Here is a 115343-nt window from a genome sequence, read left to right on the forward strand (position 1 = left end):
TTTTGACATAAATCGTTGCAACAATCGGAATTTTTTTTTGTAAAAAAGGAGGGAAACAATGGAAAAAAGAATGGTAGAAAGATTTCAAGAACATTTTTGGAGATTGACGAATCCGTGAATAGAATGGGCAACGCTGCATCAATTGGAGAAATTTTTTTGTGATGTTGCGCGGATTCCGGATGCATTTCATATCTGAATCCGCGTGCTATACGCGAGAAAAATATTAGAGTGCCGGAGCATAATTTCCCCGATTGCAGCGAGGAAAAAATTGTTTCTCGCGCATTCCCGGCAAGATCTACAAAACAGACAAAAATGCCGCAGAACATTTAAAATTGACTCTGGGCATCATTGTCGCCCCATCCTGTTCTAATGGAACCACTGCGTTTTTCGACCGGCAGGCAATGAACTCCCGCAAATTTTTTAAACGCTCCCAGCTTTAAATTGATCCGGAAATTTCAGGGATGATCTTCATGGAATTTCAGAAACAATCCTAAAAGTTCACCAACATCCAGGTATCTTACAAAGGTTTTCACCATGTTTTCATCACTGCGCACACGGCTCATCGCCATCTGTGTTTCCGTCGTTATTCTCGCCATGCTGATCGTCGTTGCGGTCAATTACAACACCGCCAGGCAGCATACGCTGACAGCTTTGAATGGGCAGATGCAGCAGCTATCGCAGAGTCATGCAAGCGGCATTGCCGCGTGGGTACATTCAAAGCGCACGGTCGTGGAGTCGATCAAACTAAACATCGGCGCGCCAGATCCACTGCCGTTTTTGACGGCGGCGGATAAGGCCGGCACGTTTGACAATGCCTATATCGGCTTCGCGGATAAACACGCTGTTTTCTCCCGGCCGGAAGGCATTCCTGCCGACTACGATCCTACGGTTCGGCCGTGGTACATCAGGGCCGCGCAGACTGGCGGACCAATTCTGACGACGCCCTATGTCGATGCCGCCACCGGCAAGCTGGTGGTCACTTTCGCCGAGCCTGCCGGTTCGCAAGGCAATCTCCAGGGCGTGGTTGCAGCCGACGTTCTTCTGGATAACGTGGTGAAGACGGTGATCGCGATCAAGCCGACACCGAACAGTTTTGCCTTCCTGCTGGATGGGAACGGCATGATCATTGCCCATCCGAATAAACAGTTGACGATGAAGCCTGTGTCGGACCTGAGCCCAGACCTGACTCCTCAGAGGCTGGCAGAAATTGACCGTTCCCGGCAAAGCGATGCGGTGCATCTTAACGGTCGTGATGGCATGCTGCATGTGCGGCGCGTTGAAGGCACCGACTGGTTGCTCGCCGTCGTTCTCGACCAAACTGAAGCGACGCAAGCGCTGACCGCAATGCTGAGCACGTCCGCCATTACCGCGTTGCTGGTCATTGCACTGGCTGCGTTGCTGTTGACCGTGATGGTCGCAAAGGCATTGAAGCGGATGCAAATGGCGCGCGATGCAATGGAGGATATCGCTTCCGGTCATGGCGACCTGACCCGACGCCTTGATGATCGCGGCGCGGATGAATTGGCACAGATCGGCAGCGCCTTCAATCGCTTCATCGGAAAAATCGCTTCGATGCTGGTGGAAATTCGCATCGCCGGCGAGTCTGTCAAGGTGGCAGCCCAGGAAATCGCGATGGGTAACCTCGATCTGTCTTCCCGCACCGAAGAGCAAGCCAGTTCGCTGGAAGAAACGGCGTCGTCGATGGAGGAATTAACCACGACCGTAAAACAGAGCGCCGACAATGTGCATCAAGCAAACTTGTTGGCAGGCTCTGCATCCGAAGTGGCGCAAAAGGGCGGAGCCGTTGTGGCGCAAGTCATTGAAACGATGGGATCGATCAATGCATCCGCGAATAAAATTGTAGATATCATCAGCGTGATCAATGGCATTGCATTTCAGACCAATATTCTGGCGTTGAATGCCGCCGTGGAAGCGGCGCGTGCGGGAGAGCAGGGACGCGGCTTTGCGGTAGTCGCCACCGAAGTGCGCAGCCTCGCACAGCGCAGCGCCTCGGCCGCCAAGGAGATCAAGATTCTGATTGGCGACTCGGTCGACCAAGTCGAAGCGGGCAGTAAATTGGTGGGGCAGGCCGGCACCACGATGGACGATGTGGTGACAAGCATCAAACGGGTAACCGACATCATGAGCAAGATCACGGCTGCGGGCCGGGAGCAGAGTAGCGAGATCGAGCAAGTGAATCAAGCCATCGCGCAAATGGATCAAGTAACGCAACAGAATGCGGCCTTGGTGGAACAGGCGGCCGCAGCAGCCGAGAGCCTGCAGGATCAGGCCACTAGCCTGACGCACGTGATCAGCGTGTTCAAACTCGACGATCAGCCGAGGATGGCGGCACCGTCACCCCGGTCAAACCAAGCGCGCCATTTTCTGCCAGACGACGCGTCGAGTTGGGACGCATGAACACGAGGGCGATTGCATGAAGCGGGTGCCGGGGCCATGACCAAGAATCGAAAGTAGTGCTTGTAAACTGGTCCGGAAAGGCGTTTACTCTCGATACTTGGACGACGAGATGGCAAACGCACCGATATCACTGCTAGAAGCATTCGACGAATTGCTGCTGGCAGCCATTTGCGCATCCATCAGTGGAGCAAAGAGTTGGACGTCGGTTGTCGAATGGAGCGAGATGAAGCTGGACTGATTGCGTCAGCACCTTCCGTTTGCGAATGGTATTGCCTCGCACGATACCTCTGGGCGGGTCTTTTCGCTGCTCGGTGCGAAACAGCTTGACGCGTGTTTCATGCGCTGGGTCAGCGGGCTGTGCCCGTCACTGGCGGGCCAGCACATGGCCATCGATGGCAAATGTGTACGCGGCTCGCATGATGGCAAGCAGAGCGCGTTCATCTGTATCGACCTGGAGCAGCACGAGTGGTTTGACGCTTGGGCAGATCAAGACTGCCGACAAGAGCAACGAGTTCATCGCCATACCGGAATTGCTGCGTGCACTGGCATCAAAGGGAGCATCGATCACCATCGACGCGATGGGATGCCAGCACGACATTGCTGCCAAGATTGTGCAAAGCGGTGCGGACTACGTATTGGGTGTGAAGGACAACCAGCCCGGCTTGGCCGAAGCCGGATTGGCGAGGCGCACAAAACTTTGCCATTCTGCGCCGTATTGCACTCAACCTGCTCAAAAGCGACATCACCACGAAACTCGGCATCGCCAACAAGCAACTGAAAGTCGATTGGAACGTTGATTACCTAGGCAAGTTACTGGGTCTAAACAACTGACCATTCATGCAATCGCCTTGGTGGAAACTGCCATCGTTTCCAAGTCGTTTCACGACCATATGTCAATCCCTTAACCCCGCTCGCCCATGATGTAGTGTTCAAGCTGCTGGATAATAAATTGCTGTTCGGAAATTATGTCTTTCACCAGATCGCCGATAGAAATAAGGCCAACCAACTTGCCATTGTCCATGACGGGTAAGTGTCGCAATCGATTTTCAGTCATCAATGCCATGCATTGCTCATTGGTTTGGTCAGGGCTTACGTACATGACAGGGGAAGTCATGATGTCGCTGACCGGGGTATTGTCCGACGAGCGCCCCAAAATATGCACTTTCCGGGCGTAGTCACGTTCGGTAACAATGCCGACGACCCGTTCTCCCTCCATTACCAACAGCGCCCCGATACCTTTCTCTGCGAGTAACTTGATAGCATCCAACACCAATGCTGCAGGCGCGATGTTCCAGACCGTCTGATTGTGCTTTGAGTTGAGAATCTGTGCGACGGTTTGCATGGCTGATCTCCTTTAAAAGTTTCAATATAATAACTATATATTCGCTGATTTGGCCTATCCTGACAATCGTTTCTATTGTTGGTTTTGGGATGGATGCCGTAAAACTATTTCGCGGTACAACAAAATATATTTTCCTTTAAAACAATCTCAGTCTGCCATGAGCGTGAATTTTTTAGTGTCCTTTGGAGACATTCATGTGATGTCCTTGCTTGGGTATGCCGAATAGTTGACCTCGCTCAACACAGCGCCGTACCACTAGCCTTTTCATAGCCCGTTTTCAGCGGCAACAACCGACGCGTGGCAGGGTAATCGGGGACTGGCGTTATCTAAGCAAGAATATTGGAAGCGGCGGTCGCTATGGGTGATTTGCCGCTTACAAAGCGCTGGACTGCGACTCCTTCTCCAGTGCCGCGATATCGATTTGGTAGTGGCGGTCGCCACCATTGATGCGCCTGATTTTTCCCTCACGCAGCAGAGTGTTGATAATACGGCTGGCTGTTTCGATGGTCATGCCCAGCACCGATCCTATGTCTTCCAGCGAAAACAGCGACGACACATCGGAATCATCCGAGTCACGCATCTTCAACAGCAGGCGTGCCATTCGTACGCGCGCCAGCCCGTTGGTGAGCTCGCCAAACCATTGGTCGGCCTCGACCACGGTTTCGTGCCATTTCTTCATCAAATTGCGGTGCAAGCGGGGCGACTCGCGATCCAGGCGTGCAATGGCATCGCTCGGAACACGACAGGCAGTTACTGTATTGATGGCAATTGCGTCGTTCTCGTAATGTTGGCTGAGACTGGCTTCCAGGCCGATGATGTCGCCGATGCGCAGGATGCGCAGGATGCGCTGGGTGCCATCGGCATTCAGGCGATTCAATTTGACCATGCCGCTACGTATCGTATACAGCCCATTGACTTTATCACCCTGCTTATATATTACCGCTCCGGGAGTAAACCGGAAATCTTCGATGGGCGCTTGAATCAGACGAAAATCTTCATCGGTGAAATCAGAAAATAATGAGTTTTTACGCACTGCGCACCTACCGCAATCGGCAATATCTCGTATGACAGGATGAATTTGCGTAACTTTCATAATGGGTCTCTGGTTGCGAGAAAAATATAAGTACTCGGATAATACATGGATGCTTGACTAGGGAAAACCAAGTTTGTCTCTATTGTAAATCGAATCAATTGTTGCGACGCAATACAACTGCACCTCAAAATAAATCTTTCATGCCTTATTTTTGAATTGCTAACTAGATATTTTCCATGAAGTGGAATCATTTTTTCATATCGTGGGAGCTGCTCCGCTTCAGTAACGACGTTATCTTTCATTTTGAGAAATGATATGCCACATCGCGATAATTAGTTTATAAGATATTGATAAATATAGATAAAATTTTAGATATATGTCTTATATAAGACATTGTTGCTTTGCAAAAAGGAGCCTACTATTATTTACATCAACACAGATTTTATTTAATTCATCTACTTTTTGCCATCAGGAGAATGCAATGTCGACACGTGAACAGCAAGTAGCAGAGCTGCAAAAAGATTGGGACACCAACCCGCGCTGGAAAGGTATCAAGCGTAACTACAAAGCGGAAGACGTGATTCGTCTGCGTGGCTCGATCCAGGTTGAGCACACTTTGGCGAAAAACGGTTCCATCAAGTTGTGGGACCTGGTCAACAACGAGCCGTTCGTCAACGCACTCGGCGCATTGACTGGCAACCAGGCAATGCAACAGGTTAAAGCTGGCTTGAAAGCGGTCTACCTGTCCGGCTGGCAAGTTGCAGGCGACGCCAACGTTGCTGGTGAAATGTATCCTGACCAATCGCTGTACCCAGCCAACTCGGTACCGCTGGTGGTCAAGCGCATCAACAACTGTCTGACCCGCGCTGATCAGATTCAATGGTCCGAAGGCAAGGGCGATACCGATTTCTTCGCGCCGATAGTGGCCGATGCAGAAGCCGGTTTCGGCGGCGTGTTGAACGCATTCGAATTGATGAAGGCAATGATCGAAGCGGGCGCATCCGGCGTTCACTTTGAAGATCAATTGGCTTCGGTCAAAAAATGCGGCCACATGGGCGGCAAGGTTCTGGTTCCTACTCGTGAAGCGGTTGAAAAACTGAATGCTGCGCGTCTGGCAGCCGACGTGATGGGCACACCAACTGTATTGTTGGCTCGTACCGATGCAGAAGCAGCCGATTTGATCACCTCCGATGTGGATGACAATGACAAGCCATTCCTGACCGGCGAGCGCACGGTTGAAGGCTTTTACAAGACCAGACCAGGTCTGGAACAGGCAATCTCGCGCGGTTTGGCTTACGCTGAATACGCCGACATGATCTGGTGTGAAACCGGCAAACCTGATCTGGAATACGCCAAGGCATTCGCTGACGCGATCCACGCCAAGTTCCCAGGCAAGCTGTTGTCCTACAACTGCTCACCATCGTTCAACTGGAAAAAGAACCTGGACGATGCCACCATCGCCAATTTCCAGAAAGAACTCGGCCGCATGGGCTACAAGTTCCAGTTCATCACCCTGGCTGGTTTCCACGCACTGAACTACGGTATGTTCAACCTGGCGCACGGCTATGCCCGCAACCAGATGTCGGCTTTCGTTGAGTTGCAAGAATTGGAATTCGCAGCAGCGGAAAAAGGCTTTACTGCAGTCAAGCATCAGCGTGAAGTCGGTACTGGTTACTTCGATGCAGTAACCCAGGTAATTCAGCAAGGCCAGTCTTCCACCACTGCACTGCATGGCTCAACTGAAGATGCACAATTCTTCGATGACAAGAAAGTTGCATAAATCGCGTACATTGCACTGATGCTGCGTCGGGAAAATTTCCTCCGGCGCTGCTAATGCTGCGATGATGTTGCAATAAAAAGACCGCCATGGGCAACTCTGGCGGTTTTTTTATTGCAACATCATCGCGTTTTATTAAGTGGGTGAAATGCTTGCGTACTATTAATACTGGAGTGGAGGATATTTTATATCCGCAATTAATATATGCGGTAAATGCCATGATTTTTTGCATACTCCATATTTATATTTCAAAACCTGTTTATCTTGCGTGCTGCCGAGCGCTGGCCGGGTTGGCAATCCAGTGGATGGCATGTCCGCAGTGCAGACTTGTTAGAATGGCGGCATTGTTGTGGCGGCGCGCACCGCGTTTTTTCTGTCGACTTGAAAGGTGCGGTTTTTGATCAAGCGTCGAAAATTCTATCGGTCGTCGTTACGCCGCTTCTTATTAAATATACTTACTTACCACGATTGAACCCTTTTTTATGTTGAGCTACCGCCACGCCTTCCATGCAGGTAACCACGCCGATGTCTTAAAGCATGTCGTGACTATGCAGCTATTGCAATACCTCGGCCAGAAAGACACGCCTTACATGTATATCGACACCCACGCCGGTGCCGGGCTGTATGCGCTCGATAGCAGTTACGCGACCAAAAATGCCGAATTCGAAAGCGGCATCAGCCGTCTGTGGGAGCGCAAGGATATGCCTGCGCCGCTGGCCGAATACGTCAAGCTCATCAAGCAGCTCAATCCGAGCGGCAAAATGCGCTATTACCCCGGCTCGCCTTATGTGGCCGATAAAACCATGCGCGAGCAAGATCGCCTGCGCCTGTTCGAGCTGCATCCGAGCGATAGCAAGATTTTGGCCGATAACTTCCGCAAGCTCGCAGCGCATGCAGCAGAGCAGGGGATACGGCAGACGGGACGCGGCACGCGTGTGATGATTCAGCGCGCCGACGGTTTTGCCGGTTTGCGGGCGCTGTTGCCGCCACCGTCGCGGCGCGGCCTGGTACTGATCGACCCGCCCTACGAGGACAAAAGCGACTATCGCCACGTCAAAGATACTCTGGCAGACGCGTTGACCCGTTTTGCTACCGGCACTTACGCAGTCTGGTATCCGGTGCTGAACCGGATGGAGTCGCGCCAACTGCCTGAGAAACTGAAACAATTGCCCGCCAGTGGCTGGCTCAATGTCACGCTTTCCGTTTGTGCGCCGTCGCCTGATGGTTTCGGCCTGCATAGCAGCGGCATGTTCGTGATTAATCCGCCGTGGACGCTGGAGCCTATGCTCAAGGAACTGATGCCCTACCTGGTAAGCGCGTTGGGAACCGATGCCGATGCCGAATTTACATTGGAATCGGGCGCGACGTTGGCGAAGTTTACCGGTACGCGCCGGGTTTAACTGATAGGAATCAAAGCTGTTATCGGCTATTTGCCAGCCGCAACTGCCTACAGCGCGTTATTGCGTCAACAGCAGAAATACCGTCGGTTTTTTGTGGAAAGCAGGCATTTCGCCGGCACCGAGTTCCCGGCGCCACTTGCCAGCTGTTTGCGTGCGAATCGATTCGGTCGGCAAAGTCAGGTCTGTGGCGATGCAAATCAGGGTATCTGGCAGGCAAGCGCCAGCCAGTGCTTCGAGCATCGCACCGTTGCGGTACGGCGTTTCAATGAAAAGCTGGGTTTGCTTCTCGTGGCGCGAGCGTTCTTCGAGCGCCTTGATGCGCTTTATGCGCAATCCGGCATCGGTCGGCAAATACCCGTTAAAAGCAAAGCTCTGGCCGTTCAGGCCGCTCGCCATGACAGCTAGCAGCAGCGATGACGGCCCGACTAATGGGCGCACCTGAATGCCGTGCTGATGCGCCAAACGCACCAGATTGGCGCCTGGGTCGGCCACAGCCGGCACACCGGCTTCAGAAATCAAGCCCGCATCCTGGCCGGCCAAAATCGGCGCCAGTAATGCCGGGAGGGCGGCAGATGGAGTATTGACATTCAACTCAGCAATGCTGATTTCCTGCAAAGGTTTTGCCAGTGGATGTGTGGCAGAAAGCAGTTTCAGGAAAGCGCGCGTCGATTTGGCATTCTCTGCCACAAAATAATCGAGACCAGCGCTAATGGCCTGAACTTGTTGCGGAATGATGCGCGACAGCAAGTCGCCGGCCTCGCCATCGGTCTGGCCGAGCGTGTTGGGGATCAGATACAGAATGCCAGGCATAGTTTTATCGATAATATGGTGAGTATATTTTTATAGCCATAATTAATGTGCGGTAAAGTGGTAATAAAACACCATACCCATTACTGTATTTATATGGAAGTGTAAAATGACACGCCAACGCGGCGCAGCATCGTAGTCAGCGCAATGAGCGGCAAGCCGGTCAGGGCAGTGGGATCGGTGCTCTCGATTTTTTCAATGACCGTAATCCCCAGTCCTTCGTTTTTAGCACTACCAGCACAGTCGTAAGGCTGCTCAATATGTAAGTAAGCACTCAATTCATTGTCTGGTAAATCGCGGAAAGTGACGAAAGTCTGGACATTTTCGACTTGCACCTGATTTGCAGGCGTGTTCTGGCGGCCATCCCAAAGACATAAGGCGGTATGAAAAATCACGCGGCGGCCGCGCATTTTTTGCAATTGAAGCAATGCGTTTTCATAATTTCCCGGTTTGCCGATCTGGAGATCGTCGAGTGTGGCGACCTGATCCGAGCCTATCACCAGCGCGCCCGGTGCTAACGTTGCGATTGCTTGTGCTTTTGCACGGGCCAGACGCAGCGCGGTCATTGTCGGTGTTTCGCTGGCAAGTGGAGTTTCGTCGATATCAGGAATCAATACCTCGAACGGCAATTGCAATCGACTCAATAATTCATGCCTGTAACGTGAGCTTGATGCAAGAATTAGTCGGGGCGGTAGTTTGGGAATCAATGTGAATGACCTGGTTAGCTAGCGGATATAAATATACTTCGATAAAGTGCGCTAACACTTTGACGAATGATCGAAAAGCCTGTTATTATCGCAGGTTTTCCGGATTCAGCTTTGCCTATGAATGCTTTTGTAATCGACGCTTTCGAATTTTGTCGGCTTAAAGAACACCGTCAAGGCGAGATAGTTATCGCAGATTCTTCGCGGCTTTCAGGCGAATGTGTTGATAAATCAGCAGTTCTGTCCTGGTCGATTGATGGCGGAACCGGCGTTTTAGGGTTTGAGCAACTGACGTTGTCCGTATCCGGATCTGTATCACTGCTGTGTCAGCGCTGTTTGACTCCATGTACATTTGATATCGCATCCGAATCAAGCCTGATTCTTGCAAAAGATGATGTGCATGCGGATGAAATTGAAGCAATGCTGGACGACGATGCGATCGACGTTATCGTTGGAACAAAAGAGCTGGATGTTGTTGTGCTGATTGAAGACGAGGTGTTGCTGGCGATACCTCTTTCACCCAAGCATGAAGTATGTCCGGACCCGGCAGCGCTGAAGGCTTTGAATGGGGCAAAAAGAAGCTCGCCATTTGAGGTCTTGAAGCGGTTGAGTTAGGCTTGGAATTGATTTTAAGCAAGTGTTCCAGTTTGCCTGTGGGCTTGTAAACTGGATGTGTTACTATTTTAGATCTTGAGTATTAGGAGTTATCATGGCTGTTCAGCAAAATAAAAAATCTCCGTCGAAGCGCGGCATGCATCGTGCGCATTCTTTTCTGGTTACGCCACAATTGGGCATTGAACCGACCACTGGCGAAACGCACTTGCGTCACCATATCAGCCCAAATGGCTTTTATCGTGGTCGTAAAGTGCTAAAGACAAAGAACGACGATTAATCGCAGTTCCGGATTAAGAACGGCGTGACGAGTTTTAACTTGGCGCCGTTTTTTTGCGCCTAAAATTAATGGTTCCGTGATTTTGAATCGCGCCGATTCTGCCCCATAATGCGTGGCTTGCGTAAGGCACTGAATCAAAATAATGACAATTAAAATTTCTATTGACTGCATGGGCGGCGATCATGGTCCGTCTGTTACGGTACAAGCCGCCATTGCATTTCTCAATCGTCAACCCGATGCCGAGTTGGTGCTGGTTGGACTGGAAGACGTGATTCTCGCGGAGTTGAAAAAACATAAAGCGGTAGGACATACGCGTCTGTCCATAGTGCATGCATCCGAAGTTGTCACGATGGACGATCCCGTAGAAATTGCCTTGCGCCGCAAGAAGGATTCCTCCATGCGTGTGGCAATTGGTCTGGTGAAGGACGGACGGGTGCAAGCTTGCGTATCGGCTGGTAATACGGGTGCGCTCATGGCGGTATCGCGGTATGTGCTCAAAACGATAGCGGGTATTGAACGTCCGGCCATCTGCGGCATTCTTCCTAATCAGAAAAACGGCCCAACCTACATGCTTGACCTTGGCGCGAATGTGGATTGCAAGCCGCAGCATTTGCATCAGTTTGCTATCATGGGCTCGGCGCTGGTATCAGCGATCGAAGGCAAGCCCAGACCGACAATCGGCTTGCTGAATGTCGGTGAAGAAGCAATTAAGGGCAATGACGTCGTCAAGCAGGCGGGTGAATTACTGCGTGCCGACAGTGCCAAGGGTCTACTTAACTTCTATGGCAATGTTGAGGGCAATGATATTTTTGAAGGCACTACAGATATTGTCGTTTGCGACGGTTTTGTTGGCAATGTTACATTGAAAGCAGCTGAAGGCATGGGCCGCTTGGTAAAATCAGGATTGACAGCAGAATTCAAGAGTAATTTTTTGAGTATGTTGGGTGCATTACTGGCGCAGAAAGCGATTAAATCTTTTTCCGCTCGGATGAATCCGTCCCGCTACAATGGTGCCAGTTTGTTAGGATTACGCGGCCTGGTATTCAAGAGTCATGGCGGTGCAGACACCTATGCGTTTGAATGGGCAATCAGACGTGCTTTTGACGCAGCAAAGTATGATGTTTTGTCCCGTATTTCCAGGGCGATCGAAGACTTGATGCCGACTACAGCAAGCGAAATCTTGCCAGGTCCGGATGCAATCAAATCGACGCAATTAACTAAGTAATAATGAGCATAAAACGGCATGAATCCATACAGTAAAATCATTGGAACAGGCAGTTTCCTGCCTAAAAATCGTGTAACGAATCAGGATCTCGCCAAACGAATGGCTGAAAAAGGGATCGAAACTTCGGATGAATGGATTGTTTCGCGCAGCGGTATTTCTGCCCGTCACTATGCTGATCCAGGTACACAATCCAGCGATCTGGCTGTTGAAGCTGCAAAAAATGCACTTCAGATGGCTGGACTGGTTGCAAATGACATTGACCTGATCATTCTTGCCACATCAACACCAGACTACCTTGGCGGTTTTCCCAGCACCGCGACCGTGGTACAGCGCAAACTTGGCATTACCAATGATTGCGCCGCTGTGGATGTGCAGGCGGTATGCAGCGGATTTATCTATGCCGTTTCTATTGCTGATAGTTTCATCAAGTCTGGTGCACACAAGAACATACTTGTAATTGGCGCAGAGGTGTTTTCCCGCATCCTCAATTTTGACGATCGTGGAACCTGCGTATTGTTTGGCGATGGCGCCGGTGCCGCTATTCTGTCATCCTCTGAAGAGCCAGGGATTCTGGCCAGTAAATTGCATGCGGATGGACGGTATAACGAGATCCTTTATGTCTCTGGCAATGTTGGTGGCGGGGTACTGGAAGGTAGTGCTTTTCTGTATATGGACGGCCAGGCAGTATACAAGTTGGCGGTAAAATTACTGGATAAAGTCGCGCATGAAGTGCTTGATAAAGCTGGACTAAATGCATCGCAAGTAGATTGGATGGTTCCGCACCAAGCGAATATCCGAATCATGCAGGGCACAGCCAAGAAGCTCAGTTTGCCTATGGAAAAAATGATTGTCACGGTTGATCAGCATGGCAATACATCTGCAGCATCCATTCCATTGGCACTGGATGTCGGCATGCGCGATGGACGCATCAAGGCTGGGCAAACCGTGATGATGGAAGGCGTTGGTGGTGGTTTCACTTGGGGTGCGGTACTCGCACGGATGTAATTAATCGATTACCAATAACTAGCATGAAAAAATTTGCATTCGTATTCCCGGGCCAGGGCTCTCAAAGTATTGGGATGTTAAATGGCTTTACCGATAACGTAGTCGTGCGGCAAACCATTGCTGAAGCATCAGAGGCATTGCAGTGTGATCTTGCCAGGTTGATCGGGGAAGGTCCGAAAGAAGAGCTGGATCTGACGACGAATACACAGCCGATAATGTTGGCTACTGCCGTAGCGTTTTATCGGGCATGGATTGCCGTCGGTGGTGCGATACCATCACTTGTTGCAGGCCACAGTCTTGGTGAATATTCTGCCCTAGTCGCTTCTGGCGTCATACCGTTTTATGATGCTGTGCGTTTAGTGCGTTTTCGTGCGCAGGCAATGCAAGAAGCTGTGCCAGTCGGCAAAGGCGGTATGGCAGCGATCCTCGGTTTGTCGGACGATGCAGTGCTTGAAATATGTGCGGCGTCCGCACAAGGCGAGGTTGTGGAGGCGGTCAATTTTAATGCGCCAGCACAAGTGGTAATTGCAGGTCACAAAAATGCCGTCGAGCGCGCCTGTGAAGCAGCCAAGGCAAGAGGTGCAAAGCGTGCATTGTTACTTTCCGTATCTGCTCCATTTCATTGCTCTTTATTAAAGCCGGCATCAGACCGTTTGCGTGATTTTATGGCAGGCATGGCTTTTTCTACGCCACAGATCGCTATGATCAATAACGTCGACGTGGCAATCGAAAACGATCCATCGAGAATCAAGGATGCTTTGGTGCGACAAGCTGCTAACCCGGTCAGGTGGGTAGAAACGATGCAAAAAGTTGCAGCAGAAAGTGTTACCCATGTCGTAGAATGCGGGCCGGGCAAGGTATTGACCGGGCTGACAAAGCGTATCAATGCTGATTTGGCGGCGGAAGCACTTTTTGATCAGGTATCACTGGATAAAATTTTGGAGCTAATGAAGTGACGGTGCACAATTTAAATAATCAAGTGGCACTAGTTACCGGTGCTTCCCGTGGCATTGGCCGTGCAATTGCACTCGAATTTGCCAGGCAAGGAGCGATAGTCATCGGTACCGCAACTTCCGAAGCTGGAGCCGGTGTAATTACCGATTATCTAGCTGCCTTTGGCGGCCTCAGTAAGGGTGTGATACTTGATGTGAATGATGTCGCGGGGTGCAGCGCACTGGTTGATCATATTCAGAAGAATTACGATGGATTGTCGATTCTTGTCAATAATGCGGGCATTACGCAAGATCAGCTTGCTTTGCGTATGAAAGAAGAAGAGTGGGATGCTGTCATCGCAACTAATCTGACAGCAGTGGCACGTCTTTCCCGTGCTGTGCTACGTGGCATGATGAAGGCGAGAAGCGGGCGTATCATCAATATCACTTCAGTGGTGGGATCGACAGGCAACCCTGGGCAGATGAACTATGCGGCGGCAAAAGCCGGGGTGGCAGGTATGAGTAGAGCGCTGGCGCGGGAAATTGGCAGTCGCAATATCACTGTCAATTGTATTGCCCCCGGCTTCATCGATACGGATATGACAAAATCGTTGAACGATCAGCAAATGGCGGCATTATTAAGTCAGATACCATTAAATCGTTTTGGCATGCCTGAAGATATCGCTGCTGCTGCAGTATTCCTTGCCTCGCCACAGGCAAGTTATATCACCGGCACGACCTTGCACGTTAATGGCGGGATGTACATGGGATGACGTATCACTAATGGATGTTAATAGTTTTTAAGCTAAATTTAAACGAAGAAACTGAAATTTATTTTTTGCGTCGCAAACCTGATAAAATGCGCGCACTTTCCGTAACCAATACACTGGAGGCAATACATGTCTGATATTGAACAACGCGTAAAAAAAATCGTTGCAGAGCAACTGGGTGTCGCCGAAGCTGACATCAAAATCGAATCATCGTTTGTTGATGATTTAGGTGCGGATTCCCTCGATACAGTTGAACTCGTCATGGCATTGGAAGATGAGTTCGAAATGGAAATCCCGGATGAACAAGCCGAGAAAATAACTACTGTGCAACAGGCGATTGATTATGCCAAAGCACACGTTAAGGCTGCTTAAATTACTTTGATTGACTTCTGGAGAACTGTTTGAGCCGCTCACGTGAACGCCGTGTCGTCGTAACTGGTCTCGGTTGTGTTTCACCTATTGGCAACACGGTTGCCGATACGTGGAGCGCAGCGATCTCAGGCAAATCCGGTATTGCGACCATTACCAAGTTTGATGCTACATCTTTTTCGACGCATTTTGCAGGAGAGGTGAAGGGCTTCAATATTGAGGAATATATTCCTGCTAAGGAAGCACGTCACATGGATGCTTTTATCCATTTTGGCGTGGCAGCCGGAATTCAGGCAATGCAAGATAGTGGTCTGGTTGTAACAGAGGCTAATGCCGAGCGCATTGGCGTCATAATAGGATCTGGCATCGGTGGTTTGCCAATGATTGAGCAGACGCACACGGAATATGTCGCACGCGGACCGCGTCGGATTTCACCGTTTTTTGTGCCTGCATCCATCATTAACATGATTTCCGGTCACCTGTCGATCAAGTATGGGCTAAAAGGCCCTAACCTTGCCATTGTTAGTGCGTGTACTACTGGTTTGCACAGTATTGGTACAGCTGGGCGCATGATTGAATACGGCGATGCCGATGTGATGATCGCCGGTGGCTCAGAATCCACCTTATCGCCGCTCGGTCTGGGGGGGTTCGCTTCTGCCCGTGCACTTTCCTCGCGTAACGAAGATCCCCAGACAGCATCTCGACCATGGGATGCCGATCGTGACGGATTTGTGCTTGGAGAAGGCGCCGGTGTGATGGTTCTGGAAGAGTATGAGCATGCAAAAGCGCGAGGTGCCAGGATATATGCAGAACTCGTCGGTTTTGGCATGAGTGGCGATGCCTACCACGTTACCGCGCCAAATATGGATGGTCCGCGTCGCAGTATGGTGAATGCATTAAAAAACGCAGGCATTAATGTCGATGAAGTGCAATACCTTAATGCGCATGGCACATCAACGCCAATTGGTGACAAAAATGAAACTGATGCGGTCAAGGCTGCATTTGGTCAGCATGCCAAGAACTTGATCGTTAATTCGACAAAGTCAATGACCGGTCACTTACTGGGCGGTGCTGGGGGATTGGAATCTGTCTTTACAGTGTTGGCCTTGTATAACCAGGTATCGCCGCCGACTATCAATATTTTCAATCAGGATACTGAGTGTGATCTGGATTATTGTGCTAACACAGCACGAGATATTCCTATTCAATATGCAGTCAAAAACAACTTTGGTTTTGGCGGTACCAACGGTACGCTCATTTTCGGAAAAATCTAATTAATACAGCCCGTCCTCGTGTAGGGGCGGCTTTTTTTTCCTTTCAATTATGTCCATAGCGGTCACTACCGTTGTGCGTCCATCCCGATTGTTGCTGGTCATGGTGACCGCGGCTTGGCTATGCATCATTTTGATCGCAGGTCTGATAGGGTGTAATTATTTGAGCATTTTGTCATCGTGGGAGCGTCTATTCGTCGTGCTGGCCTATTTTTTTGTGGCAAGTTCATGTTGGAGTTTCTTTTTTTTTGCGCAAAAATATTATTTGATCACCATATCTTCTGCCGGGCAGATACGATTATTGGAGTTGGGCACATCGGCCAATAATGGATGGGGCGTATTGGATAACGACAGCACTGGTAAGTTTATTGTCAATTTGTTGGAAGATTCGACTTTATGGCCAAAATTGTTATTGTTGCGCCTGCGTTCTGATAGTGGACACCTTACTGTTTTACCCATATTGCCAGATAGTGTTTCACTTCAGTCATTCAGGTCATTGTCGGTAGCTTTACGATGGATCGCTGCACGGGTAAAACGAGATAATAATGAAATTTGATGAGGCTTTCAATCTCAAGAGTTGAACTTAATGCATTGCATGCAGTCAATAGTTTTAAGCCGCGTGCATGTTGCGAAATACAAGGGAATAAGGATTGACAACAGAACGCGACATTGATAAACGACTTGTCGAGCGTGTTCAGCATGGCGACAAAAAAGCGTTCGAGCTATTGTTTTCCAAGTATCAGCGGAAATTGATGCGGCTTGTGTCTCGACTCGTCCGTGATCAGGCAGAAGCAGAAGATGTGGTACAGGAAGCTTTTATTAAGGCTTATCGTGCATTGCCACAATTTCGTGGAGACTCAGCCTTTTATACATGGTTGTATCGGATTGGCATCAACACGGCAAAAAATTACTTAGTTACGCAAGGGCGGCGCGCACCAACTTCGACCGACGCAGACGTAGAAGAAGCGGAAACTTTTGACGATGGAGAGCACCTAAGGGATATCAATACACCGGAATCCATGCTTGCTACCAAGCAAATTGCGCAGACAGTAAATTTGGCAATGGAATCCCTTCCTGAAGAGTTGCGTACAGCGATTAGTCTGCGTGAAATTGAGGGCTTAAGTTATGACGAAATTGCGGATGTGATGGAGTGTCCGATCGGTACGGTGCGCAGCAGGATATTTCGTGCCAGGGAAGCGATAGCAGAAAAATTAAGACCACTGTTGGATACAGCGTATGACAAGCGCTGGTAAAACAGGATCAACCATTTGAGCTTAAGGGGATAACCAAGCTGCGGCAAGGTAATTTATGAACATGAAAAAAATGACCCAAGAACACATTTCGGCTTTTGCCGATTCTGAATTAGCAGATCAGGAGTTCGCTGCTGTGTTATCTGCTCTTCGCGTTCCAGAACGGCGCGAAGCTTGGGATGTTTACCATCGCATTGGTGATGTATTGCGTTCGGAAGATCTGGCATACGAGATGCGGCCTCAGGCACAGCAGCGGATGGCAGCTTTACTGGATGCAGAGCCGATTGTATTTGCGCCTGCCCAAACGAGTAATCAGTCTAAAAGGCTGTCTTCTGATTTTGAACGCTTGTCCGTTGAACAAAGCGGGCCGGCATCGATGAGGATTGGGAAGCATTTTTTCAGACCCGGGCTTGCAGTTGCGGCAGCAGCAGCGGTTGCGTTTTTCGCTGCACCCCCACTCATGGTTGCATTCAATGGCTGGGGCACTGATGTTCCTGGTTTTGCGTCATCTGGTTCGCCTGTGATGGCAGCGGTTGAAAAAGGTAATATCAAACTCAAGGCGGGAGCTGCCAGCAAAGACAGTGTTGCGTATGTGACTGATACGAGCTCTTCCAATGTGATGTTGCACGACTCCAATATGGATGAATATCTTTTTGCGCATCAACGTTTTTCTCGTTCTGGCTACAGTAATGCACAGTATGCAAGACCGGCGTCTTTTACAACAGAAATACAAAGTAATTAATTTATGCGCATAGCATTGGTTGGAATGAGGCTTGTCGTTCTTTTTTTTATTTTTTGTGCATTTTCTGCGCGAGCAGGCAATAGTAATTCTTCCGGAAATCTTCCTGAGCAGACAATGTTCAAGAAGATGAGGGTAGCTGCGCAAAAATATAATTATTCCGGCACATTCGTGTATCAGCAGGCCAATCAAATGCGCACATCACGCATTACGCATTTGCTGGAAGGGGAAAACGAGCTTGAAAAACTTGAGATACTCGATGGTAATTTGCGTGAATACATACGTCGTAACGAGGAAGTAACCTCTTACATCCCGGAAGAAAAAACGCTTCTGATTGAAAAGCGTGTGACTCAAGATGTCTTCCCCGCAATATTTTCCGCTAGCTTGGATGATGTTGCTATTTATTACCATTTCAGGAAAAGTAGTGATGGCCGAGTAGCTGGATTCTTTTGTCAGTCCATTCTGCTGGAGCCGAAAGACGATTTGCGTTATGGCTACAGGCTATGTGTTGAGAAATCCACCGGCTTGTTGTTGCGCGCACAAACGCTGGATAAGGATAATGCAGTAATCGAGCAAATCTTTTTTACCCAGATTGAAATCGGTAAAATTGATCGCAACCGCGTTAAATCTGGTTTTGGAAATGTTTCGGGCTGGCGCTTAGAGAGTGCTGCCATGAAACTCGTCAGCATTCATGACTGGGAAGTTAAATGGGTGCCACCCGGATTCAAGAAAATTCGTGAAATGAAACGCCTGGTTTCGGGCAATTCTGCTTCTGCTGTCGAACATGCTAACAAGCCAGTTGTTGCCAGACGGGAGATTGAACAAATTGTGTTTTCCGATGGACTTGCTGCGATTTCAGTATTTATCGAACCCAGTACGCAAAGCCGCACGGAGGGTGTGCGTCAGCAGGGTGCGATGAGCATTCTGGGTAAGCGGCAAGGTGATTTTTGGCTTACCATCGTCGGTGAAGTGCCTGCAAAATCGGTTATGCAACTGGCTAACTCCATTGAATACAACCCAAAATAACCATATGAAAATACCTATTTCTATTAACAAGACACTTTCTGTGATCATGTTGAGTGTGGTGAGCGTGTTTGTTTCGCCTGCAATACCCGGCTTGGGTGGTAGTGCGATTGCGGCTCCTGCTGCGGGGATACCTGCTGGCTTGCCAGATTTTGCCGCGTTGGTGGAAAGAACCGGCCCTGCAGTAGTCAATATACGTACGACGGAAAAAATGAAGGCCGAACCTGCTACTCGCAGTAATGATGAGCAGGAGATGCAGGAATTTTTTCGCCGCTATTTTGGTATTCCGATTCCGCAGCAGCCAGACCGTGCCCCACGTAACAACAAGCAGGCTCCGCAGCAAGAGGAAGAAGTGCCACGTGGCGTTGGTTCAGGATTCATCCTGTCGGCAGATGGTTTTGTGATGACCAATGCGCATGTCGTTGATGGTGCGGATGAAGTCTATGTCAAATTAACTGACAAGCGGGAGTTCAAGGCGAAAATCATTGGCGTCGACAAACGCACCGATGTTGCTTTGGTCAAGATTGAAGGCAGCAATCTGCCGCGCTTGACCATTGGCGACTCCAACAAGATCCGGGTGGGTGAGTGGGTTATTGCGATCGGCTCCCCCTTCGATCTGGACAATACTGTGACTGCCGGCATCATTTCTGCCAAAGCGCGTGAGACCGGGGATTATTTGCCTTTGATTCAGACTGATGTCGCAGTCAACCCAGGTAATTCGGGTGGTCCTTTGATCAATATGCGCGGCGAGGTAATTGGTATCAACTCCCAAATCTACAGTCGCTCCGGCGGTTACATGGGAATTTCGTTCGCCATTCCGATTGATGAGGCGATTCGCGTTTCCGAACAATTGAAAGCATCAGGCAAGGTTACCCGTGGTCGTATCGGGGTGCAGATCGGCGAAGTCACCAAGGATGTCGCAGAGTCGCTTGGCATGTCCAAGGCACAGGGAGCGCTGGTGCAGCGGGTCGAATCAGGCAGTCCGGCAGAAAAGGGGGGGCTGCAGGCTGGTGATATTATTCTTAAATTTAACGGCATTGCCATTGAGCGGCTCTCCGATTTGCCGCGCCTGGTGGGTAATACCAAGCCAGGCACCCGTACTTCGTTGACGATCTGGCGCAAAGGCGCTAGTCGCGAACTGGCTCTGGTGATCACGGAAATGGAATCCGAGAAAGTTGCTCAAAAAGAGGATAAGAAAGCCAAACCTGCTGCTGTAGCAAACGCTTTGGGCTTAGTGGTCAGCGACCTGGCAGCTGCGCAAAAGAAAGAACTCAAAGTCAGCAACGGTGTAATGGTTGACTCTGCCGAAGGATCAGCCGCTCGGGCTGGGCTGCGAGCCGGCGACCTGATTTTGCAATTTAACAATACGGATGTCAAAGATGCAAAGGAGTTCAACGCATTAGTGGCCAAAGCTGAACAGAAAAAAATGGTGGTACTGCTGGTGCGTCGCGGGGATTCTTCGCAGTTTGTCCCGCTAAAGCCAAATAGCCAATAAATCGGTTGCCGTTTGCAGGGGCTGCAAGCTAATCTGGCTTGCAGCCCTTTGTTTTAATAACGCTTACTGTGTGCACTCCATGATTAAATTTACGCTTTACTCGCGACTGTATTGCCATTTGTGCGATGACATGTTGCAAGCATTGGAGGCGCTGCGGGAGCTAGCTTCATTTGAAGTGGAAGTTCTGGATGTCGATAGGGATGAGGCCTTGTTGGCGCAGTATGACGAACTGGTGCCAGTGCTGGTCGGGTGTCGTGACGATGCGACCGCGCTGCAGTTATGCCACTATCATCTGGATGTAGCGAAGGTAAGTGCATTTTTGATGACCCAGCCGGATCATGCATGATCCCTATAATTACAGCTTCCTTGAAGCCGACGCTAATAAATGTACAGCTGTAAGTATTTTTTGAGACGCACTAATTACTTGCGGTAAGCACTATGTTTTTTCATATACCCCTTATACATTATATTTTTTAGAGAGTTATCACGAACCTGATAAGAGATCATTTTTGTGACGTGCTGACGTTCCGGATTGGTTTGGTGGGGAAATTTTTCTGCTTGATCTTTGCAGTTTGTTTTTGGGTTGGGGCAAGTCTACAGTCGATGGTCCCGATTACATGGGTATTCCACCCTAAAATCCGGTAAAATGCCGGCTTCGAATAACCTTCAGCAATAAGGCGCTCGCCGGGGAGATTGCCCGGCTTGGAGCGCCTTTTTTGTAACCGCGCTTGGCTCAATGAATAATATCCGCAACTTTTCCATCATCGCTCATATCGATCACGGCAAATCGACTCTGGCTGATCGCATCATCCAACTCTGCGGCGGCTTGTCGGATCGCGAAATGGAGGCGCAAGTTCTTGACTCCATGGATATCGAGCGTGAGCGTGGCATCACGATCAAGGCGCAAACGGCAGCGTTGAGTTACAAGGCCCGCGACGGCCAAATTTACAATCTGAACCTGATCGACACTCCCGGTCACGTCGATTTCAGTTACGAGGTCAGCCGGTCGTTGTCCGCTTGCGAGGGCGCGCTGCTGGTAGTGGACGCCTCGCAAGGGGTGGAGGCGCAAACCGTTGCCAACTGTTACACCGCAATTGAGTTGGGAGTGGAAGTGGTGCCGGTCTTGAACAAGATCGATTTACCCTCAGCAGACCCGGAAAACGCGATTGCGGAAATCGAGGAAGTCATCGGCATTGATGCTACCGATGCGGTCCATTGTTCCGCTAAAACTGGCTTCGGCGTGCAGGATGTACTGGAGTCGATGATTCGCAGGGTGCCGCCGCCGCAAGGCGACCCGGATGCGCCGTTGCAGGCCCTGATCGTCGATTCGTGGTTCGATAATTATGTCGGTGTGGTAATGCTGGTGCGCGTAAAAAACGGCACCCTTCGTCCCAAGGATAAGATTCTGTTCATGGCTACCGGGGCGCAACATCTGGTCGAAAGCGTTGGGGTGTTTACGCCCAAATCCGTGTCCAGAAGTTCCTTGTCGGCAGGGCAAGTCGGCTTCATCATCGCTGGCATCAAGGAATTGAAGTCGGCCAAGGTGGGCGACACAGTAACCTTGCTGGGCAAACCTGCGGCAGAAGCGTTACCCGGCTTCAAGGAAATCCAGCCGCAAGTCTTTGCCGGCCTGTTTCCGGTCGAAGCGAATCAGTATGATGCATTACGCGACTCGCTCGAGAAGCTGAAACTGAACGATGCGGCATTACAATATCAACCGGAAGTGTCGCAGGCGCTCGGTTTCGGTTTTCGCTGCGGATTCCTGGGCTTGCTGCACATGGAAATCGTCCAGGAGCGTCTGGAGCGCGAGTTCGATATGGACTTGATTACTACCGCGCCTACAGTGATTTACGAGGTTGTGTTGCGCGATGGCACCATTTTAATGGTCGATAATCCATCCAAGATGCCCGAGCCCTCCAAAATCGAAGAGATTCGCGAACCCATCGTCACCGTCAACCTCTACATGCCGCAGGAATATGTCGGCTCGGTGATCACGCTGTGCACCCAGAAGCGCGGCATTCAGATCGACATGAATTACCATGGCAAGCAAGTTCAATTGACCTACGAAATACCGATGGCGGAAATCGTGCTGGACTTTTTTGACCGTCTGAAATCGACTTCACGCGGCTACGCATCGATGGATTATGTGTTCAAAGAATACCGCACGGCCGATGTAGTCAAGGTAGACATGCTGATCAATAGCGAGAAAGTCGATGCGCTGGCGATCATTGTGCATCGCGCCAACAGTCTATATCGCGGCCGCGCAGTGGCTGCGAAAATGCGCGAACTGATTCCGCGTCAGATGTTTGACGTCGCAATCCAGGCTGCCATCGGCGCCAACATCATTTCACGCGAGAATGTCAAAGCCTTGCGCAAGAACGTGTTGGCCAAGTGTTACGGCGGCGATATCAGCCGCAAGCGCAAGCTGCTGGAAAAACAGAAGGCCGGTAAAAAACGCATGAAACAAGTCGGCTCAGTGGAAATTCCGCAAGAAGCGTTCCTGGCTATTTTACAAGTGGATGACAAATGAACCTGCAAGCTATTTTGGGAAATTTCGCATTAATTCTCTTCGTTCTGACGATTGTTACCGGGGTGGTCTGGTTTCTGGACAAGTTTTATTTGTCTAAGCAGCGGCGTGCTGCGGCAAATGCTGCTTTGGCTGCATTTGATGCACGCAATGCCAAGTTGCAAAGCGATGGCATCAAACTCGATGTCAGCGGACGTGCCGCGATGGAATCCAATATTCTCAGACAACCCACCTGGATTGAATATTCCGGGAGTTTTTTTCCTGTTATTGCGATGGTTTTTTTTCTGCGCTCATTTTTGTATGAACCTTTCAAGATACCGTCGAGTTCGATGGTGCCAACCCTGGTGATAGGGGATTTGATTCTGGTAAATAAATTCACTTACGGGATTCGTTTGCCTATCATTAACAAGAAAATAATCGAAGTCAACGATCCGCAGCGCGGTGATGTGATGGTATTCAAATACCCGAAGGATACGGCTCTGGATTACATCAAACGGGTGGTCGGTGTGCCTGGCGATAAAATAGTGTACAAAAACAAGCGCTTAACGGTAAATGGTGAAAAAATCAGCTACCAGCCACTACCGGATTATCTTGACGAAGAACATTTGAACTATTCCAAGCAATATATGGAGAACTTGACCGGGGCCGCGCACCAGATTCTCAACGATGAGCGGGCGCCATCGTTCGTGCAAAATCCCGATGCTTTTCCGCAGCATGAATTGTGTACTTATAATATCGAAGGATTCGCGTGTACCGTGCCGAAAGGGCATTACTTCATGATGGGCGACAATCGCGACAATAGTCTGGATAGCCGCTACTGGGGTTTTGTTCCGGATCAGAATATAGTCGGCAAAGCATTCTTCGTCTGGATGAATCTGGGCGATATCAAACGTATCGGCAGTTTCCATTAAATCAAAACGGGGGAGTGGATGTATGCGCACGGCAGTAAAAATCAGGCAACAGGGGCTTACTCTGGTAGGGTTGATTTTTGTATTGGCAATTGTCGCCGTGATCGCCATATTGGCGATGAAAGTGGTGCCAACTGCGATTGAATATAGCGCAATCCGCAAGGCTATCGTGTCGGCCAAAGCCGCTGGCACGACTGTGGCTGAAATCCGGGCTGCCTTCGACCGGCAAGCAAATGTCGGCTATATCGATGCGATTGCCGGCAAGGATCTGGACATCACTCAAGTTGATGGTGAAACGGCGGTAAGCTTTGCTTACCAGAAAAAAATTCCTCTGTTTGGCCCTGCTACCCTGTTGCTTGAATATGCCGGCACCACGGCCAAAATTTCTCCAACCAAAGTGTTAGATTGAGATAAATTGAAATAGATAGAGTTACGGACCAAAATGGATTTGATGTTATTGCAAAATCGGATGGGCCATACGTTCAAGAATATTGCCTTGATGGAACAGGCCTTGACGCATCGCAGCCACAGCAGCTTGCACAATGAGCGTGTCGAGTTCTTAGGGGACTCGATTCTGAATTGTGTGGTCGCTTCATTATTGTATAAGCGCTACCCCGGCATCAATGAAGGGGATTTGTCACGCGTGCGTGCCAACCTCGTCAAGCAGCAGGCATTGTTCGAGATAGCCCAAAGCCTGGGCTTGTCGCATTTTCTCCGTCTGGGCGAAGGAGAATTGAAATCCGGTGGTTTCCGGCGGCCATCCATATTGGCCGATACGCTCGAAGCCATGTTCGGCGCTATTTATCTGGACGCAGGTTTTAACGTTGCACACGATGTCATTTGCGCGCTATACAACCCGATTCTGGATTCGGTCAATCTGACTACTTTAGGTAAAGATGCCAAAACGCTATTGCAAGAATTTCTGCAAGGCAAAAAAATAGCTTTGCCACAATACAATGTGGTGGCCACGCACGGGGCGGCACACAATCAGGAGTTCGAAATTGAATGCCTGGTTCCCAAGCTCGATATCCAGGTATTCGGCACTGGCGGAAACCGGCGTGCAGGGGAACAGGAAGCGGCAAAACTGGCACTGGAGGCGGCAAAAGCTGCAGCCTTGAAGCCAGCTGCACACAAGATCAAGCCGCGTACTTCACAATTGAAACTGGCTGGAATAGCGACACACCAGCCTGATGCGCCAGTAAATTCAACTGCCGAGAATACTGAGCGAAACCCGGAGCGCTCCGGACTCGACAGCGCAAAAATAATATAATGTCAGTATGTTCGAATCCATAATCCGAACCCCACCATCCATTACAGCCACCGATACTCAAAAACGCATGACAGAATCCGTAACTTCCGTAACTTCCGTAACTTCCGAAGCTTCCGCAACGCCCCCAACCCCCGCTAATTTTCGCTGTGGGTACATCGCTATTGTCGGTCGCCCCAACGTCGGGAAGTCGACCTTGATGAACGCCTTGATTGGCGCCAAAGTCAGCATTACGTCGCGCAAGGCGCAAACCACGCGCCATCGCATCACCGGCATTCAGACGGTTGAGGATGCGCAATTCGTATATGTCGATACGCCAGGCTTCCAGACGCGCCATTCGAATGCGTTGAACAAGACGCTCAATCGCACGGTCACTGGTACGCTCGGTGCTTCCGACGTGATCCTGTTCATCATCGAAGCCGGCACGTTCGGCCCTGCGGATAGCCAGGTACTGGCGCTGATCCCCAAAGACGTGCCCTGCATTCTGGTCATCAATAAATCGGACCGCATCAAGGACAAGGCAGTGTTGCTGCCGTTTGCACAGAAAATTGCGGCGATGCATAATTTTTCTGCAGTAGTGCCGGTGTCGGCAAAATTGCGCTTTCAGCTCGATAACCTGCAAGGCGAAACCAAGCGTTTCCTGCCGGAAAATCAACCGGTGTTCGGTCCCGACGATATTACGGACCGCAGCGAAAAATTTCTTGCAGCCGAGATCGTGCGGGAAAAGCTATTCCGATTTGTCGGTGATGAGTTGCCGTATACCAGCACCGTGCTGATCGAGAAGTTTGAGCAGGAAGGCGATCTGCGGCGCGTTTTTGCTGCCATTCTGGTGGAACGCGACACGCACAAGTCGATGGTCATCGGCCAAAAAGGCGCGCGACTGAAAGATATCTCGACCCAGTCGCGGCTCGATATGGAAAAACTCTTCGGCGGCCCGGTCTATCTTGAAATCTGGATCAAAGTAAAATCCGGCTGGGCCGATAACGAAGCCGGATTGCGCGCCTACGGTTACGAGTAAGACCAGGAATCTGATGGACGTGATGGAAGTGACAAGCGCTGACGTCACGCAGCCGTCCGATGCTGCAACATCCGTGCTGCAGGACAGTATTCCTGAATCCAGCAAGCCAGTCGTCAAGCGCGGCCCACGGGCCCAGCGCGCGGCCAATTCCACTAGTGCGGTTGCAGAACAATCGCCCAAGCGGTTCCAGTCGCTGGAAAAAAATCATCGTATCCTGGCGCAACCCGGTTTCGTGCTGCACAGTTATCCGTACAAGGAAACCAGCCTGATCATCGATTTTTTTTCGCGTGATCATGGTCGCGTGGCGTTGGTTGCCAAAGGCGCCAAGCGTCCTCATTCTGCCCTGCGTGGCGCGCTGCAGACGTTTCAGCCGTTATCGGTGGGCTGGAGCGGCAAGGCGGAAATCCGTACCCTGATTAGCGCTGAATGGGTCGGCGGCTTGCTGCCGCTGGAGAAATCCGCGCTCTTGTGCGGCTTTTATCTGAATGAATTACTGGTCAAGTTGCTGGCGCGCGATGATCCGCATCCAGTTCTGTTTAATCATTACGTTTCGACGCTGAACCAGTTGGCGCATGGTGAAGCCGCACCGATTGTATTGCGCCGCTTTGAGCGTGCGTTGCTGAAAGAAACTGGAGTGGCGGCTGATCTGACGCTGTGCACCACTACGCGAGAGGTCGTAACAGCGGATGCAATATATGTCGTCGACCCGGAGCGCGGAGCGCGTCTGGCGCGGCCGAGCGATCCCTGGCCGCGGGTTAAAGGGCAGACTTTGCTGGATATGGAGTGCGGGAATTATGCCGCTGCAACCACTCTTGCCCAGAGTAAGCTCTTGATGCGCGCATTGCTGGCCCATCATTTGGGCGGTGCACCGCTGAATACGCGTCAAATTCTGATAGATTTAATGCAGTTATAAGTCAACCATAGTCACCACTCTCCATCACCCAAATGAGCTTCTTGCAACCGACCAGTCAAATCATCGATTTAGGCGTCAATATCGATCACGTAGCAACCTTGCGCAATGCGCGTGGCACTATTTATCCGGACCCCATCCGCGCTGCGTTGTGTGCAGAAGAGGCCGGCGCTGATTCCATTACCCTGCATTTGCGCGAGGATCGCCGGCACATCAAGGATGCCGACGTAATAGCGATCCGGCCCCAACTGCTGACCCGGATGAATCTTGAATCGGCAGTCACCCCCGAGATGGTCGATTTCGCCTGTCGCATCAAGCCGCAGGATGTGTGCCTGGTGCCCGAGCGGCGCGCAGAAGTGACCACTGAAGGCGGGCTCGATGTGGTGCGCTACTTTACGCAAATCAAAGCCGCAATTCTCCAGTTGCAAGCGGAAAATATTCGCGTGAGCCTGTTCATCGATCCTGACCCTGAGCAGATTGCAGCTGCCGCGCAAGTCGGCGCACCGGTGATTGAACTGCATACCGGCCGCTATGCCGATGCCCATACGCAGGAAGAGCAGAGCAAGGAATTGGCACGGGTAAAAGAAGGTGTGCTGGACGGCATCAGGCGCGGCATGCAAGTCAATGCCGGTCACGGCCTGCATTACACCAATGTGCAAGCGATCGCCGCCATCACCGGGATTGCCGAACTTAACATCGGTCATGCTATCGTGGCCCATGCGGTATTCGTCGGCTGGAAAGCAGCGGTTGGCGAAATGAAGGCGATCATGGTGCAAGCACGTCTGGCTGCGCTGCAAGCGTGCGAGTAGGTGAAATAACGGATGGGTGAAAAATGATTTTCGGCATCGGCACTGACATCATCCGCATCCAGCGCATCGAGGCTGCACTGGAGCGCAATGGCGAGCGTTTTGCAGAAAAAATTCTCGGACCGCTGGAGCTGGAAAAATATCATCGGCGCAAAGAGCAGGTCGCCGCACGCGGCATCCGTTTTCTGGCTACCCGTTTTGCGGCCAAGGAAGCGTTTTCCAAGGCAATCGGACTCGGCATGCGCATGCCAATGACCTGGCGTGCGATGCAAACGCTCAATGCCCCGAGCGGCAAGCCGATCGTCGTCGTCAGCGGTGCGCTCAAGGAATTCATGGACAACAATCGGTTAGCGGCCCAAGTCTCGATTACCGACGAGACCGAGTATGCGGTCGCCTTCGTGATGGTAGAAAAAACGTAAAAATAAACATAGAAAAAGCGTAGAGAAAACATGAGAACAATTCGTAAGGCAGATTTCATTACCCCATCCCTGGTCGCCACCCTCGGCCCGATCATGCTCGATGTGGTCGGGACTACGTTGGACGCCGAAGACATCCGTCGCATCCAGCATCCGCAGACTGGCGGCGTCATACTTTTTGCGCGCAATTACACTAGCCGCAAGCAATTGACCGCATTGACCGCCGCGATCCATGCGGCCCGTCCTGGCGTACTGATTGCGGTCGATCACGAAGGCGGGCGCGTGCAGCGCTTCAAAACCGGTGGCTTCACCAAATTGCCGGCGATGCGAACTTTAGGGGCTTTGTGGGAGCGCGATGTATTGCAGGCCACCAATGTCGCCACTGCGGTGGGCTATATTCTTGCTACTGAGTTGCGCGCCTGCGGCGTCGATATGTCCTTTACCCCGGTGCTGGATCTGGATCATGGCGCTTCCAGCGTGATCGGCGACCGCGCCTTCCATCGCGATGCGCGGGTGGTCACGCTGTTGGCGAAGAGCTTGAATCATGGCCTGCTGCTCGCTGGCATGGCTAATTGCGGCAAGCATTTCCCCGGCCATGGCTTTGTCCAGGCCGATTCGCATGTCGCCATTCCGGTCGACGAGCGCCCGCTGCAGGCTATTCTGGCGGAAGATGCTGCGCCTTACGACTGGCTCGGCATGAGTTTGTCGGCAGTGATGCCGGCACATGTAATCTACCCCAAGGTGGATAAGCATCCAGCCTGCTTTTCCAAAAAATGGTTGTCGATGCTGCGCAATAAGATGGGTTTCGAAGGCGTCATTTTCAGCGATGATCTGAGCATGGAAGGCGCCAGCGTGGCGGGCAGCGTACTCGACGGCGCCAAGGCAGCGCTGAAAGCAGGTTGCGACGTGGTGCTGATCTGCAACGCACCAGACAAGGCAGATCAGTTGCTGGCAGGGATCAAGCCTGGCACCAGCCTGGTAGCGCGTACCGCTGCTGCACGTTCGGCGGCGCGCCTCGCAGCCATGTTGCCGGCGGGGCCAGCGCTGGATTGGCAAAACTTGCAGCAGGATGCGCGTTACCAGGCAGCGCTTGTCCTGATGAAATCGCTATAAATGGTATTTATATAGAGTATATTTTTTACCGCACTAAATTAATGCGGTAATAGCCTTGTTTCTTGATATACATAGCTTAGTATGTTTTATTTTCTGGTGCCGCCTAAGCACTGCCCCTGACTGACACATTACGTATTGATGTCTTCGCGATGACCGAAAATGTTGTTCCACTTCCACGTGATCTCGTTTTGGAAACGGTTGCCAAACTGCCGCATTTGCCCGGTGTGTATCGCTATTTCGATCTGGAAGATAAGGTGTTGTATGTCGGCAAGGCGCGTGACCTGAAAAAACGCGTTTCGAGTTATTTTCTGAAAAACCTCGCCAGCCCACGCACCGCAATGATGGTCGAGCGTATCGTTCGACTGGAAACCACGGTGACTCGTAGCGAGGCCGAGGCCTTGATCCTCGAAAACAATCTGATCAAATCGCTGCAGCCGCGCTTCAATATTCTGTTTCGCGACGACAAGTCGTATCCTTATCTGAAGATCAGCGGGCAGAAAGTGCCGCGCATGGCGTATTACCGGGGCGCGGTCGACAAGAAAAGCCAGTATTTCGGGCCGTTCCCGAGCGCTTGGGCGGTCAGGGAATCGATGCAAATCCTGCAGAAGGTTTTCCTGCTGCGCACCTGCGAAGATAGCGTGTTTGCCAACCGCACCCGGCCCTGTCTATTGCATCAGATCCACCGCTGCAGCGCGCCTTGCGTAAATATTATTGCGCAGGAGGATTACCTGGTCGATGTCGAGAATGCAGCCAAATTCCTGCGTGGGCGGCAGTCTGAAGTGCTGCAGACGCTGGAAGTGAAGATGCATGCGTTTGCCGCTGAACTCAAGTTCGAGCAGGCTGCAGCCGTACGCAATCAGATGAATGCCTTGTCGCGCGTGTTGCACCAGCAAAGCATGGAGACCACCGACGATAGCGATATCGATATCATCGCGGTGCTGGTGCAGGGCGGGCGCGCCTGTGTCAATCTGGCCATGGTGCGGGGCGGACGCCATCTCGGCGACCGCGCTTATTTTCCGATCCAGCTCGACCACGCTGACGTAGGTGCCGGCACGCTGGAAGTTGAAGTTTTGAAGGCATTTCTGGCTCAGCATTATCTCGACAAATTTATTCCCGGCACGCTGATCCTGAGCATCGAATTTGATGAGCCGGCCCTGATGGTGGCGCTGATGGAGCAATGCGGTCATCGCATCAATCTGCTGTTTCAGCCGCATGGACAGCGCCATCAATGGCTGGAAATGGCCGCCAAGGGAGCTGAAATATCGCTTGCGCGCCTGCTCTCGGAGCAAGGCTCGCAGCAAACGCGCACCCGTATGCTGGTCGATGTGCTGGGCATTGATATTGCCGATATCGATGCATTGCGCATCGAATGCTTCGATATCAGTCACACCCAAGGCGAAGCTACTCAGGCATCGTGCGTGGTGTTCCAGCATCATGCGATGCAAAATGGCGAATACCGGCGCTACAACATCACCGACATTACGCCCGGCGACGATTACGCAGCAATGCGTCAGGTATTGAAGCGGCGTTACGAGAAAATCGCCAACGGCGACGGCATAATGCCGGACGTGGTGTTGATCGATGGCGGCAAAGGCCAAGTCGAGATGGCGCGGCAAGTGTTTAGCGAGCTGGGGCTCGATATCAGCCTGATTGTCGGCGTCGCCAAAGGGGAGGGCCGCAAAGTCGGGTTGGAGACGCTGGTGTTCGTTGACGGCCGTGCGCCGCAGGAACTGGGGCGCGAATCTGCCGCCCTGATGCTGGTGGCGCAGATCCGGGATGAAGCGCATCGTTTTGCGATCACCGGCATGCGCGCCAAGCGTGCTAAAACGCGCCAGACTTCGCGTCTGGAAGAGATTGAAGGAATTGGCGCTAAACGGCGTCAGAAACTTCTGATACGCTTCGGCGGTCTGCGCGGTGTGGCTGATGCCAGCGTGGATGATATCGCTTCGGTTGAGGGCATTTCGCGACAACTGGCAGAAGAGATCTACAAGCAACTGCACTGAATCAACTGTGCTGAATCCTTCGCTGGATTGCCTTATCAGCGATTCGCATATTAAGATAAGAATCAAAAGATAAACTTATGCCACTAAACATTCCTATTCTTCTTACCTGGTTGCGCGTCGCGCTGATTCCGCTGGTGGTCGGCGTATTTTATTTGCCCCACGGAATGTTGTCGCCCGACGCCCAAGGCTTGGCCTCAACGCTCATATTCATAGTGGCTGCCATAACGGATTGGTTGGACGGCTTTCTGGCCCGCCGCTGGAATGAGACTTCTGCATTTGGCGCTTTTCTGGACCCGGTGGCGGACAAGTTGATGGTAGCGGGCGCATTGCTGATACTGGTGCATCTGAACCGTGTCGATGCCGTGATTGCATTCATTATTATTGGGCGGGAAATCACTATCTCGGCGTTGCGCGAGTGGATGGCGCAGATCGGCGCTTCCAAATCGGTTGCAGTAAGCTCTTTGGGGAAAATCAAAACCGCGGCGCAAATGATTGCCATCCCGATGCTGCTTTACTATGATGACCTGTTTGGCGTAATCGACACGCGCCTGTATGGCGCCTGGCTGATGGCTGTGGCGGCGGTTCTTACCGTGTGGTCGATGTTTTATTATCTGCGCCGAGCATGGCCGCTTATCAAAGAAAACGCCGGTAGAGTGCTCTAAGTTCTTGACAAGCAATTTACGTATTATATAATGTGCGACTGTTGTGAACGCGGGAGTAGCTCAGTTGGTAGAGCGCAACCTTGCCAAGGTTGAGGTCGAGAGTTCGAGCCTCTTCTCCCGCTCCAGTTTTAGAAGTGGCAGTAAGGTTAGAAAATCAGTAAAGCAAGAAAATTGCGGGAGTAGCTCAGTTGGTAGAGCGCAACCTTGCCAAGGTTGAGGTCGAGAGTTCGAGCCTCTTCTCCCGCTCCAGTTTTAGAGGTAGCAGTAAGGTTAGAAAATCAGTAAAGCAAGAAAATTGCGGGAGTAGCTCAGTTGGTAGAGCGCAACCTTGCCAAGGTTGAGGTCGAGAGTTCGAGCCTCTTCTCCCGCTCCAGTTTATAAAAGGAAGCTATCAAGCTTCCTTTTTCTATTTCTGCCTGGCTTTTTCCCGTGTCTGCATATTGGACTGCGAATTGCGCCGTACGGCTTTGATGAAGTAACGATTCAAGCCTTCTTGGCCCACAGACTGCACCAGCCTTCGGGGCTGATCTGACCATCGACCAGCTTGCAGGTATTCGACTCGGCGATGAAATTCTGGCATCCGCTGCATTTCTGCTCGCCTTTCGGCTGAGTCTGGTACTGCACGCTTGCCTGTGGCACTTTCTTGGTCGCCGCCGGTGCGGCAGAATCTGCACTGGGGGTTGGAGCGCTGGCTGGAGCGGAACTGGTTGAGTTCGCGCCTTTCTTTGAATCACACCCAGAAAGTGCGGTCGGTAGCCACAGACTGCAACCAACCGCCAGTGCTCCACGCAATACAACCCTGCGTGGCGGGATTTCTTCTTGCATCATGCTTTCTCCTTTGGGGGATGCTTCCTGGATCTTGCCGCGCCTTGCTTTCACCTTGCCATTGAACTGCTTCCAGTTGCCTTCAACGATATTCCAGTTCATATCAAACTCCTTCCGTTCGGGACCTGACTGGCGGAATTGCCAATCGAGCATCCTTTGTCGCAGCCGGCCTCTCGCCACTTGTGCACCTCGCGCAGCGACCGGTTGCCGAGGGGCGGTGTGGCGACCGCCTGGACTGATTTCATGGAAACTCCGGATGCAAGTGCACGGCTAGTCGCATGATCAGCGGGTATCAGGACTCTCGCATTGCCCTTGGTGTGCGGCTAACGGTCTTCACCATCTCGAATTCACGTACTTCATGCAGGCTTAATGACACAGCGGGCGCACCGGCTTTTGGCTAACCAGTGCGCCAAAATCCCGGCTGGCATCCCAGGCGAAAAAACAGTATAGGTTCAGCAATGCACAGCACTTTGTTTGTTTTTTTGTCATCGCTGTCGTTATCTTGTTCGATTTCACAGCGGCCGGATTGAGAGAAATCAAGCAGATTGCAGTCAATTTAAGCCGCATCAACAAAACCTGCAGCGACGCCAACAACAGCGCGATGTCGTGTCATATCATCAAAAACATCATCCACGAAAGCCACGCGACCATGGAAACCGCCAACTTCGACCAGGTGGTATCGATTCCCGCCGCAGACGCGGTTATCGAAGGACGCCTGGTGCTGCCCGGCAAAGCCATCGGCATTGTGGTGTTTGCCCACGGCAGCGGCAGTTCACGTCATAGCCCGCGCAACAATTATGTGGCGAGCGTGCTGCATCAGGCACAGATCGGCACGCTGCTGCTGGACCTGTTGACGCCGCAGGAAGATGAAAAATACGCAAACCGGTTTGATATCGCACTGCTCACCCAGCGTCTGCTTGCCGCACTGGAATGGCTAAAGAGCGAAACGCGGAGCCGGGCATGCAAGCTGGGAATTTTCGGTGCCAGTACCGGCGCTGCCGCCGCACTGGAAGCTGCAGCGGTGCTGGGCGACGGCATTAGCGCGGTCGTGTCGCGCGGTGGACGCCCCGATCTGGCCAGCAGCAACGCGCTGCATAAGGTCCGGGCAGCGACCCTGTTGATCGTCGGCGCGCAAGACCAGCAAGTGCTGCAACTGAATCGACAGGCCTATGCCCAATTGCAATGCGAAAAATCTTTGCACATCATTCCTGGCGCGACCCATTTGTTTGAGGAAGCCGGCACCCTGGAACAGGTCGCCCATAGTGCGGCGGACTGGTTTGAAAAAATGTTTCGGAGTTAGAGTGACAGCCGACATGGATACGCAGCAAAACTGTCGCCCCATATCAAAGTTAGACCTATCCATTGACCCATCACAAGCCGGGAAAAAGCAATGACTGCGTTTGAGATAGTCGCACTTATAGGCGCTCTTGCGGGCCTTTCCATGGTTCTTGGGGGCATATGGTTGGTAGCAAAGGGAGTCATTACGATGGCCGCAACCCCCAAGGCGGATGCGCTGACAATTGAATGGAAGAAACAGTTTAGGCTGAATACTCAGGTTCCCGGCTTGGCATTCTTTCTAGTCGGCCTACTGTTTGTATCTGTCTCATTGGGGTTTCTGAAGCCCCCAGAAATAGTGCCGATCGAATTTGAAGGCCAAATCAAGGGAGTTGATGAGCCTGTTTCTGTCTTTGTACGGCCCGCGAATTGGGAGCTGCCCAGCAACACAACGGGACAAATAAACGGGAAGGTATATCCAGACTTCTCTTTTCTAGTGCTCATAATTAGTGCGCCAGGATACGAGCCGTTCACGAAGTCGATAAAGATAGGCGCCGACGGCCAGCGCCTGGCACGACTTGGTACCTTAGAATTGCGTCGCAAAATTCGCGAGAGTGACCTCGACAAAAAGATCGCCGACCTGCCGTTCAACTCGCCTGCACCCGCAGCGCCTAACGCCGCTGCCTTCGGAGTACCGCAATGAAAGACCGCAGATATTTTCTTTCAGCAATCGTTGCCGCCTCGGCATTGGCATTGGCATTGGCATCCTCAGCAATTGCGCAACCCATCTACGGACCGAGCGTTCCAGTTCAAGGTCAACTGCTGTCACGCAACCTCAACAGTCCAGTCCCAGGTGTAACCGTGTTTCTGATCCATCCAGTATTGGGGCGAAGCGGACCTTCGTTTACAGACGCATATGGCCGCTTTGGATGGTTCGCAATACCCATTCGACCGGAGCCCTACTTCATTGAGTTGTACTGGGGCCAGAATTTGATCTACCGCCAATTGATTTCGATAACCGCCCCAACGCAGCTTCCGCCAATCTATCTGTGACAAAGCAGTCTAACTTAATCCTGCGGCCGAGCGGGACGCCCCGATCTCCACGTTAGCAAGCTTGGCGTGCGTTGCACGCAGCGATTCAACAACTGGCGACATTTCTGTCGTGAGCGTACGCCCGCAGGCATGCGGCGCAATGGTGCAGCAGGGATTTCGAATGGTATGCCATTCGCCTGCGAAACGGTAATGGCTTGCAAGCCATTACGCGCCCTGCAAGGGCTGCGCTTATTGACGCCCTACGAATTCATCCTATACACCAGATATGTATTTTTATAATGCTAATGAGAACGTGCGGACAATGATGCATTATTGGCTATACTCCACTTATTCATGATTTAGCATGGTGCAATATCGCTGACAGTAAAGGTACCGCGGCATCGGCGATGCGGTCCAGGCTGTGTTCGCGCAACTGCCCCAGATCGACCGTGTTATCCGTTTCTAGACCGGCCCAGCGCAATAGCGCGGCGCAGGCTTCGGGGCTGTCGAACAGGCCATGCAAGTAGGTACCCATGATTTGATCGTCGGCTGAACGTGCGCCTTCCGGCCGCGTTTGGACGCCATCGTCGATGATGAAGACTGGGTGCGCTAATGCTGCGCCGTGCGAAATGCCCATGTGGATTTCGTAACCCGCCACCGGAATACATGCTTCGACATCGCCAAACGCGCAGTGGCCGGCGGCTTGCGATAGATGCTTGTCTTTTGTCAGCAGCGTGTCGATATCGAGCAAGCTCAGCGCGGGTGTGACGCCTGCCGCGCCTTCGACACCGTGCGGGTCGGTCACGCTTTGGCCCAGCATCTGGAAGCCGCCGCAGATGCCGATCAGCTTGCCGCCGTAGCGCAAATGCTTGACCAACGCATCCTGCCAGCCTTGCGCTTTCAGCCAGTCGAGGTCGGCGCGGGTGTTTTTGCTGCCGGGCAGAATGATCAGGTCGGCGCTCGGGATCGCGTGGCCGGGGCCGACGAAGATCAGGTCAACGTCGGGATGGGCGCGCAGCGCGTCGAAATCGGTGTGGTTGGAAATGCGCGGGAACACCGGCACCACGACGCGGAATTTTCCGCCGGCGGTCTGGCCCGGCTGGATCGCGTCTTCAGCGTCCAGGAACAGGCCGTGCAGATAGGGCAAGACCGCCAGCACAGGTTTTCCGGTTTGCTGTTCCAGCCAGTCCAGGCCGGGTTCGAGCAGGCTGATGTCGCCGCGAAAACGGTTGATCACGAAGCCGATGATGCGCGCGCGTTCGCTGTCCGACAGGCAGGCCAGGGTGCCGACGAAATGGGCGAACACACCGCCGCGATCAATATCGGCCACTAGAATTACCGGGCAATCGGCTGCTTCGGCAAAGCCCATGTTGGCGATGTCGCGGTCGCGCAGATTGATTTCGGCCGGACTGCCCGCGCCTTCGACCAGCACCACTTCATAGCCGGCCAGCAAGCGCTGGTGCGATTCCAGCACCGCTGCCATCGCGATCGTTTTGTACTGGTGGTAATCGCGTGCATTCATGTCGGCGCGCACCTGGCCATGGATGATGACTTGCGCGCCGGTGTCGCTGGAGGGTTTCAGCAGCACCGGGTTCATGTCGGTATGCGGTTCCAAACCGGCGGCCCGCGCCTGCAAGGCTTGGGCGCGGCCGATCTCGCCGCCGTCGGCTGTGACTGCACTGTTCAGTGCCATGTTCTGCGGTTTGAATGGCACTACCCGTATTTTTTCACGCGCCAGCAGGCGGCACAGCGCGGCAACCACGGTGGATTTGCCAGCGTCGGAGGTGGTGCCTTGCACCATCAAAGTACGGTAGGGGAAGTTTGTCATTGCTTAATCTTTCGGTGTTGACGCGCCAGTTCGAGTTTTTCGCACAGTGCAGCCGCACCGTCTATCATGCGCGGGCCGGCGCGGCTGAGAAGGTCGCCGTCGAGTGAAAACAAATTACCGCGCTGCACCGCCGTCATGGTGCTGTAGCGCTTCCATACATTGACGCCGCCGCTGGCTTGATTGCGCTGGTCGCCGCTGAAAATGGCTTCCGGATTTTCTTGCAGCACCGCTTCGATGCTGACATTGGGCGCAGTGACCTTCATGTTGGCAAAGATGTTTTCGCCGCCGCACAGGCGCATCGCGTCGCTCAGGATGTGCTGGCCGTTGAGCGTGTACAAGGGTTTGTCCCAGACTTGGTAAAACATCCGCACTGGCGGCCGGCTTTGGTATTGCGTTTTCAGCTTTGCCAGTTTCTGGCGCAGCACGGCGGCGGCTGCTTGTGCCGTCTTGTCGGTTCCCAGTAATTGGCCGATGCGCAGGATGTTGTCGGCAATGTCATCGAGCTTGTGCGGCTCGCTGTAAAACAGTGGGATGCCGAGTGCGCGCAATTGCGTGATCTGGCGTTCCGCATTGCCATGCAGCCAGACCACGATCAAGTCCGGCTTGAGCGCGATCACCCGTTCCATGTCGATCTGGCGATTGTCGCCGACTTGCGGGATGCTTTTGGCGGCGGGTGGAAAATCGCTGTAGCTGACGGTGCCGACGATGCGTTTGCCGCCACCGGCCGCGAATACCAGTTCGGTCACGTGCGGGGCCAGCGTCACGATCCGCAGCGCCGGTTTTTGCAGGGTCACTGTCTTGCCGGCGTCATCCTGCACGCTAATGGTCGCCATTGCCGGACCAGCTGCAACTTGGAATAAGCAGAGGATGAAAAATAGCCAAGGCAGTCGATTGTTCATAGTTTTTCTTTGTCCCAAGTCGTTAGCGCCGCGCTCAAGCGTTGCCATCCATCTTCATCCGGTGGCAATCCAAGCCGGATGCCACGGGCGGCATTCTCAAACAGGCGCACCCAGATGCCGTGCTGCGCCATGTGCTGCCAGAAGGCAGCGGCCTGCGGTTGCTGCTCCGGCCACCACTGGTACAGGTCGCTGCCACTGCTGGCAATGCCCACTTCGGCCAGCAGTTGCCGCAGGCGCGCGCCATCCATGTGCAATTCGGCGCGCATGGCACTCTGCCATGTCCTATCCATTAATGCGGCGCGGCCGATCTGTTGCGCCGGGCCGCTGACTGCCCACGGGCCGAGCATGTCAGCCAGCGCGCTCAACATCTGCTGCCCGGCGGCGACGAAGCCCAGCCGCAGACCTGCTAATCCGAAAAATTTGCCGACCGAGCGCAGTACGATCAAGCCCGGACGGTCGCTCCATTGCGCGATGCTGTTGTGCTGCGTCATGTCGCCAAAGGCTTCGTCCACCACCAGCCAGCCGCCGCGCAATGCCAGTCGTTCAGCCCAGGCTAGCAACAGTTCCGGCGCGATAGTGGCGCCGGTCGGGTTGTTCGGATTGCAGATCACCATCACGTCGCACGCATTCACCACGGCGTCCAGTTCAGCGTAAGGAACTTGCTGCATTTGATGCCCATGCTGCGCCCAGTGGTGTGCATGTTCCGCATACGAAGGTGCTGCCACCACCACCTTGGATACGCCATTTAACAAACAGCGCAATCGTGGCAAAGCCTGGATCGCGGCTTGGGTGCCGGCCACTGGCAGCATCAGCGGCGCGTTGTAATACGCAGCCGCTGCCAGAGCTAATTCAGGATCGTTTTCCGGTAGTCGATGCCAAGCGTCAAGCGTCAGTTGCGGCACGGGATAGGGATGTGGATTGATGCCGGTCGAGAGGTCGAGCCAATCCTGCAATGGCCGACCAAAACGGATTGCAGCGTCGCGCAGATTGCCGCCGTGTTCAAGCATGGATTATTGCCTCAATAATTTATTGTTATGGAGTATGCTTATAAAGCATGGCATCTACGCATATATTTTAAGCGGAATTAAAAAATACATAGCCGTAGTATGTTTAAAAAATACTGTTCACGCCGCAGGTAGAAGCAGTATCCCGAACAGAGCTAGCACGGCAAACCACAGTGTTGCCGTTGTCACCACCAGCCGCCAGGCGCGGCAGATGTCTGTCGCCACCGCAACCCGCCCCACGCCCAACGGCGGACGATGTTCAAGTTCGCCGTGATACACCGCTGGGCCACCCAGCGTCAGACCGAGCGCACCGGCGCCGCTTGCCATCACCGGCCCGGCGTTCGGGCTGGACCAGGCCGGCGCTTGCGTGCGCCAGCACTGCCAGGCGCGGCGTTTGTCGGCCAGAGTTTCGCCCAGCAACAGATACGAGAAAGCCGTCAATCTGGCCGGAATCCAGTTCAGCACATCATCGAAGCGCGCCGCAAAGCAGCCGAAGGCAAGCAGGCGGGGCGTGCGGTAACCCCACATTGCATCCAGCGTATTGGCCAGCCGGAACAGCAGCGCGCCCGGTCCGCCGGCAATGATGAACCAGAACAGGGTGCCGAATACCGCGTCGTTGCCGTTTTCCAGCAGCGATTCGACGGCGGCTTTGGCCAGATCGGTTTTCTGCGCGGCTTGGGTGTCGCGGCTGACGATGCGGGCGGTCAGTAAGCGCGCCTGCGCCAGATCGCCACGCGTCAAGGCTTCGGCAATCGGCAGCGCATGCTCGCGCAGGCTGCGCAAGCCGATGCAAAAATACAGCAGCAGCGCATGCAATACCAGTCCTGCAATACCAATATCGGTCAGCCACACCGCCAGCAGTGTGAGAGGCATGACCGCCAGCAGCCACGCCAGCGTCCCGCGCCAGAATCGATTGGTGCCGCAATTCATTTTGCGTTCGATCACATTCGCCCAGCGCCCGAAACCCACCAGCGGATGCCAGTGCCGCACTTCGCCCAGCAATGTATCGAGCGCGATGCCGGCCAGCGCCAGCAGCACCAGCAACGGCAAATCCAGCCCGATCAGCATCGGCCGCCTTTAAGCGCTAGCGGCAGACCGGCTGCAACCAATATCACCCGTTCGCAACGGGCCGCAACCGCCTGATTCAGGCGTCCAGCTTCGTCGGCGAACCAGCGCGAGACCGCACTGAGCGCCACTCCGCCCATGCCGACTTCGTTTGAGACCAGCACTACATCGCCTGTCACCGTCTCCAATGCGTGCAAAAACTGTGCGCGCTGGGTTTCAAAACAGGCCGGCGGCGTGATGCGGCCGACTTCGGAGAAATCCTGCGCTTCGGCAAACAGCAGATTCGATAGCCACAAGGTCAGGCAATCGACCAGCACCAGACGCCCGGGTGTGCTCCATTGCAACAGCGTGTCGCCCAGCGCCAGCGGTTCTTCCACCGTGGTCCAGACGGCAGGCCGTTGTTGCCGGTGATGTGCAATGCGTGCGGTCATTTCAGAGTCGCCGGCCTGGGCGGTGGCGAGATATACCACTTCGCGGCCGCTGGCAATCGCCACACTTTCGGCGTAGGCGCTCTTGCCGGAACGGGCGCCGCCCAGGATCAGGGTCGCCGTCACTGGATGCTCCTGTTTTGAAAATTATTAATAATTATTTTAGTTACACCATATTTCATGCGATTTCCTCTACGGGAATATAAATTGTCCGCTTGCCGTGTTGCACCGTTTCAATCGGATGCCCCAGGCAGCGGCTCAGAATCGGCGCTTGCATGACTTCGGCCACTGGCCCCGCCTGCCATCGGCCGTCGCCCATCAACAGCAGCGCATGACTGGCGACGCTATGGGCCAGATTCAGGTCGTGGCCGACCATCACTACGGTTTTAGCCTGCTCGCGGCACAGCCGTGCCAGCAAACGCATCACGCTGACCTGATGTGCCAGGTCCAGCGCATTAGCCGGTTCGTCCAGCAACAGCAGGGAAGTATCTTGCGCCAGCAGTGCGGCAATCGCGACCCGTTGCCGTTCGCCACCGGACAGCGTGCGCACATCGCGTGCAGCCAGCTGATCGACTTCCATCGCCTGCAGCGCTTGATGTGCGGCCAGATGGTCGTCGCTGGCTTCCCAATAGCGGTCGGCGTGATATGGATGACGCGCAGTCAGCACGGTTTCGATCACGCTATAGCCGAACGCGTCGCTGCGCGCTTGCGGCAGGAAAGCGCGTTCGCGTGCCAGCGCTTCCAGCGGCCAGTCGGATAGCGCTGTGCCGCCCAGTTCGATATGGCCGCCGTCCGGTTGACGCAAGCCGGCCAAAGTACGCAACAGCGTGCTTTTGCCCGCGCCGTTGCGGCCGATGATGCACCAGCATTGTCCGGCCTCGATTTGCCAGTCCAAGGCATCGATCAGCAGGCGTGCGCCGATCTGCAGTTTAAGATTAAAGGTATGCATCATTTGCGCCGGATATGGTGAAGTTGCAACAGGAATACCGGCACCCCGATCATCGCGGTCACCACGCCCACCGGCAATTGTTGCGGCGACAGCACGGTGCGCGCCAGCGTGTCGGCCAGCACCAGAAAAGTCCCGCCGACCAGCACCGATGCCGGCATTAACAATCGATGGTCCGGTCCTAGCGCAAAGCGACAGGCGTGCGGCACGATCAGGCCGACAAAGCCGATACTGCCGGCGCTGGTGACCGCGCTGGCAGTGAGCAGGGCAGCGCACAGGAATAGTCCTTGGCGCAGCAGGCCAACCCGTACACCCAAGGTTGCCGCCGCCTCCGCATGCAGCGCCATTACATTGATCGAACGTGCAACTCTTTGGGCAAACAACAAAGCCGCAACTAGCACCAGCCACGGCAGCCAGCGCACTTGGGTGCCGGACAGATCACCGATCATCCAGAACACCATGCCGCGCAAACGACTGTCCGGTGCAATCGACAGCATCAGAGTCACCAGCGCACCGCAACCCGAGGCCAGAATCACGCCGGTCAGCAGCAACAGCGAGGCTCCGCCTTCTGCCGCCAGGCCACCGCGCAGATCGCGCCGCGCCAGCAGATACAGCAGCAGAGCCACCGTTATCGCACCGCCGAAGGCCGCCGCATCAATCACCCAGGCCGACGCCATGAGCAGCATCGCCGCCAGCGCGCCGACTGCAGCACCGCCCGAGACGCCCAGCACATAAGGATCAGCCAGCGGATTGCGCAGCAAGGCTTGCATCATCACGCCGGCCAGCGCCAGCGCACCGCCGGTAACAAAGGCCGATAGCGCCCGCCCGAGGCGCAATTCAAGCAGAGTCGCAGCCAGGGTGGATGGTGCACCATGCAGGATTTCGCCCAGGGCAGCCACCAGATCAGCTACCGGCAACACGATCGAACCCACCATGCCGGCCAACAGCAGCGCGGCGGTGGAAAGTACTGCGAGTGAAATCAGTGTGACGACGCTACGATGACGCGCTGTGAACGATGCGACAGAATCAGGATTACAAGACACTCTTGTCCTTTGTCAGGGATAAAACGGTTACCCGCATAATGTGCGCCGACCTTCAGGCGCGGGATTTAAGCTTAGCGCCAACCTAAGCCGGATACGGTAGGTTGGTATTGAGCGGTTTCTGTAGGAGCGCACCCGGGCGCGAAAGCAGTCGCCAGACTGCAGCCGTTAATCGCGCCCGGGTGCGCTCCACCAAAATCGTAGCATTTCGCTCTTAATTGCCTTGCTGGCTAAACAGTTACTCAATTTTTAATAAACATGGGAGTATGCCAAAAAATACTGCATATTCCGCATATATTAATTATGTATTTAATAAATACAAGGAAGAGTAACAATAAGAAATCAAATTCCAGTCATCATCCAGGCACCGCTGGCTGCCACCATGGCGCCGGTAGCGCGCAGCACCAGACTTTGTTTATCCAAGCCCTTGCCCAGCGCCAGACCGAGGCCGTGCAATGCGGCGGTGGATGCGATAAAACCGATGCCGTACTGCCATGCCGAGCCCATTCCCAGCAGCGGCATTTCTGCGCCGTGCGCATGACCATGGAAAATCGCGAACAAAGCCACAATGCCGGCACCAATCGCAGGCGTCACGCGTACTGAAAAAGCGATCAGCAAACCCAATATCAGCACCGAAGCGGCAATGCCGATTTCGACCATTGGTAATCCGATACCGGCCATGCCGACGCCGCCCGCCACTGCCATCAGCGCCACGAAACTGGCCGGCACCAGCCATTTTGCGCGCCCGCCCAGTTGAAAAGCCCAGACCCCGACCGCAACCATTGCGAGCAAATGATCCAGACCAAACAGCGGATGGGCAATACCGGCCATCAAGCCGCCGCCATGACCCGGATGGGCATTGGCAATACCGCAGAAAACGACGGACATCAGGGCGATACACCAGCGGATAAATTTACTGTTCATTGGAGTTCCTTAAGATAAAAATGTGACGGACGATTCAGGTTTATTACGATTCTTTAGCAATTATTCAGCCCACAGACGACAGCGGTTTTCTCCTCCCTTTGAAAGCATAGGTATCTACACATCCAGCAATCCACTGTTTTGCTCCTCTCTCCCGCCTGCGGGAGAGAGGCCGGGAGAGAGGGAGACCGCAAACATTCCACCGCATCAATATGGCAATGCAATCAAGGTTGGGCCTTGTTTTGACACCTTGCATATTGCGAGCACCCTCCCTTGCAGGGCGCACATTCGCTTGCAAGCGAATGCCGTTCAGCAGGCGGGCAGCATGCTGCCCGAAACCCCTGCCTCACCCCCCGGCCCCTCTCCCACAAGCGAATCGCATCGCGATTCGGGCCCCAGGAAAAGCCATGCCGGGCGAGGGGAGCAATGCGCGCTCGCGGTTTAGAGTCGCAAGTTGTGTAGATACTTATGCCTTGAAAGGGAGGGAATTTCCCCTTCATCATTTCGGCGCTATCAGCCAGCTATTTTCATACACCATGTCTTGCAGATTTTGCCGCTGCGCCCAGCCTTCCAGCTCCAGCATCGGCTTCGGATAGAACGCTTCCACATGGCCCACGCACAATATGGCGACTGGTTTGGCGCCGTCAGGCATGCCCAGCAGCAGGCGCAGTTGTTCCGGGTCGAACAAGGAAACCCAGCCCACGCCGATCCCTTCGGCGCGTGCCGCCAGCCAGAGGTTCTGGATCGCACAGGCGACTGAGGCCAGATCCATCTCCGGCAGCGTGCGGCGTCCGAAGATATGCTCGTCGCGCCGGTCCATCAGCGCCACTACCAGCAGTTCGCCGCATTCGCGTATGCCTTCCACTTTGAGCCGCATGAATTCATCTTCGCGCGCATGCAAAGCTTGCGCGGTAGCGACGCGCTCTTGCTCAACCATCTGATGCATCGTGGCGCGCAGGGCGGGGTCGGAAATCCGGATGAAGCGCCACGGTTGCATGAAGCCGACGCTGGGCGCAAGGTGCGCGGCATGCAGTAGGCGGGCCAGCAATTCCGGCGCGATCGGGGCGGGCAGGAAATGGCGGATATCGCGCCGTTCGGCAATGGTCTTGTAGACCGCTGCGATTTCTTCGTTGCTGAATTGGTTCATGGCAAGCTCATGGAAAATTCATGGCAAAAACAGCGCGGCGGCCGCGACTGGGTTGGAGGGGAAGTAACAGTGCAGATAACTGGCTGTCAATCGCCCTGATTGGAATATTTTTTCACCGGGCGACGTATTGTGCAAGCGTGTTCCGCAAGCCAAAGGCACTAACGGCGACGCTATCATCGAATGGTGAAAGGTATGGCTGCGCAACACGCCGCCCGGCATTGCTGCCGATTGATAACCGAGGCCTTTCAGGCCCGGTTGCATCACCGCATGCCCTGGCAACAGGCCTGCCATCGCGCCGCGTTTTCCATTCTTGTCGGTCAGCGATTCGAACAGATACAGCATGCCGCCGCACTCCGCGTACATCGGCTTGCCCTGTTTGAAATGGCGCTGCAATGCTGCTTTCAGCGCCACGTTGTCTTGCAACTCTGCCAGATGCAGTTCCGGATACCCGCCCGGCAGGTACAGGCTGTCAACCTGCGGCAGCGCTTGGTCAAGCAGCGGAGAAAAGAACAGCAGTTCGGCCCCCATCGCCCGCAGCAGATCCAGATTGGCCGGATAAGTGAAGGAGAACGCCGTATCGCGTGCAATGCCGATGCGCACGCCTGCCAGAAGCTGTTGCGGCGCATTTTCAGCGCTGGCGTTGAATTCGACTGCGGCCGGCAATGCGGCAAGGCCGGTCAATCCAATTGAAGTGGCGGCGGCCGACAGGCGCAATTCAAGGTCGTCGATCTCGTCGGCCTGCACCAAGCCCATGTGCCGTTCCGGCAACGCAAAATGTGCGGCACGCGGCAGGCTGCCGAAATAATGCTGTTCCGGGCGCATGCCTTGCTGGATCATTTCCGCATGGCGTTCGCTGGCAACTCCGTTGGCGAATACGCCGGCAAACGGCAAGCCTGGGCGAAAATACGCCAGCCCATAGGCGATCGCTCCCAGCGTTTGCGCGACGCCCTTGGCATCAATCACCGCCAGCACCGGCACGCCCAATAGTTCGGCCAGATCGGCGCAGCAGGGCGTGCCGTCGAACAAACCCATCACGCCTTCGATCAGGATCAGATCTGCATCCAGCGCGGCTTCATATACCCGCCGCCGACATTCGGCCTCGCCGGCCAGCCACAGATCGAGCTGATACACCGGCTGACCGCTGGCACGTTCCAGAATCATCGGATCGAGGAAATCCGGCCCGGCCTTGAATACCCTGACTTTGCGTCCCTGATCCGTATGAAAGCGCGCCAGCGCCGCCGTCACGGTGGTTTTGCCGTGATTGGAAGCGGGCGCGCTGACGAATAGGGCAGGGCAGTTGCGCAGAGCGGGTGGCACGTTCAAAATTCGACGCCTTTTTGCGCCTTGATGCCCTGCGTCAGGTACGGGTGCTTGAGCGGACGAATCTCGCTGACCAGATCGGCCAGTTCTATCAATTGCTCCGGCGCATGTCGGCCGGTGACCACGATGTGCAGCATTTCGCGTCGCTTGCTGAATACATCGAGCACTTCAGCCAAGTCCAGGTATTGATACTTGAGCACGATATTGAGCTCATCGAGTATCACCATGTCGTAGGACGGATCATTGATCATCCGCACCGCTTCGGCCCAGCCCCGGGCGGCGGTTTCGATGTCGGCGTTGCGGTCCTGGGTGTTCCAGGTGTAACCGGCTCCGACTACTTGGAAGTCGCAGTTCGGATTGCTGCCCAGCACTTCGCGCTCGGCGCTGTGCAACGCGCCCTTGATGAATTGCACCACGCCCAGTTTCATCTGATGGCCGAGGATGCGCAGGCCCATGCCGAAGGCGGCAGTGGATTTGCCTTTGCCGGTGCCGGTGTAGACCATCAGCAAGCCTTTTTCCTTTTGTGCAGCGGCTTTCTTCTTTTCGAAGCCTTCTTTGTGACGCTCGGTCATCCGCTTATGGGCTGCTGTATCAGTTTTCATTCAGGATTACCTCCAGGTGGTTCCGCTCAGGTTGGATAAAAGCGCCGCTACTCGGGCGCGGCTTGGGTGGTAGCCGATAAAAACCAGCTCCGATTTATGCTGTGCCGGCTTGGCTTCGGTACTCATGACCAGCCGCGAACGCACTGCCTGCACCAGTACCGTGTTGGCGCTGTCATCGCTGCGAATGAAGCCCTTGATTCTTAATAGCGGTTCTTGCTTTGCAGCTTCGAGCAGTGCAGTTTTCAATTTTTTTGCCTGCTGCGGCGCGGTGCTGCGCAGCGTGAACGATAGCCAGCCCGGGTCTTGCTCGTGAAAGTGCTTGTGCGTTGCCAGTCCGTGCGTATGCGCATTCATGCCAGAGTGTGCATGGCCGTTCAAGCGGCTCTGGCTGGCGAGTACGGAGGTACCCGAACTCGGCATTGAGGCGATCGGCGTGTAGCTTTGATGCGCGACTAGCGTTGGCTGGTGCAGTCGCAGCCCCAGTGCCAGGCGGATATCGAGTTGCGCGTTGTACGCCAGTTCCAGGAAACGCACGTTCGGCGCACGTTCCCGTACCCGGGTTTCGGCCAGCAGCAAGGCGGCTTCGTCCAGCGCGTCGATCTTGTTGAGAACCACCACATCCGCATATTCGAGCTGCTGATCGAACAGGCTGGAGACTGAATTTGCGACGGCGGAATTGGCATCGGCGCTGCATTCGAACTGATCTGACAGCAGCAATGGCGTATCCACCACCGCCAGCGTCGCGTCCAGAATGAAATCGTTCGCCAGTTCAGGCCCTTGCAGCAGTTCCATGATCGCCGTTGGCAGCGCCAGTCCGGAGGTTTCGATCAATACATGATCGACATTCGCACGCCGCGCAGCGATCGCGCGCATGGTGGGGATAAACAGTTCGTCGTCGCCATAGGCAATCAAGCCGTATGGGAAATCATGAATCCGGATCTGCTCGTGACCGTCCGCACTGTCGCGGATTAGCGCGCCATCAATCGACACTTCACCGAACTCGTTGATCAATAACGCCAAGCGACGACTTTGCCGGCTTTTGATCAGGTTGCCGAGCAAGGTGGTTTTGCCGGAGCCGAGAAAGCCGGTCACGATGGTGACCGGGATTAACTGATTCATTTCCGGATATCCCATGCAGCCAATTGCTGCACCACCGCATCGAAGCTAGAGGCGGCAAGCGGGTATGCCAATTGCGGCCGTTTGATCACCAGCAGCGGAATATCCAGCGCTTGCGCCGCCGCCACTTTGGCCTGATAGCCGCCGGCATCGCCAGAATCCTTGGTGACCACGCAATCGATGTCCCAGTCCTGCCACAGCGCGCTGTTGAACGCTTGCGAGAACGGCCCCTGCATCGCGCAGATATGGCTGCGCGGCACTCCGGAATCGATTGCGCGCTGGATGAATTCGGGCTCCGGCGTGACCCGCACAAACCACTCGCGCCCGGCCGCACCCGGCGCCTGCAGAAAGGTCGCCAGATCCTTGGATCCTGTGGTCAGGAAAATCCGCTTGCCGGTCGCAATCGCGTGCTGGGCCGCCTGCTCCATGCTGGCAAACAACTTTTCGTGCAAATCATCGCATTCCGGTGCTATCGCACTGGGGCGCTCGTAACGGATATACGGAATTCCAAGCGTGTGCGACAGGCCGATCAATTGTTCCGACATGTGGTTCGCATACGGATGCGTTGCATCCAGCAACACGCTGGCCTGGGCGCGGGTCAACGCTTGCTTGCGCGCTTCCACTCCTTGTCGTCCGGCCCAGACTGTCACGCCCGGGCAATTGCCCATCGCCACTTCCGCGCCGTATTCAGTGGCGGCGGAAACCACAACTGGATAACCCAGTCGCGCCAATTCGGTAGCCAGCGCATTGCCATCGCTGGTGCCGGAAAACACCCATACCGCATGTTCCGGCATCGGTTTATCTTCCACTTGCTGCTTGGCTGAAGAGGCCCAGTCGTTGTAACCGCGTGGCGTAAAAATCCAGTCGCGCTTGCGTGCTGTAAAGCGGTTGCCGATCACGATGGTGGTGAGCATGTCGAACTTCAGGGCCGGCAACTCATCCAGCCGGTGAATGCTGATCTTTTGGTCAGGCCGATAGGCATTTCTGACCACGCCGCACAGCGTTTGCGGGTCCTTTGATTCGAGCATGATGTTCAGAATCCGATACACGCCTTGCTGGCGGCCAGCGCTCTGCACGTTGTAAAACACGCAAGCCAGATCGGCCTGCGCAATATGGCGTGCGCGGTTTTCGATCCAGTCCCACGGGCAGAGCAGATCGGACAGACTAAGTGTCGCGAAGTCATGCGACAGCGGCGAGCCCAGCAGCGATGCGCAGGCGTTCGCCGAGGTAATGCCCGGCACCACGTTGACCGCGAAGGTATCGTCTTCGCGGATTTCTTCGAACGCCAGTGCCGCCATCGCATAAATCCCGATGTCGCCGCTGGAAACCAAGGCAACTTTGGCACCGCTGCGCGCTTTCTCGATTGCCAGCAATGCGCGTTCGCGTTCCTGCGTCAGCGGCGGCGTGTGGATTTCCTTGCCGGCCAGCCAGGGTTCGATCCAGCGCAAATACAGCTCGTAGCCGACGATTATTTCGCTGTCGCGCAACGCCGCTTCGGCTCGCGGCACGACCATATCGGCAAATCCCGGCCCGACTGACACCAGATTCAGTATTCCACTCATGTTGCTATCCAATTCATATCCTGCACCACTGCCACGGCCACGCCGTCCAAAGTTGTTTTCGGCACCAGCAAACTGCCGCGCCCGCTGGCAATCAGCGCGCACGGCTCGCATACCCCATCAACGCCCACATTTTGCTGCACCCAAGCCGAAGGCTGCGTTACCCACGGCCGCGCTGCCACGGTTGCGCATGCAATCACGCGCAAGGGCAAGTCATGGCGCTCGCAGAAGTCGAGCAATCCCGGCTCCCGCGCTTTCAGATCGATCGTCGCTATCTCGCGGATTTCACTGATGTGGCGCTGCCCCAGTGTCAGCGCCTTGCTTACGGCCGCTTCGATCCGCTCGGCAGGCACGCCTTTGCGGCAGCCGATCCCGACCACCAGCGGCTTCAATGCCTCAGTCGCGGTGGTCACCACCGGCACCGCGCCGACCGCATTGGCAACCCGATATGCCAATCGATTGGCGCCACCTTCGTGGCCGGCCAGCAGCGACACCGCATAACGCCCGGCTTCATCCAGCACCACCAGCGCCGGATCGCTGTGCTTATCCAGAGCCAGACCATCGAGAAAACGTACTGCAATGCCGCTGGCCGCCAGCATCAGCCACTGCCTATGTTGTCGATAAGCTGCGGCAAATTGCTGCTTCTGCGTCACCTTGGGATTGAGCCAGGGGCGATAAATTTTGCCGCCTAGCCGTGCTTGCAGGGCAAGCGCAAGCGCTTCACCTTCGGCGCGCACCGGCCAGATGCCGAGCATCGTTTCTGATACAACACTCACGCAGCGACCTTTTCAATTTTTGGCTTGGTCTTTTTCACCGCACGGAACAGATGCTTGAAATCCTTCGAGTACAAGCTCGATTCCACTTGCGCGCCATGTCCGAGCGCCGCGCCCACCAGCATCATGGTGGTCAGGTTCCATTCGCCGCGCTTGGTCTCTTTCAGTATCGTGCCCAAGGTGCCCTGATAGATGCGCTGTTCCGGCCAACTGGCGCGATACACCAGAGTCACCGGCGTATCCTCCGGATAATGCAGTTGCAAGTCGGTGACGATTTTCTTCAGATGCGGTCCTGACAGGAAGATGCACATGGTGGCGCGATGCTCGGCCAATTTGGCAATCGCTTCCGCTTCCGGCACCGCAGACGCACGTCCGGAAACACGGGTCAGGATCACGGTCTGCGACACTTCCGGCTTGGTCAGTTCGGACTTGATGGCGGCTGCTGCAGCGGAAAACGACGACACGCCGGGCACCACTTCGTATTCGATGCCGAGCGCATCAAGCCTGCGCATCTGTTCGGCCGTCGCGCCATAGATCGCAGGGTCACCGGAATGCAGGCGCGCTACATCGCTGCCGGCCGCTTGTGCGCGCACATAGCAAGCCTCTTGCTGTTCCAGGTTCAGTGCAGCGGTATCGATCAACTCGGTCTCAGGACGACAATGCTGCAGCATTTCTTTCGGCACCAGCGAGCCGGCATACAGGACCATCGGCACTTGCCCCAGAACCTTGGCGCCACGTAATGTAATCAGATCGGATGCGCCGGGGCCAGCGCCTATGAAATACACTTTCATGAATGTCTCTTTTCTCTTGGTGTCTTGCGTATCAGTAGCGTGGCGAGATAACCCATCGCCTCGGTTGCACATAGGTTGCCGACATCGGCAGACAGCATTTCGCCCGGCAAACCGATGCGGCGCGCAAACGCGCAATGCTCGGCAATCCCCATTTCGCGCAGCAAATCCAGCACCCAGGGCAGACGCGCGCCGACTTTCATCAGCACGATGATGTCGTGGCTCTCGATGTCGCTGCGCAAGGCAGCAGGATCATCGGGGCAGGGCAGGATTAGCGTGCGCTCTTTGCCTTCGCCGAGCGGCCACCCCAGCGCCGACGCGGCTGCCGCGTAGCTGGTAATGCCGGGAAAGGTGCGATGCGGCATATTCGGCAGCCGATCACGCAATGCCGCCAGCACATAGCCGTAAGTGGAATAGGTGAGCGAATCGCCGATTGTCAGGTAAGCCACATTGCGCCCGGCGCACAGTTCGACCGCAATCGTCTCGGCCACGCCGGTGTAATGCGCGCTTAACACCGAGCGATCCGGGTCCATGTTGAACTCGACATCCCGTATCCGTTCCGGGGCGATGTCAATACCGGCCAGACATTGCAAGGCGACCGAGTCCTGCGTACCACGCGCCCGAGGCGCGAACACGACATCCGCTTGGAGCAAGGCCTCGACCGCTGCCAGAGGAATATAGCCGGCAGGGCCGGGGCCGACACCTATGCCCCAGAACATGCCTAGTTGCTTGGTCTCACTCATGCGTCTTCTCCAAGCGCATTGCCGTGCAGATCGAACAGGCGTACTTCAATCCGTATGACTGCCGGCACGCGCTCGTGCGCCAGCACGCCGATGCGGCGTTCGATTTCGATCCACAAGGCGTGCGCGCCGGGTTCACTTTTCATTCGTTCCATCGCTGCTTCCACTGTATTTGCATTCGTTATTTCCTGTACCAGATGTGGCGCAAATCCGCGTTCCGCCGCCACTCGTGCCACACATCCCATCGCCATTCCGCTCTTGCTGGAATGCGTGTCCCACACACCGTCCAGCACCTTGGCCAGCTTGCCAGGGTGCCCCACTAGCCACAGCACATCGAGCCCGCGCTTTTCTTCGATTAGCACTGTTTGCGTGAAGTCGAGCGCGTCGCCCAGGAAATTCGCAATCTGCACCGTGCACTTTTCCGGCAACAGCAGCACGTCCCTCGCGTAGTCGCGGCCAATCTTGCCCGGCAGGTAAGCGATGGTTTGCGCATCTCCGCCCAGTGCGACCCGGATGTAGACCTCAATCGAGGCAATCCAGGACGCCATCGACATCGGCTCGACGATGCCCGAAGTGCCGAGAATCGAAATGCCACCGAGAATGCCGAGGCGCGGGTTAAAGGTTTTCCGTGCAATCACTTCGCCGTTTTCGCAGCCGATATGCAGATCGAAACCTTGGCTCCGTTCTTTACCTGCGTCGGCTTGTTCCGCCAGCACTTCGGCCACCGTCTGCCGCATCATCTGGCGTGGTACCGGATTGATCGCCGGCTCTCCCACTGCCACCCGCAAACCGGGCTGGGTAGCGGTGCCGACACCTTTGCCGGCGAAAAACCGTATCTGTCCCGTAGCATTGCGAGACACTTCGGCGAAGATAGTCGCGCCGTGGGTATTGTCCGGATCATCGCCGCCATCTTTCAATACTTCGGCCCGTACCGTATTTGCATCCAGCCACTGCACATTCTGGATCGGCACCATCAGATAATGGGCGCGGTCCGGCAGCGTCACGCGTACCTGTTTGCGTTCCTCTCCATCCAATAGCAGGTACAGCGCGGCCCTGACCGCGGCTGTCGCACAACTGCCCGTTGTCCGTCCCCGGCGCAGGCCATTCAGCGCCAGTACACTCAGATCGAATTCCTCTTGTTCAGCCAGGCTCATACGCTGCGAGCTGATTTAATGCATCGATCATCATTGCGTTGACCACGGTTGCCGCCCACGGCGAACCGCCGCGTGTGCCGCTATTGGTGATGCGCGGCACTTGCATGCAGCGCCGCAAACTGTCCTTGCTTTCACGCGTGCCGACAAAGCCGACCGGCAATCCGATCACCAATTGCGGACGCCAACCGTGTTCGCGTATCAGGCGCGTCGCTTCTGTAATTGCGGTAGGCGCATCGCCTATTGCCAGAATGATGTCGTTGCCGAATTTTTCCCACGCACGCCGAATTCCGGCTGCAGAGCGGGTGATGCCTTGTGCCTGCGCCATCAGCGCGGTTTCCCGATCATGCACGCCGCACCAGGTTTCGATACCGAGTTGTTCCAGCAATGCGCGCTTCAAGCCGGTCTGCACCATGGTCACGTCAGTCACCACGCGCTTGCAACGCAATAGCGCGCGGATACCGGTCTCAATAGCGCCCGGAGAAAAATAGATGTCATCGACCGCATTAAAGTCGCCGCTGGTATGCACCAGCCGCTGCAGCGTCGTCAGATGCGCGGCAGGAAAAATCGACCAGTCGCGACCACTCGCAATAATGTGAAAGCTTTCGGCTTCGATCGGGTGCGGTTCGTAAGGCGTAAATTCGGGTTGGGTTGGTGCTGTGGTCAGTGCTGCGGTCAGTGCTGCGGTCAGCGCGCTTGCATTCTCTTTTTCCAGCAAGCCGCGCACTTGCAGATGATGCGCTTGCTGCGGCTCTCCGACTTGCTGTTCGAAGCCGACAATTTGCACACGATACTTGCACAGCGAACAGTTCATCGCTGCACGACCCTCAACCGCCTCCTGCGCACGATCGATCAACACATCGGCCACAAACGGATGCACCCCAAGATAACCTGGCTTGAGCACTTCCAGCTCCGGCTCACGCTGCTGCAATGCATCAGCGGCGGCGTAAATCCGCTTGACTAGCACACCGTCGAACAGGAAAAAAGGCAGCACGACCAGCCGCTTGAATCCCAGGCGGGCGGCAGCGCGCAGACCGTCATCTACCAATGGCTTGGCAGTGCCGGAAAAACAAACATAGACGCCGCCGAAACCCATGCCTTCTTCGAGCATGCGGGCGAGCTTGGCGATTTCTCCGTTGGCATCCGGATCTGTGGTGCCGCGTCCAACCAGCACCAGACAGGATTCATCGCGCCGCACTGTTTGCGCGGAAAACGCTTCGGCATCAACGATACGTTCCTGGGCCAGTTGCAGCAGTTGCGGATGCAAATTGAGCGGTGCGCCAAAATGGAAGTCGATCTCGGGATATTCTCGGGCCAGCGCCAGCACCTCGCTCGGCATGTCATTCTTGGCGTGGCGCGCACCCAGCAGCACGCCGGGCACCACCGCAATTTGCCGCACGCCTGCAGCCAGATTGGCTTTAACCGCTTGGTCTATCGTCGGATTGGCAAATTCCAGATAACCGTGACTGACTACATGCTGTGGCGCACGCGCACGGACCAGCTCAACCAGCGCCTCGAACTCGCGCACGCCATCCGGATCGCGGCTGCCATGACCGGCAACGACGATGCCGAACTGAGCAGGATTTTGCATCTGCGTCATTTCAACTCCGCTGCTTCGATCTGGCTGGACATCGGATTTCGCGTGCGGATCAGCATGATGCTCATATCGGAGACATCGCGTTGTGCGCATTCGGCCAGCGTACCGCGCCATTCCGCTTCGTCGCGTGTCAGGTTTTCCCATACTTCAGTCGGATGTTCTGGCGAAATGCCATTTTCAAGCAGGTAAGCTGCAATATGGCGTGGCATGAACGAGCGCGCTGCGTCCCACGGGCAGGGGATCACGATGGCATTGCGATTATCTTCAAGTACATGCACCAGATGACGTTTGAACGGAGTCAAATCGCCGCGCCGATGAAAAGTGATGAAGGTGGTTTCATCAAAGCAGACCTTGCCGCGTGAGGCCAGAATTTGCGCCGAGGAAATGCCGGGCAGGGTTTCCACCGGATGGCCGCAGGCGCGCTCGACCCGTTCCAGATATTGGAAGCCGCTGAAGTGGATGTCACCCATGAAGACCACCACGCAACGCTTGCCGGCGTGGTGTGCTGCGGCCACTTTTTCCAGTTGTGCCACTTGATCGCGATAATTCATCAGCACCACTTCGGCGCTGGCGGGAATGATGCTTTGCACGACGTTGACCACGGCGTCGAATCCGGCCACCACGTCGGCATCACGGATTAACTCTGCACCGCGTTGCGTCAAATAACCGATGTCGCCCGGGCCTGCTCCAATACAGATAATCATCTCTGCTCCTCAATAATCGTCAATGGGATTGATGCTTCCCATGGTCATTTGGACTTACTCAATATCCAGTAGCGCAGGCCTCCGTGCCTGCGGCTCGGTGCAGGCACGGAGGCCTGCACTACTGGTAATTCGCAATATTTTGCGTAAGTCATGTTGCTCATGTTGCTCATGTTGCGTTCATGCAGCCACGGATCGTCAGCGCCAGACTTTCCGCCGACAGTTCTTCCAATGTCAGACATTCGGCCCCTAAAGCCTGCGCCAGTTGTGCGGCCCGTCCCAGGCGCAGATAACCGGTTTCGGTATCGAGTACCAGCGCCGGAATACCGCGCCCGGCCAGCATCTCCGCCAGCGCCAGGGTTTCACGCCAAGGATCGCCGCCATCGCGCAATGCCACGTTGGCCTTGCCGTCACTGAGCAATACCAGCAATGGGGGCGCACCGTTGGCAGCGGCCTGTTCTAGAGTTTCCAGCGCCAGTTGCAGCGCGTGTGGCAACGGTGTACGGCCGCCGGTGGGCAACTCGCGCAAGCCCTGTTCGGCACGATCGATGCTGCGGGTAGGTGCCAGCAGCAGCGCCGCTGCGTCCCCGCGAAAGGAAATGACTGCCACTTCGTCACGCCGTTGGTAAGCATCGGTCAGTAGCGCCAGTACCGCACCCTTGACCGCTTCCATGCGACGCTGCGCAGCCATCGAACCGGACGCATCCACCACGAACAGGATCAGGTTGGCGCTCTTGCCGACGCGAATCTGCTGGTGCAGATCGCTCTTGCTTACTTTTAATTCCAGCGGATTACCTGGTGCGGCAGTACGCAACGCTGCGCTGCGCAATGTAGCTCCGACCGCAAGGCTGGTTGGATTCTGATCCGGCACTGCACGCACCACGCGACCACGCGGCGCATCCGCGACCGCGCTGCGGCGGCCGGCAATGGAACGCGCAGAAATCGCGTCCACTGCAATCCGCCGCACAGTGCCGCTGGCTGCGGCGGCGAATACCTGCTGCCCGGTTTCTTGTTCTGATTCTTGCTCTGGCTGCGGCCCGTCTTCCTCGGATGATGTATCGGCTTTCTGCTCCTCGGGCGGCTGGCTGGCTTGCTGCATTAATTCGTCAAGCCGATCCTCATCTAGCCCCGGTTGTTCGAAAGGCTTGCGCCGACGACGGTGCGGCAGCACCAGTTGCGCCGCACTGCGCACATCGTCGGGCGTTACCTGCAAGCGCCCGACGAGTGCCGCCAGCGCACGCGATGCCTTGTGCATCACGATATCGGCACGCAAGCTAGCGACATCGAATTCGCAGCACAGATGGCTGATCAGATCGAGCAGTGCATCATCCAGTATCACGCTCGGCAACAAGCGCTGTGCGGTGGCGAGTTGCGCCCGCAATGCATTTTGCTGTTGAGCCCAGGCGCTGACGTAGCCGGCCGGATCAGCTTCAAACGCAATGCGACGGCGCACCACCTCGGCGCGCAAGGTTTTCTCGCGTGGTGCCACCACTTCGACCATCAAGCCAAAACGATCCAGCAGTTGCGGGCGCAGATCGCCTTCTTCCAGATTCATGGTGCCGATCAGCGTGAAGCGCGCCGGGTGCGTGACCGACAGGCCTTCGCGCTGCACCGAATTGATGCCCATTGCCGCCACGTCCAGCAGCACATCGACCAGATGATCTGCCAGCAGGTTGACTTCATCGATATACAGAATGCCGCGGTGCGCTGCCGCCAGCAAGCCGGGTTGAAAGGTTCGTTTGGCACCCCGCAATGCACGTTCCAGATCAAGTGTGCCGAGCACCCGGTCTTCAGTTGCACCGAGCGGCAGCGTAATGAAAGGCACCGCACAAGGCTGCACCGTTGCATTCGCGTTACTGCAAATCTCGCAGTGAACGCAGGGTTTGCCCGGCAGGCAGTTAAATGCACAGCCAAGAATACGTTCAATCGGAGGCAGAATATCCGTCAGCGCCCTCGCTGCAGTGCTTTTGGCGGTGCCTTTATCGCCCCGGATCAGCACCCCGCCCAGAGTGGTATCGACTGCGCACAGCAGCAACGCCGTCTTCAACTGCGACTGTCCGACGATGGCGGAAAATGGAAAATGCATGTTTGTCATTTTTTTCTAAGTTTATATGCCGCGCGGAGTTTCGCCGCGTGCTTCCAGCAGAGTTTCACTTTGCAGATACAGTTCGCGCAGCGCTTCCAGCGTTTGCGGTTTCGGCTCGGCCCACATGCCGCGATGGGCGGCTTCCAGCAGGCGCTCGGCGATGGCGTTCTGCGCCCACGGATTGGCTTCCTGCAGGAAGCGCTGGATCTCGGGATCGAATGCATAACTGCTGGCCATCTGCTCGTACATCCAGTCATCCATCACCTGGGCCGTGGCGTCGTAACCGAACAGGTAATCGACTGTTGCAGTCAGTTCCAGCCCGCCCTTGTAACCATGCCGCTGAATGCTCGCCAGCCACTTCGGATTGACCACGCGTGAGCGAAAAACCCGCAGAGTCTCTTCCTTCAGATCACGGACCTGAGCCCGCGCCGGATCATGGCTGTCGCCGAAATAGCGGCGCGGCTGCTGGCCGGTTAGGGCGCGGATGGTGGCGATCATGCCGCCGTGAAATTGCAGGTAATCGTCGCTATCGAAAATGTCATGCTCCCGATTGTCCTGATTGTGCAGCGCTACCTGAACGCCGGACAGCCGGACCCGGAACGCATCGCGCTGGTCTGTCCCTTGCGTGCCACGCGCATACGCATAGCCGCCCCAGTTGACATAGGCTTCAGCGAAGTCGGCATCGGTTTGCCAGTTTTTTTCCTGAATCAGCGGCAAAATACCCGCGCCGTAGCTGCCGGGTTTAGCCCCAAAGACACGATAGCCAGCGCGTTGTGATGCCTCTTCTTGCGGCAAGCCCTTGCCAATCCACTGGCCCAATTCAGCCAGATAATGCTTGCGTACGAAATTCTGCGATGGCGGCTCGTCGAGCTTGATCACGGTATTAACCGCATCATCGATCAAGTCAATCAACTGTGGGAATGCGTCGCGGAAAAAACCGCTGATACGGGTTGTCACGTCGATGCGCGGACGTTTTAGCTCCGCCAGCGGCACCACTTCGACACCGATCAGCTGACGGTTCTCCGGCCGCCACACCGGGCGCACGCCGAGCAGCGCCAGTATTTGCGCCACGTCGTCGCCGTGGGTACGCATCGCGCTGGTGCCCCAGATGCTGATGGCGACACTTTCCGGATAATCCCCGGTTTCGCGCACATGGCGCGTCAGGACTTCGTGCGCCAGTTGCTGCCCGACGCGCCACGCTGATTGCGACGGCACGCTGCGCGGATCGACTGAATAGAAATTGCGTCCAGTCGGCAGGATGTGCGCCATGCCGCGCGTCGGCGAGCCACTCGGCCCTGCAGGAACATAAGCACCGGACAAACCGCCCAACAAATTGTCGATTTCGTCCGAAGCACGGGCCAGATTCGGTACCAGTTCGCGGCAGGCAAAACCCAGTACCCGACGCAAGGCGTCGTAGCGGGCGCTGTTATCTGTCACAGCATTTTTTTGCGCAATGCTGCGTGCTGCAGGTTCTTTTACTCGATGCTTGCTCACTTGCGAGAGAACACTGCTGCGCGAACGCAGTGCCGGTTGCAGCAGCGGCCGACTGACTGCGACGCTATCGGCATCCAGGCCGGCAAATATCTTGGTCAGCACTTCGTCAATGCGCGATGCAAGATAATCGTGCGCCTGCAATTCGATGAACAATTTGCGGCACAGCACATCGATTGCCTCCAGCGCATCGGCACGCGTGACGACAGGCCGTTCGGCCAGGTGACCCAGAGCGCTGACGACATTCAATCGACGTCCCTTGGAATCCAGCAGCATCTCGATTTGCAAGCCGAATAGCCGCGCCACTTCCGCCTGCAGGCCGGGAATATCCTGATTCGGCAGACGTGTCAGCGACACCAGCATGTCCACCAGTTGCTCGTCTTGCGGCGACTGCCCGAGGATATGCAGACCGTCGCGGATTTGTGCCATCCCCAACTCACACAGGTAACCGTCGAGGTCTTCAATCAGATGGGCGACATCGGCACCTTCCATATTTGTCAGCGCAGCCGGAAGTGCTTCGTCATGCTCATGTGGATGTTCGTGCCCATGTTCATGCTCATGATCGTGTTCGTGTTCGTGTTCGTGGTCATGATGCAGCAGTCTGGCCTGCAGATCCGCATCCAGATTAGTTTGCTTGACCAATTCCCATATCTGTTGCTGCAACAACGGCAGCTTGGCCGGATCAAGAACCTCGACTTGATAATACTCATCCACCAGTTGCGTCAACTGGGCCAGCGCGCCATAGGTGTCGGCGGTAGTCATCGGCGGCGTCAGGTGATCGACGATGACCGCATGGGCGCGGCGTTTGGCTTGCGCGCCTTCGCCCGGATCGTTGATGATGAAAGGATAAAACAGCGGAATATCCGCCAGCAGCGCATCCGGAAAACAATGCTCCGACAGGCCAACGCCCTTGCCGGGCAACCATTCGAGCGTGCCATGCTTGCCGACATGGACGATAGCATCGGCGCGCCACTCGTCGCGCAACCAGCGATATAGTGCGTAGTAATGGTGGGTCGGCGGCAAATCCGGCTGATGATAGATCGCGTCCGGGTCCATGCCGTAGCCGCGCGGCGGCTGCAGTGCCACGAAGGCATTGCCCAGTTCTATCCCCGCCAGCGCCAGATGATCATCATGCAGATAGGCAACACCCGGCGCTGCACCCCATTGCGCAGTCATTTTTTCCTGCATTTCGTGCGGCAAATCGGCAAACCAATCTGCGTATTGCGCTGATGACACGCGGCCAACTGCGTGCGTCAACTGCTCGCTGGTGAGATAGGTATTGTCGTAGGCGCAGCGATCAATCAGCGCGTGGATCAGTGCGGTGCCGCTCTCGGGCAACTGATCAATTTGGTAACCGGCGTCTTGCATTGCGCGCAGGATGTGCATCAGCGAGGCAGGCGAGTCGAGGCCAACCGCGTTACCGATTTGCGATGCCTTGCTATTGGAATTGGTGAAGATGAAAGCCACGCGCTTGTCCGCATTGGGCAAGCGTTTCAACTGTGCGAAGCGCGCCGCCAGCCCGGCTACACGCGCCACGCGATCTGGTACAGGTTCGTATTCGATCAGCTCTTTCGCATGGCCGGCAGCCCTGGCCTTGAACGACACCGGCACGCTGATAATGCGCCCGTCAAACTCCGGTAACACCACGTTCATCGCCGCATCGAGCGGGTTCAGACCACGCGCCGATTGCTGCCACTGATCTTGCGTCATGCCGCTGGTAATGGCTTGCAACACTGGCACATTCAACTGTTCCAGCGCGCTGACCGACCAGCCGGCCGGAGTTGGCCCGCCCGGCGTGATCTCGCCCATCGCAAACGAGGTGGTGTTGATCAGCACGTCGATATGCGAAACTGGCTGAGCGTTGATTGAACTCGTGAAATAAGCCAAGGCAGTCGGCAGCTGTGCGCCCCCATCGCTGCCGGCACGTAGCGATGAGGTGAATACTGGCAGCACATTCATGCCGTGCTTTTCCAGCGCATCGATTAACGCATCGACAAAGCGCGTATTGCCGCTGATCCAGTGCGCACGGTAGAAAATGATGCCGACGTTCGGCCGCTGCGATCCATGCACTAATTCGCGCTGCGCCAGCCAGTCATCGATGCCAGCACCCTGGGCTAAATCCGGATGGTAGATTCCATGCTCGGGCAAGGCAACCGCAGGCTCGTAAGCGAAGCCGCTCAGTAGAAAATGATCGGATACATAACGCAGGAACTGGCCCAGATTCACGCTGCCGCCAGCTTGGAAATACGCCAGCGCCTGCTGTAATACATCCGATGCAACAGTCGATACAGCCGCCAGCTCCAAGTCAGGTTCACCGGTGCCGCTGATTGCGATCAAATGCAGACCGCGATTCTGGACCTGTCGCAGCAGTTCGGCAAAACCTGGAACGCCGCCAAGACGCCCCAGTACCCGCAAGATAATGATTTGTGCGTCGGCGAGTTCATGCGTCAGCAGAGCCGCCATCTGCGTTTCGCTTTCCAATGCCTGTAAATTTACGCCGGCAACAGCGGGAAATTCTTGTGGCAGTTGCGCCAGCGCACTCTGCAGCACGGTCAGATCGTTCGGTGCATGCGTCAGCAATGCGATTTGGGCACGCGCCGCCATTGCTTCAGACATGTTGGTTTTCCTTTTCCAATGAGCAGGTATCGCCTTCAGCCAAACGATGAAAAATCAGATCGCTGACCTCGCGCCCACCTTCCAGATGCTCGACAACGATACGTTCCAGCGCTGCCTCGTTGGCGCATTGGTACCAAACGCCTTCCGGATACACGACGAGAATCGGCCCCTTATTCTGGCAGGCAACCATGCAGTGGGTTCTGGTACGTTTGATGCGCAGTTCCGGGTGGGCGTCAATCTTCTCCCCCATCAGTTCGAACATGGCTTGCGCCTGCACGCCATCTTCGGTGCAGCGCGGCCCGACGCACATGAATACATGTCTGGTGTGGGTTCTCATCAAATTTTCTACCGTCCGGGTTTGCAGCATGGAATTCGGTACCCGACTAATTTAAAAAAACAAGGAGTATGATAATTTTTAGTGCATTTACCGCATATATTTATTGCGGTAATGCAATATACTAATATCAGTATATATATCCGCTCATCCCCGTGAAAGTGGGGGTGAGCGGATTTTCAGGGGTTACTTCTTGCGTGCTGAATAGTTGCGAGCTTCTTATAAAACAAGCCCATCAAGCCACCCAGCGCCAGCCAGAACACGGCATTCGCAATCGTCGTGGCATGGATGAAAGCCTGCGCAAGTTCGGCGGGTGCTGCGCTTGCGTGAGTTTCCGGCTGTGGCGCACCAATCAGATGTGGAACAATCAGCAACAGTGCGCCGAACAGTTTGAGTTTCCAATTACGCGTAAAAATCAGCAACGATAATCCGCCCGCCGTCACAACCACAGTGGCGAGCCACCATAGTTGCCGATCTGCCAGCGGCGCTGCTGCGGTGCCGGGCACCTCCGGCGGCAAGCCCAAAGAAGGCGCAACGAAAAAAACCGCATAGCCAGCCAGACCCCACAACAAGCCGGAACGCCAGCCTCCGGCATCACCGCGCAAGCACAGGCCGCCGCCCAGCAACAGCCCGAAACCAACGGCCAGACTGATATTGGCCAGCGCAGTGAATATCGTCCGCTCCAAACCATCAGCCGGTTGCCATGCATCCGGCGCATGTTCGTGTTCGTGCGCTTGTTCAGGGGTATGGGTATGGGTATGCGTATTTTCAGCATGTGAAGGAGCAACAGCAGCATCGGATACTGCGGCCGCAGCCGCAGCTTCCTCATATACTTCGGCCTTCGATATGATCGGGCTAACCTGAATTTTCTGAACAACGGTCAATGTCAGACCCGCCAGCAGACCCGCCAATGCGGCAGCGGTAACGATGCGCTTGAATGCCGCCATGTTAATGATCCCCGACATTGGTATTGGCATATGCATCAGTGACAAGGAAAGCCGGCGGAATGACGGCCGTCATGCGCGGCATTATGCAAGGCTGAAGTCTCGGCGAAAGCCGCGCCATACAGCAGCACCAGTCCAAGGCTGCCGGCAAATAAAACGGGTATTACTTTGTCTTTCCAGACAGTTGAGCGGGACCGCGAGCCGACGTTATCGAGCAAACCAGGTATTGAAGACATGTGACACTCCATCTTAAGGAAAACACCCAAGCCATGACAATAATCAGCGCAGAGATAGATGACATCTCCATAGCCAATCAGCGCCATAAGCACATGAATGAGCCTGTATGTTAAGAAGGAAGTGATAGACGGAGGGCGCAAAAGGCCAGCCATCTGCATCGCCCTCCGCGATACAAACTCTACGATAGCTTCAGGCTGGTCTCCGGGCTTACGAGTGGAATTTCCTTGTTGGGTTTTCCTAGATTTGCGCCTTCCCATGCATTGCACAGTGGCTTACTGCAAATCTTTTTACTCGATTACCGTTGCGGGGGCAGCGTCGGATTTGTTCTTTGTTACAGAAAACTTACCGACTTCCCATTTCATTCTACAAACGACTGTTTGCGGAATACCTGAAGCAAAGAAAATTATTATATGCGCCGAAGTTGATACAGACAAGCCATTAAAACGCGCTGTTCAGTCAAAGCGGCATCGTTCATCAGGCTTGCAATTCGTGCATTTCCAACGGCAAACACAAACATCAAAATGGTTAAAAATCGTAGCGCGCAGAAAGCTTCAACTGGCGGCCGAACGACAGAATTAACCCGGTCAGTAGCAATATCCGTCTTACTTTTTACTTCATTGCATAACGTACGCCGACAAACAGGTTCGAGCCTGGTGTTGCATAATCTTTTGCTAACTCATAGCCCTTATTAAGCACATTATTCCAGCGGCCGAACAAAGACCAGTTGGGAGCAAAATCATAACTGGCGTAAAGGTTTAGCAGGCTGTAACCAGCCATCTTAACGTTTCCAAAATCAAGGCGATCACCGGAGAATACCGCTTCAGCACCGGCTTTGAGCGCACCGATACCATATTCGGCGGCCAAGCTACCGTGCCGTTTGGCTCGACGAAAAAGGAGGGTGTCGGTGGTCTCATCACGCGGGTTTTGCAGGTCTAGCGACCCGCGCAATGTGAAATTGCCCAGTCTGGTGCTTGCGCCCAGAGACAGACCTTCCAGCAGCGCCTGATCCACATTAAAGGCACAACCGAAAGGATGGGTCGCCTGCTGCACCGGACAAATATTGGTATTTACCAGCAAATCGGTAATCCGATTATGGTAATACACAGCACTCAACTGCGACTGTCCATCGTCGTAGTGGATACCGGCTTCAGCATTTTTGCCCTTTTCCGGTTTGTTAGTCGCGATCCCAAACTCTGGGAAAAACAATTCATTGAAAGTCGGCGCGCGGAAACTGGTGCCGACGCTGGCATTCACACGCAAGGCGCTGCTCAGGCGATAGCCATAGGCCAGGCTGCCGGTCGCATGCGAACCGAACACCGAATTATCGTCATTGCGCACGCTGACGCTGGCCAGATGCGCGCCGCGCTTGAGCTGGTAAGACGCGGCGAACGAATTGGTGGTGCGGTCGCCACTCAATGCTGCTGTACTGGCATCCACTTTTTCCTTGCGTTGTTCGACGAGCAGTTGCAGCAGATCGGTGCCCAAGGTCAGATCATTCTGCCAGCTGAGGTTGGTCTGTGTGGTGTCGAAAGTGGATTTCTCTTGCGGATTGAATGGGCCTATCGCGCTGAAGGAGTCCGATTTATCGGTCGATTGGGAGATCTGCACCCGGCTATTCCACCAAGGCAATAGCTGGTTTTTCGAATACAGTGCATAGCTTCCCAACTCGCTTACGCTACGATCATCGAATGCGCCAGAGCCATTGTCGAACTGCGCATCCAGTCTGCTTTGCAGGAAAGTCAGGCCGACCTCATACCCCTTGGCCAGATCCAGAGAAAACTGGCCGCTGGCGCTGTCTCTTTTATAGCCGTCCTTGTCCGGGTTGAAGGAAGAGTTACTCGGCTTGGTCGCCGAAAAACCGTCGGCCTTTTCATGCGAGGCGCTGATCGCATAGCGGAACCGGTGCTCGCCGTCGGTCGAGCCGGATACGCCGGCATCCAGCGTGCGCGTGTCATAGCTGCCGAAGCCAGCCGCGGCGTTCAGGCGCGGTGCTCCATCACCTTTTTTGGTGAAAACCTGGATCACGCCGCCCACCGCATCGGCACCGTAGATGCTGCTCAAAGGCCCATAGACAATTTCGACGTGGTCGATCTGCGACAGTGGTATCGCCTGCCATGATGCAGCACCCGTCGTGGCTGCGCCAGTTCGCACGCCGTCGATCAGCACTACGATCTGGTTACTGTTGGCACCGCGCAGAAAAACCGTGGAATTGCTTCCCGGCCCACCGTTGCTACTTATTTCAATCCCGCGTTTGCGTTGCAGCAGTTCAGCTAGCGAACTTTGACCGGAATTGGCGATTTCTTCCGAAGAAATGCGAATGTTGTCACTTAGTACCTCCGTCAGAGGCTGTTCAATTCGCGAAGCCGTCACCATAACCGGTGCCAGCGTTTTATCGTTATTGGTTTGGGCGGATGCAGGGGCGATGCAGCAGGCAGATAAGGCAGAAGCCAGCGCAAGCGGCTTCCAGGCCGGCGTACGGCTGGGGAGGGTGGAGAAAATCATGATGTCGTTTCAAATAAAAATCCCCCGACCTGCGTCCCCGCAAGCCGGAATCAACGAAAGTGCGGGTTCGCGCGCTTCCACCTATTTTGGCCGGTATCCGGGCTGACAAGTCAGACCGCCTCACCTTCCCGTGCGAGTTGCACAGTGGTCCTGAGAGGCGGTTTGTCACTGAAACTCATAGTGACGCTTGTTTTACCGTTGCGGGGGCAGCACACGTTGGCGGGTGAGGGTGTCATCTACGCCGTGTTTCCCGTTTAACTGCAGACATGGGGATGTCTGCGGGCACCAAAACGTGCGTATTGTATGTTGCAATGCCAGCTTGCGACAACCGCACTCTAAAAAATCTTGTGCTGGTTGGCAATACGCCTTTGGTCCGTATCAACCGCATGGCGCAGGGCGCGGTTGCCACCGTGCTTGCCAAACTGGAATTTTACAGTCCGGCGCACAGCGTCAAGGACCGGATCGGCGTGTCCATGATCGAGGCCGCAGAGCAGGCTGGCCTGATCAAACCCGACACCATCATTGTCGAGCCGACCAGCGGCAATACCGGCATCGCGCTGGCCATGGTGTGCGCGGCGCGCGGCTATCGCTGCATGTTGATCATGCCTGACACCATGAGCCGGGAACGGCGCATGCTGCTGCGCGCTTACGGTGCGGAATTGGTGCTTACTCCGGGCAGCGAAGGTATGCCGGGCGCCATCAGGAAGGCCGAGGCACTGGTGGCGTCAGATGCGCGCTACTTCCTGTCGCAACAATTCAAGAATGCGGCAAATCCCGAAGTGAATCGCCGCACTACGGCTGAAGAAATCTGGAACGATACCGACGGCCAGGCCGATATTCTGGTGGCCGGGGTCGGCACCGGTGGCATTATTACCGGCGTGGGTGAAGTATTGAAAGCACGCAAGCCCGGCTTTCAGGTGATTGCAGTGGAGCCGGATGTTGTCCTGCGGCACCAAAGGTAAGTAGGACGGATTATGTTGCGTTGCGGAATAATTCTTATACGGCAAGTCGCAGCCTATACGTAAATTATTTATTGGGTATTTTAAATTATGTGAATGCTGTTATTCCGCAGTTGCTGGTTTCTCTACTTTGAAGCGATTTCGCTTTGTTTTTTTTGGTTTTTACAAGAATTTTGCTTCGAAGTAAATTTTGTTACGGTAAATCGCTTACCTTAAGATATTCTTTTGATGAATAAAACGTATAGTAAAACATAATTTGATTTATATCTTTCTGTGCCTATACTTATACTGCATTGCAGCATTTTAGATTACACAGAAGGAGTAAATTATGTCCATCAATACGCACCCAGCAAGTAGTTCACCTAGACTCAACATTCTGCAGTTCATATATTCGCGAGTGGTTCCAGTTGCGGCTGACGTCGGCGCAGAACGCAAACCCATGGGATTTTTCAAGCGCTTGGGTCAAAGGATTGAGCGCAAGGATATGGAGCGGAAGGAAGCTTATTTGGCTGATGCGTCCGATATCTATGACCTGGAACATCGGATGAAACAATTTGAGAACATGCGTTCTAATAATTCCAGTCAATGGGGCAACAATTCAAGGTACTACTGATCTGGTCTGATGTGTTTTGTGGTTTTCATGCGCAATTCAGGCTCCATAGCCCATGTAATGTAATTGAAAAAAATCAAACTTCACTGAGCCCGATCCATAATCGTCAGGTTTGGTGCATCCAGCCAATAGCGGCTAAACATTAAAAATCAATTAACTGGCTGACGCAGTGCACGCGAACTGAAGTCGCGCTGCGCCGTTGGGAGGTTGGTAATGTGCCTGTTTTTGGTGCACTAGCGCGGCATGAAAACCAAAACCCATCCCTATGCCGAGATTGCCCCTGATACAGGAACGCTCACTCGCTGCATCATTTTCCTTGCAGGTTTGCCAGCCATTTTCGTGACAATATAAGGGCAATGTTCGCTGCAACATTCCCTTGAATACTTACTTGCCCTTCAAATATTGATTGCAACTAGGTTGCATGTTTCTGTTCGTCTCTGTCATACTGCTTGCAACCGAGTTGCATGTAGTGCGCTGCCTTTATGCGTTTGTTCCTTCAATATTTAAACGATTGACTTCAATCATGTCTTTTCGCACGCAATCTCCACGAAGCTTTGTTTTTGCCGTGCTGGCTTGGCCGGCTTGGTTACGTGTGTTGGCGATTTTGCCGGCTATTCTTGCCTTATGGTTAGGCGTGTTGTGGGCGCTGGCAGGAGAATCGCCGTGGTGAGGCTGGATGATCTTACGGTTGCCTTTCGGCGGCATCCGGCTCTGCACCACGTAAGCGGACAATTTGCCAAGGGCTCACTGACGGCCGTGACCGGCCCCAACGGAGCGGGGAAAAGCACATTACTGAAGAGTATTCTGGCCTTGTTGCCGGTCAATAGCGGGTGCGTCAAGGTTGCTCCGGATTTGCGGCGCACCGCTTATTTGCCGCAACAGTCGGAAATCGACCGTAGTTTTCCGATTCTGGTGCGCGATTGCGTATTGCTCGGTTACTGGCAGCGGGTAGGGCAATTCGGTGCGATTTCTTCCGCATTGATGGCGCAAGCAGAATCAGCATTAAGCGCAGTCGGCCTGGATGGATTTTCGCAACGCGCAATCGGGTCCTTGTCGGCCGGCCAGTTCCAGCGCGTGCTGTTTGCCCGCATGCTGTTGCAGGATGCCGATTTGATCTTGCTCGATGAACCATTCAATGCGGTCGATAGCAAGACCACTGCCGAATTGTTGCGCATTGTCGCATCCTGGCATCGGGAAGGCCGCACGGTGATTGCCGTGTTGCATGACCATGCGCAGGTGCGTAGCTATTTCCCGCAAACGCTGCTGCTGGCGCGCAACGTGATTGCCTGGGGCGATACTGCAACGGTCATGACGGATGATCATTTGCGCCAGGCCAAAGTGATGGCTGAGGCGTGGGACGAGAATGCGCCGCTGTGCGAAGTTGGCGTTAGGGCGGCATGATTAGTGATATTTATCAATTTGCCGTCGCTCCCTTTCAGGAGTTCGCCTTTATGCGCCGGGCGCTGGTGGCCACTATCGCTTTGGCGATGAGCGCCGCGCCGCTCGGTGTCTTGCTGACCTTGCGCCGGATGAGTTTGTTTGGCGATGCGTTAAGCCATGCGGTGTTGCCCGGCGTGGCGGCGGGTTTTTTACTATTTGGTTTGTCGCTCACGGCGATGACTATTGGTGGTTTTCTGGCTGGCATCATCGTGGTGGCGATTGCCGGGTTGATTAGTCGCTATACCGAATTGAAAGAGGATGCCAGTCTGGCGGCGATTTATCTGGTGGCGCTGGCGCTGGGCGTGATACTGATTTCGCGTCGGGGAACCCAGCTCGATTTATTGCATATTCTGTTTGGCAGTGTACTGGGAGTGGATGTCGGCGGTTTATTGTTGGTGGCCGGCGTTTCTACCTTCAGCTTATTGGCGTTGGCGATACTGTATCGCGGCTTGTTGCTGGAGAGTTTCGATCCATCCTATCTGGCGGCCAGCGGCAGCCGCGGCATCGTGCTGCAGCAGACATTTCTGATGCTGGTGGTATTGAATCTGGTGGCGGGTTTTCAGACGCTGGGGACGCTGATGGCGGTCGGCTTGATGATGTTGCCGGCCGTATCGGCACGGCTCTGGCATGACACTTTGCCAGCACAATTGCTGGGCAGCATGCTGCAAGCCGCCTGTGCCGGGTATTTCGGACTATTGCTGTCGTACCACATTGATACGCCCTCGGGGCCGACCATTATCGTCTGCGCCGGTGTGCTGTATTTGGCCTCGCTGCTGTTCGCGCCGCGCGGCTGGTTACCCAGGTTGCGGCGCTCCTCGCATTTGCAGGGCTGAATCTATCCAGTTTCCCACCTCACGAAAGAATACAAAATGCATCAATTTTGGAAAATCCCGTTTGCGGTCTTGGCGTTGCTGGCGTCGACTGCAGGTGCTGCCGCTGCCGCCGATAAATTGCCGGTAGTGGCGAGTTTCAGTATTTTGGGTGATTTGGTTTCGGTGATTGGCGGCGAGCGGGTTGCGGTTTCCACGCTAGTAGGTCCGGACCAGGATGCACACATGTTCTCACCGTCACCGGCGGACGCGAAAAAGGTGGTGCAATCGAAGCTGGTAGTGGTCAATGGCCTGGGTTTCGATCAATGGCTAAACCGTTTGTCGGGCGCTGCCGGCTATACGGGCGCAACGGTGGTGGCTTCCAGCGGCATCAAGGCGCGCGACATGTCCGATGAAGATCATGCCGACAAGATGCATGCCGATCCGCATGCATGGCAAGATCCGACCAATGTCATTACCTATGCGGGAAATATCGCCGCTGCGCTTGGCAAAATCGATCCAGCCGGAGCGCACTACTATCAGGACAATCGTGATCGATATGTGAAATCGCTCAAAGAACTCGACGGCTGGGCTACTCAGCAGTTTGCACAGATCCCGGCGGCCAAGCGCAAAGTCATCACTTCGCACGACGCTTTTGGCTATCTGGGGGCGCGTTACCGGATCACATTCCTGGCTCCGCAAGGAACCTCGACTGAGAGCGAGGCCAGCGCCAAGGATGTTGCCAAACTGATTAGCCAAATTCGGCGCGAGCGGATTAAGTCCGTGCATGTAGAGAACATGAGCAACCCCAAGTTGCTGCAACAACTCAGCCGCGAAGCAGGCGTCACCATGGGCGCCAAGCTCTACGCGGACGCTTTGTCCGGTCCGCAGGACGCTGCGCCCACTTACCTGAAAATGATGCGTTACAACATCGAGCAACTGATGCTGGGACTGAAGTTGAATTGAAGATTGCCTCAGATTTCGAGGTTATCGATCAAGCGTGTGACGCCTATCTTGGCGGCGCACAACGCTACTAACGGCACACCTTCTGCCAGATCGCCGGCAGAGGGCGGTTGGAGGTCGATGCGCTTGCGCACGGCTACGTAATCCGGCTTCCATCCGCGCTTTTCCAGTTGCGCCATCGCGTGCCGCTCCAGTTCGAACATGTCGAGATGGCCGGTCCGGACTTCTTGCGCCACCGCGTTCAAGGTCTGGAACAGGTGCGGCGCTTCGGCCCGCTCGTCGTCTGTTAAATAGCGATTGCGCGATGACAGCGCCAGGCCGTCGTCTGCCCGATAGGTTTCGGCTGCGATGATTTCAGTCGGTAGTGCAAATTGCCTGGACATGTTGCGCACGATCATCAACTGCTGGTAATCCTTCTTGCCGAATACCGCCACCTTGGGTTGCACGCACGAGAATAGTTTCAATACCACCGTGCTCACACCGGTGAAAAAACCGGGGCGAAACTCGCCTTCCAGGATATTGCCCAGATCGTTTGGCGGCTGCACGCGGTATTCCTGCGGTTCCGGGTAGAGGTCTTTTTCGGTTGGTGCGAACAATACGTAGACGCCTTCTTTTTCCAGTTTTTCGACATCGGCCTGGAACGTACGCGGGTACTTGTCAAAATCTTCGTTGGGACCGAACTGCAGGCGGTTGACGAAAATCGATGCCACCACAGGGTCGCCGTGCCGGCGCGCCAGGCGCATTAACGACAGGTGCCCCTCGTGCAGGTTGCCCATCGTGGGAACGAATGCGCTACGCAACTGGCCGCGTAACTGATCGCGCAACTCTTCAATCGATGTGACTATTTTCATGGAATTCTTTCAGGCTTATGTCAAGTGTGCGCCGGCATTTCGGCAAGGACGAATGCATTTTGATAATCAGGTCGGCGCGTAAGCCAGCCGTACGTAAATCGGAGCAAACGGCTCTGCCTGGGTAATTTCTATCAGGGTTTCTTTTGCCAGTTCGAGCAATGCGACGAAATTCACCACTAATACCGGGATTCCGCGCGTGCTATCGAATAGATCCGAAAACTCGACAAATTTGCAGCCTTGCAAGGCACGCAAGATGCCCGACATGTGTTCACGTACCGAGAGTTCTTCGCGGCTGATCTGGTGGTGCTGGACCAGCGTAGCCCGACGTAGCAGGTCGGCCCATGCCGATTCCAGTTCTATGACGCTAATATCGGCCCAGCGCACCACACTTTGATCAACCAGTACTTGTGGCAGCAGGAAATCGCGCCCTAGTTGCGGTAGTGCATTGATCTGCAGCGCAGCCAGCTTCATTTGTTCGTATTCCAGCAGGCGGCGTACCAGTTCGGCGCGCGGATCTGCGGCTTCGTCGCTGCTATCGTTTTTCCTGGCCGGCAGCAACATGCGCGATTTGATCTCGATCAGCATGGCCGCCATCAGCAGGTATTCGGCTGCCAGTTCGAGATTGTGGATGCGCACCTGCTCGACGTATTGCAGGTATTGCCGGGTTACCTGCGCCATCGGGATGTCGAGGATATTGAAGTTTTGCCTGCGAATCAGATATAGCAACAAATCCAGTGGCCCCTCGAACGCTTCCAGGAAGATTTCCAGCGCATCCGGCGGAATGTACAGGTCAGTGGGCATGCGCAACAGCGGCTCGCCATACAATTTGACCAGCGCCGGCGTTTCAACCGGACTATCGCTGGCATTCACGACTGCTTCATCAACTGCGGTTGCGGCGTTTTCCTGCATCGACGGTTGTGCCGGTTGTGCCAGCTGTACCCTGAGTTGCACTTTCTGCAACTGGCGCTCTTAAACTTTGTTTTGGTACACGTAAGCCTGTTGCTTCACCTGCGAATCCTTGTTGCGCTCTTGCGTATTCAGATCAACCGGTTCTCTGTCCCACAGCAGGGCGCGCCCTTCGCGTTGGCTTTTTTCGATGTTTGGATTTTGTTCCTTCAAATTCTTGAGGAACAGGGTTATTTCGGATTCGTAGCGCTGGAATTGTTTGGTGAGTTTCATTATGTTTTTGATTGCCTGGTAAGTTCAAGACATTATTCTACCTTGTCTCATGGCGATTTTAACCAAAGGAAAAAGTAGTTTGTGCAGCGATACACTTGCACAATTCGTTTTAAGCGCGTGCAGATACCGCTGTCAATATACCCCGCAAAATGTCGATTGGTTTTGGCGGGCATCCGGGCACGGTTACATCGACTGGGATTACATTGGAGACGCGCCCGCAACTTGCATAACTTTCGCCAAAAATCCCACCAGTGCAGGCGCATGCTCCAATTGCTACGACAAGTTTTGGATGCGGTATAGCGTCGTAGGCATACTGCAAAGCGGCTTCCATGTTTTTTGTCACCGGGCCGGTGACTAGCAGCATATCGGCATGGCGCGGACTGGCAACGAACTTAATGCCTAGTCCTTCCATGTTGTAGTAAGGGTTGCCCAACGCCTGTATCTCTAGTTCGCAGGCATTGCATGAGCCGGCATCTACTACGCGAATACATAAGGCGCGCCCAAGAGTATGCAGAATTTCCGTTTGAATTTGCCCATGTTCCGTGCGCCAGGCATCATGCGGCTCGGGTGCTGTTTCTGTCGGAATCCCAACATGCACGATTTGTTTAAATAGTTGCCACATCAGAGGTCATGTCCCGAATAGCTGAGGTTGAAGGATTTGTTGATCAGCGGAAAATCCGGAACAATATTGCCCATGATTGCATGTTGCAGAATAGGCCAGTTCTGCCAGGAAGGATCGTGGCAGTGACAACGAAGAATCTTTCCTTGCGCATCATTTTCTAACGCCACAAATACCGCGCCGCGCCAGCCTTCTATCCAGCCTACGCCTAAACCATCGGTACTGGGTTCGGGTAAGGAGACTGTGGTTGGTCCTGGCCGTAATTGATGCGCGATTTCCCGCAACAGACGAATGGATTCGAAAATTTCTTCGAACCGCACAAATACCCGCGCCGCGACATCGCCATTATTGTGCGTCGCCATGCGAACATTGAGTTGCTCATAGGAACTAATGGGTTGATCGGCCCGCACGTCCCATGCCTGCGCGCTGGCCCGTCCGGCCAAACCGCACAAGCCGAGCTCTGCCGCCAGTTTCGGCAACACACGGCCGGCGGTAATAAACCGGTCCTGCAAGCCCGCATGCCCTTCATAGATGCTGCGAAGCGTTTTGACTTCTGCCTCAATGAGTGCACACTGCGTCATCATCAGGTCTATGCCAGAGGCGTCAATATCGATTGCCGTGCCACCGGGGACAATACAATCCATCATGAAACGGTGGCCAAACAGTTGATCATTCAGTCGCACCCAATCTTCTTTCAGCAACATGAACTGCGCTAGTCCCACCGCAAAACCAGCATCATTTCCGATCCCGCCCAAGTCGCCCAAGTGATTGGCGATACGTTCACGTTCCAGCAGCATTGCGCGCAACCATTGCGCGCGCGGCGGTATTTGGCATGCGGTTGCGGCCTCAGCGGCCATGCAATAGGCCCAGGCAAAAGCGACCGTCGAATCTCCAGAGACGCGTCCCGCAAGCTTGTATCCATCAGCGATATGAAGCCGCGTAAAAAGCTTATCGGTACCTTTGTGGGTATAGCCGAATCTTTGTTCCAGACGCAAAACTTTCTCGCCCACTACCGAGAAACGGTAATGCCCAGGCTCGATAATGCCGGCATGAATCGGGCCTACGGCAATTTCGTGTACGCCGTCTCCCGCTACCGATACAAACGGATAGTTTTCCAGCTCGCTGTCAAATTTTTCCAGTCCTGAAACCTGTTGCCGTAGCGGGAAATAGTCTCTAGGCCACCTGCCGTGATTGAGCCAGGGACGCACATCCTCTGCTCTGTTCGCGCCAATGCCCAACAGATCGAAAATTGACCGTTGCATGCGCACTGCAGCGGGGAACACCCCGGACAGGTCCGGATATCCTTCCTGTTCGCTCACCACTAGCCGAAACCAAAGCAATCCCTCTGCCACACAATATGCTGCCGAGATAATGAATTGATCGGTCTCTGGCGTTCTGTGGGTACCCCAAAGAGAGATTAGGCGTCCTCCTTCAGTCTGGATTATTTGCGCAATGCGCACCCAGTCCTGCCTCCCGATCTCGGCAATCCATACCGGCGCGCTTCCCGGCAACGATCTGAGAGGAACCGCATATCTTTCGACCAAGTCATCAGTTTTCATACATTCCCCACGATGATATTGACCGCTTGCCGGAACCACGTATTCAGGTAGGGCGGGATATACAAGCCGAGCATCAGCGCCAGCCCAAGATGCATGAATACAGGTAACAATGCCGGCGAGTGCGCGAGCGGTTTCGCGGTGGTTTCGCCGAATACCATTGACTGCACGCGACTAAAAATCGAGGCGAACGCCACGCCCAGCGACAACAGCAGTATCGGTGTCGCCCAAGGCAAATCACGCATGGCGGTTGTAACGATCAAAAACTCGCTGGCGAATACGCCAAATGGCGGCAAGCCGAGGATCGCCAGCGATCCTATCAGCATGCCCCAGCCCACTGTCGGACTGACTTTTACCAAACCACGGATATCCGCAATAACCTGGGTGCCCGCTTTTTGGCACGCATGTCCCACAGTGAAAAAAATCGCGGATTTCACTAGCGAGTGCACGGTCATGTGCAGCAAGCCGGCATACGTTGCGATTGGCCCGCCGATGCCGAACGCAAAAGTCATCAGCCCCACATGTTCGATTGACGAGTAGGAAAACATGCGTTTGACATCTTTTTGCCGCGACAAGGAAAAGGTCGCCACTACCACCGAGATCAAACCAAAACCGACCAGCAACTTGCCCGGAATGCCATTTTGTAACGCACCGTCTGCGAGAACTTTGAAACGCAGCACCGCATACAGCGCAACATTAAGCAAAAGGCCCGACAGCACCGCAGAAATTGGCGTTGGCCCTTCGGCATGGGCGTCGGGCAACCAGTTATGCAGCGGCACCAGGCCCATCTTGGTGCCGTAGCCGACCAGTAAGAACACAAATGCGAGCGACATAATGGCTGGCTCAAGTTGTGTCTTGATGCCATTCAGGTTGGTCCACAACAGCGCATCACTGTCGCCGCCAAGCTGGCGGTCGGCGGCAAGATACAAAAGTATCGTTCCAAACAGTGCCAGTGCAATACCGACGCCGCACAAAATGAAATATTTCCAGGCCGCTTCCAGGCTGGTTGGAGTGCGATAAACGCTGACCAGCAGAACGGTAGCCAGCGTTGCGCCTTCCATCGCCACCCACAAGATGCCCATATTGTTGGTCAACAGTGCCAGCAACATGGTGAACATGAATAGCTGATACATGCTGTGATACAGACGCATGCGGCTCGACGTCATCTTGCCGTGATCGCGCTCGATGCGCATGTACGGACGGGAAAATAATGCGGTGGTCAAGCCGACAAAGGCTGTCAAAGTGACCAGAAATACATTCAGGGGGTCGACGAAAAATAATTTTCCGAAAGCGAAAATGGGACCGCTAGCGATGATCTTTGCAGTCAATACTACCGCCGCAATGAAAGTGGTCAAGCTGAACCCGACGTTGACTTCAGGTGCTACTTCATGTTGCCCAACCAGGCCCAGCACGATGCCGCCTAGCAGTGGGGTGATGAGAACCAGCAATAATGGATCCATGTCAGTCCTCTTTCAGCTTTTCCAGATTGTGGATATCGAGGTTATCGAACTGCTCGCGGATCTGAAACATGAATATACCGAGTATCAAAATGCCGACCAGAACATCAAGCGCTATTCCGAGTTCGACGATCATCGGCATCCCATTGGTGGCTGCAGTCGCCGCGAAAAACAATCCATTCTCCATGGCGAGAAATCCGATTACCTGCGGCACCGCTCTGGAGCGCGTGATCATCATCATGAAAGCAAGAAGGATACAAGCCAGCGCAATGCCCAGGGTGCCGCGGGCGATGGAGGAAGATAGTTTTGCTACCGGAAGAGCGAGATTGAAGGCGATGATCACCAGCACAATCCCGATCAACATGGTGGCGGGAACATTGATCAACGGTTCCACATCCCATTTGACATTCAAGCGCAGAATTAACTTGTGGAGTATCCAGGGAATCAACACCACTTTAAGCGCAAAGGTCAAGCCGGCAGAAAAATACAGATGGGGGGCATTTGTGACATACGCCACCACCAGAGCGGAAGCCACCAGTGTGGCGCCATGCAAGGTGAACAGGTAAATCAATGAAAGGATTCTGCGTTGGCTGAGCATGGCAAAAGTCAGCAGCAGCAGCGTGGCAGCCAGCAGATTCAATATTTGTATCGTGAAATTTGGCATCATTCTATGCGCCTAAAAGGAAATGCACGAGCATGCCGATGACTGCCAGAAGAAACGCGGTGGTAAGAAATTCAGGGACCCGGAAGATGCGCATCTTGGCGCTACTCATTTCGATCATGGCGAGCAATGCGCCACCAATGGCCAGTTTAATTAACAAAATAGGGAGTGCGGTGAGCAGCGCAAGCGGATGGCTCGCTTCCGCGATACCCCAAGGTATGAATAGTGCAATTCCTATGCAGGAATAGGCAAAAAGTTTCAGGCTGGCAGCCCATTCCATCAGCGCCAGATGGCGTCCTGAGTATTCCAGCAAAAGCGCTTCATGAATCATGGTCAGTTCGAGATGCGTGGTGGGATTATCGACTGGCACGCGGGCATTTTCTGCTAGCGATACCATCGTAAATGCCACCCCGGCAAAGGCCAGGCTGGGGTAGATCGCCAACTCGCGATGCACCAGGCTATCCACCATGCTGGTGAGTAAGGTCGATTGTGTAATCAGGGAAGCGGAAAACAATACCATCAGCAGTGCGGGTTCAGCCAGGAAGCCGACCAGCATTTCCCGCCGCGCACCCATGCTGCCAAAAGCAGTACCGACGTCCATCGCGGCCAGCGACATGAAAACGCGTGCCAGCGCCAGCAGGCCGACTAGCGCAATCGCATCGGCGGCAGGCGATAGCGGCAGATCGGTCGACAGGGTAGGGGTGATTGCACAAGCCAGCGTCAAGCAGCCAAACACGATATAAGGCGCGGTGCGAAACAGCGGACTGGCGTGTTCAGCCAATACGGATTCTTTATGGAATAGCTTGTGCAACATGCGGTATGGCTGAAACAGACTGGGAGCCTTTTTATTCTGCAGCCAGGCTCGACACTGATTGACCCATCCCGTCAACAATGGCGCTGCCGCCAGCGCCAGTATTATTTCCAGTAGTTGTACAAAAGAACCAATGAAAGTGATCATAAATTCACCGCCAGCAACAATATCAAAAGGGTCAGAAAGCTGTAGAGCAGATACACAGCAATCCGCCCTTGCTGCAGCAGGCTGATTACGCGCGCGATGCGATCGGTAATCGCCTCGATCGGACGATACAGCAAGCCCCAGAAAGGATCTTCAATCGTCACCTTGTAGCGGGGCACTTTATCGAAGGCTGAAGGCAGTTCGCGCGTCATCCGGAAAAAAGAGCCGAAAATTTCCCGGATCGGCTGACCAAAGCCTTCTGCGGTGTCTTGCATCCGGGCCGTTTGAAAAGGGAATCCGCAAGCCCATGGAATAGAGCGCCGGAAGCGGCCATGGTACAAACGTCGCACCAGCAGGTAAGCTGCACCGCAGCACGCCATCAATACCAGCACGAATGCCACCGGCATGTAACTGGCCCGATCTGGCGTGACTGGTGTAAGCAGCAGCCAGCCGCTTTGCGTGACGGCCGCACCGATGCCGCCGCCTACAAGCAGGTGCGTGACTTGATCTATCAGCACCACCACCTGCACCGGAAACAAGCCGAAGAATATGCAGGCTGCGACCAACCATGCGAAACCCGCGCGCTCCCAATTATCTGCATCGTGCGCAGCGTATAGTTTTTGCTCGCGCGGCTGACCAAGAAAAATAATGGCGAAAAATTTGACCATCACGTAACCCGCTAACGCGCCAACCAATGCGATGACCGCAGCCACAACAGGGATCAGCATATTCAGGAACGAGTTCGGCAACCCAGGAGTAAATAAGAAGCTTTGCAACAATAGCCATTCGGACACAAACCCACCGAACGGAGGCAGACCGGCAGCCGCCAGTGCGCCCACCAATGCCGCCCATCCGGTCCATGGCATAAAGCGCATCAGTCCGCCCAGATGACCGAGACTGCGCTCCTTAGTCGCATGCAACACGGTGCCGGTACCGAGGAAAAGCAAACTTTTGAACGCGCCATGACTTGCTACATGATAGAGCGCTGCAGTCAGCGACAGCGCGGCCAGGGCCGTCATGTCGTAGGCGCTAAACAGGATCGTCAGACCAATGCCGACAAATATCAATCCGATGTTTTCTATGGAAGAGTAGGCCAGCAGCCGTTTCATGTCAGTTTGGGCCGCACTCAGCACCACGCCGAACAAGGCTGTCGCAAGTCCGATTGCCAGCGTAATTCCGCCCCACCACCAAACCTGGGTATGCAGCAAATCGAACGTTACCCGTAAAACGCCATAGATACCGGTCTTCAGAACGAAGGCGCTCATCAAGGCCGAGATCGGCGATGGTGCCGCCGGGTGGGCTTCCGGAAGCCATATATGTAACGGCAATATGCCAGCCTTGGCGCCAAATCCGAATAGCGCGAGGAAAAAAGCGATCGCGGCCCAGAACATATCCAAATGCTGCAGGCGCATGTTGGCAAATGTGTAGTCGCCGGTATTCGCCTGTAGCAAGCCAAAACACAGCAATAGCGCGAGTGCGCCAACATGGGATATCAGAAAGTAAAGGAAGCCCGCGCGGCGCACTTCAGGCATCCGGTGATTCGCGGTAACCAGCAACGTTGCAGACAAGCTCATGGTTTCCCACGCCACCATAAATACATAGGCATCGTCGGCGATCAACAACAAAGCCATGCTGGCAAGGCAGATGTGATATTCAAGGCATAGCAGCCCCGGCGGGGTTCCTTCGCCTTTACGAAAATAGCCGGCAGAAAAAATGGAAACCCCGGTGGTGACGATGCCAAACACAAACAGGAAATAAGAAGACAGACTGTCGAGTCGCAGGTGAAACGGCAAATCCGGCAAGCCGATGGGCAAGACTGCGGTTTGCGTCGCCCCAAAGGCGCTGACCAGGCCGGTCGTGCCCATGATGATGCCCAGTACTGCACCCAACGGGAACAGCACATACGCAACCAACGCGGTTCTTTTTATGACGAGCAGGCCACAAACGCCAATAACCAGCCACCCTGCGATGACCAGTAGTATGTAGTCAATTGGAATCAAGTTTGGCACCGTCGCCTCTTATAGTTGTTCGCGAGGGTGGAAGTGACGTTAAGACGATTCATCCGGTAGTCCCCCCAGCATTGATCATGCCGGACATGTTTATAGGTTTTTTTGTATTGTGCACCTTGGAGTATGGATGCCTCAAGTTATTCATCAAGCATGCGCGCCTGGAAAGTGCTCAGCGCCTGCCGTACTCAGGACGAATCGGCCGCAAAAATGTGAGCACTAAATACCGCATTTATTGCCCGCGACAGACGCCGAACCCAAGCCAGAGCGGATAGTCGTCTATCAGACTTATGTATAAGAAAACATTGGGAGTATAAGCAAAAACATGGTGACTCCCGCTTATATTCAATGCGTGAAACAAAATACGGTATTGAGTATGTGCTATCGCCTGAGAAATCTGCGCATCACTGTCGGGGCTGGTTCTTCCGGGTTGGCGTGGGTGTGTTCGAGTTCCGGCGCGACTTCGAATCCGAGCGCCGCATAAAAATCCAGCAGACGCGGCTGATCGGCGCGCACTGCAAGTCGCAGTTCGGTGACATCGCAACCGAGTGCATGGTGGATTACCGCTTCGAGCAAATGTAGCGACAGGTTTTGCTCGCGGAAGGCGGGAATAATGCCCATGCGCAGTATTTCCCAGATGTTGTGCTCGGTATCCATCGGCAGCCAGCGCACCGAGCCGACCGTTTGCTGGCCGATTTGCAGGATAAAACCGCCACCGTGGTGCAAGTCCTGTTCGACTCTGGCGGCCGATTCGGTATGGCCGCTGGAGCTTGCCGCCACTTTTTCTGCCCACGCGGCGGTGGTGATCTCCGCGATGGTTTGGGCGTCTTCCAGATTTGCTTCTCGTATGATCATATCTTTGAAAAATCGACAGCTAGAGTAAAAGTCGGTTGGTGAAGAGGCATCATCGATATCGTCCGGTACTGGCCTTAATCCCGTTAGCCGACTCGCATCCCAGGCGTGGCGCCTGGCCACGGGTTGAGGATGTAAATTCCGGGATTGGCTTTTTCATCGGCGGCAGATGCGGCCAGCACCATGCCTTCGGACACGCCAAATTTCATCTTGCGCGGCGCCAGATTTGCCACCAGCACGGTCAGTTTTCCGATCAGTTCTTCCGGCTGGTAAGCCGATTTGATGCCGGAAAACACATTGCGCAAGCGGCCTTCGCCCGCGTCCAAGGTTAAGCGCAGCAGCTTGTCGGAACCTGCGACGTGTTCGCAATTGACGATCATGGCGATGCGCAAGTCGATCTTGGCGAAATCGTCAATTTTAATTTCCGGTGCAAGTGTTTCAATTTCATGATTGGCGGAGCCACCGTTCTCAGCCTCTCCCTCAGGGAGAGGGCCGGGGAGAAGGTGGGTTTCCTTCGCATCGGCCACCTGTTCCGGCATCTCAAACAACGCATCCAGCATTTTTGGATCGACGCGCTGCATCAGGTGTGTATAAGGTTTGATCCGATGTCCATGCAACATCGGCACATTTACGTCGGCCCACTGCAATGGCTGCAGATTGAGCATGGATTCAACCTGCATCACCAATTCAGGCAGAACAGGTTTCAGGTAAATGCTCAAGATGCGGAAGGCTTCCATCAGGCGGCTGCATACTTCGTGCAAGGTGGCACTGTTGGCCGAGTCTTTCGCCAGTTCCCACGGCTTGTTGGCGTCCACATAGGCGTTGACGATGTCGGCCTGGTCCATCACTGCACGCAAAGCCTTGCCAAATTCGCGGCCGTTGAAGAGTGCCTGAATCTCGGTTGCGGCAGTGCGCAGCGTCGACAAGAAAGGGTCAGAGTCCGTCGCCCATTCCATGCTGAGTGTGCCGTCGAATTTTTTGGCGATGAAACCGGCCGCGCGGCTGGCGATATTCACATACTTGCCGATCAAATCCGCATTCACCCGCGCCACGAAATCGTCCGGGTTGAAATCGACGTCTTCCACCTTGGCGTTGAGTTTGGCTGCAATGTAATAGCGCAGCCATTCCGGGTTCATGCCGATGTCGAGGTAGCGCAGCGGCGAAATGCCGGTGCCGCGCGATTTCGACATCTTCTCGCCGGAGACGGTGATGAAGCCGTGCGCGAACACGTTGTTCGGTATTTTTTGGCCGGAAAACTTCAGCATCGCAGGCCAGAACAGCGTGTGAAAGTAGGTGATGTCCTTGCCGATGAAATGGTATTGCTCGGTCGTCGGGTCAGCCATGAAGGCGTCGAAGTCGCGCCCGGTCTTGTCGAAATAGTTCTTCAGCGACGCCAGATAGCCGACCGGCGCATCCAGCCAGACGTAAAAGTATTTCCCCGGCGCATCGGGAATTTCGATGCCGAAGTAAGGCGCATCGCGGCTGATATCCCAGTCGCTCAGTCCGCCGTCATTTTCCAGCCATTCTCTGGCCTTGTTGGCAACTTCCGGTTGCAGGCGCGGTTTGCCATCCATGTTGCCTAACGCCCATTCGCGCAAGAAATCCACACATTGCTGGTCGGACAATTTGAAGAAGAAGTGTTCGGACGATTTCATTACCGGCGTGGCGCCGGTCAGCGTCGAGTACGGATTTTTCAGGTCAGTCGGCGCATAGACCGCGCTGCAGACTTCGCAGGAATCGCCATATTGGTCCTTGGCACCGCATTTCGGGCATTCGCCCTTGATGTAGCGGTCCGGCAGGAACATTTCCTTGACCGGGTCATAGAACTGTTCGATGGTTTTGGTGGTGATGAAGCCGGCGGCCTTGAGTTTGCGGTAGATGTCACGCGATAATGCGTGGTTTTCCGGGCCGTCGGTCGAATGCCAGTTGTCGAACGCGATATGGAAACCGTCCAGATATTGCTTGCGTCCGGCCGCGATGTTGGCGACGAATGCCTGCGGCGTGACGCCGGCCTTTTCGGCCGCGATCATGATCGGTGCGCCGTGCGCGTCGTCCGCGCCGACAAAGTGCACTTCGTGGCCTTGCATGCGCTGAAACCGGACCCAGATGTCGGCCTGGATGTATTCCATGATGTGACCGATATGAAATGCGCCATTGGCGTAAGGCAGGGCAGTAGTAACGAACAGCTTGCGGGTCATAATTGGTGCGCTTTTGATATGAAGTAAGCGCCATTTTAACAGTGCAATAGGCCTGTGGGGCATAGGGGCATGCTGTAGCGCCTGCGGTTTTGCGCTAGACTTGCCCATCAATCATGGAGATACGTATGCAGATTAGTGTAGAAGCGGTTAAGGAAGTCCTGTCGAGAGTAGTCGACCCAAACACGACGAATAAAGACTTCGTAGCCACCAAATCGGCGAAGAATATTGTGCTCGACGGTGCCGATGTGTCGCTCGATATCGAGCTCGGTTATCCGGCCAAAAGCCAGATCGATGCGATCCGCAAAAGCGTGATCGGCGCGCTGCGCGGCATTCCCGGCGTGGGCAATGTCAGCGTCAATGTGTATACCAAGATTCTTGCGCATTCGGTGCAGCGCGGCGTCAAGCTGATGCCGAATGTCAAGAACATCATTGCTGTAGCCTCCGGCAAGGGCGGCGTCGGCAAATCAACCACTGCCGTCAATCTGGCGCTGGCGCTGGCCGCCGAAGGCGCGTCGGTCGGCATTCTGGACGCCGATATCTACGGCCCTTCGCAACCGATGATGATGGGCATTTCCGGCCGTCCGGAGACAGTGGACGGCAAGACCATGGAGCCGCTGGAAAACTACGGCCTGCAAGTGTCTTCGATCGGTTTCATGATCGATCCCGACGAGCCGATGGTGTGGCGCGGCCCGATGGTTACGCAAGCGCTGCAGCAATTGTTGGAGCAGACCAACTGGCGCGACCTCGATTACCTGATCGTCGACATGCCACCAGGCACCGGCGATATCCAGTTGACGCTGTCGCAAAAAGTGCCGGTGACCGGCGCAGTGATCGTCACCACGCCGCAGGATATTGCGTTGCTGGATGCGCGCAAGGGGCTGAAAATGTTCGAGAAGGTCGGGATTCCGATTCTCGGCATCGTCGAAAACATGAGCACGCATATCTGCTCCAACTGCGGTCACGCCGAAGCGATATTCGGCTCCGGCGGCGGCGAGAAAATGTGTTCGGAATACGGCGTTGCGTTCCTCGGCGGGTTGCCGCTGACGATGTCGATTCGCGAGCAGACCGATTCCGGCAAGCCCACCGTGGTAGCCGATCCGGATGGCCCGGTGACCGCGATCTACAAGGAAATCGCCCGCAAGATCGCGGTCGGCGTGGCTGAAAGAGCGCGCGACATGAGCAGCAAGTTCCCTAGCATCGTGATCAAGAACGATTGAATTCCCTCTCCCGCAAGCGGAGAGGGAGTTTTTGCTCCTCTCTCCCGGCATGGCTTTTTCTGGTGCCCGAATCGCCATGCGATTCGCTTGTGGGAGAGAGGCTGGGAGAGAGGGTAGTGGTACTACCACAGCAGTTTGAATAGTTGCCGGCTTCTTAATAATATTTGGAGTATAGGTAAAAATACATTGCTTCCCGCACTATTTCTGTAATGTTTTAAAAATACATCGCTAAGTATGCTTTAATCTAAAAATCATCCGGCTGCAACCGCAGCTGGAATCGATTTGATCCATCGCACTGAAATGAGGCCTGAACATGGAGACGCAAGCAATCGATGTGAGTGTCATCATGCAGCGCAAGACGCTCGATAATCGCTGGCAGTCGCACCAGTGGCGTCCGCTGGAAGTACTCGACAGCGCCGCCTTGCCGCCCGGCAGCGCCCGCCGTCTGCTGGATGACGACAGCGATACGCGCTGGCTGTTTCCCGGTTTCGACATCAAGCTGTTCAGCGATGAAGGCGAGGGCTATTACCTCAATATCAGTTCCGCCACGCCATGCTGGTTCATCATGTGGCGCATCGAGCAGATCGACTCACAGGAAATTGCTGTGCCCAAAGCGGTCACGCTGTCCTACAACGAGGCGGCGCGCCTGATGGATGGCGGCGAACAGGTCGATACTTTGCCTGCATCGGCGGCGATCATCGAACGACTCAGCCGTTTCACGCAGGAACATTACCAGCCCGAAATCAAGCGTAAACGCAAAAAACCTTCATTCGAAGGCGGCGCTGGCGTTGACCTGATGGCGCAGGCGGAAGGGAAGGGCGATGGCGGCCGATGATTTTTTCGCACGCTGGAGCAAGCGCAAACTTGACGCGACGTCAGCGCCAGCCGCCATTGATCCTGCAGTCGGGCCCGATGCAGACAACTCGCCGGCGCTAACCGATGCGCCAGCGGTAGTCAAACCGTTGCCGACGCTGGCCGATGTCGAGGGCTTGACCGCAGAATCCGATTACACCGCATTTTTGGCTAAAGGCGTCGATGAGAGCGTCAAGCGCTCCGCGATGAAGAAACTGTTTGCGTTGCCGCAGTTCAACATCATGGATGGGCTCGATATTTACATCGGTGATTACAGTCAACCCGATCCACTGCCGCCCGGCATGCTGGAAGCGTTAAGTCACGCCAGGAGCGCACTCAATCCGGCGCAATTCTTTACAAAACCGGTGTCGCAATTGCTGGACAAAGCGGAAGAACAAGCGTCGGTTGCAGCAAATCCGCCCGAGGCGACTGAACTTGAGCAGGACGCAACGGAGTCAGAGTCCGCAGCGGACAATCCCGCGCCAGTCTTGCCACAAGAAAATATTCAAGCAGATCCGCAGCCGGCTTTGGCGCAGCAGCCGGATGCGCTGCCGGTTGCCGTCGAAACACTTAAAAACGAGACTGTATGACGACCGAATTCAAAATCTGTAACTGCAACCACAGCATGCCGCTGGACGTTGCGGCTGGCGCACAACTTGGCGCAGCGCTTGGCATCGGCGCGCTGCCGGTGGCGAGCCAGTTATGCCGGCGTGAAATCGGTGCATTTCTGGGTGTGTTGGACGGCGTGGACGGGGGGGATAAGGTTGTCGTCGCCTGCACCCAAGAGCGTGCGCTGTTTGCCGAACTGGCACAGCAAAAAAATACCGTGGCGTCGATTTGCTTCGTAAATATCCGTGAAACTGCCGGCTGGAGCGCGGAGTCGAAAACGGCATTGCCGAAAATGGCCGCATTGCTGGCCGCCGCCGCTTTGCCCGATCCGGAGCCGGTGCCGATTGTCAATTACGATTCGGCCGGACATACGCTGATTATCGGGCCAGCCGATCAAGCGCTGCCGTGGGCGCAGCGCCTCAGCGCGCAAGTCGATGTCAGCGTGTTGTTGACCTCCGGCAGCGATTCCCAAATGCTGGGCGAACGCAGCTTTCCCAGTTTTTCGGGCAAGCAAATCGCGATTTCCGGCTGGCTGGGCGCATTCAAAGTGCGCTGGCAACAAGACAATCCGATCGATCTGGAAACCTGCATTCGCTGCAATGCCTGCATCGAAGCGTGCCCGGAAAGCGCGATTGACCTGACCTATCAGATCGATCTCGACAAATGCCGCTCGCACGGCGATTGCATCAAAGCGTGCGGTTCCATTGGTGCAATCGACTTTGCCCGTGGCGACATCAAAGCGGGCAACGACCGTAGCGGCGAATTTGATCTGATATTCGACTTATCCAAAACGCCGCAAGTGCGCGCCCATCAGTTGCCGCAGGGATATTTCGCGCTAGGACAAGATGTCGCCCGCCAGTTTGAAGATGCGCTGAAACTGACGTCGATGATTGGTCAGTTCGAAAAGCCGAAATTTTTTACCTACAAGGAAAAGCTGTGCGCCCATAGCCGCAATAAAACAATCGGTTGCAACGCCTGTATCGATATTTGCTCGGCCGAAGCTATCAGCCACAACGGCAATCACGTCAAGGTCGATCCCAATCTGTGCGCCGGTTGCGGCGCTTGCACCACGGTTTGTCCGTCCGGCGCAATGGCATACGCCTATCCGCGTGCCACCGACATGGGACTGCGCCTGAAAACGTTGTTGACTACGTATGCCAAGGCCGGCGGCCGCCAAGCCGGACTGTTATTCCACAGCAAGGGGCAGGGCGCAACATTGGTCGAACAGGTGGGCCGTTTGGCGAAAGCCGGCGGGCGCGGCATTCCGGCGCGCATCATCCCGGTCGAATTGCACCACACTGCTGCCGTCGGCATTGATGTATGGCTGGCCGCGTTTGCTTACGGCGCAACCCATATCAGCGTGCTGGTGACGGAGGAAGAAGCGCCGCAATATCTGGAAGCGTTGCAGCAGCAGATGGAAATTGCCCAAACTATCCTGTCCGGTTTGGGATATGCGGGTATCCACTTGCAGTTAATCCGCGCTAAAACTGCCGCCGATCTTGAGATCGCCGTGAACGCGCAAGCACTGACGCCAGCCCAGACGTCGCAAACTTGCGCCACTTTCAATGTGGCCGCCGACAAGCGCACTACGCTGGAATTCGCGCTGGAGCATCTGCACCGGCATGCGCCCGCTAAAGTGGAACAGATCGCTTTGCCGGTCGGCGCGTTGTATGGCGCGGTAATGGTCAATAAGGATGTCTGCACCTTGTGCATGTCTTGCGTTGGCGCTTGCCCTGAATCTGCGCTGACGGATAACCCGAATTTGCCGCAACTGCGCTTTATCGAGAAAAATTGCGTACAGTGCGGCTTGTGCGAAAAAACCTGTCCCGAATCTGCAATTACGCTATCGCCGCGCTTGTTGTTTACCGACGCAGCCAAACAGGCAGTGGTATTGAACGAAGCGCAACCCTACCATTGCATTCGCTGCAATACCCCGTTCGGCACGCTGCAGATGATCGACAACATGCTGGCAAAATTGTCGGCGCACGGTGCCTTCGCCGGCAATCTGGATCGCATCAAAATGTGTTCCGAATGCCGCGTGATCGACATGATGGAAAATAAAAACGAGGCTTCAATAATTGCTTTGAAACGCCCGCATTAAGCCGGAGATTGCATGAACACCAGTGAATCATTGAAGTTGGAAACTCCGGATCAGAGCGAAGAAACCGCCCGCGCGGATTTGTATGGTTTGCTGGCTACGCTGTTTTATGCGCCGCCGCCACAAACTCTGATCGACACCATAGGTTCGGCGCAATCCGAGGGCGAGGGTGTGTTGGAGCAAACCTGGGCCGAGCTGGTGCTTGCGTGCAAAAGTGCAAAGGCAGAAGAAGTGCGGGAAGAATACGATCAACTGTTCATCAGCACCGGCAAGCCGGAAGTGATGTTGTACGGTTCGTATTACCTGTCCGGATTTTTGATGGAAAAGCCCTTGGCAGCGTTACGCACCGATCTGGCTGAACTGGGTTTGGAGCGCGTGGCTACAGTAAACGAGAGCGAAGATCACATTTCCAGCTTGTGCGAAGTGATGCGTTATTTGATCGCCTCAGACGATGTTCTGCACGCCAATATTCAAGCGCAAAAAACCTTTTTCACAACCCACATGCAAGCCTGGGTGCTGGATGCATGCGCCGCAATCAATGCCAGTCGTCACGTCCGGCTGTACGCGGCAGTAGCCAACCTGGCACGGACGTTTTTTGAAGTGGAGACGCAGGCCTTTGATATGGATTAAGTTTCCATCTGCAATTGGCGTTTCCTGATGGTATGCATATGGCCAACTTTTGCGTCGAGACGATTTTTGAAATTATGTATACTATTCTAGAGTATTTTTATTTACACAATAAAAACATGCGGTAAATGCACTATTTTTTATGATACTCCATCATTTTTTTAGTTTCGAAAAATGGCATGGCAGGCATGAGAACACTTACGTGAAGCAGTTTCTGCAAAATTTGATGCCGGTATGTCGAGACCATATTGCAATTGTCCGTTGAACTATTGTAATAATTTACATAAGATACAAGGCAATAAGCAGTCAAGCCATAATTCACGCTTGGCGCATAAAAAAAATCAGGATTCCCACCCTGTATTAAGGAGACAGTAATGGCGGATACAAACAAAATCGCACGCCGGACATTTTTTTCCGGGCTCGGCTTGGCTGTTGCGGCTGGTGTCGCGGCCAAGGTGGTAAGCACCGTTCCTGCTGGAAAAGCGCTGGATGTCGTCGTTGCCGAACCTGCTGGCACTGGTTATCGACTGACAGAGCACGTCAAAAAATACTACCGCACTACCACTATTTAATACTGAATACTGAGGTGACAACATGCTGTTGACTCGCAAAAGCGACGCCGGTCAGCGTTCGCGCAGCCGTTTTACATCAAGTCTTGCCGCGAGCTTGTCGCGTGCGCTACCGACAATGGATCGCCGGCTGTTCCTGAAACGTTCCGGCATCGGCGTCGGAGCCGGGATCGCCGCCGCGCAATTGGGCTTGATACAAAAAGCCAGGGCGGCTGTTGAAGGCAAAGCAACCGGTCCCAAGATCGAAGTAAAACGCACGGTATGCACGCATTGCTCGGTCGGTTGCGCAGTGGACGCGGTGGTGCAAAACGGCATCTGGATTCGCCAGGAACCAGTCTTCGACTCGCCGATCAATCTGGGCGCGCATTGTGCCAAAGGCGCTGCACTACGCGACCACGGTCGCGGCGAGTATCGGCTGAAATATCCGATGAAGCTGGTCAACGGCAAGTATCAACGCATCAGCTGGGATCAGGCGCTGGACGAAATTTCCGCCAAAATGCTGGATATCCGCAAAGTCAGCGGCCCGGATTCGGTGTTCTGGGTGGGATCGTCCAAACACAACAACGAACAGTCCGCCTTGCTGCGCAAATTCGTATCCTTCTTCGGTAGCAATAATTGCGATCACCAGGCGCGCATTTGCCATTCGACTACGGTCGCAGGTGTTGCCAACACCTGGGGTTATGGCGCGATGACGAATAGCTACAACGACATGCAGAATTCGAAGGCAGCGATGTATATCGGCTCCAATGCTGCCGAGGCGCATCCGGTATCGATGCTGCATTTGCTGCACGCGAAAGAAACCGGCTGCAAGGTGATCGTGGTCGATCCGCGTTTTACCCGTACTGCAGCCAAGGCACATCAATACGTACGGATTCGCTCCGGGTCCGATATCCCATTCTTGTATGGAATGCTGTATCACATCTTCCAGAACGGCTGGGAAGATCAGGAATACATTAACAATCGCGTCTACGGCATGGACAAGGTCAAGGAAGAAGCGCTGACCTGGACCCCTGAAAAAGTGGAAGAAGCGTGTGGCGCGACCGAAGCCGAAGTCTTCAAGGTCGCAGAAACCCTGGCCAAAAATCGTCCTTCAACCGTGGTCTGGTGCATGGGTCAAACCCAGCACACTATCGGCAATGCAATGGTGCGCCTGTCCTGTATCTTGCAACTAGCGCTGGGCAATGTCGGTAAATCGGGCGGCGGCACCAACATCTTTCGTGGTCACGATAATGTGCAGGGCGCAACTGACGTCGGGCCAAATCCTGACTCTTTGCCGGGCTACTATGGCCTGGCAACCGGTTCCTGGAAGCACTGGTGCGCAGTGTGGGGCGTGGATTACGAATGGGTTAAAAAGCAGTTTGCATCGCAGGAAATGATGGAGAAATCCGGCACTACCGTGTCGCGCTGGATCGATGCCGTGCTGGAAAAAAATGAGTTTATAGACCAGGAAAACAACGTCAAGGCGATGGTGTTCTGGGGCCATGCGCCGAACTCCCAAACCCGCGGCCTGGAGATGAAGACAGCATTCGATAAGCTGGACTTGCTGGTGGTAGTCGATCCTTATCCATCGGCAACAGCAGCCATGGCCGCCATGAAAGTGGATGGACAGGAACTCAATCCCAACCGCGCCGTGTATTTGCTGCCTGCGGCGACCCAGTTTGAAACCTCGGGTTCCGTCACCGCGTCCAATCGATCGCTGCAATGGCGCGAAAAAGTCATTGAACCTTTGTTCGAGTCGCGTACCGATCAGATGATCATGTACCAGTTGGCGCAAAAGCTCGGTTTCGGCAAAGAACTGGTCGCCAAGATCAAATTGGTCCCAGGCAAGGGCGGCATGATGGAACCGGAACCGGAGGACATGTTGCGCGAGATTAACCGCGGCAGTTGGACAATTGGCTACACCGGCCAGTCGCCGGAGCGGCTGAAAGCGCACATGCGTAACATGCATCTGTTCGATGTCAAAACCTTGAAATGCAGAGGCGGTAAGGATGCCGCCACCGGATATGACTTGACCGGAGATTATTTCGGTTTGCCGTGGCCTTGCTATGGCACGCCTGAACTCAAGCATCCGGGCACCTCCAACCTGTACGACACCTCGAAGCATGTGATGGATGGCGGCGGCAATTTCCGCGCCAATTTTGGCGTTGAAAAAGATGGCGTGAATTTGCTGGCTGAAGACGGCTCGTATTCGAAAGGTGCCGATATCACCACCGGATACCCGGAATTCGATCATGTGCTGCTGAAAAAACTGGGCTGGTGGAATGAATTGACTGATGCTGAGAAAACCGCTGCAGAAGGCAAGAACTGGAAGACTGATTTGTCCGGCGGGATTCAGCGCGTGGTGATGAAAAATCATGGCTGCCATCCATTTGGCAATGCCAAGGCGCGTGCAGTGGTGTGGAATTTTCCTGATCCGGTACCGAAACATCGCGAGCCGCTGTATGGAACACGGCCCGATCTGGTGGCGAAATATCCGACCCACGACGATAAAAAATCATTCTGGCGCTTACCGACACTTTACAAGTCGATCCAGGACAAGAATGTTGCGGAGAAGCTATACGAAAAATTCCCGATCATTCTTACTTCAGGCCGACTGGTCGAATATGAGGGCGGTGGCGAGGAAACCCGCTCCAACCCTTGGCTGGCAGAATTGCAACAAGACGCCTTTGTCGAATTGAATCCGAAGGCTGCTGCCGACCGGGGCATTCGCAACGGCGAATACGTGATCGTTTCAACGCCAACCGGGGCCCGCATCAAGGTCAAGGCGCAGGTCACGCCGCGCGTTAATGCCGAAACCGCGTTTATTCCATTTCATTTCTCGGGTTGGTGGCAAGGCAAGGATTTGAAAGAATATTACCCAGAAGGTGCAATGCCGATTGTGCGCGGCGAAGCTGTCAATACGGCGACCACATACGGCTACGACTCCGTCACGATGATGCAGGAAAGCAAGACAACCATCTGCAATATCGAAAAATTTGTTGCGTGAAGCCGGTAGAAACGATTGGGAGGAAAGTTAAATGGCACGAATGAAATTCATCTGCGACGCCGAACGTTGCATCGAGTGTAACGGCTGCGTCACTGCTTGTAAAAACGAGAATGAGGTGCCTTGGGGCGTGAATCGACGCCGGGTTGTCACCATTAATGATGGCGTGGTCGGTCAGGAAAAATCCATTTCTGTCGCGTGCATGCATTGCTCGGACGCTCCCTGCATGGCGGTGTGTCCGGTGGATTGTTTTTACCGCACCGATGAAGGCGTGGTGTTGCATGACAAGGATGTTTGCATCGGTTGCGGGTATTGCTCTTACGCTTGCCCGTTTGGTGCGCCGCAATTTCCTTCCAACGGGACTTTCGGTTTGCGCGGCAAGATGGATAAATGCACTTTCTGCGCCGGCGGCCCTGAGGAAGACGGCTCAGAGGCGGAGTTTGAAAAATACGGCCGCAATCGTTTGTCTGAAGGCAAGCTACCAGCCTGCGCAGAAATGTGTTCTACCAAAGCCTTGCTGGGTGGTGACGGCGATGTGATTGCCGATATTTTCCGTAATCGCGTAGTCCAGCGCGGCGCCGGCAGCGAAGTGTGGGGCTGGGGGACGGCCTACGGTCGCGCCCCGCATCCTGAAGCAAAAGCGCCGGTGGAGAATAAATCATGATCCGCTTTCTTTTGGTATCCCTGAGCGCTCTGGTATTAATAGCTTGCAGCGAAAGAGATCAATCGCTAACCGGGTCTACCGTCAAGTCTGACGGCAAGTCCTGGCAGGGCGCAAAGAATGGCTTTGTCGCCGGTGGCTGGACTCCCGGCGACAAGGAAAGCTGGGAAAAACAAATTCATACACGCGGTCAAAATCAAAACGAATACGTTCGAATGAATTGATGGCGCTGGCAAGCCGGCAAGTGGAGACAATATGAAAACGAAATTTGGTAGCTTGATATTGGGTTTTTACCTATTGTCCGGCTGGATCGGCGTGGCGGCACAGGGCGTGCCGCCAGTGGCTGCCAGCCAATCCAGTCAGGCAGCGCCGAATGTTGAGTCAATTGATATTCTGCAACAGAATCAGGCCGAACGCAGCCAAAGCCAGCCCGGCAATCTGGCGCCGACCTATCGCATCGTAAATTCTGGTACGCCAAATTATTCCAGCCTGCCCGCACTGGAGGCGAGCGTGCTGATACAGCCGAAGGCGCAGTTTCCGGGACAGGCCCGGGCTACTACGGCCGGCGAGGCATGGCGGCAATATCGCAATGGCCCGCTCACCAATATTGGCGGCTGGCTATTGATAGCCGTGCTGCTGGTGCTGGCTGCGATGTATCTGATCAAGGGGCAAATTAAGCTGAAAGGTAGCGCCACCGGACGATTGATAGAGCGCTTCACTTCGGTCGAGCGTTTGTCGCACTGGACCACGGCAATTAGTTTCGTGGTGCTGGCACTCACCGGCGGCACCATGTTGTTTGGCAAGTACGTGCTGTTGCCGGTGTTCGGGCTGACGCTGTTTGGCTGGCTGTCATTTGCCTTTAAAAATATCCACAATTTTGTGGGCCCGGTATTTACTTGCTCGATAGTCGTGTTTTTTGTCATTTACGTAAAAGACAATTTACCGGGGAAAGGCGATCTGAACTGGTTTGTACAGCTTGGCGGTTTGTTGAGCGGCAAGCACGTCAGCGCCGGTAAATTCAACGCGGGTGAAAAAGTCATGTTCTGGGGCGCTGTGGTGGTGTTCGGCTTGATTATGAGCGCCTCGGGTTTTGTGTTGGATATGCTGGTCCCCGGTTTGTTGTACACACGCGGAAATATGCAGATAGCCAGTATTGTTCATATTGTTGCAGCGGTATTAGCCATCAGCATGATTCTCGGCCATATTTACCTTGGCACCTTGGGGATGGACGGTGCCTATAAGGCAATGCGTACCGGTTATGTGGATGATGCATGGGCCAAGGAACATCATGATTTATGGTATGACGACATCCAGTCTGGAAAAGTGGCGCGGAATCGTTCACCCGAACCGCACACTGAAACAGCCAAAAAGGCCAATGTATAACGCACATGGTGGGGCAGGCATGAATAAATTTATTTGTATGATGTTGGGCTTGATGGCAACTGGCTTGGCTGCTGCCAAGTTGCCGCCAATAAGTGAAGATGCCGCCGCCAAGGCGGCAGAAGCCAAGGCCAAAGATGCCTGGACCTCCAAAGTGGCTGCGTATAAATTATGCTTATCACAAGATAAAGTTGTTGCCCGTTACCTGCAGGAAAAAAGCGCAACAGCGCAACCCGCTGAAGCGGTGCCAGCCTGTTCGGACCCCGGACCTTATGATGTTGCAAGTCCCGCTGTCGTAAGCCCAATGGCAGCAAGCCCAGCTGCCGCACCTGCAGGATTGCCAGTTGCAACCGATGCTGCGGCTGCAGTAAAAAAATAAGCATGGTGGCTTGTCATTAATACTGACCAAATATCGCCACCAGATGAGGATGTTTCCATGACTACAGGGCCAATTCTTTCCAATGCACACGCAGTGCTGACTTATCCGGTGGACGTACTGGATGAGCAGGGACGTGCTTCGACTATAGAAATTCCGGCCGAGCGGCCTTTGACGGTCTATCTGGACAATCGCGAGTTGGTGACTCTGATGACTTTGGGTGACGCGCCAGAGGCATTGATACTGGGTTATTTGCGCAATCAGCGCTTGGTAAAAACGATTGCAGAGATCGCAGCCGTGCAAGTGGACTGGGATGTGGATGCTGTGGCAGTTACCACGCACCACGGCGTCGATTACATCGAGGAGCGCACCGCCAAACGCGTCATTACCACCGGTTGTGGGCAAGGTTCCATGTTTGGCGGACTGATGGACGAAGTCGATACCATCACGCTGCCTGTGGATGCCAAGTTGAAGCAGTCAACGCTCTACAGGATCGTTGATCTGATCCGTACCCAGGCATCAATTTACAAACAGACGGGTTCGGTACACGGGTGCGCGTTATTTGATGCTACGGGTGAATTACTGTATTTCATCGAAGATGTCGGCCGCCATAACGCGGTGGATGCAATTGCGGGAAAAATGTGGCTGGACGGCATTAACGGTGATGATAAAGTTTTTTATACAACCGGCCGCCTGACTTCGGAAATGGTGATAAAAGGTGCCCAGATGGGCATTCCTTTCCTGCTGTCGCGTTCTGGCACTACGCAAATGGGGCATGCGGTAGCGCAACGTGTCGATATGACCTTGCTGGCGCGCTGTACCGGCAAGCACTTTATTTTACTAACAGGCAAGCAAAGATTCATTGCGGAACCACATTTGCTTGACGGCAGCGTTTCAAAATCACTCAGGGCCGCCTGAGTGCAAATTACAAAAAAGCACAAGTACCGCAGCGGTTATGCAACGCGGTAAAATAAGCCTTTAACGCCATCACGGCTTTGGTCAACCAAGGCCGTTTTTATTGCCATGATCGTTCGCACTCGTTTTGCTCCCAGCCCAACCGGTTATCTACACCTTGGCGGCGCCCGCACCGCGCTTTTTTCGTGGGCTTATGCCCGTCATTTTGGCGGCACTTTCATCTTGCGCATCGAAGATACCGATCTGGAGCGATCCACGCCAGAGGCAGTCGAAGCAATTTTGCAGGGCATGAACTGGCTGGGCTTGTCCCATGACGAAGGTCCTTTCTATCAGATGCAGAGGATGGATCGCTATCGTGCAGTCGTGGCGCAAATGCTTGCCGCAGGCACCGCATATTATTGCTATTCATCCCCGGAAGAAGTCGAAGCCATGCGTGAGCGCATGCGCGCTGCCGGTGAGAAGCCGCGTTACGACGGCACCTGGCGTCCTGAAGCAGGCAAGACATTGCCCGCTATTCCATCTGATCGCAAGCCCGTGGTGCGCTTCAAAAATCCGCAGGATGGCGATGTGAGTTGGGATGATGTCGTCAAAGGCACGATTACCATCTCCAACCGCGAAATGGACGATTTGGTGATTGCCCGCCCGGATGGCACGCCGACCTATAATTTTTGCGTAGTGATCGATGATTGGGATATGCAGATTACGCATGTCATCCGTGGCGATGATCATGTCAATAACACGCCGCGTCAGATTAATATTCTGAAAGCGCTAGGAGCAACCCTGCCACTGTATGGCCACGTACCGATGATTCTCGGTTCCGATGGCGAAAAGCTATCGAAGCGGCATGGTGCGGTCAGTGTGATGGATTATCCGGCACAAGGATATTTGCCCGAAGCGATGTTGAATTATCTGGCTCGCCTGGGCTGGAGTCATGGTGATGACGAGGTTTTCTCGATGGAGCAATTTTGTGCATGGTTTGACCTCGATCATCTATCCAAGTCGCCTGCGCAATTCAATCCGGAAAAATTGGCCTGGTTGAACAATCATTACATCAAGCTGGCAGACAATGCTCGCCTGGAAGGTTTGGTCAAACCTTTAATGGAAAAGGACGGAGCGGATTTCGTCAATGCGCCGGATCTGCAGGCGGTGATCGCATTGATGAAAGAGCGCGCCAATACCATCAATGAACTGGCCGCTGCAGCAATGCTGTTTTATCGAACACCTGAGCCCACTGCAGATTTGCTTGCACAGCATTTGAACGAATTATCCAAGCCTGCGCTGCAGGATTTTGCCATGCGCTGTCAAACCGTCGAGTGGAAAAAAGAAGCGCTGTCAGCCATGCTGAAAGAAGTGCTGGCTGCACACAAACTGAAAATGCCGCAGATGGCTATGCCTTTGCGCTTGTTGTTGACCGGGCAGTTGCACACGCCATCGATCGACGCTGTCATTGCATTGTTTGGCCGTGAAATAGTTTTGGCGCGCATGGCGAAATATATTTAGTATTTTCGAAAAGATGATTTACACGCGGTAACGAAGCTTGCTATAATTTCGTTCTTCGCAAGGGGGGTATAGCTCAGCTGGGAGAGCGCTTGCATGGCATGCAAGAGGTCAGCGGTTCGATCCCGCTTACCTCCACCAGCGGAAAAGCAGTGCAAGTTGCAACTTAGGGTCCCCATCGTCTAGAGGCCTAGGACATCACCCTTTCACGGTGAGTACAGGGGTTCGAATCCCCTTGGGGACGCCAGCATAAATAAATCTGACACGGCTCAGATTTAAATTTTAAATGCTAGGCATCAAGTAAGTTAAGTAAGCCAAGTATTATGGACAGGTCACTGTCCCCATCGTCTAGAGGCCTAGGACATCACCCTTTCACGGTGAGTACAGGGGTTCGAATCCCCTTGGGGACGCCAATATATCCCCCGGCTGATATGTTAAGTAGGTAAGCAGAACTGCTTAAAATCATATCAGTCGGGCATCGGATAACATTTTTTAAAATTCCATATAACTTCTGTTTGAAATGCGCGCGTGGTGTATTGCCACATTTTGCGTCCTGCCGCATAACATAATTACATCTCAATTCCGTTCGTGCTGGTATGGTAGCGATTGCCATGTGTTCACCCGTCTATTCTTTCCAGGTAAATGGGCCGGCAGCCTGCTATGCACACAAGTGGGAAATGTTTCCGGGCCGTGAGTCATTGCGGGCAGAATAAAGTTGTTTTTTTGCATACTTCGCTTGCGCCGGGATAACGCACCCTGGGAAAGTGACGCAGTGACTCAAGTAAAAGATATAATATATAAGAGTTGATTTACGGCTTGCCACAATTGATTGCTAAATCGACCAGAATTTATTATTTCCCGGCGCTCCAAGCACTTTGCGCCACAACTAACCAACCTGTGAGGATTTGCCATGCTAGAAGCCTATCGCCAACATGTCGCTGAACGCGCTGCCCTCGGTATTCCGCCCCTGCCGCTGTCGACACAGCAGACTGAAGAACTGATCGGCCTGCTCAAAAATCCGCCGCAGGGCGAAGCGGAAGCCTTGGTCGAACTTATTACCTACCGTGTTCCGGCTGGCGTGGATGATGCCGCCAAGGTCAAGGCTGCATTCCTGGAGCAAGTTGCAAAAGGCGAGGAAAGCTGTTCATTGATTTCGCGTGAAACCGCTACCGAATTACTGGGTACGATGCTGGGCGGCTTCAACATTACGCCGATGATTAATCTGCTGGCCGACCCTGTGGTCGGTAGTATCGCCGCCGAGGGTTTGAAAAAAACCTTGTTGATGTTCGACTATTTCCACGACGTCAAGGAACTGGCTGATCAGGGCAACGCCAATGCAAAGGCCGTATTGCAATCATGGGCTGATGCCGAATGGTTTACCTCCCGTCCAGAAGTGCCGCAAAGCCTGACCTTGACCGTGTTTAAGGTCACTGGCGAAACCAATACCGATGATTTGTCTCCTGCGCCAGACGCATGGAGCCGTCCGGATATCCCATTACATGCGTTGGCGATGCTGAAAAACGCACGCCCAGGTATCGTCGCTGACGAACCAGGCAAGGTCGGCTCGGTCAAACAGATCGAAGCGCTTAAGGCTAAGGGCAACATAGTCGCTTACGTGGGTGATGTAGTGGGTACCGGTTCCTCGCGCAAATCAGCGACCAATTCAGTACTCTGGTTTACTGGCAAAGACATTCCATTCGTACCGAACAAACGCTTCGGTGGTTTCTGCCTTGGTAATAAAATTGCACCGATTTTCTACAACACGATGGAAGATGCCGGCGCGCTGCCGATCGAACTCGACGTGTCTAAAATGGACATGGGCGATGTAATTGAACTGCGTCCGTTTGAAGGCAAAGCACTGAAAAACGGTGAAGTGATTTCTGAGTTCACCGTTAAATCCCCGGTAATTTTTGATGAAGTACGCGCCGGCGGCCGTATCCCGTTGATCATCGGTCGTGGCCTGACAGCGCGCGCACGTGAAGCGTTGGGCTTGGCGCCTAGCACTTTGTTCTGCCTGCCAACCAATCCTGCAGATTCCAGCAAAGGCTTCACGCTGGCGCAAAAAATGGTAGGGCGCGCTTGCGGCTTGCCAGAAGGCCGTGGCGTACGCCCAGGCACCTACTGCGAGCCAAAAATGACGACCGTCGGATCGCAAGATACGACCGGCCCGATGACACGCGACGAACTCAAAGACTTGGCCTGCCTCGGCTTCTCTGCCGACATGGTGATGCAGTCGTTCTGCCATACCGCAGCATATCCAAAGCCAGTTGACGTCAAGACCCATCATGAACTGCCGAAATTCATTTCCAACCGTGGCGGCGTGACGCTGCGTCCGGGCGACGGCATCATTCACTCGTGGCTCAATCGCTTGCTGTTGCCTGATACCGTCGGCACTGGCGGCGATTCGCATACCCGGTTTCCAATCGGTATCTCGTTCCCGGCCGGCTCAGGCTTGGTCGCATTTGCCGCAGCAACCGGCGTGATGCCGCTGGACATGCCGGAATCGGTATTGATCCGCTTCAAGGGCGTAATGCAGCCTGGCGTGACACTGCGCGATCTGGTCAATGCAATTCCGCTGTATGCAATCCGCAAGGGCCTGCTGACAGTTGAGAAGCAAGGCAAGCAAAACGTTTTCTCTGGTCGCATTCTGGAAATTGAAGGTTTGCCGAAATTGAAAATCGAGCAGGCATTCGAGTTGTCCGACGCTTCTGCCGAACGCTCTGCTGCCGGCTGCACGGTGCATCTGGATAAAGAGCCGATCATTGAATACATGACTTCCAACATCACGTTGATGAAATGGATGATCGCTAATAATTACCAGGACAAGCGCACGCTGGAACGCCGCATTCAGGCGATGGAAGCCTGGATTGCCAAGCCAGAATTGCTGGCGCCTGATGCTGATGCTGAATACGCTGCCGTCATCGAAATCGACTTGGCCGACATTCATGAGCCTGTGGTTGCCTGCCCGAACGATCCGGATGATGTCAAAATGTTGTCCGAAGTTTCCGGCAACAAAATCGACGAAGTGTTCATTGGTTCCTGCATGACCAACATCGGGCATTTCCGCGCTGCCTCCAAGCTGCTCGAAAACAAGTCCGATTTGCCAGTGCGCTTATGGATTGCTCCGCCAACCAAAATGGATCAGCAAGTACTGGTCTCCGAAGGCCATTATGGCGTTCTTGGCAGCACCGGCGCACGTATGGAAATGCCGGGTTGTTCACTGTGTATGGGCAACCAGGCGCAGGTGCGCAAGGGTTCGACTGCGATTTCGACTTCGACCCGCAACTTCCCGAACCGTCTCGGTATCGATAGCCAGGTTTATCTTGGTTCAGCTGAACTGGCGGCAGTCTGCGCCATGCTTGGCAAGATTCCGACCAAGGAAGAGTACATGGCAAATATCGGCGTGCTCGCCAAGAACGCAGCCGATATTTATCGCTACATGAATTTTGACAAGATTGCCGATTTCAGTGATGTTGCTGACACTGTGAATGTGCAGTAAGGCATTTAGTGCTTTAAATTTAGTGCCTTAAAAAAACCCGCTACGGCGGGTTTTTTTATGGATGGTTATGATTAATTGTTGGGGATGCACACAAAATTCGGAAGAATTGCCTATTTCATTCTACCAGTGAATTAATTATTTAATTAAATTTATACGGGAGTATATGTATAAAAACATATTTGCCGCATATTCTATATGCGTGTAATTAAAATACACATATTAGTATAATTTAACTTAATCCAATTTCATGATCAGTTCATTGACGCAGCGCGGCAACACACTCGCGCACCAGCGCCGGGCCGCGATAAATCAGGCCGCTGTATATCTGTACCAACGCGGCCCCAGCGTCTATTTTTTCCTGGGCATCCTGGCCCGAAAAAATACCGCCAACGCCGATGATCGGTAGCGCGTCACCCAATTCAGCCTTCAGCGCCCGGATCACATTGTTGGACAGCGCAAATACCGGTGCGCCGGACAGGCCGCCGGCTTCTTCGCCATGTTGCATGCCTTTGACTGCGTCGCGCGCGATGGTGGTGTTGGTGGCAATGACGCCATCGATCCGGTGCCGCAGCAATGCTTGCGCGATGGTTTTGATTTGTTCGCTATCGATATCGGGCGCAATTTTGAGTGCGATCGGGACGTAGCGCTGATGCTGGTCAGCCAAGCGCTGTTGCTCCTGTTTCAGTTGTGAGAGCAACGCGTCGAGTTCGCTGGCGTCTTGCAACTGGCGCAGGTTTTTGGTATTGGGCGAAGAAATGTTGACGGTGACATAACTGGCGTAGGGATAGACTTTTCGTAAGCAATACAGATAATCCTCGGCGGCGCGTTCGATTGGCGTATCGGCGTTTTTGCCGATGTTCAGCCCAAGCACGCCCTCCTTGTTTTGATAGAACTTCGATGCCTGTACATTCGAGACGAACGCATCCACGCCGCTATTATTGAAGCCCATGCGGTTGATGATGGCGCGCGCCGCCGGCAGGCGAAACATGCGCGGTTTCGGGTTGCCGTGCTGAGCGCGCGGCGTGACCGTGCCGATTTCGATTGAGCCGAAGCCCAGCGCCGCCAAGCCGTCGATACAGGCGCCGTCCTTATCCAATCCGGCTGCCAGGCCGACCGGATTGGCGAAAGTGATTCCCATCACGTTCTTTGGGGCAGACTGCGGCTTGGTGAGCATTTTGGTGATGCCGAGGGCGGCAGCGCGTTTCAGCCAGGATAGTGTCAGCTTGTGTGCGGTTTCGGGATCAAGCGAGAACAACAGCGGGCGGGCGAGGGCATACAGAATTTTGTCAGGCATGGGGCAGGAAGACTTGGATGGATTGGCGCGTATTTTAGCGCGGCCGTTGTTCAAACAGTTCCCATTTTCCCTGCTGCAGCGCTTCCAACGGTTGGAAATTGATCTTGTAAGCCATTTTTCGGCTTTCCTGAATCCAATAGCCTAAATAAATATATGCCAGCCCCAGTTGCCTGGCTTGCTCGATTTGCCATAGCACGTTGTAGGTGCCGTAAGAGGTGTCCCGCCGGTCCGGTTCATAGAAGGTATAGACCGAGGACAGGCCGTCGTCGAGCACGTCAATGATGCTGACCATGCATAGCGTGCCGTCTGCCTCGCGGAATTCGACCAGCCGGGTGTTGACCTTACTTTGCAGCAGGAATTGCGCATACTGGTCGCGACTGTCCTGGTCCATGCCGCCGCCAGCGTGTCGTGTCGTTTGGTAACGCAGATACAGGTCGTAGTGCTCGGGCGCGTATGCCAGATCGGTGATCCAGGCACTCAGATGTCGATGCTTGGCCCAAGCTCGTCGCTGGCTGCGTTTGGGGGTAAATTCCAGCGCCCGTATCCGTACCGGAATGCAAGCCCGGCAGCCGTCGCAATTGGGCCGATAGGTGAAAACCCCGCTGCGCCGAAAGCCATTTTTAACCAGTTGCGAATATACATCCGCGTTGATCAGATGCGAAGGCGTAGCGACCTGCGAACGGGCTTGACGATGCTCCAGATAACTGCATGGATAAGGCGCCGTTGCATAGAATTGCAAGGTAGAAAACGGCAACTCCTTAGGGTGTGTCATGCGTTTTCCAGCGTCGGTAAAGAGGGTGTCTGGTTGCTCTTTGCGGTATCAGGGGCGGCTGCGATATCAAGCAATCCGATCGGCGTCCATATTGCAATCGGCGGCTGCACGGTTAATTCCTTAAGTCGGGCGATGAATGCTGCTCTGGGTATCGGCGCTGCGCCAAGTGAAGCCAGATGCGCTGTTTCTTGCTGGCAGTCTATCATCGAGACGCCGTTTTTTCTCAGGAAATGCAGCAGGTAGGCGAGCGCGATCTTGGAGCCGTCGGTTACCCGCGCGAACATCGATTCGCCGTAAAACATACGTCCGATGCACACCCCATAAGCACCGCCGACTAGTTGACCGTCCAGCCATAATTCGGATGAGTGCGCATAACCCTGGCGGTGCAAGGCGCCATAACCGTAGATAATTTCCTCCGAAATCCAGGTGCCTGGCCCATCCTTGCGCGGTGCAGCACAGGCTCGCATGACTGCTTCAAAAGCGTGGTCGAAGCGAATCTCCCAGCGCCTGCCGGCTTGTATCTCACGGTCGATTTTTTTGAGCGTTTTTTGGAGGCTGCGGGAAATATTGAAACTTTCAGTCGCTAACACCATGCGCGGATCGGTACTCCACCATAGGATCGGTTGCCCCTCCGAAAACCACGGGAAGATCCCGCCCCGGTAAGCGTCCAGCAGACGTCGCGGCGACAAATCCGCGCCAGCCGCGAGCAGGCCGGCCGCACCTTCTTCTGCTGTAAGGGCAGTAGTTACGTCCGGAAATGGGTCATCTGGCTCAAGCCACGGAATCATTTTGGTGATTTTATCTGCACATTATCAGTGCATTATGTTGGTATAAAAATGTCTCTTATGATTATGCATCAACTTTAGTCGCGTTAAATCAATAGCTTATTCAATTTATAAAAATGGAATGTTTATTGCTTCATAGCTACATAAATATTTTTTTATGCACTTTAATGGGGAGTTTTTATATGGATGCTCATGCATATGGCGCCAACGCATTATTTGTCTTACTTGGGGCCATCATGATTTTGGCGATGCATGCTGGTTTTGCCTTTCTGGAACTGGGAACCGTTCGCAAGAAAAATCAGGTTAACGCGTTAGTGAAAATATTAGCTGATTTCGCGATTTCAACCATTGCTTATTTTTTCGTAGGTTACAGCGTCGCCTATGGCGTCAATTTTTTCAGTAGTGCAGAAGTGCTTTCGGCCAGGAACGGCTTTGATCTGGTTAAGTTTTTCTTTCTGTTGACCTTTGCTGCCGCAATTCCAGCGATTATTTCGGGCGGTATTGCAGAGCGTGCCAAATTTTATCCACAGCTGGTTGCCACTGCTTTGCTTGTCGGCTTGGTCTATCCGTTCTTTGAGGGCATTGTCTGGAATCATCGTTTCGGCATTCAGGCGTGGCTGAAGCTGATGTTTTCTTACGAATTCCATGATTTCGCTGGTTCAGTCGTAGTGCACGCGGTTGGCGGCTGGGTGGCGTTGCCGGCGGTCTTGTTGCTCGGCGCGCGCCGGGGGCGTTATGGGAAGGATGGTGCAATCTCTGCGCATCCGCCCTCCAGCATTCCGTTTCTGGCGCTGGGAGCCTGGATTTTGACTATCGGCTGGTTCGGTTTCAATGTGATGAGCGCGCAAACCCTGGACCAGATGAACGGACTGGTGGCAATCAATTCACTGATGGCGATGGTGGGCGGTACTTTGGTAACTTTGCTGCTGGGCAAAAACGATCCGGGTTTTGCATATAACGGTCCGTTGGCCGGACTGGTTGCCGTTTGCGCAGGTTCGGACTTGATGCATCCTTTGGGGGCGCTGGTGACTGGCGGCATCGCAGGCTGGATTTTTGTCTGGATGTTTACGTTGACCCAAAACAAATGGAAAATCGATGATGTGCTGGGCGTCTGGCCACTGCATGGTTTGTGCGGCGCATGGGGTGGTCTGGCCGCGGGTATTTTTGGATTGCAATCGCTGGGCGGGCGGGGCGGTGTCTCAATCCTGTCGCAACTGCTCGGCACCTTGATGGGAATTGGCATCGGTTTTGTCAGCGGGCTGGTTATTTACTGGGTGTTAAGGAAGGTCGTCGGCATCCGGCTTGATCCGGAGCAGGAATTCGATGGTGCCGACCTTGCCATCCACAAGATCAGTGCGACACCGGAGCGCGAATCTAGTTGGTAGGCTGGCGTACAACAGGTATTGAATAGCGCCACAAAAAGCGCTATCAGCTCCATTTTTATAAAAATTATAGGGGGTATGGTAAATTTATATGTCATCGCCGCAATATTTTATTGCGTAACTTAAAAATACCTATTGTAGTATATTTATTCCACTGCGCTTGCCACCGGCTGGTTGCATGACAGTCGTTCCCAAGCAAAATGGCCCTATAGCGCAGACAATCTTTGCGCTATAGGGCCATTCAAATCCAGCTTGAATAAACGGTAATCAGTCGAAAATCGGGCTTTCGACACCGAGGATTTTGTGCAACTTCGGCGATGTGGTGGTGTACTGCATGTGGATTTTCTTCTCGGGGAAGATGTACGGCGCAGCGCCGAACGCAGCGAGTGCGGCTTCGTGGAAGCCGGACAGGATCAATTTTTTCTTGCCCGGATAGGTATTGATATCGCCGACCGCAAAAATGCCGGGTACGTTGGTTTCGAATTTTTCAGTATCGACCACTTTGAGTTGCTTGCGCTCGATATCCAGACCCCATTCGGCAATCGGCCCGAGTTTCGGCGACAGGCCGAAAAACACCAATAAATCATCCAGCGGCAGGCGGCGGGTCACACCATCGGCACAGGTGACCTTGATTTCCGACAGCTTGTCGTCTTTGGTTTCCATGCCGGTGATTTGCCCTACCAAAAATTGCATTTCGTAGTCTTCGCATAGTTGCTTCATCTTTGCAACCGAGGCTGGCGCGGCGCGGAAGTCTTCGCGGCGATGAATCAAAACCACCGATTCGGCCTTGCCGATCAGATTCAACGCCCAGTCCAGCGCGGAGTCGCCGCCGCCGCAGATCACGATATTCTTGCCATGGAAACTCGCTGGGTTCTTGACGCGATAGAACAACTGCGTGCCTTCGAACTGTTCGATACCTTCCACTTTCAGGGTACGTGGCTGGAACGAACCGACGCCGGCCGCAATAAAGATGGTCTTGGTGATGAAGAGGGTGCCGGCGGAGGTTTCCAGATTAAAGCGGCCGTCTTCCCGTCTTTCGACACCGGTGACTTCCTGATTCAGGTGGAAAGTCGGTTCGAACGGTGCAATTTGCTTGAGCAAATTGTCAGTCAGTTCCTGACCGGTACACATAGGAACGGCCGGAATGTCGTAGATCGGTTTGTCGGGATAGAGTTCGACGCATTGACCGCCAACTACAGGCAGTGAATCGATCACATGCGCCTTGATTTCCAACAATCCGAGTTCGAATACCTGGAATAATCCGACCGGGCCGGCGCCGACGATGACGGCATCGGTTTCGATCGGAGTATTGCCGGAGATTGTTTGATTCGGTACGGAGGTCGAGGCAATGGTGCCGGCGCTGGTTTTCATACGGCTTTCTAATTCCTGTTTCATTTCAGTTGTCCAAAAACGCCACTCTGCGGCCCGAGCCAATCAGGCAGTCAAGCCTGGCGTAAATACAGGCGCATCTGTGTACATGCGCCATAGAATGAAGGCGTTTAGCGTTGCAGAAGCTGCAACTTATCCTTGACGTCTTTCCACTCATCGGCGATATCCAGTGGGCTTTTGGTCTTCGTGATGGAGGGCCAATTGCGGGCCAGTTCGACATTGATTTTAATGAATTGCTGCTGGTCGGCCGGAACATCTTCTTCTGCAAAAATCGCATTGACCGGGCATTCGGCAACGCATACCGCGCAGTCGATGCACTCATCCGGATCGATGGTGAGAAAATTCGGGCCTTCACGGAAACAATCTACCGGGCAAACATCCACGCAGTCCGTGTAACGGCACTGGATGCAGGATTCGGTGACAACGTGGGTCATAGCAGTCCTATCTGTAATTTTGCTGAAATCAGCCGCACGCCTGGGCGTCCTGTCGGGCTCCCAGCGGGACGCTACTATATGTATGCAATAACGGCCAGGCTGCGGTAAGCCCTGTATTTTAAGTTAATCAGGCAGTTATAACAAACTTCTCTTTTAGACTAAATACCTATAAGCAAATTCCAGAGCCTGTTAACGTGGGGAATACGTGAATTATTTGCTTTTGCGGTTTGAAATAAAATCACGTTGGTATCGGCGATATTGGAAGAATGATTCGGCTACACTGCCAGTTCTTACATTGGGGATGAAAGCATTATGGATACTTCGGCAGCGCGTCAGGCCATTTTTGGCCGCATCCGCAAAGCACAGCAACGATCAACCCAAGTCAGCCAAGGCGAACTCGATGCGGTGCAGGATTATCTGCGTCATCATCCGAGCGGGCCGCAGCCGCATACCGGGGATGACCTGATCGCGCATTTCACAGAGCAAGCCCTGCGCATGTCGGATACCGTGGCCGAAGTTGCCAGCATGGCCGAAGTGCCAGCGGCGGTTGCCGTTTATCTGGACGATTTAGGTATTGCCAAGCAGGCAATTGCCTGGAAGTCGCTGGATGCGCTGGCATGGGCGCAGGCTGGAATTCAGTTGGCGTTCCGCCCACCTGTCAACGAAGATCTGGTTGGCATCACAGGCGCTTTCTGTGCAGTCGCAGAAACCGGTTCGCTATTGCTGTTGTCCGGCCCCGATACCTACGCCTCCGCCAGTTTGCTGCCGGAAACGCATATTGCGGTCTTGCCGGCCTCGCGCATCGTGGCTTATATGGAAGAGGCTTTTGCTCTGGTGCGCGCTGAGCGCGGTGAGTTGCCGCGTGCGACCAATTTCATTTCCGGACCATCGCGCACCGGCGACATCGAGCAGACTATTGTCCTGGGAGCGCACGGTCCGTACCGCGTACATGTGATCGTGGTGATGGACGCCTGATTGCCGGATTCGCAACTGCAAAATAACCGTATTGTCGCGATCTTTTTTTGCTGCCCGTTCTCCATCGAACCAGAAATTGTCGATGGGAAACGGGATTTTCTCATTTGACGCGATAATAACGGGAGCAATAAATCATAAGGAGACTGCAATTGCGTATCAAAAATAACATCAGTGTTCTGATGTGCCTGCTTACGGTACTGCCGGGCTTGGCACATGCATCCACCATCGATGGCAGCCAATTATCGCTCTGGTGGGGCATCCCTTTCGCCGGCATGTTGTTGTCGATTGCGTTTGTGCCATTGCTGGCGCCCCAGTTCTGGCACCACCATTTCGGCAAAGTTGTGATCGGCTGGTCGCTGGCTTTCTTGCTGCCGTGTATCGTGTTTATCAGCCCGGCGACGGCGACGGCCGGGCTGATGCATGCACTGACCGATGAATATATTCCATTCATCATTTTGCTGACGGCGCTGTTCGTGGTGGCTGGCGGTATTTGTGTGCGCGGCAATCTGCATGGCACGCCGATGCTCAACACCGGATTGCTGTTGATGGGGACGTTGCTAGCCAGCATCATGGGGACTACTGGCGCCTCGATGTTGATGATTCGTCCATTGATTCGCGCCAACGATAACCGCAAGCATGTGATTCATGTCATCGTATTTTTCATTTTTCTGGTATCCAATGTGGGCGGTTCGCTTACGCCATTGGGCGACCCGCCGTTATTTTTGGGGTTCCTGAAAGGAATTGATTTTTTCTGGACCCTGAAGAATATTTTTCCGGAAACCCTGTTTGTTTGTGGCGTACTGCTGGTATTTTTTTACTTTTTGGACCGCCACTATTACCGCATCGGTCAAGAAGAATTGCCGCAATTGCAAGATTCCACTACGGATTCAGCCATCCGCTTGGAGGGTAAAGTCAATTTCTTACTGTTGCTAGCCATCATCGTTGCAGTGCTGATGAGCGGCTTCTGGAACTCGGGCGTGAGTTTCTCAGTATTTGGCGCGCATATCGAATTGCAAAATGCGCTGCGCGATGTGTTATTGGTGGCGGTTACCTTGGTTTCGCTGGGCATCACGCCGAAGACGGCGCGTACCGGCAATGATTTCAGCTGGGGGCCCATGCAGGAAGTGGCCAAGTTATTTGCCGGTATTTTCATCACCATCATTCCGGTAATCGCGATGCTCAAGGCCGGCGAGGCCGGCGTCTTTTCAGCCGTGGTGCGCGCTGTTACCGATACCAATGGGCAGCCGATCAATGCGATGTACTTCTGGGCTACCGGTTTCCTGTCGGCCTTTTTGGATAATGCACCGACCTATCTGGTGTTTTTTAATATTGCCGGCGGCGATGTCCATCAATTAATGACAACAATGGGATCTACCCTGGCCGCGATTTCCTGCGGCGCGGTGTTCATGGGCGCGGGCAGTTATATCGGCAATGCGCCGAACATGATGGTCAAGGCGATCGCCGAAGATCGCGGCATCAAGATGCCATCGTTCTTTGGATATATGGCGTGGTCGACGGCGATTCTGGTGCCGCTGTTCGCCCTGACCACCCTGATTTTTTTCCGTTGAGGCTATGATGAAACCGAAGATTCTTGTTACCCGCGCGGTGTTTCCAGAAGTGATCGATTTGCTGGCGCAGCATTTCGAGGTTGAATCGAATCAGCCCGACCAGATTTATACCGAAAGCGAACTGATCGGCAAGTTACACGGCAAGGAGGGCGTATTCACTACGCCGAGCGAACGCATCTCGGCCGAGGTTATCGCCGCCAATCGGCAGCTCAAGGCGATTTGCAATATGGCGGTTGGCTTCAATAACATCGATCTCGATGCGGCCACCCGCGCCGGCATCATGGTCACCAACACGCCGGAAGTGCTGAATCAAACCACCGCCGATTTCGCCTGGGCCCTGATGATGGCGACCGCGCGCCGCGTGACCGAGGCGGAACACTGGCTGCGCGCCGGGCAATGGAAAAAATGGCGCTTTGACACCTTCCTGGGAGCCGATGTGCATGGCAGCACGCTGGGCATTCTCGGCATGGGGCGGATCGGCCAAGCTATCGCCCGGCGCTCGCTCGGATTCGACATGCGGGTGCTGTATCACAATCGTTCCCGTTTGCCGGTTGCAAAAGAAGCGCACGCGAATAACGCCATGTTTGTCAGCAAGCAGGAATTGTTGCGCAGCGCCGATCACCTGATCCTGGTGCTGCCGTATTCGCCGCAAACGCATCACACCATCGGCGTAGCAGAACTGGCGTTGATGAAACCCGGCGCTACGCTGATCAATATCGCGCGTGGCGGCATCGTCGATGATGTGGCGCTGATCGCAGCCTTGCGGGAGCGGCGCATTGCTGCTGCCGGGCTGGATGTGTTCGAGAACGAACCTCGCTTCCACCCGGATTTTCTGAGCTTGCCGAATGTGGTGCTGACGCCCCATATCGCCAGTGCGTCAGAACCCACCCGCCGTGCAATGGCATACTGCGCGGCAGAAAACCTGATTGCCGCCTTAAGCGGCGCGCAACCGCAAAATATCTTGAACCCCGAAGTCAAAGGATAAGGCCATGGCCGACATCAGCATCACGCAGCAACACACGCTACCGCACGACCAGGCCAGGACCGCGGCGCAAAAAGTCGCCGACCAGATGGCCCAGGAATACGACATGAGCATCGCCTGGGAAGGCGATATTTTGACCTTCAAGCGCAGCGGCATCGCTGGCACGCTTGCAGTCCAGCCGAGCCAGGCCGTGCTCGATGTCACGCTCGGCGTCATGCTGAAGGGATTTGCGGCCCAGATTGAGGAAAAGCTGGGCCGGAATATGGCCCGGGTATTTGTCGCCTAACTTGCAATTTTAATGGAGTATATTAAATTACACATAACTTCCCGCAATATAATATGGCGATATAAAAAATACTATTAGATAGTATTATTTTTCGATGGAGGCTTTGAAAGGTGCTTGAATATCCCCTCTAGTTGTTTGCTTTGTATGCGCTTTCATCCGTGCTATTTTTGCTGCGATTGTTTTGATGCCCGCATCTGTCGCCTGTCGTCAGATGCATCACTTTCCACAAATGGAGCACCCATGACCCTGCAATCCCAATTTGAGCTAGCCGTAGCCGACTCCAAGAACCTGCCTGAACGCCCCGACAACATGACCCTGCTGAAGCTGTACGCATTGTACAAACAGGGCAGTGCAGGGGATGTGCAGGACGAACGTCCGGGCATGACCGATTTTGTTGCGCGCGCCAAATGGGATGCCTGGGCGGCGCTGAAAGGACTGTCGCAGGATCAGGGCATGCAGCAATACCTCGATCTGATTGCGGACTTGAAGGGATAAGCGCCGGCTGACTTAACTGCGCTTGTGCCAAAAGCGCAGACAATAAAAAACCCGCACTGAATTTCAGTGCGGGTTTTTTATTGTCTGCCAGCCACATGGCTGTTATTCGGCCACTGTTTCCACCGCGCCGGAGCCAATGTTGGCGACGCCCTTAACGGCAGAACCGGCAACGCTGAGCGCAGCGGAGCCGACCGTCACGCCCACGCTAACTACAGTGCTGGCGACCGAGACCGCGGCACCGGCGACCGTCACCACGACGCAACCGGTGCACAGCAACGCGGCACCTAGCAGAACAGTCAGCGGGAAGATTTTCATGACTATTCAGGCAGGCTTCAGACGCCTAGCAGTTCAACTTCAAAAATCAGCGTCGCGTGGGGAGGAATCGCGCCACCGGCGCCACGGGCACCATAGCCCAATGCGGCGGGAATGATCAATTTGCGTACGCCGCCGATTTTCATGCCCTGCACACCTTCATCCCAGCCCTTGATGACATGGCCGGCACCGAGCGGGAACTGGAACGGTTCGTTGCGATCCTTGCTGGAGTCGAATTTGCTGCCGGCACTGCCGTCGGCATTTTGCAGCCAACCGGTGTAATGCACGCTGACATGGACGCCAGCCTTGGCTTCTGCGCCAGTGCCGACGGTGATTTCTTCGTATTGCAGTCCTGATGCGGTCATGATTGCTGACATGATTTTCCTTTTAAAATTGGTTCACAAAGTTGCCAGATTGTAGACCAAATCAGGCCGTTCGTAACATTCAGGCCCATCCATATTGGATAAGGTTCATTGGAGGGTTCTCACCGTGGTAAAATGCGACGCTTTCGAAAAAAGGTGAAAACAGTGAAGCATTTGGTTTTACCTTTTAACCATAAAACAACAATAGCGGATGATTTCCTTTTTGTTGGCATTTTTTGAATCAAGTTTAGCGAAACACAGCATTCATGCGGGTTTAAGACCAAATCCGGCTCCGGCACCATATATCGTTTAAGTTGCTTGAGATTATGCGGGGTCTGTGAATTCAATTGCCATGCCAACTTATCCGTTGGTGTAAGCGTGCTTAATAAGTAATAAGTGCCTGGTTCATTTTTCGGTCAAGTTACTTTCTACAAAAATGTAGGGCGTCTTTCGATTGCGCTCGTTGTAAATCTGTGGCAGTAGCTCAGTTGGATAGTGCAACGGCTCTTCTAAGTTGTAGGTCGTGGGTGCTTATTGCAGGTGTTTGTAGTTGCATATCATACTGAACAGGTACGTCTACCTGCCCTTAGCTCAACTGGATAGAGCAATGCCCTTCTAAGGCATAGGTTACTGGTTCGATTCCAGTAGGGCAGACCAAAATTAAGCATTAAAATCAATGACTTAACAAAAATTCATGTTTTGGATTTGTTGTTACTGTCCCTCTCGCCATCTCCATGTGCCCGCTGTGTAACCTACTTTAGGTAATGCTGCCATTTTTCGGCTGGCGCACCATTCGTCATTCGTAGTGGCAGAGAGCGGGGCTCAATATGCATAAGTCCAGCTACTGTTACAAATCACAGTATTTGATGCATTTATTGCGCATTATCAATTCGCTAAAATCGCTATTTATCCATACTCTCTTGTCACATACATAAAGGAGAACATGATGCAAAAAGCGGCTAACTTGGATAAGTTGATTGGAAACGGGTTATTTGTTACCGCTCTTTTACTAGCAGTGTGTATGACCGTTATCTCTCTCTAATTGCCGTATTAAGGCTGCCCGCATCGTGCGGGAAAAGCGAGGCTGTAGCCAGCAATTCTCATTTCGCGGATTCAGTTACGCAGTGCAGCCGGGAAGCCGGATGCACTGCGTAACTGAATCCGCCTGATTTTTACCGTGTTTTCCTCTGAACTGTCATAAATTTCTCAAACCAGTAAAGCATGATTGCTTATAGATCCTTTATGTCGGGCTAAACGATTTCTCGTGCCAGTGTCATTTGCGAAATTTTATCTCCCACAAACCACTGCAAGCGTTTGTGCAACGTGACAACTTGGCCAACGATGATAAGGCAAGGGGATTTCAGGCCCAGTGTACGTACCAGATCTGGCAGCGTTTCCAGTGTGCCGGTAAATACCTTTTGATTACTGGTAGTGCCTTTTTCAATAATCGCAGCAGGCATGCTGGCTGGCATTCCATGAGCAATCAATTGCTGCGCTATTTCAGCTAATGCACCTAAGCCCATATAGATCACCACTGTTTGGTTTTTCCGCGTAAGTGATTGCCAGTCCAGGTCAAGTGAGCCGTCTTTCAGATGGCCAGTGGCAAACAGGCAGGATTGCGCATAATCCCGATGCGTAAGTGGGATGCCGGAATAACATGAAACACCATTTGCAGCTGTAATGCCGGGGACGACCTCAAACGGAATAGCGTGCTCCACCAGCACTTCCAATTCCTCGCCGCCGCGCCCAAATATAAATGGATCACCGCCTTTCAAGCGTACGACTTTTTTCCCTTCCTTCGCCAGTGTGACTAGAAGTTGGTTGATTTTCTCCTGTGGCATGGTATGCCGATTTTTTTCCTTGCCTACGTAAATCCTTTGAGCACCATGACGGGCGAAATTGACGACGTCTTCACTGACCAGATTGTCGTATACAACCACATCTGCCTGCTCCAGCAGTTTCACAGCGCGTAGCGTTAGTAAGTCGGGATCACCCGGGCCAGCACCCACCAGATACACAACGCCTGTCTGCGATTCACGCTGAGGTGTATCAGGTCGTTTTTTAGATATTGATAAGTTATTCAACGATTTTCCTCACTCATTATTATTGGTTGTCTCGCCAAGACGCTGCAACGTGGTTTATTGCCGTCAATTTAACGCTACATTGCCTAAATAAAATTGATATCCATTAAGGAGGTATGGGTTTTTTTGTAGCACTCTACGCACGACAGAAGTGAAAAGTCTAATTTCGCTGGTAATGACTGATCAATACAACAAATCCGTTTGTAGAGCCTGAATTTTTTTGTGTGAGCTTGCAGTAATCAGATCAATTTTATCAACAGGAAGGGAAATAAAAATGACCACAGCGTTAAGAAAACCTTTAATCCGCCCTATCGTAGCTTTGCTTGCGGCATTGCCGCTGGCGCTGGGTGTTGCCTACGCCGAGGATGCAAAACCGCACGCTAATGCAGAGCTGAAGTATCAGGCTGGTGGGTCGCCGCTGGCTAATGAAGAGATGCATCAAAACATCAATCCAAAAGCGCCGCCGATGACCAAGGCTGAGTTTGACGCAGGTAAGCAGATTTATTTCCAGCGCTGCGCCGGTTGCCACGGAGTGTTGCGCAAAGGCGCCACAGGTAAAGCCCTGACTCCAGACATCACGCTTGGAAAAGGAACGGATTACCTGAAGGTATTCATTAACTATGGTTCTCCGGCGGGCATGCCGAACTGGGGTACTTCTGGCGATCTGACCGATAAAGAAGTTGATCTGATGGCGCGCTATATCCAGCAAGAGCCACCGGTGCCGCCTGAATTCAGCTTGAAAGACATGGAAGCAACCTGGAAAGAAATTATTCCAGTTGCCAAGCGTCCTACCAAGAAAATGAATAACTTCAATATCGCGAACATTTTCTCCACCACGCTGCGCGATGCAGGTGAAGTGGCATTGATTGACGGCGATACCAAGAAAATCATCAATATTGTCAAAACCGGTTATGCAGTGCATATTTCCCGCACTTCGGCATCCGGTCGCTATCTGTATGTGATTGGCCGCGATGCGCGTGTCAACCTGATTGATCTGTGGATGGAGAAGCCAGACAGCGTAGCCGAAATGAAAGTAGGCCTTGAAGCGCGTTCGATTGAAACTTCCAAGTTCAAGGGTTATGAAGACAAATACGCGATTGCCGGCGATTACTGGCCACCGCAATTCGTGATCATGGAAGGCGATACCCTGAAACCACTGAAGATCGTATCGACACGCGGCATGACGGTTGATAACGAATATCATCCTGAACCACGGGTTGCTTCTATCGTCGGATCACAGTATCGTCCGGAATTCGTGGTCAATGCCAAGGAAACCGGCAAGATCATGCTGGTCGATTATAAGGATATTAAAAATCTGAAAATCACCACGCTCGATGCCGCCAAATTTCTGCACGATGGCGGTCTCGATTCAACCGGCCGTTACTTCATGGTTGCTGCCAATGCATCGAACAAAATTGCTGTGGTCGATACCAAGGAAGGCAAGATGACCGCAATTGTCGATGTGGGCAAAACTCCGCATCCAGGGCGCGGCGCTAACTTCGTTCATCCAAAATTCGGTCCGGTCTGGGCAACTAGCCATCTGGGCGACGATTCCATCTCGATGATCGGTACCGATCCGGTCAAGCATAAAGCACAAGCCTGGAAAGTGGTCGCAACCGTAAAAGGACAGGGCGGTGGTTCCCTCTTCATCAAAACACATCCGAAATCGAAAAACCTGTGGATTGATACGCCGTTGAATCCGGACGCCAAGTTAAGCCAGTCGATTGCCGTGTATGACATCAATGCGCTGGATAAGGGTTTTGTCGTGTTGCCAATCGCTGAATGGGCAAATCTTGGTGAGGGTGCCAAACGTGTAGTGCAACCCGAATACAACAAGGCTGGCGATGAAGTCTGGTTCTCGGTATGGAGCGCCAAGGACAAGCAATCAGCGATTGTTGTTGTTGATGACAAGACCCGCAAACTGAAAACCGTTATCAAAGATCCGAAACTGATTACCCCAACCGGTAAATTCAACATCAACAATACGCAACACGACATTTACTAAGAAAGCATGTGATGAAAAATCGTCTCATTCCGATTCTGGCTGCTGGCGCAGGAGTTGTTGCGCTTTTGATTGGCAGTAACTCAGCATTTGCAGCAAGTGGCGCTGACTTGGCGCAAAAAAATGGCTGCATGGCTTGCCATGGTATTGACAAGAAAATACTTGGACCTGCATACAAGGATGTTGCACAGAAATACAAAGGCAATGCGGATGCGGTAGCACTGCTTTCTAAAAAAATCAAGGATGGCAGTAGCGGTGTGTGGGGCCCAATTCCGATGCCGCCGAATGGTCCTAAGGTGAGCGATGCAGACATTAAGATATTGGCTGAGTGGGTTTTAGCCACCAAGTAAGTAATTGCTTGATTAATTAAGTATCTGAGCCGACACACAGGCTTTCGGGTCTGTGTGTTTCTCTTGCTCCAATATAATGTGTCTGAATACAAAAAATGTTGAAGGGTCTGGAAGTGTCTGTAAAACCGTGTGTTACCAAACAATGCACCCAATGTGTCATTGCCGGCATTGCGGGCCTTAGTCTGATCTTCTCTACCGCCGTTTTTGCCACCGATTATGTTGCAGAATCCAGCACCGCAATTAGTGCTGCACGGCGGGTCGAACTTATCTCTCTGGTGCGACAGGATTGTGGCTCTTGCCATGGATTGACGCTCAAAGGCGGCCTGGGTCCTGCATTGCTGCCTGAAGCCTTAAAAGATAAATCTGCTGATTACCTCAAGTCCATCATCCTGCATGGCCGCCCAGATACGGCAATGCCGCCTTGGCG

110 protein-coding genes, 7 tRNA genes and 2 riboswitches (1 of these 119 cut by a window edge) are annotated in these 115343 nt (G+C 54.0%); of the genes, 68 read left to right on the forward strand and 49 right to left on the reverse strand.

The window, feature by feature from the left end; genetic code table 11:
• Positions 1-534: 534 nt before the first annotated feature.
• Positions 535-2418 carry a methyl-accepting chemotaxis protein gene (locus KGFNPO_RS05860; protein ID WP_472633557.1) on the forward strand — a complete coding sequence of 628 codons (1884 nt, stop codon included), beginning with the start codon at positions 535-537 and terminating at the stop codon, positions 2416-2418.
• A gap of 392 nt (positions 2419-2810) precedes the next feature.
• A complete protein-coding gene (locus KGFNPO_RS05865; RefSeq protein ID WP_472633558.1) occupies positions 2811-3215 on the forward strand; it encodes an ISAs1 family transposase in 405 nt (134 codons plus the stop codon).
• Between the two features lie 104 nt (positions 3216-3319).
• Here the strand turns inward: KGFNPO_RS05865 and KGFNPO_RS05870 are convergent, their stop codons facing one another.
• Together KGFNPO_RS05870 and KGFNPO_RS05875 are read right to left on the reverse strand one after the other, a co-directional pair.
• Entirely contained in the window at positions 3320-3760 is a 441-nt protein-coding gene (locus tag KGFNPO_RS05870) for a CBS domain-containing protein (protein WP_472633559.1), read from the reverse strand.
• 373 nt (positions 3761-4133) lie between these two features.
• Positions 4134-4793 (reverse strand): Crp/Fnr family transcriptional regulator, encoded by a 660-nt coding sequence (locus tag KGFNPO_RS05875; RefSeq protein ID WP_472633560.1) that lies wholly within the window; start codon positions 4791-4793, stop codon positions 4134-4136.
• A gap of 481 nt (positions 4794-5274) precedes the next feature.
• Here KGFNPO_RS05875 and aceA point away from each other — a divergent pair, with 481 nt between their 5' ends.
• The gene (gene aceA / locus KGFNPO_RS05880; protein ID WP_472633561.1) at positions 5275-6573 is read left to right on the forward strand and encodes an isocitrate lyase; all 1299 of its coding nucleotides are present in this window, start codon (positions 5275-5277) and stop codon (positions 6571-6573) included.
• 479 nt (positions 6574-7052) lie between these two features.
• Positions 7053-7970, forward strand: coding sequence for a 23S rRNA (adenine(2030)-N(6))-methyltransferase RlmJ (locus tag KGFNPO_RS05885; RefSeq protein WP_472633562.1), 918 nt, complete (start codon positions 7053-7055; stop codon positions 7968-7970).
• Between the two features lie 57 nt (positions 7971-8027).
• Here the strand turns inward: KGFNPO_RS05885 and KGFNPO_RS05890 are convergent, their stop codons facing one another.
• A complete protein-coding gene (locus tag KGFNPO_RS05890; RefSeq protein WP_472633563.1) occupies positions 8028-8780 on the reverse strand; it encodes an SAM-dependent methyltransferase in 753 nt (250 codons plus the stop codon).
• 89 nt (positions 8781-8869) lie between these two features.
• Positions 8870-9481, reverse strand: a complete 612-nt coding sequence (locus tag KGFNPO_RS05895; protein WP_472634396.1) for a Maf-like protein — start codon at positions 9479-9481, stop codon at positions 8870-8872.
• A 69-nt stretch (positions 9482-9550) separates the two neighbouring features.
• On the opposite strand from KGFNPO_RS05895, the gene KGFNPO_RS05900 reads away from it, so the two are divergent.
• The 28 genes from KGFNPO_RS05900 to KGFNPO_RS06035 all read left to right on the forward strand — a co-directional run bounded on the left by KGFNPO_RS05900 (position 9551) and on the right by KGFNPO_RS06035 (position 32455).
• On the forward strand, positions 9551-10096 hold the full coding sequence (locus KGFNPO_RS05900; RefSeq protein ID WP_472633564.1) for a YceD family protein: 546 nt from the start codon (positions 9551-9553) through the stop codon (positions 10094-10096).
• Between the two features lie 94 nt (positions 10097-10190).
• Positions 10191-10373, forward strand: a complete 183-nt coding sequence (gene rpmF / locus KGFNPO_RS05905; RefSeq protein ID WP_472615257.1) for a 50S ribosomal protein L32 — start codon at positions 10191-10193, stop codon at positions 10371-10373.
• A 142-nt stretch (positions 10374-10515) separates the two neighbouring features.
• A complete protein-coding gene (gene plsX, locus KGFNPO_RS05910; protein WP_472633565.1) occupies positions 10516-11598 on the forward strand; it encodes a phosphate acyltransferase PlsX in 1083 nt (360 codons plus the stop codon).
• Positions 11599-11616: 18 nt separating this feature from the next.
• Positions 11617-12603 (forward strand): beta-ketoacyl-ACP synthase III, encoded by a 987-nt coding sequence (locus tag KGFNPO_RS05915; RefSeq protein ID WP_472633566.1) that lies wholly within the window; start codon positions 11617-11619, stop codon positions 12601-12603.
• 23 nt (positions 12604-12626) lie between these two features.
• Entirely contained in the window at positions 12627-13559 is a 933-nt protein-coding gene (fabD, locus tag KGFNPO_RS05920; protein WP_472633567.1) for an ACP S-malonyltransferase, read from the forward strand.
• The gene (fabG, locus tag KGFNPO_RS05925) at positions 13556-14308 is read left to right on the forward strand and encodes a 3-oxoacyl-ACP reductase FabG (protein ID WP_472633569.1); all 753 of its coding nucleotides are present in this window, start codon (positions 13556-13558) and stop codon (positions 14306-14308) included. Before fabD ends, fabG begins: the two co-directional genes overlap by 4 nt.
• Before the next feature lie 126 nt (positions 14309-14434).
• On the forward strand, positions 14435-14677 hold the full coding sequence (acpP, locus tag KGFNPO_RS05930) for an acyl carrier protein (RefSeq protein ID WP_011871492.1): 243 nt from the start codon (positions 14435-14437) through the stop codon (positions 14675-14677).
• A gap of 29 nt (positions 14678-14706) precedes the next feature.
• Complete coding sequence (gene fabF / locus KGFNPO_RS05935) at positions 14707-15948, forward strand: beta-ketoacyl-ACP synthase II (protein WP_472633571.1); 1242 nt, start codon at positions 14707-14709, stop codon at positions 15946-15948.
• A gap of 49 nt (positions 15949-15997) precedes the next feature.
• Positions 15998-16501 (forward strand): protein YgfX, encoded by a 504-nt coding sequence (locus KGFNPO_RS05940; protein WP_472633572.1) that lies wholly within the window; start codon positions 15998-16000, stop codon positions 16499-16501.
• Between the two features lie 94 nt (positions 16502-16595).
• Positions 16596-17198, forward strand: a complete 603-nt coding sequence (gene rpoE / locus KGFNPO_RS05945) for an RNA polymerase sigma factor RpoE (RefSeq protein ID WP_472615264.1) — start codon at positions 16596-16598, stop codon at positions 17196-17198.
• 61 nt (positions 17199-17259) lie between these two features.
• Positions 17260-17937, forward strand: coding sequence for a sigma-E factor negative regulatory protein (locus KGFNPO_RS05950; protein ID WP_472633574.1), 678 nt, complete (start codon positions 17260-17262; stop codon positions 17935-17937).
• Positions 17938-17940: 3 nt separating this feature from the next.
• Positions 17941-18960: a MucB/RseB C-terminal domain-containing protein gene (locus tag KGFNPO_RS05955; RefSeq protein WP_472633575.1), complete on the forward strand. Its 1020-nt coding sequence runs from the start codon at positions 17941-17943 to the stop codon at positions 18958-18960.
• 4 nt (positions 18961-18964) lie between these two features.
• A complete protein-coding gene (locus KGFNPO_RS05960; protein WP_472633576.1) occupies positions 18965-20452 on the forward strand; it encodes a DegQ family serine endoprotease in 1488 nt (495 codons plus the stop codon).
• Positions 20453-20531: 79 nt separating this feature from the next.
• Positions 20532-20798 (forward strand): glutaredoxin family protein, encoded by a 267-nt coding sequence (locus tag KGFNPO_RS05965; RefSeq protein ID WP_472633577.1) that lies wholly within the window; start codon positions 20532-20534, stop codon positions 20796-20798.
• 390 nt (positions 20799-21188) lie between these two features.
• Positions 21189-22982 (forward strand): translation elongation factor 4, encoded by a 1794-nt coding sequence (gene lepA / locus KGFNPO_RS05970; protein ID WP_472633578.1) that lies wholly within the window; start codon positions 21189-21191, stop codon positions 22980-22982.
• Entirely contained in the window at positions 22979-23890 is a 912-nt protein-coding gene (gene lepB, locus KGFNPO_RS05975; protein WP_472633579.1) for a signal peptidase I, read from the forward strand. Before lepA ends, lepB begins: the two co-directional genes overlap by 4 nt.
• 22 nt (positions 23891-23912) lie before the next feature.
• Entirely contained in the window at positions 23913-24296 is a 384-nt protein-coding gene (locus KGFNPO_RS05980; RefSeq protein ID WP_472633581.1) for a DUF4845 domain-containing protein, read from the forward strand.
• Positions 24297-24329: 33 nt separating this feature from the next.
• On the forward strand, positions 24330-25157 hold the full coding sequence (gene rnc / locus KGFNPO_RS05985; RefSeq protein ID WP_472633583.1) for a ribonuclease III: 828 nt from the start codon (positions 24330-24332) through the stop codon (positions 25155-25157).
• 67 nt (positions 25158-25224) lie between these two features.
• Positions 25225-26172 carry a GTPase Era gene (era, locus tag KGFNPO_RS05990; RefSeq protein WP_472633584.1) on the forward strand — a complete coding sequence of 316 codons (948 nt, stop codon included), beginning with the start codon at positions 25225-25227 and terminating at the stop codon, positions 26170-26172.
• Positions 26173-26185: 13 nt separating this feature from the next.
• Positions 26186-27085 carry a DNA repair protein RecO gene (gene recO, locus KGFNPO_RS05995; protein ID WP_472633586.1) on the forward strand — a complete coding sequence of 300 codons (900 nt, stop codon included), beginning with the start codon at positions 26186-26188 and terminating at the stop codon, positions 27083-27085.
• 32 nt (positions 27086-27117) lie between these two features.
• A complete protein-coding gene (pdxJ, locus tag KGFNPO_RS06000) occupies positions 27118-27891 on the forward strand; it encodes a pyridoxine 5'-phosphate synthase (protein ID WP_472633588.1) in 774 nt (257 codons plus the stop codon).
• 23 nt (positions 27892-27914) lie between these two features.
• Positions 27915-28307: a holo-ACP synthase gene (acpS, locus tag KGFNPO_RS06005; RefSeq protein ID WP_472633589.1), complete on the forward strand. Its 393-nt coding sequence runs from the start codon at positions 27915-27917 to the stop codon at positions 28305-28307.
• Between the two features lie 30 nt (positions 28308-28337).
• Positions 28338-29417, forward strand: coding sequence for a beta-N-acetylhexosaminidase (nagZ, locus tag KGFNPO_RS06010; protein WP_472633590.1), 1080 nt, complete (start codon positions 28338-28340; stop codon positions 29415-29417).
• A 149-nt stretch (positions 29418-29566) separates the two neighbouring features.
• Positions 29567-31420 (forward strand): excinuclease ABC subunit UvrC, encoded by a 1854-nt coding sequence (uvrC, locus tag KGFNPO_RS06015; protein WP_472633591.1) that lies wholly within the window; start codon positions 29567-29569, stop codon positions 31418-31420.
• Between the two features lie 77 nt (positions 31421-31497).
• Positions 31498-32082, forward strand: a complete 585-nt coding sequence (gene pgsA / locus KGFNPO_RS06020; protein WP_472633592.1) for a CDP-diacylglycerol--glycerol-3-phosphate 3-phosphatidyltransferase — start codon at positions 31498-31500, stop codon at positions 32080-32082.
• Positions 32083-32131: 49 nt separating this feature from the next.
• Positions 32132-32207, forward strand: a tRNA-Gly gene (locus KGFNPO_RS06025).
• Positions 32208-32255: 48 nt separating this feature from the next.
• Positions 32256-32331, forward strand: a tRNA-Gly gene (locus KGFNPO_RS06030).
• A gap of 48 nt (positions 32332-32379) precedes the next feature.
• Positions 32380-32455 (forward strand) — tRNA-Gly (locus KGFNPO_RS06035).
• Positions 32456-32565: 110 nt separating this feature from the next.
• On the opposite strand, the gene KGFNPO_RS06040 is transcribed toward KGFNPO_RS06035, so the two are convergent.
• On the reverse strand, positions 32566-33009 hold the full coding sequence (locus KGFNPO_RS06040) for a CsbD family protein (RefSeq protein WP_472633593.1): 444 nt from the start codon (positions 33007-33009) through the stop codon (positions 32566-32568).
• A 547-nt stretch (positions 33010-33556) separates the two neighbouring features.
• On the opposite strand from KGFNPO_RS06040, the gene KGFNPO_RS06045 reads away from it, so the two are divergent.
• The 3 genes from KGFNPO_RS06045 (at position 33557) to KGFNPO_RS06055 (ending at position 35235) form a co-directional block, all read left to right on the forward strand.
• Positions 33557-34207, forward strand: a complete 651-nt coding sequence (locus KGFNPO_RS06045; RefSeq protein ID WP_472634397.1) for a dienelactone hydrolase family protein — start codon at positions 33557-33559, stop codon at positions 34205-34207.
• 90 nt (positions 34208-34297) lie between these two features.
• On the forward strand, positions 34298-34885 hold the full coding sequence (locus tag KGFNPO_RS06050) for a hypothetical protein (RefSeq protein ID WP_472633594.1): 588 nt from the start codon (positions 34298-34300) through the stop codon (positions 34883-34885).
• Positions 34882-35235: a peptidase associated/transthyretin-like domain-containing protein gene (locus tag KGFNPO_RS06055; protein WP_472633595.1), complete on the forward strand. Its 354-nt coding sequence runs from the start codon at positions 34882-34884 to the stop codon at positions 35233-35235. The genes KGFNPO_RS06050 and KGFNPO_RS06055 overlap by 4 nt, the downstream gene beginning before the upstream one ends.
• A 331-nt stretch (positions 35236-35566) precedes the next feature.
• On the opposite strand, the gene KGFNPO_RS06060 is transcribed toward KGFNPO_RS06055, so the two are convergent.
• From KGFNPO_RS06060 to KGFNPO_RS06180, 25 genes are all read right to left on the reverse strand, one after another.
• Positions 35567-37042: a cobyric acid synthase gene (locus KGFNPO_RS06060; protein WP_472633597.1), complete on the reverse strand. Its 1476-nt coding sequence runs from the start codon at positions 37040-37042 to the stop codon at positions 35567-35569.
• On the reverse strand, positions 37039-37941 hold the full coding sequence (locus KGFNPO_RS06065; protein WP_472633599.1) for a cobalamin-binding protein: 903 nt from the start codon (positions 37939-37941) through the stop codon (positions 37039-37041). The genes KGFNPO_RS06060 and KGFNPO_RS06065 overlap by 4 nt, the downstream gene beginning before the upstream one ends.
• Positions 37938-38948 carry a threonine-phosphate decarboxylase CobD gene (gene cobD / locus KGFNPO_RS06070; RefSeq protein ID WP_472633601.1) on the reverse strand — a complete coding sequence of 337 codons (1011 nt, stop codon included), beginning with the start codon at positions 38946-38948 and terminating at the stop codon, positions 37938-37940. Before cobD ends, KGFNPO_RS06065 begins: the two co-directional genes overlap by 4 nt.
• Positions 38949-39065: 117 nt before the next feature.
• Complete coding sequence (gene cbiB, locus KGFNPO_RS06075) at positions 39066-40013, reverse strand: adenosylcobinamide-phosphate synthase CbiB (RefSeq protein ID WP_472633602.1); 948 nt, start codon at positions 40011-40013, stop codon at positions 39066-39068.
• Positions 40007-40564: a bifunctional adenosylcobinamide kinase/adenosylcobinamide-phosphate guanylyltransferase gene (gene cobU, locus KGFNPO_RS06080; protein WP_472633604.1), complete on the reverse strand. Its 558-nt coding sequence runs from the start codon at positions 40562-40564 to the stop codon at positions 40007-40009. The genes cbiB and cobU overlap by 7 nt, the downstream gene beginning before the upstream one ends.
• A 52-nt stretch (positions 40565-40616) precedes the next feature.
• Positions 40617-41390, reverse strand: a complete 774-nt coding sequence (locus tag KGFNPO_RS06085) for an ABC transporter ATP-binding protein (protein ID WP_472633606.1) — start codon at positions 41388-41390, stop codon at positions 40617-40619.
• Entirely contained in the window at positions 41387-42367 is a 981-nt protein-coding gene (locus KGFNPO_RS06090) for a FecCD family ABC transporter permease (protein ID WP_472634398.1), read from the reverse strand. Before KGFNPO_RS06090 ends, KGFNPO_RS06085 begins: the two co-directional genes overlap by 4 nt.
• Before the next feature lie 399 nt (positions 42368-42766).
• Positions 42767-43348: a HupE/UreJ family protein gene (locus tag KGFNPO_RS06095; RefSeq protein ID WP_472633607.1), complete on the reverse strand. Its 582-nt coding sequence runs from the start codon at positions 43346-43348 to the stop codon at positions 42767-42769.
• Positions 43349-43844: 496 nt separating this feature from the next.
• Positions 43845-44492: a 5,6-dimethylbenzimidazole synthase gene (gene bluB / locus KGFNPO_RS06100; protein WP_472633609.1), complete on the reverse strand. Its 648-nt coding sequence runs from the start codon at positions 44490-44492 to the stop codon at positions 43845-43847.
• An 18-nt stretch (positions 44493-44510) separates the two neighbouring features.
• A complete protein-coding gene (locus KGFNPO_RS06105; protein ID WP_472634399.1) occupies positions 44511-45818 on the reverse strand; it encodes a cobyrinate a,c-diamide synthase in 1308 nt (435 codons plus the stop codon).
• Complete coding sequence (gene cobO / locus KGFNPO_RS06110) at positions 45812-46414, reverse strand: cob(I)yrinic acid a,c-diamide adenosyltransferase (RefSeq protein WP_472633610.1); 603 nt, start codon at positions 46412-46414, stop codon at positions 45812-45814. Before cobO ends, KGFNPO_RS06105 begins: the two co-directional genes overlap by 7 nt.
• Positions 46415-46420: 6 nt before the next feature.
• Positions 46421-47533 carry a CobW family GTP-binding protein gene (locus KGFNPO_RS06115; RefSeq protein WP_472633612.1) on the reverse strand — a complete coding sequence of 371 codons (1113 nt, stop codon included), beginning with the start codon at positions 47531-47533 and terminating at the stop codon, positions 46421-46423.
• Positions 47530-49092, reverse strand: coding sequence for a precorrin-3B C(17)-methyltransferase (gene cobJ / locus KGFNPO_RS06120; RefSeq protein ID WP_472633614.1), 1563 nt, complete (start codon positions 49090-49092; stop codon positions 47530-47532). The genes KGFNPO_RS06115 and cobJ overlap by 4 nt, the downstream gene beginning before the upstream one ends.
• Positions 49089-49844: a cobalamin biosynthesis protein gene (locus KGFNPO_RS06125; protein WP_472634400.1), complete on the reverse strand. Its 756-nt coding sequence runs from the start codon at positions 49842-49844 to the stop codon at positions 49089-49091. The genes cobJ and KGFNPO_RS06125 overlap by 4 nt, the downstream gene beginning before the upstream one ends.
• Before the next feature lie 17 nt (positions 49845-49861).
• Positions 49862-50653, reverse strand: coding sequence for a precorrin-4 C(11)-methyltransferase (cobM, locus tag KGFNPO_RS06130; RefSeq protein ID WP_472633615.1), 792 nt, complete (start codon positions 50651-50653; stop codon positions 49862-49864).
• Entirely contained in the window at positions 50650-51393 is a 744-nt protein-coding gene (gene cobI / locus KGFNPO_RS06135; RefSeq protein ID WP_472633617.1) for a precorrin-2 C(20)-methyltransferase, read from the reverse strand. The genes cobM and cobI overlap by 4 nt, the downstream gene beginning before the upstream one ends.
• Positions 51390-52544, reverse strand: a complete 1155-nt coding sequence (gene cbiD / locus KGFNPO_RS06140; RefSeq protein WP_472633619.1) for a cobalt-precorrin-5B (C(1))-methyltransferase CbiD — start codon at positions 52542-52544, stop codon at positions 51390-51392. The genes cobI and cbiD overlap by 4 nt, the downstream gene beginning before the upstream one ends.
• Positions 52531-54132, reverse strand: coding sequence for a precorrin-8X methylmutase (locus tag KGFNPO_RS06145; RefSeq protein ID WP_472634401.1), 1602 nt, complete (start codon positions 54130-54132; stop codon positions 52531-52533). Before KGFNPO_RS06145 ends, cbiD begins: the two co-directional genes overlap by 14 nt.
• 5 nt (positions 54133-54137) lie before the next feature.
• The gene (locus KGFNPO_RS06150; protein WP_472633620.1) at positions 54138-54842 is read right to left on the reverse strand and encodes a cobalt-precorrin-7 (C(5))-methyltransferase; all 705 of its coding nucleotides are present in this window, start codon (positions 54840-54842) and stop codon (positions 54138-54140) included.
• A 166-nt stretch (positions 54843-55008) separates the two neighbouring features.
• Complete coding sequence (locus tag KGFNPO_RS06155; RefSeq protein ID WP_472633621.1) at positions 55009-56934, reverse strand: putative cobaltochelatase; 1926 nt, start codon at positions 56932-56934, stop codon at positions 55009-55011.
• Between the two features lie 12 nt (positions 56935-56946).
• A complete protein-coding gene (locus KGFNPO_RS06160; protein ID WP_472633622.1) occupies positions 56947-61032 on the reverse strand; it encodes a cobaltochelatase subunit CobN in 4086 nt (1361 codons plus the stop codon).
• Positions 61025-61369 (reverse strand): (2Fe-2S) ferredoxin domain-containing protein, encoded by a 345-nt coding sequence (locus KGFNPO_RS06165; protein ID WP_472633623.1) that lies wholly within the window; start codon positions 61367-61369, stop codon positions 61025-61027. Before KGFNPO_RS06165 ends, KGFNPO_RS06160 begins: the two co-directional genes overlap by 8 nt.
• 176 nt (positions 61370-61545) lie before the next feature.
• Positions 61546-62331 (reverse strand): CbtA family protein, encoded by a 786-nt coding sequence (locus KGFNPO_RS06170; protein ID WP_472633625.1) that lies wholly within the window; start codon positions 62329-62331, stop codon positions 61546-61548.
• 17 nt (positions 62332-62348) lie between these two features.
• Positions 62349-62546 (reverse strand): CbtB domain-containing protein, encoded by a 198-nt coding sequence (locus KGFNPO_RS06175; RefSeq protein ID WP_472633627.1) that lies wholly within the window; start codon positions 62544-62546, stop codon positions 62349-62351.
• A gap of 176 nt (positions 62547-62722) precedes the next feature.
• Positions 62723-62954, reverse strand: a riboswitch (cobalamin riboswitch).
• Positions 62955-63156: 202 nt separating this feature from the next.
• Positions 63157-65049 carry a TonB-dependent receptor plug domain-containing protein gene (locus KGFNPO_RS06180; protein WP_472633629.1) on the reverse strand — a complete coding sequence of 631 codons (1893 nt, stop codon included), beginning with the start codon at positions 65047-65049 and terminating at the stop codon, positions 63157-63159.
• 71 nt (positions 65050-65120) lie between these two features.
• A riboswitch (cobalamin riboswitch) is annotated at positions 65121-65354 on the reverse strand.
• 6 nt (positions 65355-65360) lie between these two features.
• On the opposite strand from KGFNPO_RS06180, the gene KGFNPO_RS06185 reads away from it, so the two are divergent.
• The 6 genes from KGFNPO_RS06185 (at position 65361) to KGFNPO_RS06210 (ending at position 69833) form a co-directional block, all read left to right on the forward strand.
• Positions 65361-66011: a PLP-dependent cysteine synthase family protein gene (locus KGFNPO_RS06185; protein WP_472633631.1), complete on the forward strand. Its 651-nt coding sequence runs from the start codon at positions 65361-65363 to the stop codon at positions 66009-66011.
• Positions 66012-66336: 325 nt separating this feature from the next.
• Positions 66337-66621, forward strand: coding sequence for a DUF3563 family protein (locus tag KGFNPO_RS06190; protein WP_472633633.1), 285 nt, complete (start codon positions 66337-66339; stop codon positions 66619-66621).
• A 418-nt stretch (positions 66622-67039) separates the two neighbouring features.
• The gene (locus KGFNPO_RS06195) at positions 67040-67288 is read left to right on the forward strand and encodes a hypothetical protein (RefSeq protein ID WP_472634558.1); all 249 of its coding nucleotides are present in this window, start codon (positions 67040-67042) and stop codon (positions 67286-67288) included.
• Positions 67243-68019 (forward strand): metal ABC transporter ATP-binding protein, encoded by a 777-nt coding sequence (locus KGFNPO_RS06200; protein ID WP_472633635.1) that lies wholly within the window; start codon positions 67243-67245, stop codon positions 68017-68019. The genes KGFNPO_RS06195 and KGFNPO_RS06200 overlap by 46 nt, the downstream gene beginning before the upstream one ends.
• Positions 68016-68891 carry a metal ABC transporter permease gene (locus KGFNPO_RS06205; RefSeq protein WP_472633636.1) on the forward strand — a complete coding sequence of 292 codons (876 nt, stop codon included), beginning with the start codon at positions 68016-68018 and terminating at the stop codon, positions 68889-68891. Before KGFNPO_RS06200 ends, KGFNPO_RS06205 begins: the two co-directional genes overlap by 4 nt.
• A gap of 36 nt (positions 68892-68927) precedes the next feature.
• On the forward strand, positions 68928-69833 hold the full coding sequence (locus tag KGFNPO_RS06210; RefSeq protein WP_472633637.1) for a metal ABC transporter substrate-binding protein: 906 nt from the start codon (positions 68928-68930) through the stop codon (positions 69831-69833).
• An 8-nt stretch (positions 69834-69841) separates the two neighbouring features.
• Here KGFNPO_RS06210 and panC read toward each other — a convergent pair whose 3' ends face one another.
• From panC to metG, 11 genes are all read right to left on the reverse strand, one after another.
• Entirely contained in the window at positions 69842-70681 is an 840-nt protein-coding gene (gene panC, locus KGFNPO_RS06215; protein ID WP_472633638.1) for a pantoate--beta-alanine ligase, read from the reverse strand.
• Between the two features lie 66 nt (positions 70682-70747).
• Positions 70748-71590 carry a segregation and condensation protein A gene (locus tag KGFNPO_RS06220; RefSeq protein WP_472634402.1) on the reverse strand — a complete coding sequence of 281 codons (843 nt, stop codon included), beginning with the start codon at positions 71588-71590 and terminating at the stop codon, positions 70748-70750.
• 60 nt (positions 71591-71650) lie between these two features.
• Entirely contained in the window at positions 71651-71860 is a 210-nt protein-coding gene (locus KGFNPO_RS06225; RefSeq protein WP_472633639.1) for a DUF3460 family protein, read from the reverse strand.
• 109 nt (positions 71861-71969) lie between these two features.
• On the reverse strand, positions 71970-72482 hold the full coding sequence (locus tag KGFNPO_RS06230) for an NADH-quinone oxidoreductase subunit B family protein (protein WP_472633640.1): 513 nt from the start codon (positions 72480-72482) through the stop codon (positions 71970-71972).
• Positions 72482-74038, reverse strand: a complete 1557-nt coding sequence (locus KGFNPO_RS06235) for a hydrogenase large subunit (protein ID WP_472633642.1) — start codon at positions 74036-74038, stop codon at positions 72482-72484. The genes KGFNPO_RS06230 and KGFNPO_RS06235 overlap by 1 nt, the downstream gene beginning before the upstream one ends.
• Entirely contained in the window at positions 74035-75495 is a 1461-nt protein-coding gene (locus KGFNPO_RS06240; RefSeq protein ID WP_472633644.1) for a hydrogenase 4 subunit F, read from the reverse strand. Before KGFNPO_RS06240 ends, KGFNPO_RS06235 begins: the two co-directional genes overlap by 4 nt.
• Position 75496: 1 nt before the next feature.
• Positions 75497-76156: a formate hydrogenlyase gene (locus KGFNPO_RS06245; RefSeq protein ID WP_472634403.1), complete on the reverse strand. Its 660-nt coding sequence runs from the start codon at positions 76154-76156 to the stop codon at positions 75497-75499.
• A 4-nt stretch (positions 76157-76160) separates the two neighbouring features.
• Entirely contained in the window at positions 76161-77111 is a 951-nt protein-coding gene (locus tag KGFNPO_RS06250; protein WP_472633645.1) for a respiratory chain complex I subunit 1 family protein, read from the reverse strand.
• Positions 77108-79117, reverse strand: a complete 2010-nt coding sequence (gene hyfB, locus KGFNPO_RS06255; RefSeq protein WP_472633646.1) for a hydrogenase 4 subunit B — start codon at positions 79115-79117, stop codon at positions 77108-77110. The genes KGFNPO_RS06250 and hyfB overlap by 4 nt, the downstream gene beginning before the upstream one ends.
• Before the next feature lie 378 nt (positions 79118-79495).
• Positions 79496-79969, reverse strand: coding sequence for a GNAT family N-acetyltransferase (locus KGFNPO_RS06260; protein WP_472633648.1), 474 nt, complete (start codon positions 79967-79969; stop codon positions 79496-79498).
• An 83-nt stretch (positions 79970-80052) separates the two neighbouring features.
• A complete protein-coding gene (gene metG / locus KGFNPO_RS06265; protein WP_472633650.1) occupies positions 80053-82164 on the reverse strand; it encodes a methionine--tRNA ligase in 2112 nt (703 codons plus the stop codon).
• Between the two features lie 125 nt (positions 82165-82289).
• On the opposite strand from metG, the gene apbC reads away from it, so the two are divergent.
• The 17 genes from apbC to KGFNPO_RS06350 all read left to right on the forward strand — a co-directional run bounded on the left by apbC (position 82290) and on the right by KGFNPO_RS06350 (position 99447).
• Positions 82290-83381, forward strand: coding sequence for an iron-sulfur cluster carrier protein ApbC (gene apbC, locus KGFNPO_RS06270; protein ID WP_472633651.1), 1092 nt, complete (start codon positions 82290-82292; stop codon positions 83379-83381).
• Between the two features lie 313 nt (positions 83382-83694).
• Positions 83695-84216 carry a DUF3305 domain-containing protein gene (locus KGFNPO_RS06275; RefSeq protein ID WP_472633653.1) on the forward strand — a complete coding sequence of 174 codons (522 nt, stop codon included), beginning with the start codon at positions 83695-83697 and terminating at the stop codon, positions 84214-84216.
• A complete protein-coding gene (locus KGFNPO_RS06280; protein WP_472633655.1) occupies positions 84203-84823 on the forward strand; it encodes a DUF3306 domain-containing protein in 621 nt (206 codons plus the stop codon). The genes KGFNPO_RS06275 and KGFNPO_RS06280 overlap by 14 nt, the downstream gene beginning before the upstream one ends.
• Positions 84820-86943, forward strand: a complete 2124-nt coding sequence (locus tag KGFNPO_RS06285) for a 4Fe-4S binding protein (protein ID WP_472633656.1) — start codon at positions 84820-84822, stop codon at positions 86941-86943. Before KGFNPO_RS06280 ends, KGFNPO_RS06285 begins: the two co-directional genes overlap by 4 nt.
• Before the next feature lie 12 nt (positions 86944-86955).
• Complete coding sequence (locus tag KGFNPO_RS06290; RefSeq protein WP_472633657.1) at positions 86956-87570, forward strand: TorD/DmsD family molecular chaperone; 615 nt, start codon at positions 86956-86958, stop codon at positions 87568-87570.
• Between the two features lie 371 nt (positions 87571-87941).
• A complete protein-coding gene (locus KGFNPO_RS06295) occupies positions 87942-88139 on the forward strand; it encodes a hypothetical protein (protein ID WP_472633658.1) in 198 nt (65 codons plus the stop codon).
• A 22-nt stretch (positions 88140-88161) separates the two neighbouring features.
• Positions 88162-91122 (forward strand): formate dehydrogenase subunit alpha, encoded by a 2961-nt coding sequence (locus tag KGFNPO_RS06300; RefSeq protein ID WP_472633660.1) that lies wholly within the window; start codon positions 88162-88164, stop codon positions 91120-91122.
• Between the two features lie 31 nt (positions 91123-91153).
• Positions 91154-91783: a formate dehydrogenase FDH3 subunit beta gene (gene fdh3B / locus KGFNPO_RS06305; protein ID WP_472633661.1), complete on the forward strand. Its 630-nt coding sequence runs from the start codon at positions 91154-91156 to the stop codon at positions 91781-91783.
• Positions 91780-92004, forward strand: a complete 225-nt coding sequence (locus KGFNPO_RS06310; RefSeq protein WP_472633662.1) for a hypothetical protein — start codon at positions 91780-91782, stop codon at positions 92002-92004. The genes fdh3B and KGFNPO_RS06310 overlap by 4 nt, the downstream gene beginning before the upstream one ends.
• 31 nt (positions 92005-92035) lie before the next feature.
• Positions 92036-93163, forward strand: coding sequence for a formate dehydrogenase subunit gamma (locus KGFNPO_RS06315; RefSeq protein WP_472633663.1), 1128 nt, complete (start codon positions 92036-92038; stop codon positions 93161-93163).
• A 19-nt stretch (positions 93164-93182) separates the two neighbouring features.
• The gene (locus tag KGFNPO_RS06320; RefSeq protein ID WP_472633664.1) at positions 93183-93539 is read left to right on the forward strand and encodes a hypothetical protein; all 357 of its coding nucleotides are present in this window, start codon (positions 93183-93185) and stop codon (positions 93537-93539) included.
• A gap of 57 nt (positions 93540-93596) precedes the next feature.
• A complete protein-coding gene (locus KGFNPO_RS06325) occupies positions 93597-94454 on the forward strand; it encodes a formate dehydrogenase accessory sulfurtransferase FdhD (protein ID WP_472633665.1) in 858 nt (285 codons plus the stop codon).
• A gap of 105 nt (positions 94455-94559) precedes the next feature.
• Positions 94560-95951 (forward strand): glutamate--tRNA ligase, encoded by a 1392-nt coding sequence (gene gltX / locus KGFNPO_RS06330; RefSeq protein WP_472633667.1) that lies wholly within the window; start codon positions 94560-94562, stop codon positions 95949-95951.
• A 62-nt stretch (positions 95952-96013) separates the two neighbouring features.
• Positions 96014-96089, forward strand: a tRNA-Ala gene (locus KGFNPO_RS06335).
• A 30-nt stretch (positions 96090-96119) separates the two neighbouring features.
• Positions 96120-96195 (forward strand) — tRNA-Glu (locus KGFNPO_RS06340).
• Positions 96196-96285: 90 nt separating this feature from the next.
• Positions 96286-96361 (forward strand) — tRNA-Glu (locus KGFNPO_RS06345).
• A gap of 497 nt (positions 96362-96858) precedes the next feature.
• Positions 96859-99447, forward strand: a complete 2589-nt coding sequence (locus KGFNPO_RS06350) for a bifunctional aconitate hydratase 2/2-methylisocitrate dehydratase (protein WP_472633669.1) — start codon at positions 96859-96861, stop codon at positions 99445-99447.
• 256 nt (positions 99448-99703) lie between these two features.
• Here KGFNPO_RS06350 and KGFNPO_RS06355 read toward each other — a convergent pair whose 3' ends face one another.
• Genes KGFNPO_RS06355 through aat form a run of 3 tightly spaced genes read right to left on the reverse strand, consistent with a single transcriptional unit; the run spans position 99704 to position 102301 of the window.
• A complete protein-coding gene (locus KGFNPO_RS06355; RefSeq protein WP_472633671.1) occupies positions 99704-100741 on the reverse strand; it encodes a quinone-dependent dihydroorotate dehydrogenase in 1038 nt (345 codons plus the stop codon).
• Between the two features lie 34 nt (positions 100742-100775).
• A complete protein-coding gene (locus KGFNPO_RS06360; protein ID WP_472633673.1) occupies positions 100776-101513 on the reverse strand; it encodes an arginyltransferase in 738 nt (245 codons plus the stop codon).
• Positions 101510-102301: a leucyl/phenylalanyl-tRNA--protein transferase gene (gene aat, locus KGFNPO_RS06365; protein ID WP_472633675.1), complete on the reverse strand. Its 792-nt coding sequence runs from the start codon at positions 102299-102301 to the stop codon at positions 101510-101512. Before aat ends, KGFNPO_RS06360 begins: the two co-directional genes overlap by 4 nt.
• Positions 102302-102480: 179 nt before the next feature.
• Here aat and KGFNPO_RS06370 point away from each other — a divergent pair, with 179 nt between their 5' ends.
• Complete coding sequence (locus KGFNPO_RS06370; protein WP_472633677.1) at positions 102481-103683, forward strand: ammonium transporter; 1203 nt, start codon at positions 102481-102483, stop codon at positions 103681-103683.
• A 264-nt stretch (positions 103684-103947) separates the two neighbouring features.
• Here the strand turns inward: KGFNPO_RS06370 and KGFNPO_RS06375 are convergent, their stop codons facing one another.
• Together KGFNPO_RS06375 and fdxA are read right to left on the reverse strand one after the other, a co-directional pair.
• Complete coding sequence (locus KGFNPO_RS06375; RefSeq protein ID WP_472634404.1) at positions 103948-105051, reverse strand: NAD(P)/FAD-dependent oxidoreductase; 1104 nt, start codon at positions 105049-105051, stop codon at positions 103948-103950.
• Between the two features lie 128 nt (positions 105052-105179).
• Complete coding sequence (gene fdxA, locus KGFNPO_RS06380; protein ID WP_472633679.1) at positions 105180-105503, reverse strand: ferredoxin FdxA; 324 nt, start codon at positions 105501-105503, stop codon at positions 105180-105182.
• 312 nt (positions 105504-105815) lie between these two features.
• On the opposite strand from fdxA, the gene KGFNPO_RS06385 reads away from it, so the two are divergent.
• From KGFNPO_RS06385 to KGFNPO_RS06405, 5 genes are all read left to right on the forward strand, one after another.
• Entirely contained in the window at positions 105816-106478 is a 663-nt protein-coding gene (locus KGFNPO_RS06385) for a LutC/YkgG family protein (protein WP_472633681.1), read from the forward strand.
• 179 nt (positions 106479-106657) lie between these two features.
• Positions 106658-108046: a sodium:proton antiporter gene (locus KGFNPO_RS06390; RefSeq protein WP_472634405.1), complete on the forward strand. Its 1389-nt coding sequence runs from the start codon at positions 106658-106660 to the stop codon at positions 108044-108046.
• A gap of 7 nt (positions 108047-108053) precedes the next feature.
• The gene (locus KGFNPO_RS06395) at positions 108054-109031 is read left to right on the forward strand and encodes a 2-hydroxyacid dehydrogenase (protein WP_472633683.1); all 978 of its coding nucleotides are present in this window, start codon (positions 108054-108056) and stop codon (positions 109029-109031) included.
• 4 nt (positions 109032-109035) lie between these two features.
• Positions 109036-109314, forward strand: a complete 279-nt coding sequence (locus KGFNPO_RS06400; RefSeq protein WP_472633685.1) for a polyhydroxyalkanoic acid system family protein — start codon at positions 109036-109038, stop codon at positions 109312-109314.
• A 240-nt stretch (positions 109315-109554) separates the two neighbouring features.
• A complete protein-coding gene (locus KGFNPO_RS06405; RefSeq protein WP_472633687.1) occupies positions 109555-109809 on the forward strand; it encodes an acyl-CoA-binding protein in 255 nt (84 codons plus the stop codon).
• Between the two features lie 102 nt (positions 109810-109911).
• On the opposite strand, the gene KGFNPO_RS06410 is transcribed toward KGFNPO_RS06405, so the two are convergent.
• Positions 109912-110124: a hypothetical protein gene (locus KGFNPO_RS06410; RefSeq protein ID WP_472633689.1), complete on the reverse strand. Its 213-nt coding sequence runs from the start codon at positions 110122-110124 to the stop codon at positions 109912-109914.
• Positions 110125-110141: 17 nt separating this feature from the next.
• Positions 110142-110498, reverse strand: a complete 357-nt coding sequence (locus tag KGFNPO_RS06415) for an FKBP-type peptidyl-prolyl cis-trans isomerase (RefSeq protein ID WP_472633691.1) — start codon at positions 110496-110498, stop codon at positions 110142-110144.
• A gap of 565 nt (positions 110499-111063) precedes the next feature.
• Here KGFNPO_RS06415 and KGFNPO_RS06420 point away from each other — a divergent pair.
• Positions 111064-111140 (forward strand) — tRNA-Arg (locus KGFNPO_RS06420).
• 593 nt (positions 111141-111733) lie between these two features.
• Here KGFNPO_RS06420 and cobA read toward each other — a convergent pair.
• On the reverse strand, positions 111734-112567 hold the full coding sequence (gene cobA / locus KGFNPO_RS06425) for a uroporphyrinogen-III C-methyltransferase (RefSeq protein WP_472633693.1): 834 nt from the start codon (positions 112565-112567) through the stop codon (positions 111734-111736).
• Between the two features lie 271 nt (positions 112568-112838).
• Here cobA and KGFNPO_RS06430 point away from each other — a divergent pair, with 271 nt between their 5' ends.
• The 3 genes from KGFNPO_RS06430 to KGFNPO_RS06440 form a co-directional block, all read left to right on the forward strand.
• Positions 112839-114569, forward strand: coding sequence for a cytochrome D1 domain-containing protein (locus KGFNPO_RS06430; protein WP_472633695.1), 1731 nt, complete (start codon positions 112839-112841; stop codon positions 114567-114569).
• 11 nt (positions 114570-114580) lie between these two features.
• Positions 114581-114916: a c-type cytochrome gene (locus KGFNPO_RS06435; protein WP_472633697.1), complete on the forward strand. Its 336-nt coding sequence runs from the start codon at positions 114581-114583 to the stop codon at positions 114914-114916.
• Between the two features lie 95 nt (positions 114917-115011).
• Positions 115012-115343, forward strand: partial view of a c-type cytochrome gene (locus KGFNPO_RS06440; RefSeq protein ID WP_472633698.1) — the 5' portion only. Its footprint extends 73 nt past the window's final position; only the first 332 of its 405 coding nucleotides appear in the window; the start codon lies at positions 115012-115014; its stop codon lies beyond the right edge, outside the window.

Source organism: Gelidimonas diazotrophica (genome assembly GCF_055694025.1).

What these genes read in the sequence shown, in the direction of transcription:
- KGFNPO_RS06230 (WP_472633640.1), bottom strand. Translation starts at nt 72,482, where the DNA reads ATGTGGCAACTATTTAAACAAATCGTGCATGTTGGGATTCCGACAGAA.
- KGFNPO_RS06055 (WP_472633595.1), top strand. Translation starts at nt 34,882, where the DNA reads ATGAAAGACCGCAGATATTTTCTTTCAGCAATCGTTGCCGCCTCGGCA.
- nagZ (WP_472633590.1), top strand. Translation starts at nt 28,338, where the DNA reads ATGAGAACAATTCGTAAGGCAGATTTCATTACCCCATCCCTGGTCGCC.
- KGFNPO_RS06400 (WP_472633685.1), top strand. Translation starts at nt 109,036, where the DNA reads ATGGCCGACATCAGCATCACGCAGCAACACACGCTACCGCACGACCAG.
- KGFNPO_RS05885 (WP_472633562.1), top strand. Translation starts at nt 7,053, where the DNA reads ATGTTGAGCTACCGCCACGCCTTCCATGCAGGTAACCACGCCGATGTC.
- KGFNPO_RS06260 (WP_472633648.1), bottom strand. Translation starts at nt 79,969, where the DNA reads ATGATCATACGAGAAGCAAATCTGGAAGACGCCCAAACCATCGCGGAG.
- KGFNPO_RS06355 (WP_472633671.1), bottom strand. Translation starts at nt 100,741, where the DNA reads ATGCCTGACAAAATTCTGTATGCCCTCGCCCGCCCGCTGTTGTTCTCG.
- KGFNPO_RS06235 (WP_472633642.1), bottom strand. Translation starts at nt 74,038, where the DNA reads ATGAAAACTGATGACTTGGTCGAAAGATATGCGGTTCCTCTCAGATCG.
- KGFNPO_RS05980 (WP_472633581.1), top strand. Translation starts at nt 23,913, where the DNA reads ATGCGCACGGCAGTAAAAATCAGGCAACAGGGGCTTACTCTGGTAGGG.
- cobO (WP_472633610.1), bottom strand. Translation starts at nt 46,414, where the DNA reads ATGAAAACTGATACAGCAGCCCATAAGCGGATGACCGAGCGTCACAAA.
- KGFNPO_RS06395 (WP_472633683.1), top strand. Translation starts at nt 108,054, where the DNA reads ATGAAACCGAAGATTCTTGTTACCCGCGCGGTGTTTCCAGAAGTGATC.
- fabD (WP_472633567.1), top strand. Translation starts at nt 12,627, where the DNA reads ATGAAAAAATTTGCATTCGTATTCCCGGGCCAGGGCTCTCAAAGTATT.
- KGFNPO_RS06150 (WP_472633620.1), bottom strand. Translation starts at nt 54,842, where the DNA reads ATGATTATCTGTATTGGAGCAGGCCCGGGCGACATCGGTTATTTGACG.
- KGFNPO_RS05955 (WP_472633575.1), top strand. Translation starts at nt 17,941, where the DNA reads ATGCGCATAGCATTGGTTGGAATGAGGCTTGTCGTTCTTTTTTTTATT.
- cbiB (WP_472633602.1), bottom strand. Translation starts at nt 40,013, where the DNA reads ATGCTGATCGGGCTGGATTTGCCGTTGCTGGTGCTGCTGGCGCTGGCC.
- KGFNPO_RS06295 (WP_472633658.1), top strand. Translation starts at nt 87,942, where the DNA reads ATGGCGGATACAAACAAAATCGCACGCCGGACATTTTTTTCCGGGCTC.
- KGFNPO_RS05940 (WP_472633572.1), top strand. Translation starts at nt 15,998, where the DNA reads ATGTCCATAGCGGTCACTACCGTTGTGCGTCCATCCCGATTGTTGCTG.
- KGFNPO_RS06245 (WP_472634403.1), bottom strand. Translation starts at nt 76,156, where the DNA reads ATGCCAAATTTCACGATACAAATATTGAATCTGCTGGCTGCCACGCTG.
- panC (WP_472633638.1), bottom strand. Translation starts at nt 70,681, where the DNA reads ATGAAAATAGTCACATCGATTGAAGAGTTGCGCGATCAGTTACGCGGC.
- cbiD (WP_472633619.1), bottom strand. Translation starts at nt 52,544, where the DNA reads ATGAGCCTGGCTGAACAAGAGGAATTCGATCTGAGTGTACTGGCGCTG.
- KGFNPO_RS06180 (WP_472633629.1), bottom strand. Translation starts at nt 65,049, where the DNA reads ATGATTTTCTCCACCCTCCCCAGCCGTACGCCGGCCTGGAAGCCGCTT.
- KGFNPO_RS06155 (WP_472633621.1), bottom strand. Translation starts at nt 56,934, where the DNA reads ATGACAAACATGCATTTTCCATTTTCCGCCATCGTCGGACAGTCGCAG.
- cobD (WP_472633601.1), bottom strand. Translation starts at nt 38,948, where the DNA reads ATGCTTGAACACGGCGGCAATCTGCGCGACGCTGCAATCCGTTTTGGT.
- KGFNPO_RS06065 (WP_472633599.1), bottom strand. Translation starts at nt 37,941, where the DNA reads ATGAACAATCGACTGCCTTGGCTATTTTTCATCCTCTGCTTATTCCAA.
- KGFNPO_RS06200 (WP_472633635.1), top strand. Translation starts at nt 67,243, where the DNA reads ATGGTTAGGCGTGTTGTGGGCGCTGGCAGGAGAATCGCCGTGGTGAGG.
- metG (WP_472633650.1), bottom strand. Translation starts at nt 82,164, where the DNA reads ATGACCCGCAAGCTGTTCGTTACTACTGCCCTGCCTTACGCCAATGGC.
- pgsA (WP_472633592.1), top strand. Translation starts at nt 31,498, where the DNA reads ATGCCACTAAACATTCCTATTCTTCTTACCTGGTTGCGCGTCGCGCTG.
- KGFNPO_RS06170 (WP_472633625.1), bottom strand. Translation starts at nt 62,331, where the DNA reads ATGTCGGGGATCATTAACATGGCGGCATTCAAGCGCATCGTTACCGCT.
- KGFNPO_RS06405 (WP_472633687.1), top strand. Translation starts at nt 109,555, where the DNA reads ATGACCCTGCAATCCCAATTTGAGCTAGCCGTAGCCGACTCCAAGAAC.
- KGFNPO_RS06045 (WP_472634397.1), top strand. Translation starts at nt 33,557, where the DNA reads ATGGAAACCGCCAACTTCGACCAGGTGGTATCGATTCCCGCCGCAGAC.
- KGFNPO_RS06415 (WP_472633691.1), bottom strand. Translation starts at nt 110,498, where the DNA reads ATGTCAGCAATCATGACCGCATCAGGACTGCAATACGAAGAAATCACC.
- KGFNPO_RS06375 (WP_472634404.1), bottom strand. Translation starts at nt 105,051, where the DNA reads ATGAAAACCAGCGCCGGCACCATTGCCTCGACCTCCGTACCGAATCAA.
- aceA (WP_472633561.1), top strand. Translation starts at nt 5,275, where the DNA reads ATGTCGACACGTGAACAGCAAGTAGCAGAGCTGCAAAAAGATTGGGAC.
- KGFNPO_RS06315 (WP_472633663.1), top strand. Translation starts at nt 92,036, where the DNA reads ATGAAAACGAAATTTGGTAGCTTGATATTGGGTTTTTACCTATTGTCC.
- KGFNPO_RS06195 (WP_472634558.1), top strand. Translation starts at nt 67,040, where the DNA reads ATGTTTCTGTTCGTCTCTGTCATACTGCTTGCAACCGAGTTGCATGTA.
- recO (WP_472633586.1), top strand. Translation starts at nt 26,186, where the DNA reads ATGGACGTGATGGAAGTGACAAGCGCTGACGTCACGCAGCCGTCCGAT.
- KGFNPO_RS06320 (WP_472633664.1), top strand. Translation starts at nt 93,183, where the DNA reads ATGAATAAATTTATTTGTATGATGTTGGGCTTGATGGCAACTGGCTTG.
- KGFNPO_RS06220 (WP_472634402.1), bottom strand. Translation starts at nt 71,590, where the DNA reads ATGCAGGAAAACGCCGCAACCGCAGTTGATGAAGCAGTCGTGAATGCC.
- pdxJ (WP_472633588.1), top strand. Translation starts at nt 27,118, where the DNA reads ATGAGCTTCTTGCAACCGACCAGTCAAATCATCGATTTAGGCGTCAAT.
- KGFNPO_RS05915 (WP_472633566.1), top strand. Translation starts at nt 11,617, where the DNA reads ATGAATCCATACAGTAAAATCATTGGAACAGGCAGTTTCCTGCCTAAA.
- KGFNPO_RS05900 (WP_472633564.1), top strand. Translation starts at nt 9,551, where the DNA reads ATGATCGAAAAGCCTGTTATTATCGCAGGTTTTCCGGATTCAGCTTTG.
- rpmF (WP_472615257.1), top strand. Translation starts at nt 10,191, where the DNA reads ATGGCTGTTCAGCAAAATAAAAAATCTCCGTCGAAGCGCGGCATGCAT.
- KGFNPO_RS06250 (WP_472633645.1), bottom strand. Translation starts at nt 77,111, where the DNA reads ATGATCACTTTCATTGGTTCTTTTGTACAACTACTGGAAATAATACTG.
- KGFNPO_RS06360 (WP_472633673.1), bottom strand. Translation starts at nt 101,513, where the DNA reads ATGACACACCCTAAGGAGTTGCCGTTTTCTACCTTGCAATTCTATGCA.
- KGFNPO_RS05865 (WP_472633558.1), top strand. Translation starts at nt 2,811, where the DNA reads ATGGCAAATGTGTACGCGGCTCGCATGATGGCAAGCAGAGCGCGTTCA.
- KGFNPO_RS06190 (WP_472633633.1), top strand. Translation starts at nt 66,337, where the DNA reads ATGTCCATCAATACGCACCCAGCAAGTAGTTCACCTAGACTCAACATT.
- rnc (WP_472633583.1), top strand. Translation starts at nt 24,330, where the DNA reads ATGGATTTGATGTTATTGCAAAATCGGATGGGCCATACGTTCAAGAAT.
- KGFNPO_RS06050 (WP_472633594.1), top strand. Translation starts at nt 34,298, where the DNA reads ATGACTGCGTTTGAGATAGTCGCACTTATAGGCGCTCTTGCGGGCCTT.
- KGFNPO_RS06350 (WP_472633669.1), top strand. Translation starts at nt 96,859, where the DNA reads ATGCTAGAAGCCTATCGCCAACATGTCGCTGAACGCGCTGCCCTCGGT.
- KGFNPO_RS06290 (WP_472633657.1), top strand. Translation starts at nt 86,956, where the DNA reads ATGAACACCAGTGAATCATTGAAGTTGGAAACTCCGGATCAGAGCGAA.
- KGFNPO_RS06435 (WP_472633697.1), top strand. Translation starts at nt 114,581, where the DNA reads ATGAAAAATCGTCTCATTCCGATTCTGGCTGCTGGCGCAGGAGTTGTT.
- era (WP_472633584.1), top strand. Translation starts at nt 25,225, where the DNA reads ATGACAGAATCCGTAACTTCCGTAACTTCCGTAACTTCCGAAGCTTCC.
- plsX (WP_472633565.1), top strand. Translation starts at nt 10,516, where the DNA reads ATGACAATTAAAATTTCTATTGACTGCATGGGCGGCGATCATGGTCCG.
- aat (WP_472633675.1), bottom strand. Translation starts at nt 102,301, where the DNA reads ATGATTCCGTGGCTTGAGCCAGATGACCCATTTCCGGACGTAACTACT.
- KGFNPO_RS06115 (WP_472633612.1), bottom strand. Translation starts at nt 47,533, where the DNA reads ATGAATCAGTTAATCCCGGTCACCATCGTGACCGGCTTTCTCGGCTCC.
- KGFNPO_RS06370 (WP_472633677.1), top strand. Translation starts at nt 102,481, where the DNA reads ATGGATGCTCATGCATATGGCGCCAACGCATTATTTGTCTTACTTGGG.
- bluB (WP_472633609.1), bottom strand. Translation starts at nt 44,492, where the DNA reads ATGAACCAATTCAGCAACGAAGAAATCGCAGCGGTCTACAAGACCATT.
- KGFNPO_RS06145 (WP_472634401.1), bottom strand. Translation starts at nt 54,132, where the DNA reads ATGCAAAATCCTGCTCAGTTCGGCATCGTCGTTGCCGGTCATGGCAGC.
- uvrC (WP_472633591.1), top strand. Translation starts at nt 29,567, where the DNA reads ATGACCGAAAATGTTGTTCCACTTCCACGTGATCTCGTTTTGGAAACG.
- fdxA (WP_472633679.1), bottom strand. Translation starts at nt 105,503, where the DNA reads ATGACCCACGTTGTCACCGAATCCTGCATCCAGTGCCGTTACACGGAC.
- KGFNPO_RS06410 (WP_472633689.1), bottom strand. Translation starts at nt 110,124, where the DNA reads ATGAAAATCTTCCCGCTGACTGTTCTGCTAGGTGCCGCGTTGCTGTGC.
- KGFNPO_RS06310 (WP_472633662.1), top strand. Translation starts at nt 91,780, where the DNA reads ATGATCCGCTTTCTTTTGGTATCCCTGAGCGCTCTGGTATTAATAGCT.
- KGFNPO_RS06125 (WP_472634400.1), bottom strand. Translation starts at nt 49,844, where the DNA reads ATGCTCGGCATCTGGCCGGTGCGCGCCGAAGGTGAAGCGCTTGCGCTT.
- KGFNPO_RS06225 (WP_472633639.1), bottom strand. Translation starts at nt 71,860, where the DNA reads ATGAAACTCACCAAACAATTCCAGCGCTACGAATCCGAAATAACCCTG.
- KGFNPO_RS06040 (WP_472633593.1), bottom strand. Translation starts at nt 33,009, where the DNA reads ATGAACTGGAATATCGTTGAAGGCAACTGGAAGCAGTTCAATGGCAAG.
- KGFNPO_RS05870 (WP_472633559.1), bottom strand. Translation starts at nt 3,760, where the DNA reads ATGCAAACCGTCGCACAGATTCTCAACTCAAAGCACAATCAGACGGTC.
- KGFNPO_RS06285 (WP_472633656.1), top strand. Translation starts at nt 84,820, where the DNA reads ATGACGACCGAATTCAAAATCTGTAACTGCAACCACAGCATGCCGCTG.
- KGFNPO_RS05960 (WP_472633576.1), top strand. Translation starts at nt 18,965, where the DNA reads ATGAAAATACCTATTTCTATTAACAAGACACTTTCTGTGATCATGTTG.
- cobM (WP_472633615.1), bottom strand. Translation starts at nt 50,653, where the DNA reads ATGAAAGTGTATTTCATAGGCGCTGGCCCCGGCGCATCCGATCTGATT.
- KGFNPO_RS06240 (WP_472633644.1), bottom strand. Translation starts at nt 75,495, where the DNA reads ATGGATCCATTATTGCTGGTTCTCATCACCCCACTGCTAGGCGGCATC.
- lepB (WP_472633579.1), top strand. Translation starts at nt 22,979, where the DNA reads ATGAACCTGCAAGCTATTTTGGGAAATTTCGCATTAATTCTCTTCGTT.
- KGFNPO_RS06385 (WP_472633681.1), top strand. Translation starts at nt 105,816, where the DNA reads ATGGATACTTCGGCAGCGCGTCAGGCCATTTTTGGCCGCATCCGCAAA.
- apbC (WP_472633651.1), top strand. Translation starts at nt 82,290, where the DNA reads ATGCAGATTAGTGTAGAAGCGGTTAAGGAAGTCCTGTCGAGAGTAGTC.
- KGFNPO_RS06390 (WP_472634405.1), top strand. Translation starts at nt 106,658, where the DNA reads ATGTGCCTGCTTACGGTACTGCCGGGCTTGGCACATGCATCCACCATC.
- lepA (WP_472633578.1), top strand. Translation starts at nt 21,189, where the DNA reads ATGAATAATATCCGCAACTTTTCCATCATCGCTCATATCGATCACGGC.
- KGFNPO_RS06280 (WP_472633655.1), top strand. Translation starts at nt 84,203, where the DNA reads ATGGCGGCCGATGATTTTTTCGCACGCTGGAGCAAGCGCAAACTTGAC.
- KGFNPO_RS06095 (WP_472633607.1), bottom strand. Translation starts at nt 43,348, where the DNA reads ATGAACAGTAAATTTATCCGCTGGTGTATCGCCCTGATGTCCGTCGTT.
- acpP (WP_011871492.1), top strand. Translation starts at nt 14,435, where the DNA reads ATGTCTGATATTGAACAACGCGTAAAAAAAATCGTTGCAGAGCAACTG.
- cobI (WP_472633617.1), bottom strand. Translation starts at nt 51,393, where the DNA reads ATGAGTGAGACCAAGCAACTAGGCATGTTCTGGGGCATAGGTGTCGGC.
- KGFNPO_RS06275 (WP_472633653.1), top strand. Translation starts at nt 83,695, where the DNA reads ATGGAGACGCAAGCAATCGATGTGAGTGTCATCATGCAGCGCAAGACG.
- cobJ (WP_472633614.1), bottom strand. Translation starts at nt 49,092, where the DNA reads ATGAGTGGAATACTGAATCTGGTGTCAGTCGGGCCGGGATTTGCCGAT.
- KGFNPO_RS06060 (WP_472633597.1), bottom strand. Translation starts at nt 37,042, where the DNA reads ATGACAAACTTCCCCTACCGTACTTTGATGGTGCAAGGCACCACCTCC.
- KGFNPO_RS06210 (WP_472633637.1), top strand. Translation starts at nt 68,928, where the DNA reads ATGCATCAATTTTGGAAAATCCCGTTTGCGGTCTTGGCGTTGCTGGCG.
- acpS (WP_472633589.1), top strand. Translation starts at nt 27,915, where the DNA reads ATGATTTTCGGCATCGGCACTGACATCATCCGCATCCAGCGCATCGAG.
- KGFNPO_RS05950 (WP_472633574.1), top strand. Translation starts at nt 17,260, where the DNA reads ATGAAAAAAATGACCCAAGAACACATTTCGGCTTTTGCCGATTCTGAA.
- KGFNPO_RS05860 (WP_472633557.1), top strand. Translation starts at nt 535, where the DNA reads ATGTTTTCATCACTGCGCACACGGCTCATCGCCATCTGTGTTTCCGTC.
- KGFNPO_RS06175 (WP_472633627.1), bottom strand. Translation starts at nt 62,546, where the DNA reads ATGTCTTCAATACCTGGTTTGCTCGATAACGTCGGCTCGCGGTCCCGC.
- KGFNPO_RS06165 (WP_472633623.1), bottom strand. Translation starts at nt 61,369, where the DNA reads ATGAGAACCCACACCAGACATGTATTCATGTGCGTCGGGCCGCGCTGC.
- gltX (WP_472633667.1), top strand. Translation starts at nt 94,560, where the DNA reads ATGATCGTTCGCACTCGTTTTGCTCCCAGCCCAACCGGTTATCTACAC.
- KGFNPO_RS06300 (WP_472633660.1), top strand. Translation starts at nt 88,162, where the DNA reads ATGCTGTTGACTCGCAAAAGCGACGCCGGTCAGCGTTCGCGCAGCCGT.
- KGFNPO_RS05965 (WP_472633577.1), top strand. Translation starts at nt 20,532, where the DNA reads ATGATTAAATTTACGCTTTACTCGCGACTGTATTGCCATTTGTGCGAT.
- KGFNPO_RS05890 (WP_472633563.1), bottom strand. Translation starts at nt 8,780, where the DNA reads ATGCCTGGCATTCTGTATCTGATCCCCAACACGCTCGGCCAGACCGAT.
- fdh3B (WP_472633661.1), top strand. Translation starts at nt 91,154, where the DNA reads ATGGCACGAATGAAATTCATCTGCGACGCCGAACGTTGCATCGAGTGT.
- KGFNPO_RS06325 (WP_472633665.1), top strand. Translation starts at nt 93,597, where the DNA reads ATGACTACAGGGCCAATTCTTTCCAATGCACACGCAGTGCTGACTTAT.
- KGFNPO_RS06205 (WP_472633636.1), top strand. Translation starts at nt 68,016, where the DNA reads ATGATTAGTGATATTTATCAATTTGCCGTCGCTCCCTTTCAGGAGTTC.
- KGFNPO_RS06430 (WP_472633695.1), top strand. Translation starts at nt 112,839, where the DNA reads ATGACCACAGCGTTAAGAAAACCTTTAATCCGCCCTATCGTAGCTTTG.
- KGFNPO_RS06160 (WP_472633622.1), bottom strand. Translation starts at nt 61,032, where the DNA reads ATGTCTGAAGCAATGGCGGCGCGTGCCCAAATCGCATTGCTGACGCAT.
- KGFNPO_RS06085 (WP_472633606.1), bottom strand. Translation starts at nt 41,390, where the DNA reads ATGATGCATACCTTTAATCTTAAACTGCAGATCGGCGCACGCCTGCTG.
- KGFNPO_RS06185 (WP_472633631.1), top strand. Translation starts at nt 65,361, where the DNA reads ATGCCAGCTTGCGACAACCGCACTCTAAAAAATCTTGTGCTGGTTGGC.